Source organism: Lacipirellulaceae bacterium (assembly GCA_040218535.1).
Classification (GTDB): Bacteria; Planctomycetota; Planctomycetia; order Pirellulales; family Lacipirellulaceae; genus Adhaeretor.
On the sequence record JAVJRG010000009.1, the window covers coordinates 115,343 to 230,685 of the forward strand.

Genomic DNA, 115,343 nt, shown 5'->3' on the forward strand with positions numbered 1-115,343 from the left:
TATCCTTTCCACGGAGGCAGACGACCTCGACTCGGTTGGTGGCGACAACGACGTTATCGAGTACCAGAATGGTTCTACAAAGATCAGTGCTGTTGCTCCAGATGGTTCGGTTCTCACACCGGGTGCCTTGAACGTATTAAATAACGTCTTCATCGAAGCTGACGTGGTTAGCATTGACGAGCCTGGTGGTGGCACGGTCAACGTGACATTCACGGTCACTCGAACTGGTGATCTTTCCAGCCCGCTTTCGGTCTCCTACAACACGGTCGATGGGTCTGCTAAGGCTGGCAGCGACTTTGTCGGCCAGCCCAGCGGGACGGTCAACTTCACCGCAGATGCTCTAGCATCGGTCCAAACAAAAACCATCACTGTGGTGGTCAACACGGATACCATCGCCGAAGGTTTTGAGGACTTCGGCGTTGAAGTCACAGAGGCGGCCTCACCGTTCTTGATTACCCAAGACTTTGCGAGTGTTCGGATCAATGACGGTGACGTCCTCGTTGCCGACTTCCAGCAAGGTGTCGTGGGAACCCAGGGTGGTGCTGCTTATAACGGTACGCAAGACACCTACATCGACGCTGAGCCGAATCGCTTGAACACCTTCTTCGGTTCTGACCAAAGGATTCGCGTTGACGATGCCGAGGGTGGTGACTTCACCGGCGGTGGCGAGGGTGTCGATATCCGTCCCCAACAAGGCTTGATTCAGTTCGACAACATGTTCGGCTCTGGGACCAATCAAGTCGATGCTGGTTCGCAGATCTTCGGTGCTACGCTGACGCTCAACGTCACCGGGCAATCGAATAACAGTGCGAACATCAACTTCTTCCGAATGCTCAAGCCTTGGAATGAAGTCGCAACTTGGAACGACCCACAAGGAAGTGTTGGAAGTGACATCTCCAACGGTATCCGTCCTGACGACATCGACGCCTCTGCGATCATCGACTTCAGCGTCCCAATGCCTGAGATCGGCGGTCCGGTTGAGATTCCGCTAAACGTCGAAACACTTCAGGGATGGGCCAATGGTACGCTCGACAACTACGGCTGGGTTGCCATCTCCGACTCGGGCGAACTCTGGGAGTTTGACTCCAGCGAGACGATCTTCGCCAATCGTCCGAAGCTGACGCTTCAATACACCGAGCCAACGGGCCAAGGCAGCTTCACTTTCGCCCAGCAAGAGTCGGGTGCGTCTCAGGGTGAAGCTCGAATTGGCGAAGGTGGCACTGCGGAGATCGTTGTCAACCGTGTTGGCGGCTCCTCCGGAGCAGCGGCGGTTGACTTCCAGATCTCCTTCGGCACTGCCACCAGTGGTGACATCGGCACCGTCACCCCCGTGAGTGGAACTTTGAATTTTGCCAATGGTGAACTGTCGCAGACGATCTCGATCCCAACGATCGATGATTCGGATCTGGAAGCGAATGAGAGACTAACCATCACCCTGACACCAAACAATGGCAGCATTCTTAGCCAAGCAGACGAGCTGGACCTGATCATTCGTGACAACGATGCCAGCGTCACCAACCCACCCGCTCTTGTCAGCGAGATCGCTTACAACCAGCCGGGTAACGACGGCGGTTCGGAAATGTTCGAGCTTGTCGGTACTCCTGGTGCCAAGTTGGGCTCGTTCTACGCTGCCGTCATCGCCGGCGACTCGGGTGCTGATCAAGGAGCAACCGACCTGATCGTCGATCTGGGCGAGTTTGAAATCGGACCCAACGGCACTCTACTAATCGGTGCTGAGCCAGGTAGCTTCAACTGGAACATTCCAGCCGGAACTACCTACGTTGGGCTCCCTGAGCTGAACGCCGAGTTCCTTGGTGGTAACGACAATGGCACCTCGACTTACGCCTTGATCTACAGCCCAACCACCTCGTTGCACGTTGGTCGTTATGACTATGACGTGGACAACAATGGTGGTTCGCTTGACCTACCACCTGACGCGGTGATCGTCGACTCGATTGCTGTTCGCGACACGGATGCCACGGTCTTCAATGACGACACCACTTACACGGGCGGCGGTAGCAACACCTTCTTCCAGCCGTTTGGAACTGGTGACGCACTCGACGGACTGACCCGTTCAGGCGGAAACACTGCGAGAAATTCAGCCGCCGCTTGGTATGCGGGCGACTACATCGGCAGTGACGATGCTTTGGTCTACGACTTCCTGACCAATAGCTCGGGCTTTGCCGAGTCGATCAACTTGCCGAACGATGGTGCGGCGGGTAGCCCGGGTCTCCCGAATGCTTCGTCGAATCCAATCGTGGCGTTTAGCTCGGTCGATGCAGCCGGCGGCACGGTAACGGTTTCCTTTAGCGATGCGGTTGACCAAATCCTCGTTGGCGACGGCACCACGTTCACCGGTGGTCAATCTGATGCTTTGGTTGGTCCTGGCCTGAGCGTTACGGATACTAGCGGAACAGCCGTCGCCGGCATCGACGCGGTACCAGCGAATATCACCGGGTACGGCACAAACACCTTGACCCTAGAGTTCAGTGGTGCCAATACTCTCGCGGGCGGTGGACTGCCTGCTGGCACCTATAACCTCAACATTGTCTTCGCAGGCACAGTCGCTGGAGGCCGAGCCGTGGATGGTGCGGGAATCGGAGCACCTAGCAACGCGTCGATCGAATTCACTGTCGAGGCAGTCGGTAACGATACCGACTTCAACGACGATAACAGCACCGACGGCTTCGACTTCCTGGCTTGGCAACGTGGCTTTGGCACACCTGCTGCTACGAATGCCGATGGCGACACTAACGCTGACGGAGCTGTCGACGGCACGGACTTAGACAACTGGCAGACCGACTATGGCACCACCACAGCGACCGTCGCCGCTGCCCAACAGCCAGCCTTCGAAGAATCCGAAACTTCGACCGCCAGTTTTGGTGGCAATGTCTGGCTAACCGCCAGCTCTGGTCTCGAAAGCGAAGTGGAAGCGGCTCCACTCGCCGAAGAATCGGCAGAAGGAACCATTGACTCAGCCTTTAGTTCTCGCGAACTGCTCTGGGTTTCCGCCTCGGCTGAAGAGTATGTTCTGGTTGGATCAGAAGACGCTTCTGAAGAAGAAGATACCGATTCTTTAGACGAAGCCTTTGCCGAACTCGCTACGGTCTAGCCAAAGGCTTCAGGAATTGATCTTACCGAACGGGTAGCCTGTCCTATCAGGTCACCCGTCTTTTTGCGATTCAACGTTTGATTCTTGGTCCCGTCGATTCAGAGTTCCAGCCGCGAACCAGCTTCATCGTCGGCGAAGAGGTGCCACGAATCGGGTCTTAGACGGGGACTGATATGATCGCCAGGAACTAGACCGCTCGAAGCTGCGAGCCGAATCGCGTGACGCTGACTCGCGAGGGTGAAATGGCCGACGGACTCGTGGCCCATCTGCTCGACAACTTCAAGCTCGACTTCGGGCAAAGCGTGGCCAGGACCCTCAAGCAACAGGTCTTCGGCGCGGAACCCAAGCCACGCAGCAGCCTCAGTGTGCTTGACTTGGGAATCCGAAGATTCGGCCGCCAGATCCAAGGCGGTCGATTCGAAATGAAAACTGCCGTCTCGCAGCGTCCCTTGCAGGAAGTTCATTGGGGGGCTGCCGATGAAGCTGGCAACGAAGCGATTGGCCGGGCGGCGATAAATCTCTAACGGAGCATCCGCCTGTTGCACCACGCCTTGGTTCATGATGACAATCCGTTCACCCAAGGTCATCGCTTCCACCTGGTCGTGCGTCACGTAAACCATCGTTGTTTTCAAGCGATGATGTAAAGCCGCAATCTCAGCACGCATTTGGACACGCAGCTTCGCGTCGAGGTTTGAAAGTGGCTCGTCAAACAGAAAGACCTTTGGCTGACGGACGATCGCACGGCCTAAGGCGACCCGTTGTCTTTGCCCGCCCGAAAGTTCTCGCGGTCGGCGATCAAGCTGCGACTCAATCCCCAGCGTCACAGCCACTTCGTCGACACGCTGCTGGATAACGTCCTTCGGCGTACGCCGCATCTTCAAGCCGAACGCGAGATTCTCCCGAATCGACATGTGGGGATAGAGCGCGTAGTTCTGAAAAACCATGGCGATGTCGCGGTCACCCGGCTCGACAGCATTGACGACCCGATCGTCGATCGCGATCTCGCCCGAGGAGATTTCTTCAAGCCCAGCCAGCATCCTCAGCGTGGTGCTCTTCCCACAACCCGAGGGGCCAACGAGCACGAGGAACTCACCTTCAGTGATTTCCAGATTCAGATCGTGAACCGCATGGAAACCGTCCGAGTAGATCTTATTGACTTGGCGGAAGCTGACTGTTGCCACGATGCACTACCCTACTCTTTCACAGCGCCGACGGTCATGCCGGAGACAAGATATTTACTGAGGACGATAAACACCACCACCACCGGCACGCTGACAAGAATCGCCGCGGCAGCGTAAAGCCCCCACTGGGTGGACATGCTTGCTTGAAAACTCTTGACGCCTAAAGGTAGCGTAAACATTTCGCGATCTTGTAAAACCTGAGCGGCAACGATGTACTCGCTCCATGCGGTCATAAAACTAAACAAGGCCGTAATCACCAACCCGGGGGCAGCGAGCGGCAAGATCACCTTGCGAAACGCAACCAACCGCGAGCAGCCGTCCACGCGGGCCGCCTCTTCGAGGGATGGCGAGATCGTGTCGTAGAAACCCTTCATTTGCCAGACGCAAAAAGGAAGCGCCGTTGAAACGTAAAAGACGAGCAAGCCCAGAAATGTATTCATCAGATGTAGTTTGGCGACCAATATGTAAAGCGGCAGCAGCAGCATCGTCGCGGGGAACATTTGCGTAGTGAGGATCGAAAGCATTAAGGCTTGGCGACCGACAAAGCGGAATCGACTTAGAGCGTACCCGCCCATCGCCGCTAAGGCGACGCCCGTGACTGTCACGGCGAACGAGACAAGCAGCGAGTTGCCAAGCCATCGCAGAAATGGTTGCTGCGTGAATAGTGCCGCGTAAGAGTCCAACGTCCAATCGTCAGGAATGATCGAGAGATCGGTCGTCTTCAACTGATCGCCGGGACGCAACGAGATCGAAAGCACGTTCAGTGCTGGATAGACGCTGATCACAACGAACAGCAGAAGAAACGCATGGCGAAGAATCGTGATTCGTAGTGGTTCTTTAGCCATAGACATTCTCGGTGGCTTTGGAACGGTGTAAGAAAGCTAGGCAAAAGACGAGTAAGATGATGAAGACGATCATCGACAAGGCAGCTCCATAACCATAACGGTAGAGGTTAAACACTTCCTTGTAGACGTAGGAAACAAGAATATGCGTCTTGTTCGAAGGGGCACCGCCGTTGGAGACGAGCCAAACTACGTTGAGATTGTTAAAGGTCCAGATGGCTCCCAAAGTCGCTGCCGGAGCAAGTACCGGTTTTAACAACGGCAAAGTGATGTGACGGAACTGCTGCCAACGCGAGGCACGATCGATTCTCGCTGCCTCGTACATCTCCTGAGGAACCCCCTGCAGACCACCGAGGGCGATCACCATCATGAAGGGATAGCCGAGCCAAACATTGGCGATGATACACGCGATAAAGGCATTGGTCGCTTCGCCGAGCCAGTTCACTTGCGGCAGGCCAAACAGTTGGTTGCTGATCAGGTTCACAGCACCGTATTCCAAGTGAAACATGCTCCGCCAAGTTAAGGCCGTGATGTAAGCTGGGACAGCCCACGGCAAAATAAGGAGCACGCGATAAATCGATTTGCCGCGGATCGGACCATTCAACGCAACTGCTAACAGCACGCCGATGCCAACGTGAAAAGTCACGTTCACGACGGTCCAAAGAATTGTCTTCAGCAACACTGCGTAGAATTGCTCGTCGCTTAGCACATCAACATAGTTCTGCCAGCCGGTAATTCCCCAATTTCGAAAGTGCGTGAGGGACATATTCGAGAAGGAGAGCACCAGATTGTAGAAAAACGGAAAGACTACCGTAAGAAAGATCAACACAATCGCAGGACCAACCATGGCATAGGCCAACGGTTGCCGCCGTAAGTCAGGAAGCAACCGTGCGAGGCCGTGTCTCTGCCAGACGAATAGTGCCAGCGTTGCCAAGGCAGCGAGAGCACCCCAGACCCAACTCCCTTCGACTTCGGCATCGTCGCGACGCATCAGTTCAATCGCCTCGACGGCATTCTCCTGCATCCGCTGGGCAGCCTTTTCAGCCGTGAGCTCGCCACCGAGCAACGCCTGGTAGGGGGGCCGCATCGCGTCCCAAACAGCTCGCATCTCAGGACCCGAGGGCATGAGATGGCCGTTGGCAAGCTGTTCGCTTGAAGCCTTCAGCGTTGCATCCGAGCTAAGCAACGGATCGTCGTAAGGCGACTTACGGGAAGGGAGGATCCGTAATTCTTGCATCGCCCTCCGCTGCGACTCCTCGCTGGTGAGATAAGCAACCAGCGCCATCGCAGCTTCACGTTGCGCGGGACTTGCATTGACGTTGAGCGAGTAGCCTTTGGGGGAAACCATCGGGCCCATCGGTTGGCCCGTCGCTTGAACCAACGGCAAGGGAGCGATCGCCGCATTAATCACCTCGGAGTCGAGATAATCGCCCCAACTCCAGTCGCCGTTGATGATCATGGCGGCATTGCCCGATTTGAACAGCGAGTCGGCCGTTTCGTAGTCACATCCTTTGGGGACGATTTTCTCTTTGCGCTGCAGGTCGATGATCAGCTTGAGTGCGGCGATCGTCTCGTCAGTATTCAGGTCGGGCTCGGTATTTGCTTCGTCACTAAACAGCCAGGCACCAAAGCCTGTCAAGAACGGCACGGAAAAGTAAGGTTCCTCGTAGTTCCAGACCAGACCGTAGCGTTCGTTCCGTCCGTCGCCATCCTCGTCGAGGGTGTTTTCACGACCGATCTTGATAAGTTGCTCAATCGTTTCAGGCGGCTGCTTGACGAAGTCACGGTTGTAGACGAGCGCCAGATGATTGCCAAATCGATCAGAGATCTGCACGAGATCTTTTTCATCGGGGCTATCATTCGAGGGGAGAAAGGTTAGCCCCCCGGGTTTGAATTGTTGTCGCTGCTGCTCATCGACCCAGGGGCCCATATCAGCGATCACGCCCATCGTGTGATAAGTTCCCAGAACATCACTTGGACCATAGAGAAGGTCCGGTCCGACGCCAGCCAGCGCCGCTGCTTGGTAGCTGCTGCGCAATTCCTCGGTATCTTTGAAGACGAGCTTAATAGAAACCTCTGGGTGTTTCTGTTCGTACTCATCGACGAGTTTTTGCAGAAAAACTCTTTCGTTGGGCACCATCTGATGCCAAAGCTGAATCACTTGCCGCCCGTCTTCCTGCTGGCAACCGCCCAAGAGACTACCTAGCAGGAGGCAACTAAGAAGGCACTTGAACTGATGGAAAGCGAAAGCCAAAGAGTTGGAGCTATTGAGCATAGTCAGAACACTGATCGGCAAACTTCAACGTGCCTTCCGAAACACAGGACTAGCGATAAAGGACAACACCCTGTTTCGGTGGCAGTGCGAAAGATCCCTTGGCCTCGTCTTCCGCCTCAAACCCGGTCGTTAGCTTGACGCTCCAGTTACTCTTCTGTGAGTCAGGCAATTCGAACTCAAACACCTCGTCGCCGCGATTCAAAGCGATCAGTGCCTCACGGTCACCGAGCTTGCGTATAAAGACGTACGACATCGCGGAATCGTCAGTCACATACTTCACAACCGATCCACGCCGCAAAACGTCTAACTCGTTACGGAGGGCGATCGCTTGTTGGTAGAAATCGAATAGTTCTTGATCAAACGCCACCTTGTCAGGCTCACGCTCACGTCCTAGGGGGTCGCTCGCCTGATCCTCAAACTCCATTTCTTCCCAGACCATCGGCATCCGATCGCACGGGTCGTCGGCTCCCCACATGCCCGCCTCATCACCGTAATAGATCATCGGCGCACCGAGGTAAGTCATTTGCATCAGAGAAACCAAACGCTGAATCTGTCGGCCCTCGGCATCGGGAGCTTGGACACGGCACTCCTTCCAATGCCGCGGCGAGACGCGTTCGCTGACGTCATAGTCAAATTTTTCCGGTTGCAAGTAAGGTTGCCCATCATGATTGGCCGGGCGATTGACAATCATCGATGCAACGCGATCGGTGTCGTGCGAGTCAATCAAGTTTTGCACAATGAATGAAGTTGCTGGCGGGAACTCTTCGCGACGCAACGCTAATTCGCGGGCAAAGTCGTGCGCGGAGAGTTGCCCGTCGATTAAAAAACCTTTCACGAGAAAGGCGAACGCGTGGTAGTTCATCGTGGCTGAGAAGCCCCCTCCGGCCAAGAAGTCTGCCGCGTTTTCCCACATTTCGGCAACGGTATAGGCTTCAGGGTTGAGCTCTCGGACGAGTTGGTTCCAGTCCTTCCAGAAAGCGACGGGAACTTCGTTGGCCACGTCGAGCCGCCAGCCATCAATACCGTCAGTAGGGTCGCCATCCCCATTGGGATCCATCCACCGTCGCGTGATGTCCATGACATACTGCTTGGGGCCTGGGTGCAGGTCGCCACCCTGATTCACGTCGGCGAACTCCGGCAACGTATGTACGCCCCACCAGCCTTTGTATTGAAACTCGTTTTGAGGGGTCTCCGGATCGTCGAAATGCGAGACGATGTACCACTCGGTATAAGGCGACTTCTCCTGGTTCTTCATTAAGTCAGCAAACGCGAAGAAGTCACGCCCTGTGTGATTGAAGACGCCATCGATGATGATTCGCATCTCACGAGCATGGACCTGCTGAACGAGCTCAAGAAACAACTTGTCCGCCGCGGTCCACTGCCATGTATCCGGGTCGCTCGTTTCCTTGGCCATCAAAGCAAGGTCGCCCTCAGGGTCAGGACCGAAGTACGGATCGATGTGGTGCATCGAAGCACCGTCGTACTTATGCAAGGAGCGGGCGTAAAAGACCGGATTCAAGTAGAGCGTATTGACGCCCAATGACTTCAAATAGTCGAGTCGGTCGATGATCCCCTGAACGTCACCGCCATAGCGACGGTTGAAAACACCATTTTCGTAGAAGTCTTCACCACCGGCTTTCTCCCAGTCGGCTCGCGCGTACCAGTCGCCGGTCCACGGAGAAATCTCCCAACTCTCAGGGACCGTCTCCGGAAACTCCAACGACTCACGTGTGGGGTCGTTCGTTGGGTCACCATTGCGAAAACGCTCCGGAAAAATCTGATAGAAGACGGCATCAGCGGCCCACTCTGGAGCCGTTGGCAAAGATTCTGTTTCTGCCCAAGTGGCTGAAGGCGTGGCAGCAATGTCCTTCTGAGGCTTTGCCGCTTCAGCTTCGACATCCTTCTTTTGGCCGTCGCTTGCCGCGTCGGAAGGAGCAGCCGAACAGCCGGTGCTACTTAAGAGCACTGCGACTGCCGCCATCATGGCAAGGCGATTCATGAAACTTATTTGCTTCCTAGCCCACTCACTTAGCCCAGACAAAACAGATGCCCCTAATAACTCTTAACCAATACGGATAGAAAAATGAGAGGCCGCGTCTGCCCCGATCCATGAAAGATGACGCGGCCTCTCGACTCTTGATAAACAAATCTCTTTACGAACGGCGACGAATCATGCCAAATGCCGTTCCTACTAACATCAGGGCGAGCCCAGTTGGCTCAGGCACCGCACCAGCAGAGGGAGCGACTTGGGTTACGGTTACAAACTGGTCTCCGGCAAAGTCGCTGAGATCGACGCCTGAAAGGTCGCCGGTGAATCCACCGAAGCCGTTGCCGCCGAGGTTCGCATCCAGGACGCCGTCGCCGGTGAACTGATTCGACGCAAAGTCATGGCCACCACCATTGATGAAGGCCACAATCTTGATGTCACCGGTAGGATTGCCGATCTCCGAAAGCGGAATGGAGAACTCAACACCGGTCATCACGTTTTCTGGATCACCGGTAGTCGGCGTGGTAAACGGCCCGTCGCCACTGACCCCCTCGGTATTGCTGTTATCGATTGCAAGTTCGAGATCGACGATGTTGTCCATATCGCGATGGCTGAAGGTATTGCCGGTGTCCGCCGGATCAACTGGTAGCGCGAACTCTAGCTCTTCGGTAATTCGCCCTGCGCCAGAAGCGTCAGTTGCCCCGCCGGGACCTGGGGCAAGCACGTAATTCTTGTCGATCAGTTCACCTTGGCTCAAGCCTGGTAGCGCTGGGCCGAGCAATGAGTCGGAGTTGTCAATCGCACCATTCTGTGGCGCGAAAAGAAAACCATCGAAGCCTGCATTGGCAACGTCAAAGCCATAAACGGTTTGATAAACACCGAGATCATCAGCATTAACCATGCCGTCACCGGTGGCATCGCCTTCGTTGCGTGTAGGGTTCAAGGCGCCCAAGTTACGCTGGAAGGTGAGAAACTCGCCGCCGTCCACGTTGCCATCGACATCGAAGTCGCCTGTGGTGCCTCGCAGAACATTAGGCAACCCACGGTGAGCAAGCTGCATACCCAGTGCAGCACTGTCGCCGGAAGCTCCTTGCGTTAGATCTGCATAGTGTGCGCTAGCTGCATAGAAAGTGATCGAAGAATCAAGAGCCGTTTCGAAGCCATGGGTAATCGTAAGGTAATGATCGGCTTCAAATCCGGTGTCAAAGGTCAGGCCCTCCATACGCTGGAGCGCACCAGTATTATCAGTGTTGCCACCATTGGGCGGTTCAAAACCTCCGCAGCAGAACGGATCAACGCCGCCGGGGAGATTGGCTCCATCGATTGTGTTCACTCCGCCTGCGACGGAATCGATGAAGATTTCCAGCTTATTGAAGTTCGTTTCCAAGTTGCCGGTGATGGTCACATAGAGGCGACCATTATCCACGGTACCGAAAACTTGATTGATCTCCGATCCGCCACCGCCATTGATCGGATCGCCATCGGTAGCGTTGCCGAACTGTGTGTTCGTGTCTTGAATCGACAGCGACGACCCATAACCGATATCGGCGGTCCCATCGATCGTAATCTGACCAACGGCCTGACCAGCCCCAATGAGGCCAATCAGCCCCGTAGCGGCGAAGAGATAACTGCTCAATTTCTTCATGATACTTCTCCCTCACTAAAACAAATAGAATAGTTGGTTTTCGAATTACACTCTTACTCTCTGTTGATAACTCAAAAGTAGCAAACCCATTGCGACCAAACAGATCGCTGAAGGTTCCGGCACTCCAGCCGAAACGACGACCCCTGAACCAAACCCGCTGGCGACCGTGCCATAATCAGATCGCCAAAGCGAAAGGTCCGTTCCGTTCACGCTCCCATCAAGGTCGGAATCACCCTGATCGAACCGATTCCCTGAGTTACTCGCTCCCAGTTGCCAAGCCAAAAGATCCCCACCCTCGACGGTCCGATCCAAATCGAAATCAGCACGGCTCGTACTCACTAGATCATCCACCAAGGTCTCGACATCGCTTATGTCGACCGTGCCATCAGCGTTCAGATCCTCCAGCCAGGTATCCCCACCAAAACCGTCGTGTAAAGCCTCGACGTCGGCTCCGTCGGTAGCTCCAGATTCATCCACGTCGCCACGACGAACCAGCACCCCGTCGAACGCCTGTTGGGCGAGCAGAATGAACTCTTCGTTTTCGAGCACTTCACCGAGAGCAAACAGGTCAAGGTTTGTCACACGACCATCACCGTCGACGTCTGCCGCGGGGTTGAACTTCGCATCCTGCGAATAAAGCACGTCTTCAAAGGAGTCGTTCCCGATTCCGGCAATGTCCGCCGTCTCGTAAGTACCGTCAGCGTCAAGATCGCCGAAGCCGGCGCCAATCTCTGAGTCAACGAAAAGCCCGACAAACCGCTGAACCCCAAAGTTGCCTGTTGTTTCGAAAGTCACAACGCTTGCGACATGATTGCCGAAAGGCAAATCCTGAAAGCCGAACACCCAAGAATCACGATCGTATTCTCCTGCATCGCCGTTATTAAATGGCTGCTGCGTCATCGCGAAGATTTGAACATCCGTTAGAGCGGCCCCCTGGTTGAGAAACATGTGCATGTTATCTGCGGTGCCGTCGGGGTTACGCACAATCAGGTCGCGGTCCTCGGCGTTCTCGGGGTTGCTTTCAAAAGGCTCGAAACTTTGCACTTCGCTGTCGGGCGGCAGGCGATCGATGTAGACCGTTTTCTTGAAGTCAGAGAACACGGCAGGTCCGTTATCTCGATGCCTAAAGGCGCGTACTGTCAGGTAATTTCTGCCCTCAGGTAGTTGCGAAGCGTCGATGTCTTGTACATAAGTCCCCGAACCGCTGCCCGAGTTCCCACCATTCCCATCGTCGATGTAACCGGGTGTGCGTGTGTCGGTGAACTCTTCGAAACCGTAGGCGACCGAACCCGGTGTGGTGTTGTCGATCCCAGCATTGGCGTTCAGATCATGTCCCTCGTTGAACTTGAACAGTGCGTTGTCACCGTCGGCGGAAAAGTCGCGGAAGGGATCCGTTTCACCCGCCGGCGCAGGTAAAGTGACGGGCGTCGTGTTGAGCTGAACTTGAAAACTATCCGCAGTGATAACATCAATGTCCGCCAATCGAGCAGTACCATTATTCGCAGCACTGGGAGTAGCGCCTTGAAACGTCGAGGTTACATTACTCACCGAGAGCGTGCCTTCGGGCGTTGGCAGTCCATAGATAACATACCCACGACCGTGCGTGTCGTTACTTGGGATGCTCACATCGACCACACCCGTACCGCTACCGTTGTCATAAACGCGGATGGTTTCGGGGATGGCATCTCCGGGATCAACCGTCGCATCGGCTGCGTTCCCTGTTAGCTCAACAAGGACTTGCCCTGGAGCAAAATCAGTCTGCACGCCATTACGAGTCTCAACGAACGCATCATTCCGGCTATTGAGCCCGACGATGGCAGAATTGGAGCGTTCATAAATGTAGACATTCGAGAAACCCTCTGGATCGAAGCCTTCGTCGATCCACCGTTCACGAAAATCTCCTCGCCCATGCGTGTTGCGAATTTGCACGAGCTTGGCGATGGTGTCGCCGTGGAATCCGCCCAAGGCATCGACTTTCCCATCGTTGGGAAAATCACGACCGGGTCCAAATTCCTCAGCATTAAAATAGACCAAAGCATTGCCGGGCCGCATCAGCGTGTAGGCGTAAGCAACGTTTTTCAAAAATGGGAACCCACCCGACAAGTTGTCATGGCTATCGACAAATGAAACACCCTGACTGCCATTGTGCAGTCCATCGTCGTGCAAGTCTTGACTGGCGCTGCGGATTGCGTGCCAGTTGTTCCCCAACCCATTGCCTGTCAGGTTGCTGCGCAGTGCGAAGAATAGCGGGAAATCGAGTGCATCGCGATTTCCTTTCACTTCGAAATCATTCGCGTCAATGGCTGACGGGTTTGGCAGGTTGCTGTTGATAAAGGTCTGCACAAACGCCCGGTTGCCATCCAGGACTTCCCCAAATGAGTAAACCGGTTTATAGCTCCCGTCGTGTTGAAGTCGATCATTCGTTTTGTAGACAGCCTGATCGAAGATGGTGAGCGTATTGGTTGGGAAATGCTTCACCGCATCCAGACGAAAACCATCGACTCCGACTTCCTGAATCATCCACTGAGCATGCCGCATGAGCATCTGCTCAGCCGTCTCGATCGTCGCATCACCTGCGAGGGGATTCGCTCGATTAAAGTCGTAGCGTGTAATTAGGAATTCACCCGGCCCCGGATCCACGTCGAACTGCGTACCGCCGAGGTCCTGGTCGGGATAAAAGCGTGCATTGTTTGGATTCGGCACGTTGGCGATCCGTCCAAACGCTGCCGCGGTACCAGCCGGGATATTGTTTGGATCGCCCGCGTTGACGGGTGTACGGATAAACTGGTGGTTTTTCTCTTGAGCAATGTCAACGAGTCCGGAAAGGCGGAAGTTGAGATCACCCGTCTCAAACGCACCGTGAAAATCACCGTCGATATCGTTAGGCAAGGTAATCGCCAAACCTGGATAACCGCCCGCTTCAGCGAAGGTGACATCGTCAGCAGTGCTGGTGGTGCCGAAGTCGTCCACCGTCGTCAGATCGCTGAAACCGGCATGGTTAAGGATCAGATCTGCGTAGACATCCACACTTGCACCGTGGGCAGCACCTACCATGCGTTTTAGGGAAGTTTCGGTACCGTAGGCCGTTGGACGGCGCGCTTGCCCTAGATCGAACCGATCATAGACGTCGTAACCAACCGACTGGTCGCCCGAATCAGCACGACTCGTTGGCGGAATCCAAAGCCGGCCATAACCAAGCTCAAAGATGTCGGCCATCCGATCTTCAACTGTTTCCCAGCGAGCCTCAAAAATCTGCAACATCGCAGGTGCTGAAGCGTCCTCGGCGCGCAACGAGCCCGTGGACGAAAGCTGCAGCATCACTAGCGCACCTAATGCACAGGCAAATCGAATTGTCGGAGAAACGTTCTTCATCGTGTTCCTGAAACTTCAACACTGCGTCTAGCTTCGTTCTTCTGAGTGAAATGAAAGCCAATGTGCTGCGGTACTCGTTGCCCGCCTACCTGCGGCCTCTTTTTTTCGGTCCTACCCATCCTGCAGGCGGCTCAGACGTCAGTGCTAGTTCTACTTCATTTGCCCCTGGTTCAATGTTTTCTTTAAGCCCCGAGAATTGCTTGCTCTTGTACCACGCTGGAGTGATCAGCTTCCCTGCTGGTGGCGGACCGCCCCGCTCGCCTTGGCTCTTCTCCGGGGGCTCGTTGGCGACCACCGTGATCGCATACTCGCCCGAGGGAAGTCCAACCTCCAGACCGGTGCTTACCTCATAACGACCTTGTTCGTTGATACTTCCAATGCACGGTGGTCCCGGCGACGTGGGATAAAAGGTCACACGCCCCCGACTCAACGGCTCACCGTCGAGCGTCACAACCCCTGTTACAGTGGAGTCGTAGGTGCCACCACACCCTGCGACAGCTAGAATGAAAAGCCACGTGATCCTCTGCAGAGTTTTGCTGGACGAACTCATCGTTTTTTTCATCAGGCTCTTTCCTGGCTATCCCTCTTGCGTTTAGTTAAACGTCCCGAAATCGGGCAGTAAGGTGCCGACTCGGTACTAATTCTCCAGTGATACGATCTCTCCTCCGTCGCGGGTCGCCAGACCGCGATAAATCAACGTATCAATGCTCTCGGAAACGTATTGGACCGAACCGTCTGCCATCACGAACTGAGCACCACCCGGGTGAAGACTACGGAACCCACGCTGATCGAACCATTGATTCACCTTGATCTCTTCAACAGGTGCTCCCAGGACGAAGTAGTTCAAGGGAATTCCACAAGAGGCCCAGTCTCCATCAGAGAAAAAGGCTGCTGAGTGGAAATCCTGCTCGACAACCGACTCACCAACCAAGAAGGTGTTACTTGTACCATCGCTTACCATCCGCAACTTCACGGGATTCAAGTAGCTATTGCGAAATAGCAGACCATTGCACTCCTGCGTGTTGTGGCAGTCAGGAAGAGAGCCAAAAGCAGCGAAACTGCTGGACACACTTCCCGGGCTGGTCTGCCCTCTAGCACTACCATCTGTCACGACAGAGTCCCCAATCACACCTTTGTAGCTGGTCGTGCCAACGGTCACCCCATCCCAGTGCCATTGCTGCTCCGAGGGAATCGCCGAAGCATCCGAAGGGCAAGTTAGGAAGTCATACTGAGCACTCACAATGTCTCGTACATTGATGTGGCCCAAGCCAAGACCACGATTCGCCCGAGCTCCAAAGCTCTTATCTTCATCCATCTGCTGCTTGAGTCGATCGTAGGCCGCTTGCTGTTCCATCTGCGGTAAGGCATCAACAATCCAACCTTTGCCCAAGAAGCCGGGGCCGCCGGCATTCGGCGAGTAACGACTATCGCCATTTGCCAGCCACTCACCCTCAAGCGAAAAGTCTTCTCCCCACTGGTGGATGCTCACTGGAAGCTTCTGTTGTGCGCTTTCATAGGTCAGGCAGGCCAGTCCGAGTTGCTTCAGATTGTTACTACAGCTCATACGCCGGGCTGCCTCACGGGCTGCCTGGACTGCTGGCAGCAGCAAGCCGACCAGCACGCCGATGATGGCGATTACCACCAATAATTCGACGAGAGTAAAACCGCGTTTCTTACTTCTTGTTTGGGGAATGTTCATCTCTAAACTCGCTTCCATCCGTTGCGGAAAAGTTTGCCTGTCTGCTCGTTAAAAAGAGGACTCCCCGCCCGCTCCTCTCAAGCAGAGCGGGGCGGGTTGTCCGTTCGTTACTCACTCTTCTTCACTTTCAATCAATCCTTCAACACTTAGCTACGACGACGGCTGCAGCCGAGTCCCACCAGGCCAAGACCGAACAGCACCATCGAAGTCGGTTCAGGAATGGGAACAGCAATCGTAAAGAACTGGTCCCCCTGGAAGTTATTGAAGTCGATCCCTGAAAGGTTACCGATGAAGCCACCTGAACCATCACCACCAAGGTTACTGTTGGGGCCAATGCCACCCAGGAATTGGTTTGAGTGGAAGTTATTGTCACCGTTGCCGTAGGCAGCATGAATCTTGATGATGTCACCTGGGCTTGGGTTACCAAGGTCGGCTAGATCAACAGAGAATTCCAACCCGGTCAGCACGCTGGCTGGATCTTCGGGAGGATTCGTCGGTGCGGCAGTTCCACCAGCAACACCAGCAATATTGGTGTTGTTGAAACCGAAATCGACATCCTGGGTAAGGAAAGTACCAGCGTCAGCACCTGTCGTTGCAGTGCCACCTGCGGCGATGGTACCGGACTGAACCCCGGTCCCGACACCAACAGTAGCTGCACCAAAGTTACCTAATTCTGCTCCTGCAGAGCTATTTGCGCGATCGACGATGTCGAGTTCAAACGCACCGCCGCCCCAACGACCAAACAAGTGATAGTCAGCTTCGAAGCCAGCATCAAAAGTTAGGCCGCCAAAGTTCGCGGCAAGGTCGGAAAAGTCGTAGGTCAGAGAACCATCAAGCACGTTCTCACCACCGGCAACCGAGTCAATAAACACGCTCACCTTATTGAAGTTTGGCTCGACGTTTCCTGTCAGCATGACATACAAGCGACCACCACTGATCGTCGCATAGCCAGCATCGAGTTCACCACCACCACCGAATCCAAGGGGATCAGTGTTGTCGCCAAACTGCGTCTGTACATTTTGCACGGCTAAAGCCGGACCGTAGTCGGCAACGTCCAGCGTGCCGTCAACAACAGGCTGCCCCATTGCCGGTACCGCCAGCAACGCAACCGCCAATAAACTTCCTAAATACTTCATGATGCTACCTCCGGGGATTTCACCCCCTCTAAAACAAAACTTCGAGTGCTGCTAATCGTCAGCGACTTTTAGCAACGCCCCTCCAAAAAACGATAAGTGCCTCAACTACTGGATTAAAACACGGAACCCCCGCAGGCGTTCTCCTCAATCACTAAGATTCTGTCTCTAATACGCTGCCAACGCGAAAGGTGGCAGTTCGCTTGTCCAGCTTGACTTGGCAAGCTGTGATTTTTGCTTCATCAAAGGTTGAAAAGTGATGCTTCGCATCAGACGGCCACGATTTTGACCCCACCGCTGTGTTACAGCGGATAAGTTACTGCCAACTCGCAGCTCATCGATCTCGTGAATTTTCTCACCATGAAAATTGGCTAGGCTTACGCGATCAAACGCAAAATTGCCTCGCAGCCTCGCTACTGGCTCTGACCGAGAAATCTCTTTCGGCGAGCGAGGATCACGGTAAATCTCCAGCGTGTCACGGTTGTCCGTCCCATACATTATTCTAATCACAAATAAGCTGGTTGTCGTACTTTCTATGCCTAGCGAGGGGGCGTTTTCCTTGCGGTAAACGTTTACATTCGAGGTGGCACAATAACCCGCATCTTCATCCCCACTGCCGATACATAGGACCCGATTCGCGTTGCCATCGCCGCGGTGGAGCTCAAATCCGTAGAAGTCATCACCCGTCTTGGATACCCTCTGCAGGAAGCTCAAATAAACGCGTTTTCCGTCACGCCCGATTAACCGGACTCCGTCTTGATTTTCAACTAAGCCCGCGGCGTCGAAAACGCCTCCCACTGAAGTGGCTAGACTTCGACGGATCCGATTCTCATGACCGGTAATCGAGGCACGATTCCCCAGCGGCACCATCCCTTCGACGGCTAGACTACCTTTCGCGACACTGTTGGTGTCTCGGCCCTCGACTTCATCTGCTGCGATACTGAACCACGGACCAGCCCACCCAAAGCCACCATTTTGCGCGGTCAACGGCCCCGCTGGATACGTGAAGCCCTCGTAAGCCAGGAGCCCGTCGTGGGGGCCCGCTGAAGGAGCCAAGCTGCGGATGAACTTGGCATCGTCAGCTGGAAACTCGGTTACGGTTGTCGAGACGGGATTTACCCGAATGGCTTCCGCCGCGTTGAGTTGCAATCGTTCCCGGGGCCTGCCACTGCCATCTAGCACGTCGGCTCTGACGAATCCATTGAAGACGTGAACTTCCGAAGCACCTGAGGCGAGCGCGTGCAAGCCGAACTCGGTACCAACATCAAACAGATCGAGCGTCTGGGTCGCAACACGAAACGAACTGGCACGATTCGGAACCACCGCGGCAAGGCGTCCTGAAGACAGCTCGGCGGCGGCTGGGCCGCTGACGACGAAAGAAGCGGGGCCTTCCAGTAGAATAGTCGCGCCATCGTCGAAAGTGATTTCCGCCAGCCCTTCGGCAAGCTCAAGCCGCTGGCCAACTTCGAGTTGGTCACCATACCCAACCGCTTCAGCGGACTTCTGCCACAGGCAGTTGTGAGTTCCAGTAACCCTTGCGACTGCAGTACCAGCAGACTGATTAGCACTCTCTGCTTGGCTAGGACGTTCCAAATCACCGCCGCGTGACGCGAGCCAGACTCCTGCCGTCACAGCGATCAAAGCCAAGGAAGCTGCAATCGCGACCGTCCAAGCTTGAGGAGTAGGGATGAACTTACTAGCTGCAGGCGAGGATAGCTCGACGTGCGGAAGAGTCTCTTGTTGACCGGACTGTCGCATCGCCAAAGAAGGCTCGCTGTAAAGCTCTGCGTGCATGGCCATATAGTTGGCGTAGGTCGTCCGCGCTTGCGGCTCCTCAAAAAGCCAGCGGTCGAGCAGTTCGCCATCGGCTTCGCTCAGGCAATCGTTGCACAAGTCGCCGAGCATCGTCAGCAGCTTGTCCTTCGAGTAACTTTGCCTAGTGTTCGGTCGCAGAGTCATAGCAGCCCCTCCTGAGCAATTTTGCGATCGATGCACTCATGAAGCACACGGCGGATTCGATTCAGTGCTTTATAAACAGTATTCACGGGTCGATCGATTTGCTCGGCTACTGACTTAAAGTTTGTCGTTTCTTCGCTGTAACAGAGTTTGACGAGTTGCTTGTCGTTCTCGGGAAGTTGCTCAATACAGTGCCGGAGTGCGTCGCGGCGGAACTCCAACAGGTCGGCTCGTCGTGTTGTCTCCTGAGCAACCAAATCCAAAGTTGCATCGCTTAGCTGAAAACCATGCCGTCGTCCCTGCCGGCGAAACTTCCGAACTTGGTTATGGGCAATCACGCTCGCCCACTTTACAAAATCGGTACCTAACTCGAATTGCTCGTAGTTCCGCCAAATCACAACGCTAATCTCTTGGAATACCTCCTCAGCATCCGCTGGGCTCGAAAGCAGCGTCACCAAATAGGCGAATAACCAGCGATCGTGCTTAGCGAACAGTCTCGCAAAGGCATCCCGGTGCACATCCCCAGGAGAATCAGGCCCCGAAGAGTCGGCCTCCTGGAAGTATCGCTCTGATCCCGGCTCCGGGACCTCTTCTCTGCCTGCCCCATCCGTGAATTCTTCCGTCATGTGAAGGCTCCAACTGTCCTTGCAAACGTTGTCACGAGAAACGCTGCCACCAGGAAAAAGAGCCCCATTCTTGAGGTGGAACCGTAGCCGTGGAGACAAGCCTGCGTATAAGTAAGGCGCTGAGCCATCGATTTTGGTATGAAGAAATCTTCACAACCTGGGATTTTAAGCCTCCCACACACGCCGAAACAACGTAAGCGATTGCAACCAAATAGTTTGCAACAATTCACATCCGGCTGATTTTTATCTTGATTTCCCCCCGAAACGCTAGCCCCCCCAAATCTAGAGCCCCCCCAAATGAAGACCCATCAAGTACGAGTGAGCCCCTCAGCAGAGCATCTGCCCCGCGAGCAGCAACTTGCCTGGAAACTGGCCGAATTGGCAAGTGAGGACGTTGCCGTTGACCCGGAAGCCGCGGAAATGGTGGCCAATCGGGTGATCGACAATGCGGCGGTCGCCATTGCCGCGGTGAATCGCCCGCCGGTGGCCCATGCCCGTGCTCAAGCGCTTGCTCATCCCCGGAGCGATGGCCGAAGCGGTGCATGTCTGTTCGGGATCGACAACACCCAGCACTTTGACGCGGAGTGGGCCGCTTGGGCGAATGGCACTGCCGTGCGCGAACTCGACATGCACGACACTTTTCTGGCGGCTGACTATTCTCACCCTGGTGACAACATCCCTCCATTACTGGCGGTTGCTCAACAGTGCGGTTGCGATGGTGCCGCTTTGGTTCGCGGGCTAATCGCGGCGTACGAGATTCATGTCACGCTGGTGAAAGGCATCTGCCTCCACAAACACAAGAAAGATCACATTGCGCACCTCTGCCCGGCGCAAGCGGCAGGGATTGGGGCGATGCTCGGATTGCCCACCGAAACCATCTACCAAGCAATCCAACAGGCGGTGCATGTCTCGTTTTCAACCCGCCAATCACGTAAGGGTGAAATCTCCAGTTGGAAAGCCTACGCCCCTGCCCACGCTGGCAAGCTCGCAATTGAAGCCGTGGACCGCGCCATGCGTGGCGAAGGCAGCCCTTCGCCCATCTACGAAGGTGAGGACAGCGTGCTTGCCTACATGCTCGACGGCAAGCAGTCCAATTATAAAGTGCCGCTACCAGAAAGAGGAGAACCGAGAACTGCGATCCTTGAAACCTACACCAAAGAGCACTCTGCGGAGTACCAAGCGCAGGCCCTCATCGACTTGGCTTTCAAATTACGCGAGAAGATCACCGACTGGGAATCGATCAAGCGCGTCACGATTCACACAAGTCACCACACGCACTACGTGATTGGCACGGGAGCGGGTGATCCCCAAAAGTCCGATCCAAACGCTTCACGCGAAACGCTCGATCACAGCATCATGTACATCTTCACCGTTGCGCTGCAGGATGGCCGTTGGCACCATGTGGATAGCTACACACCAGAACGTGCGAGCAGGCCCGACACGGTAAGCCTTTGGCAAAAGATCGAAACGCGCGAAGACCCACACTGGACCGAGCGGTACCACGCGATTGATCCCAAAGAAAAAGCCTTTGGCGGGCGTGTCGAAATCGAATTCGAGAACGGCGAGAAACTCGTCGATGAGTTGGCCGTTGCGAACGCGCATTGCTACGGCGCGAAACCGTTCGGACGTGCGGACTACATCAACAAATTTGGTACACTAACCGAAGGCTCGATCGAATCCGCTGAGCAGACACGCTTCCTTCAGCTTTGCCAGCGATTGCCCGAGCTTACCGCGGAAGAGATTCGACAACTCAACGTCCAACTCGATCCCGATTCGCTAACGCACGCTGAGCGTGACGCGAAAGGAATTTTTTGATGTCTGCAGCGAAGAAGACCGCCGACGAAAAACGCAGAGGGTTCCGACAGAAGCTAGCGAGTGGCGAGCTGCTGCGATTTCCCGGTGCGTTTTCACCGTTGGTGGCCATGCTGATCGAGGAGATCGGCTTCGAAGGCGTTTACATCTCGGGCGCCGCTCTCTCGGCGGACCTTGGGTTGCCCGACATCGGGCTAACAACGCTGACCGAAGTCACTGAGCGTTCGCAAGCAATCGCCCGCATGACTGCGCTTCCTGTGATCGTTGACATCGACACGGGGTTCGGCGAGCCGGCAAATGTCGTTCGCACCGTCGAGTCAATGGAAGCCGCCGGGTTATGCGGTTGCCATCTCGAAGACCAGCAATTTCCCAAACGGTGCGGTCATCTCGACAACAAACAATTGGTGCCCGCCGACGAGATGGTCCGCAAAGTGAAAGCGGCCTTTGAGGCCAAAACTGACGAGAACTTTTTGATCATCGCCCGCACCGACGCCCGCGGCGTGGAAGGACTCGACGCGGCAATCGAGCGAGCAAAGCAGTATATCGACGCAGGCGCGGAGATGATCTTCCCCGAAGCCCTCAAAGACGAGAAAGAATTCGCCGTATTCCGTGAAGCGGTTGATGTCCCTCTGATGGCTAATATGACGGAGTTTGGCAAGTCGGCATTACTTACGACTGAACAGCTTTCCAATCTCGGCTACAACTTGGTGATCTATCCCGTCACGGCATTACGGCTTGCCATGCAGGCAATTGAGTCGGGCTTTCGCAAGTTGGCCGAAGAAGGAACCCAGCAGTCAATCGTCGAAAACATGCAAACCCGTGCTCGGCTCTACGAGTTATTGAAGTACCAATCCTACGCTGAGATTGATCAGGAACTGTTCAACTTCAAGCTTTAGAATGTGTTTGAAATTCGGGAACCGACCGCGAAGCGGTACCTTAAGTTCCCTCTCCCGCTTTCGGGAGAGGGTTAGGGTGAGGGCAATAAATCAATAACAGCCGAAATTAAGTTTCTCCAACGAGTTACCCATGTCAGCACCTGACCGATTCGTCGCCAAGAAAGGCCTGGAGGGCGTCGTCTTCGACACGACCGCCGTCTCGCACGTTCTCCCTGAGCAAAAGTCGCTCTATTACCGCGGCTATCCCGTGCACGAGTTGGCTGAAAATTGCGAGTTCGAAGAAGTTGCCTACCTCTTGCTCTACGGTGAATTGCCGACGCAGTCGCAGCTTACTGACTTTAGCGAGCAGGAGCGAAGCTCGCGCAGTTTGAGCGAAGGGCTACAGAAAGTCATCGAACAGTTCCCAGCCGACGGCCACCCCATGGATGCCGTGAGGACGGGAGTCAGCTACTTGGGGATGGAACCAGATTTCGCCGGCGCTGACACGCCTGAGTCCGCCATCCGAAAAGGGATTGGACTCATCGCGAAGATTCCAAGTATCATCGCCACCGCTCAACGCGTGCGGCGCAACCAAGAACCGATCGCTCCGCGAGACGACCTTTCCATCGCAGCCAACTTCTTCCACATGTGCCAAGGCGAAGTTCCTGAGCCCGAGTTGGTGAAAGCGTTCGACGGAGCCATGACGCTCTACGCGGAACACGGCTTCAACGCATCGACCTTCACCGCGCGGGTCATCGTTTCCACGCTTTCCGACTTGTGCGGAGCGGTCAGTGGCGCGATTGCCGCGCTCAAGGGTTCTTTGCACGGCGGCGCCAACGAAGCGGTGATGCATCTGCTCGAAGAGATCGTCTCCGAAGAGCGTGCCCTGCCCTGGCTCGAAGAAGCGCTCGCCAGCAAACGCAAAATCATGGGCTTCGGCCACCGCGTTTATCGCAACGGCGACTCTCGCGTCCCCACGATGAGCAAGTACCGCGATCAGCTCGCTGAACTCAAGGGCGGCCAGAAGTGGCTAGAGATATCCCGCATCCTCGAAACGGAAATGGTCGCTCGCAAGAACATCCACCCCAACCTCGATTTCCCCGCCGGCCCGGCGTACTACCTCATGGGTTTCGAGATTGATCTGTTCACGCCCATCTTCGTCATGGCTCGCGTCGCCGGGTGGACGGCTCATGTGGCGGAGCAACTCACGGAGAATCGACTCGTTCGACCACTTGCAGATTATGTGGGGGCGGAGCCGCGGTCGGTAGTGGAGATTGGTGCGCGAGGTTAGTTGACGAAATAGCTCAAGGTCAATCGATCTCCGGGACACCACTGCTGTGGGAGTTGCTAGTCCGCAGAGAAGTTAAGCCAGAGAAGCTGTGGAAGAAATCTCTAAGTGGTTGTATTGGAGGTGAGCATGGGAATTCATGAAGCAGAGGCCGCGATGCTGAAGCTTGAATCGGCGAAATGCTCGTTTGATTATGGCAGGACCGCGTACTATCGCGAGAAAGTCCGAGACTTTGTCGAAAGCAAGAATGCGTCTTTTCCTGGTACGCCAGTATTTTACGATTTGTCTCAGGGAAGAACTGAGTTGCCAAAACATCTTGGTGACCGGATCGAACAATGGATGGCGAACCATCCCAATTACTCACCATACATGAGAACGTTTGCAAGAAACTACCTGATTAGCCTACTGGATGACGAGTGCGATGCGACTGTGTATGGTCACCTTACTGAATGCGCCTGCGAAGGAGGCGATTTTTATTTGGAGACTGGTGTGATCTACTTGCGCGATGTAACAGCAGTTTCGACGATTGGCTGAAGCTTTTAGGTCTGTGATTGAAATCGTCGGCTGCCACCTCTAAGGCCTCCTCACTCACCACCCTTCCGAAGCGCCCGGCCCGCAGTAACTCTAGTCAGCTTGCCGTCATCAATTGCTAACTGGCCGTTGACCAAGACGAACTTCACCCCCGTGGAGACTTCAAAGGGCGACTGATACGTTGCCCGATCGCGAAACTCGTCGGGAGCGAATACGACGACGTCGGCGTAAGTGCCCGGCTTGAGTGTGCCGCGATCACTGAGGCCGAGGATCTCGGCGGGCAAACTGGTCGAGCTGCGGATCGCCTGTTCCATCGTGACGACTTGCTCTTCTAAGGCGAACCGCCCAATTTTTCTTGGGAAGGTACCAAAGCTGCGCGGGTGAGGGTTGGTGCCGTCGGCGATCTTCACGCTTCCATCCGAGGCCGTCGCGACCCAGGGCAACGTCATGGCGTAGTAAAGGTCGCGATCGTCCATGCTGAAACTCACGCCTTGTTGGTCACTCGATCGTAGAATGTCGATCGCCACCTCTACGGGCTCGCGTTTCTCTTCCTTGGCAATTTCGCTGATCAACTTACCAACCCACTCGGGATGTTCCGGGCAACTGGCGACCATGATGGGGCCACGGCCTTCGAGGGCATCGCTGATGAGCTGGCGGAGGCGTTGGTTTTCTGCGGGATCATCCAGCTTTTTTCTGATCGCAGCGTTTCCGCCTTCCCGCTCTTTATCGGGGAGCAACATCGCACTAATCGAAGTACTGCTGGCGTTGTAGGGATATTGATCGGCAGTAACGCGAAGACCCTCGTCACGTGCTTCATTGATAAGTGCCGCCGCCGCGCGCAACTTGCCCCAGTTTCGTTTCTGGCTCGCCTTGAGGTGCGAAATGTGAACGGGGAGATCAGCGCCTCGTCCTATGTCGAGCGCCTCCTGAATGGCTTCAAGCAGTTGGTCCCCTTCGTTACGCATGTGGCTGGCGTAGATGCCACCTTCCTCGCCAACCGCTTTGGCGATGGCGATCAGCTCGTCGGTGGTGGCGAAGCTGCCCGGCACGTATTGCAGCCCCGTCGACATGCCCCACGCGCCGGCTTGCATGCCTTGCCGTGCTAGTTCCTGCATCTTGGCAAGCTCTTTGTCGGTGGGAGCCCGTCGTGACTGACCAATCACTTTATCACGCAACGAGCCTTGGGGAATGAGATGGGCCACATTGACGCCGGCCGGTTTTTGCTGGATCGCTTGATAATACTCCTCAACATCAACCGCTCCACCTCCGCAATTGCCAGTGACAATGGTGGTGCAGCCTTGCGTCAGGTAGCAGGCGGCCTCGCGCAGACCGTCAGCCACGATACGCCTTGACTTCTTGTCAGCGCCCTTGCTGCCCTGGGAGTCGTCGCCAATCATCGCATCGCTGTGATTGTGTAAATCGATAAACCCAGGCGCGACGACCAGCCCCTGGCAGTCGATCGTGCGATCGATGTCCCCACGCTCAAACTGACCAACGGCAACGATCCTGTCACCGGCAATCGCCACATCGCCCCGCTTACCGTCACTTCCCGTCCCGTCGACGATCAGGCCATTTTCGAGCAAAACATCCGCGTCAACTTTCGCATGAGCTTGCCCGAGGATGCTAAGAGAGAAGACAACTTGTAACGCGAAGACGACAAGCTTCGCTTTAGACGATTGAAGGACGTAAGAAAGCATCACTGATTCCCTGCAAAGTGAGAAAGTTGACTTCCACACCAACATTCTAAACTTCTGTGAAAAGCAGAAGAACTACGCGTTGCGCATTTCTCTCTCGGAAGCACGATCAAAAGCGGCGTCAGTAAATCTCTGATCTGCTAGGTTCTAGGATATCGTCCTCCCACCGTTCACACTGATAGTCGCCCCGGTGACGAACCGCGCCTCTTCGCTCGCCAAATAGGCAACCGCGGTTGCCACATCTTGCGGCTCGCCAAAGCGTTTCATGGGGGCTGATTGAAGGTACTCCTGCTTGTCTTGCTCAGTGGCTTCTTCATGTCGTTCGACGGGGATCCAGCCGGGGGCGACCATGTTTACCGTAATGCCGTCACCTGCAAGCTCCGCGGCATTGCTCTTGGCGAGACCAATCTGCCCGCCTTTCGCCGAGACATACGGGCAGAACTCGGGCCACGCTCCCGCGAATACTTCGCTGGTGATGTGGATGATACGGCCCCATTGTTGCTCGCGCATGTGCGGCAAGCACGCTTTGGTCAGCAGGAACGGACTCTTCATAAAAAAGTCCACCATGCTCTGGAAGAAATCCCAGTCGTAGTCTTCGATTTTCTTCAGAGGCTGATCGCAAGTTGCGTTGGGGACCAGGATATCGACGGGACCGATCCTTTTCCCAATTTGCTCAATCAACTGCATGACGGATGCCTCATCAGTCACGTCGGCTTGCACCAGACAATGCTCGCCGCCGATAGCTTCTAGCTCCGCAAACGCGGCTCTGGCGGTTTCCTCGCTGTGCGAAAAATTCATGGCGACTCGCGCTCCTTGCCTCGCGAGGTGCAAAGCGATCTGCTTGCCGAGTCCACGTGTACTACCAGTTACTAATGCCGTCCGATCAGCAAGTTGTAAAGACTGCGTGCTTCCTGACATCTGGATTAGGTCCTCCTCGCAGGGAAACTAAGAGATCAACTCATGGATCGGCTCGACGTCTTCGACCCCAACCAGTTTCTGATCCAACCCGTTGTAGAAGTACGTGAGATTATTCGGGTCGAGCCCCAGTTGCTCCAGGACCGTTGCGTGTAGCTCCTTCACGGTGGTCGGTCGCTCAACCGCACGGCTGCCGAGTTCGTCGGTGGTTCCCAGCGACACGCCCCCTTTGATGCCGCCGCCTGCCATCCACATCGTGAAGCCGTAACTGTTGTGATCGCGACCGGTTCCTTTCGAGTACTCCGCCGTTGGTTGGCGACCGAATTCTCCTCCCCAGAGGACCAGAGTTTCTTCCAACATGCCGCGCTGCTTCAGATCGCGAAGTAATGCTGCGATTGGCCGGTCAGTCTCGCCCGCATGGAGCTCGTGATTATGCACCAAGTCACCGTGGGCGTCCCAGTTGTAGTCGATGTGGTTGCCTCCGGAGTAGAGCTGGATAAATCGCACGCCACGTTCGACTAACCGCCGGGCAAGCAAACACTGCGAGCCAAAATGATGCGTCCGCTCTCCTCCGATCCCATACATATCGAGCGTCGCTTGAGTTTCTTGAGTTAGATCAACGGCTTCTGGAGCCGACATTTGCATCTTAAAGGCCAGCTCGTAGCTGGCGATCCGGGCAGCCAGGCCGTCGTTGCTCGCTCGACTGGCGGCGTGTCGCTCGTTGATCGTGGCCAACGTGTCGAGCATGTCACGCTGCATCTCGCGCGTGGTCCCCGGCGGACGGGCCAGATCGAGCACCGGGGAACCTTCGTGACGGAAGGTCGCCCCCTGGTAGGTCGCGGGCATGTAGCCGCTGGACCAATTCTTTGCCCCCGAGATCGGCCCGCCGGAGGGGTCGAGCATGACAACAAACCCGGGCAAGTTTTCATTAGCGCTTCCCAGTCCGTAGTTGACCCAAGACCCCATCGCAGGGCTGCCGGAGATGAGCTTGCCGGAGTTCATCATCAGCATCGCCGAACCGTGGATTGGTGAGTCAGCCGTCATGGAATGGATGAAGGCAATATCATCAACGCACTTCCCGACGTTGGGGAACAGATCGCTAACCCACTTGCCACACTCACCGTACTGGTGGAACTTCCAACGCGGTTCGACGATCCGGCCTTGGTTTTTCTTCCCGCCGCGTCCGAAAGTCTTCACGTCGACGGTTTTATTGTCCATTCCCTGCATGTCTGGCTTGTAATCGAACGTGTCGATGTGGCTCGGCCCGCCATACATAAACAGAAAGATAACACTCTTGGCTTTCGCGATCCGCGGAGCAGGCTTGGGAGCGAGCGGATTGATGAACCGTTCGGCTCCCTTGGCTTGGTTGAAGAGGTGATCCCCGGCCAGCATCCCCGTCAGTGCCGTGGCACCAAAGCCCGCGCCGGTCTGCCAGAGAAACTCGCGACGGGTTCGATTGCAAAAGTTTTTCATTGTGGTGCTTGGTTAGTCGAGAAATACGAACTCATTCAAGTTCAAAACCATCAGGCAGAACTGCTGAAGTGCTGCTTGTTCGCTCAAACCGTGCTGACTCTGGTAGCGTGCCATCAGCGACAAGCCATCTTGAATCGTCTGCTCGTCGGGCTCGCGTTGCAATGCAAGCCGAAAAGCGTAAGCCACTTGTTCGGCCTGATCCTTACCGGCGTCACTAGTCACTCGCTTCGCGAAATGAGCAGACTGAGCCTGCAAGAATTCGCTATGTAGCAGATTGAGCGCCTGAGCCGCCTGCGTAGTGTTAAAACGCGTCTCACAGCTTGTGTCGGTTTCCGGGAAATCAAACGCGGCCAATTCGGGTGGGATAAGGCTGCGTTTGATGTGGATGTAGATACTTCGCCGTGCCTGCTCGCGCGGGGAGGATTCGCCCCAGTCCGCGCCGGGGCGGCTTTGTGTGGCACGGACTTCCGCTGAAAGTTTCGGGTAAATGCTCGGCCCGTACATTTTCAGATTCAATTGCCCGGAAACAGCGAGCACCGAATCGCGAATTTCCTCAGCAGTCAGCCGTCGCATGTCGAATCGCCAGAAGAGATCGTTCTCAGGATCGGCTGCCGCGGCGGTCGGGTTTTCGACGTAGGCCATCCGGTAGGTGTTGGAGGTGAGAATCAAGCGGTGCAGCTTTTTTAAGCTCCAACGGTTGTCGACTAACCAGCAGGCCAGCCAATCCAACAGCTCCGGGTGAGTTGGTTCCGTTCCGAAATAACCATAGTTGTTGGAGCTGCGCACGATGCCCCGACCAAAGTGATGCTGCCAGACACGATTGACGATCACTCGACTCGCCAACATGTTGTCGGGGTGAGTTATCCATTCCGCAAGAATCCGCCGTCGTGGGGCTGCGGGCACTTCCAAGGCCGTGACAAGCCCCGACGGAGCTTCGCCGAACACGTCTGGATAGTGAGGCTCGACCTGCTCGCCCAGCGCATGTGGATTGCCACGCAGCATGACGTGGGTGGGCGGGGGATCGGAGATCGTTTCCGCGAGCGAGAGCACCCATTCCGGCTTGGGTAGCTTGCTAATCTGCTTATTGAGTCGCTGCAATTCGCTGACCATCGTTTGGTACTGGGCAAGTTCGTTGGCAGACAGCACTTGCGGAAGCTTTTCCTTCAGAACTTTCGCCCTGCCCTTCCCTTCCGTGCGAACCTGATCGGCCGACGTCAACTTCTTGATGGCCGTTTGCTCAAACTGTCGCTTCGCCTTTCTGACGACGTTTCGCTTCAGCTCAAAAGCCTGGCGCGAAATCCCGACCGAGTCGGTCGCCAAATTCCTTAGACTGTAGAGTTTGGGATCGCGGTTGTCGGGCAAAGCGTACGGAGTAACATCCGCAAAAAACGCCAGCATGCCGTAGTAGTCCGTTTGAGGGATCGGATCGATCTTATGATCATGGCAGCGAGCGCATCCGATGGTGAGCCCCAAGAAAGCCTGGCTCGTAGTCGAGAGAATATTGTCGAGATCGTCGTACTTCGCCTGCAACGGGTCAGCCGGTTCGTCGTCCCAAGTCCCTAGACGATAGAAACCGGTTGCCGTGATGCTTTCGGTCGTCGGGGGGGCAAGCTGATCACCGGCAAGCTGCTCAAGGACGAATTGATCGTAAGGTCTGTCTTCGTTGAAAGCACGAATCACGTAGTCTCGATACTTCCAGACATACGGCTTGGGCGCATCGCGCTCGAAGCTGTTACTCTCGCCGTAGCGGACGACATCCAACCAATGCCGAGCCCATTTCTCTCCGTAGTGAGGCGAGGCGAGAAGGTCATTGACAAGACGCTCATACGCGTCAGGGCGATCATCGTTCGAAAAGGTGCGCAACTGCTCGGGCGTCGGAGGGAGGCCGATCACATCGTAATAGAGTCGCCGAGCGAGCACTTGCTTTTTCGCTCGATAAGCGGGAGTTAGTCCTTGGCTTTCGAGCTTCGCCAGAATGAAGTCATCAATTGGATTGGCGACCCAAGTTTCATTCTGAACTGCAGGGACCTCATGCTTCTTGGGCGGTACGAAGGCCCAATGCTCAGCGGCGAAACTCGCTCGCGATTCCAGGAGAATGAAAGTGACTAGTACAACGCAAAAAAGCGGCGAATTTCTGCAGCGATGTCGAGCCCCCCTGAGCATCCTTCCATGATAAACGATTGCCGACCAAACGAAAAACAGTTCAGAAGCCGTTCGAGCGAATCACGTTTCGGTACCAATAAGCAGAGTTCTTCAGAGTCCGCTTCTGCGAGTGGAAATCAACGTGCACCAGCCCAAACCGCTTGCCGTAGCCTTCCGCCCATTCAAAGTTGTCTAATAGTGACCAGTGAAAATAGCCTCGCACGTCGACGCCCTCTTCGATTGCACGACTCAAGTGCCGCAGGTGCCGGCGGGTGTAGTCGATGCGTTGTGGGTCGTGAACTTTGCCATCCTCGGCGACCCAATCGATATTCGCCATGCCGTTTTCGGTAATAATGATGGGCGTCTGGTAACGCTCAGCATGGAATCTCACGCCCCAGTACAACGAGTCTTCCACAACAGGCCAGTCGAAAGCAGATCGTGGCGTTCCGACCGCAAATGGTCTCTCACGTGCCGCACCTGAGTCATCGACCTCCACCGGTTGTGCCGTGTAGATATTGAGCCCGAGAAAATCGACCGGCTGAGCGATCGCCTCCATTTCGCTCGGCGTAAATTTGGGCACGTCTTTGCCGTACCGTTGCAGTCCGGCGTCGGGATACTGCCCGAAAAAGACCGGATCGTTGAACCAAGTGTTGTTCCAAAGCGTGCGATCAGGAACATCCATCGTCGCACGCTTGGCAGCCTCGATCGTGGCAGCCTTCACGTCTGCAGGGAATTTCGCAATGCCGACCGGTGCCCAGCCCACTATCGGAGTGGACTTCGCTCTTTCGCGTATCACTTCGACGGCTCGCCCATGCGCTAGCAAGGAGTGATGGGCGGCCAGCAATTGATCCGCTAGTGGCAATTCGTTACCAGGTGCGTTGGTCCCGTTGCCGTGGCCAAAGTGCAAGAAGCATTGCGGCTCGTTCAGGGTGATCCAATGTCGAACGCGATCCGAGAGCCGTTCAACAACCAATCGCGTATAGCCTGCGAACCAGTCAACAGTCTTGGGATTGAGCCAACCTCCCTGCTCGTACAGCGTCTGAGGGTAGTCCCAGTGGAAAAGCGTGATCCACGGCTGAATATTTGCTTCCAGCAATGCGTCGACTAGCCTGTCGTAGAACGCAAGACCCGCTTCATTCACTTCACCAACACCCGTGGGCAACACTCGCGACCAGCTCACCGAGAAACGATAAGCCTGCAGACCGATTCTCTTCATCAGGGCAACATCTTCGCGAAAGCGCTTCACGTGATCGCAAGCCACGTCGCCAGTCTCTCCATAGCGAATCTTGCCTTCAGTTTGGCAGAACGTATCCCAGACACTCGCTGCCCTACCCTCCTCTTTGGCCGAACCTTCGATCTGATAGGCACTGGTCCCAGCTCCCCAGAGAAAGTCGCTCGGAAAGTTCACTTTGGATGGCGACTGCTCAATGATCATAAAGTGAACCTTGAGAATCAATCTGTGAGAAGTTGTAAGGTTGCCGTCACTGGAAAATGATCAGAAGGGTAACGCCCCTCTTTGTTGAAACGCACGATGCCTGCTTCGAGGGTGCGGAAGTGCTTCGAGTGAAGTATGAAGTCGATTCGATTTCCGTAAGTCCAGCCTTTGAAGTTATTGAAAGTTCCTTCTTCGGCCCGTAGGCGAAACTGGTCCCGTACCTCATCAATCGGCTCAGGCAAAGGGTAAACAGACCGGTAACTGTCGATCAATCGCAAAGGGTTCTCTTGAGTGGGAGTAACGAGTTGCGTGAACGCCGGATTCTCTGGCGGGACATTCAAATCGCCCATGACCAGAATGGGTCGATCTCCAGCCAGTTCAGGCAGACGCTTACGAATCAGCACTGCCGAGAAGAGGCGCGAGTCTTGAATCTGATGATCCCAATGCGTGTTCAGTACGACAAGTTCGCGCCCTTCGGCAAGAAGGTCATTGAGAATGATCCAAGAGGCGATTCTAGCGCAGCAAGTCTTTGGGTAACGGGAACCAGGTTGATCCGCTTGTTCATTCAGCCAGAACGTCCCCTGATCGACCGGCTCGAAACGCGAGCGACGAAACAGAATCGCGCAGTACTCGCCCGTTTGCTTGCCATCGTCCCTACCCACGCCGTAGAAACCGTGCTTCGTCAGCATCCTCCGAATGTCTTGAACTTGATTCATGAGCGGTTCTTGAAGGCAGAGGATGTCGGGGTCGAAGTCTGAAACCATCTGCAAGACCAAATCACGACGGTGCTTGCCTGACAGGGAGATCCAAGAGTTCTCCTTGGGACTCAAGTAACCCTCCGCCTCGTCGAAGCGGATGTTGAACGACATCACTCGACTTGCATGGGGCTGGTCCTGGGCTTGCACAGAAGCCGCAACCGCCCACAGAACAACGGCTAACAAAGAGAGACACATAGACTGATCTTGGCTTCTTGCGCAAGGTGCCGCAAGTCAAAAAAGGGCCTTCGCCTAACCAGCGAAAGCCCCTTACGAGAAAGCAAATTGCAAAGGTCAGTTAAGCCTTACGACGACGACCCAGGAAACCTACGAAACCAAGGCTAAGCAGCATCGCGCTCGTTGGCTCAGGGACTTGAAGAACGAAGTTGTCGAGGAACGCAGACTGCCCGCCTGGGATCACCGTGTCCTCACCATCGACCATGAAACCAGAAACGGTTAACACGTCACCAGCGGTCACACCCGAAAGAGAAATGGAGAACGGCGTGCCCATGGGATTTCCTGAAGCAGCGCCGCCAAGGTTACCATCGGGGATGACTGCGGCGTTCAGATCGATCATGGCTGATCCGCCCGTACCGCTTGAGGTCAACGAAACACCAAACTCTCTGGAGAGGTGGTTCACTTCCCGACCTGCACGAAAGGAGAGCGTGTAATCGCCATCCGCCGGTGCGATCACGCTCTGTGTGATGTCAGCTTGGGCGAGTGGCTCGCCACTGTTTCCTTGATCACCCTCAAATGAACGGAACCAAATGCCGGTACCAGTCCCAGGTGCTTGAGTTCCTCCCACACCGGTATTGTTCGCATTTGCAAAACCGGTTTGAAACTGTGCGGCGCGATCGACGCCGTCCGGCATGTTGATCGTTAGCACCCAGTCGCTGTTGCTTGTGGTCGAGCCACTCATCGCGTCGTCGAAGGAACCATCGTCGAGCAAGTTGGCCTGTGCCGAACTTGCTAATACTGCCACCAAAGCAATGGCGGCAAACAGACTGAATCGCTTCATGAGTCATACCCTCCTACTTAAAAAGACATCAAAAAGTTGTGCCGCAGCAATAAAAACCAATCTGCAGCCATCTGGCAAACTGACGTCAGTTTGCAAATCAAACACATCGTTACTCGCCACTAGGACGATCCTTGCAAGCGCTTTCAAAAATTGCGTCAAATAAGTTCAGGAGTATCTTCAGGGTTATTCTTGGGAGGTTTGAAGTCGGACCAAGAAACTGCGTGAGGAGCTAAGAACCTTTGCCCAACCAGGGCGTTCGTGATCGTTGAACCAGTCCGGAAAGCGCCAATCCAACGCCCAAGATGACCAAAGTGTTTGGCTCGGGAACAGCACCGGTCGCCGCGACTGAAAGTCCCGACATCCCATAGTCTGTTTGAAACTGTGGAATCAGGCCCGGATCGGCTCGCTGAATCATCAAAAAGTCAGTGCCGTCGACATCACCGTCGTCGTCCACATCCGCGGTGGCTACAGCCGTTGGGTCGGTAATCGAAAAATTTGAAAACGTAGCGGTGTAATCATCGAGCCCAATGTTGTCGGCAACCACCTGCATGCGAAAGCCAATGTGGGTTCCGTCGCGAAGACCACCGTCGATTGCTACGCCATTGACTGTCTGAGTTTGGATTTCCAAAGGGCCAGAAGTGAATTCCCCGCCTGGACTGCTGGGATCTGTATCGATCATGTATTCGAGCGTTCCCCGAGAAATAAATCCACCACCGTCTCGCTCTGGTGGAATGTAAAGCATCGTCAATCGTAAGGTGTCGCCAGCGGTGTAAAAGACTAGCTCGTTGTTGGTAAAACTATAATTGGGGATCAGCGTCGAACTCGAGACGCTAATCTGCCCTGGTTCAGTGCCGCCAAAAAGGTTGTTTGTCGTTTGAGCGGTGAATTGCGTTTTGACATTGTTTCCACCCGGATCGGAGTCGATGTAGAAACCGATTCCCTTACGATTGAGCGGATTAGTCGTTGCTAGATTCACATCGAAGCTAATCTCGAAAGGGTTTTCTTCTTGGAAGTCGTAGGGAGTGGCCCCCCCATCATCGGAAAAGACGAAAAAGTGTCCGTTGGACTCAAACAATGAGCCCCCATCCGAGGCACAAACGCCTGGATTAGTCTGACAGATCGAAGGGTGATCGATTCCGGTTTCAGTGAGAATCACTTCATTGTCATTGACATAAGACAGTGTCGGGGCGGCGTGGGGATTCCCCGCGTTAGGGTCAGGCGTGACGGTCGTACCCGCGAGATTCGCGAAAATGGCAAACGGATTGTAGTTGACGCCGTTGATACCCAGATGATTGTTGGCTTGCGTCTGCGCGTTTAGCGTCGAACCTGGCGCGATTGCAAGTACGAGCAGTGTGCCAATTAATGCGAATCGATAACTCATGACTCCCCCTTAATACTCTCTATCGTACTCAGCCCCGAAATCCGCACAGTAACAAAAACTAATCAATTTGAGTCACCTCACCGTCAGCCCGGTTACCCAGCAGATTAAAGATCTCGCGGTCGATCTCGTAGTTCAAGAAATGTACGGATCCGTCGCCGTAGACCCCATTCATTCCACCCGCATGAGCTGAACCGAAACTCCGACCTCCTCCGATCACCGGAGATGACGGGTTAGCTTGATCGTTGAAGGCGGGCTCCTCTGCATCCGGCCCCATTGACCAAAAAGTCGAGCGAATCACGTCCCAGTCCCAGCCGTCCGACCAACCTCGATCGTCCCACCCTGCCCCAGTGGCATACTCACTAGGAATGAGCCGCTTTTCGCCAATCCACAGGGTATTGCTACTACCATCGGGAATTTTCTCGAACGAGACTTTTCGAGTAAATCCCAGCGAATACGCATTCGGATCATCGGGAGCAAACTGCGACCAATCGCAACGTTGAGTAATGCCCCTGAAGATCGCATTGCCCCAGGTGTTTAGCGCTGACGCGTTGTTAACAAAAGGATAATCTCCCCCACACCCTTGGCAGCCATCCCAAAGGGCCGGTTTGTCGGCACCAGGATTAGCCAAGAGTTGATCGTAGTTACCCGCGGAATAATCGCCAGCGACAAACTCGTTTCGCGAAGGCCCTGCGGTGGCGGCCGCGTAGTCCATTAGATAGAAAGTCCACCCGCCCCACTCAGCCCCCGCCATCGGTTGGCTTAGCGTTGGGCCACGTCTTGAAGGACAGTTGTACATCTCAACAGGCGTCTCCGAGAGAACACGCATAGCATTCTTGACAGCCGACCCGTCATGCAAACTTGCAGCCGTTTGCGCAACATTATCTTGCTCGAGATGCGGCAGGATCTGATAGGCCCAACCGAGCCCCTGCTTGAACGGACCGTTCGGCTTACCGCCTGTAAAATAAGCGTCGAAGCTGGGGAAGTTTTTGGTTCCCCCCAAGGGAAAATGCCCCCTTGCTGACTCGAAGTTGAGGCCTGCCAGACCGATTTGCTTCAGATTATTCTGACACTGACTACGTCGAGCAGCCTCTCGTGCAGCCTGGACTGCCGGCAACAACAATCCGACAAGCACTCCGATAATGGCAATAACAACAAGAAGTTCGACTAGCGTGAACCCATGATAATTATGCGTTCTTGTCTTTAGAGATGTTGTATTCATGGCAATGCTCTTCTCACGTCAACTGAGGAGGAACTAAGTCGTTGAATTGCTAAGACTTACGGTTTAACGTTCAACAAGCCAACCAAACCTTTCGTCATCGACTTCTCTAACTGCTCCGGTGTTATCCGCGACATAGCGCCGACCATCCACGCCCTGCTGTTCGTAACCAACAATACCTTGACTGCTTCGAACCTTATTCCCTTCCGTCGAAAAGATGTAAGGCTGATTATCTCGCGGTGAAACAAAGAAATTATCGATGGTCAGATTCTTATCACTCATATACTGAGCACCATGCTTCTCGACATAGCGTTTAAAGTCTTCTAGCTGCTTTGGAATTTTACCGCGGTTGTCACGGGTATAGTCCATGTAGGCCATCGCCAGCCAACGAAAGTGCGAGTTTTCTCTCTCCAGAGCCGCGGGCGATGCCTTAGGGCTACAACCTAAGCTCGCAAGCATAAGCGATGCTACCAAGTAGGTAGCGAACAAGTTCCGAACGAAAAGCATTGGCACCTTACCCGCCTACAAGGTAGGGGAGCCCTAACTAACAACCCAATAATCTTGGGGCAACAAACATCATCTTACTCCCCATTATCATACATGAAGCACCAATTACTGCAAGCGCTTTCATATTGGTTTTTCAAGTATTTTTCTTCCCGTGAAAAGGCCCTACACGAGTCAATTTACCGTGTTCCTCCGTCCACGCTAGGTATGATACGGGAGAGCCCTATCTTAGTGGAAATCTGGTGTTTTCTGACGCTCGATCCCGAAACAGCAAGAACGTGATGAAACCGCCCTTTAAACTACTGCTCATTGCCCCATTCCTGATTGGACACTTTTGCGCCCTGGACGCAGCTATTGCTCAGCAATTCGAAGCCGCCCGGAATGATCAAATAGCAAAACTCCAGACATACATCCTCGATGCCATCCAACCCTCCGGCTTGGTACGCGATTCCTTAGTTCTCAGCGGCAACAGCTTTCATCCGGCGACACCGGACGCTGCCGGCTTTGCGCTGCTCGGTCTGAGCTCTCTCGACCATCTCGGAACTCTGCAGAACGCCGATCAGCATGTCATCGACATTCTCTCCGCCCACACTGGCAACACCCCGGGCGTGACGCCTGAACGGTCGGCCGATGGCCACTTTATTCACTTCATGGACATCGCCGACGGAACCGACCCGCCTGGATGGGACGATTCCTACAGCCCCATCAGTTCAGCGCTCATTGTCGCTGGGGCGCAGTTCGCCAAGAATCACTTCTCCGAAAACCAAACAATTGCAGACCTTGCCGACGAACTGACCAACAGCATCGACTTCGACGCAGCTATCCATCCCAGCCTTGACGGGCGCATTTTCTTGGATATGACCAAGAGCGGTGGAGGCAGCGGCGGTGCGGTGAGACCATGGAATGAATTCATGCTTGTGCATAGCCTAGCACTCAAGCAACCCAACAACAATCGTGCCCTGGCTGTCGCGGGCGACTGGCTCGACGTGAATCAGATCACGAAACGCACCTATGATGGAACGCCCACACTGAGCGATTCGCAAAACAACTTTGCTCCGGCGTTTTGGGTGCAACAAATGCACTTCTTCAATGGCGACTTCCGTCACAACGCTGATTTCGAGACTTATTTCGAAAATGCACGCATCGCTGATGAGGCTTATTCTACGGACGTCCTTGGCGAAACTTTTCGTTATGGACTCACGGCGGGAGTCAGCCCCCAGGGGTACAACGCGGATCGAATCCTGAATCACCCAAACAATGTTTTTTCTCCCGAAGCTGTCGCTGCTTGGGGCGACATGGACACCTTCTTGGATTTCTATAACAGCCAGTACCCAACAACCGACTCACGGTATCGTTACGGTCTAGTACGAGAATCTGCGACTCAGCCAACGTGGGTCCCCAACGATACGGCACTCGTCGATCACCTGTTCTTGCTTTTTGGTCTCGTCGAAAGTATCCACCCCAACTTCTACGCGGATCGAGTCTTCGCCCCCTACATCGCGGGTGATTTTGATGATGATGGGATGGTTGCGGGAGCAGATTTTCTCGAATGGCAACAAGAAATACCAGCGGCCTACGACTCGATCGACCTGTCGAACTGGCTCGCCAACTACGGAAGTGGTGCCTATGCTTCAGGGGCTTTCGTGAGTGTCCCGGAGCCGCAAACCGTCTGGCTCTTAGCCGTTCTCTTGGGATTGACGCTCAAAAAGAGGCGGAGAATCGAAGCGGCGGCACGACGCTAGAGTCGCACTACCACTTGGTGGGTTTTGCCATCATCAGCGAGTGGAACCGTTGCCGCTCCGTCGGTGATCACAAGAGCTTGCTGGTTGAGCGCCGCAAAACGGACTCCATTCTCTCGACCTTCTGGATTCTCAATCGAGATTTCATAGGTTGTCGCACTCCCCGGCAACCGATACGTCACGCGGCACTCTGGCCATTCGGCACTAATGCGTGGATCAATTACCAAGCGGTCGCCCCCTTTAATGGTGATCCCCAAGAGTGACTCAACAGCCACACGGAACATCCAACCCGCGGAGCCCGTGTACCACGACCATCCAGCTCGTCCGGCGTGAGGGGGCTGACTATAAACGTCCGCGGCGATCACATACGGCTCGGCCTTGTAGGTGTCCACACCAGACGGGTCTTTGGTATGGCTCACAGGCGAGATCATTTCCAACAGTCTCGTTGCTTCGGTCCCCTTGCCCATCTCCGCCATCGCGCGAATAAACCAGAGAATACCATGCGTGTACTGCCCGCCGTTCTCACGGATGCCAGGCAAGTAGCCTTTGATGTAGCCGGGGTCGTTTGGCATCTTGTCAAAGGGCGGATCAAGTAACTGGATCAAACCGGCTTCACGGTCGACCAATCGATCGGTTGCCGCCTGCATCGCCTTCTCTGCCCTTTCATGAGGAGCCGCACCTGACATGACCGACCAGGCTTGAACGAGCGCATCAATCTGACACTCTTCGCCCTCGGCAGTGCCGAGCGGCGTGCCATCATCGAAGAACGCGCGCCGATACCACTGGCCGTCCCAGCCTGCATCGTTGAGCGCGATCCGCAACTGCTGACGGTAAGCACGATACTTTTGTAGACGAACGAGATCGTCAAACTGTTCGCAGACTGGCAACATGCGTTCAAGGATGTAATCGATAAAGAACCCGAGCCAAACACTTTCTCCCTGACCGCTCGCTCCTTTGGCACCCTGCCCGACTCGATTCATGCCGTCATTCCAGTCACCGCACCCCATCAAGGGCAAGCCATGTGGCCCTATTGTCAGTCCCTTATCCAGAGCACGGCAGCAGTGTTCGTAAACGGTACCGACTTCGCCTGAGTCCTCTGGCGTGAGCAAGACCTCCGCTTCGCGAGCGGGGACCTTTTCGCCTGCGAGAAAGCGGACTTCCTCTTGCCAAAGCGATTCATCGCCGGTCGCCTGCACATACTCAGCGGCGAACAGCGGCATCCAGAGCAGGTCGTCGGAGAAGATTGTGCGGATGCCTAAGCTCTGCGGCGGGTGCCACCAGTGCAACACGTCTCCTTCGACAAATTGATGAGCCGCGTTGCGAAGGATCTGCTCGCGAGTCAACTCCGGCCACTGGAGCATCCACGCTGCGGCGTCCTGAAGCTGATCGCGGAAACCGTAAGCACCTCCCGATTGGTAGCTGCTCGATCGACCCCATAAACGGCAGCTTAGGTTCTGATACCCCAACCAACCGTTGACCATCAAATCGAGGGCTGGTGAAGGTGTCTGGATCTGCACGGCGGAAAGCTTCTCACGCCAAAATTCTTGAACTTCTGCCAACTCCTGCTGGCAAGCCTCTGGTGTTCGGTATTGCTCAAGGATTCTTTCTGCCCCACGTTGATCCTCCGCCTCACCAAGGAGAACCACGTACTCAGTCGTCTCACCAGGAGCGAGTTCAATCATCACTTGGCTAGCGGCACACGGGTCCAAGCCTTCCCCAACTGTCCCCGAGAACGACTGTTCCGTTTGCAACGCTGCAGGATCGGAGAGATGGCCATGCCGCCCGAGAAATTCTTTCCGATTACCTGTGAGAGTCTGTTCGCCAACCGGTTTCGGCGTGAGCATCGCAGCGAAAGCCACTCGGTCAGAAAAGACGCCACGCGCCTCATTGGTTGCGAAAACTGCTTGATAAGGTTCTGAAATAGACGTCTTTATCGGCTGCGGCTCACCCAGACTCCCGTCATCAAGAGCCCACTGGTGGTAGGAGAAGAGGCGAAGCCGTCTTGGTCGATCTTCTAGGTTTCGCAACCGAACAATCGTCACCTTCACGGCCCCGACACGCGGTACAAATTGCACCACTTCTTGGCTTAATCCTTGACTCGAGTGCAGGAACTTCGTGTAGCCGAAACCATGCCTCACCTCAAAATCGCACCCTTGCTCAACCGGCCCTGGGGTCGTCGACCAAAAGACGCCTTGCTCTTCGTCTCGCAGGTAGAGCGCTTCGCTGTGCGGATCACGTACCAAATCATTCTGCCAGGGTGTCAGCCGATTCAATCGGCTATTCGCTGCCCACGTGTATCCGGCCCCCGACTCAGAAACGATAAAACCACCGTCGGGATTTGCGATGATGTTGGCCCACGGCATCGGAGGTCGAGTAAGCTGGCCTGCGCCGTTCGCACGCAGCCGAATCACGTACTCGGTCCCGTCTTCCGAAAACCCGCCCTTGCCGTTGTCAAACTGTAACTTCTCTGGATATGTCCGTTCTTGAGTTTCCGTCGCCCCGCCCGTCGCAGGCCAAAACTTTCTCTCGTATGCTTGCCGACTAATCGTCTCATTATCTGCGTTTTGGGTATCTGCAGGCTGGGCAAAACCGTTTCGTCCTGATGAAGGCGAAATGCCTGCCGGAAAGTCGACTCGAAACTGCTTTCCTTGGAACTCAAACCGATCAACGGCCCTGTCGTCTTTGACGACGGACTGATAGGACTGCTCAACAGTTTCATCTTTGGAGTAACGCTCGACGATTTCCGAGAGTTCTCCGAACTCAAAGCCTGCCGCAAGGGCGAAAGTTACGCAAACGCTTTCACCAGGAGGTAAAAAAAACTCTTTTCGCAGGCTAAAGATCGGATCAAGCACACTGCCCAAAGATCCAACAAGTCCGCTCTTCTCCTGCATGGCAAGGGGATGACAAGTATCGCGACCCCGCCCCAAGAAACGGGAGCGATCTGTCTCGTACGCAGGAGGCTCGCCATGATTCGAACCCGCCAAGAAGTGCACTGCCTTCAGTGTCTGCTCGCCCCCACTCCTAGGGCGACGACTTGCCATGAGAGTGCCATGTTCGCTGAGACTTGTCTCGACGAACAGTTTGGAAAAAGCAAGATGAGCCGCATCGGCTGCTGCCTCTTGTAGAACCAGCTCGGCGTAACTAGTTAGTTCAATCCGTCGCGGCTCGAATCCTAGGTTTGTGATCGTACAGCTTCGCAATTCGAGAGGGGCATTCGGCGCGACCCAAACCCGCATGACCGAATCGATTCCCAGCTGAGAGTTGCGGAACTCGATCACGCTTCCGTTGACGGCAACTGACTGCTCACTAGCTTCCTTGAGCGTCGGCTGATACGAGGTCGACCAGTATTCGCCCGAGTCTAAGTCGCGGACATAAACGAAATAACCCTCTGCGTCAGAAGTTGCATCACCTCGCCAGCGCGTTACCGCCACTTCACCATGAAAAAGGCCACCCGCACCGGTTGTACTCAAGACCGAAGCTAGCTCCGCATTGGCCAACTGAAAGTAGCTTGGGGTACGCTCATCGGTTCGCAGCGCACCCTCCGGCGACTTTTCTCCTAGAGTCGATGTGGTAGGCTGAGTTTGCATCGAAACAACTGCCCTTGATTCTTTCCTGAACGGCTTCAATCACGAACTTCGAAGACAACTGTCAGAAGCGTTCACTGTACTAGCCGATTGGCTTCTCTTGGAGTGAGGAGCCGCTTGCCCCGCAGGAATCGCGAACGACTAACTCCGACTGCAACGTTAATTTTGTATGGGGACGATCCCCCTCGATGAGCCTTTGGCAAAGCAATTCAATCGCCGACGCCCCCATGCTCGACATTGGCACATGCACGGTCGTCAGCCGAGGCCGCGTCATCTGCGCGATGCGCGTATCATCGAAGCCGACAACGCGTAGTCCCCCTGGGACCGAAACGCCATTCTCAATCGCCGCATCAATGATGCCGGCTGCCATCTCATCGTTGGCAGCAAAAACAGAGGCTTCTGTACGTGCCCACTCTCGCACGTGCTTGAGGCCCAGTTCGTAGGCGGTTTCGTAGCGATAGTCGAGATGAAAAATGTCTTTCTCCCCAACTTCCAATCCCGACTCTTCCATGACTGTCTTGTAGGCAGAAAGGCGGTCAATCGTATCGATATTTGTCACTAAACCGCCCAGAAAGATGATGCGTTTCGCGTGGCATTTCGCTACTAGGTGCTGCACCATTGCTGAGGCACCCTGCACTTGGTCAATCGAAACGCAGTCGTGCTTCAATCCTTCGACAGTCCCGTCAAGGACAACGTAGGGAATCTTGATGCCAGAAAGCGTTTTCCGTGTCTGGTCATCCACCTCAGAAACCATGAAGGCCAAGCCATCCGCCAAGCCGTGCTCCAAGACCGCTGATAGTGCTGAACTGTCTTCTTCACTTTGCGTGATCGAGGAGACCATCAGTTGGTAGCCCATCTGCCGAGCACGCGAATTCGCGCCGCGGATGATTTCCGAATAGAACTCGCCGTGCAGGTCAGGCAGGACGAGCGCCAAGATATGGCTCTTCCGCAACATTAACCCACGGGCGAAAACGTTGGGCTTGTAGCCAAGCTCCTCGATGGCAGACTCTACCCGTTTCCGCGTCGCCGCGTTGACAATGTTCTGACGATTCAACACGCGCGAGACCGTGCTAATCGAAACGTTGGCCTTTTTGGCCACATCTTCCATCGAAGCGGGCAACGCAGACTCCAAGCTGTAAGCCGATCGGGAAAGACCAGAGTGAACGAGTTCGGGCACGGCAGAATAGCCGCACCGATTGACAGCGCTTTCATTCAAGAATAGTCTGGCATACATGCGTTTGTCAATGATTACCTGAGCCGCCACCTCGCTCACTTTCAATCTTTTTCAGCGCGCCCTAGACCTGTTTCTCTTCTCCACTGCGAAGGCCTCGCTCACCCGTGTTCGTTTATCCCGACATCAACGAGCTGAGAGCTATGCTTCGCACGACGTTAACGGTCGGTTGTTTTTTTCTGCTTTCTCACGCTTGCCTTCATGCAAACGAGGTTTCCAAGCCTGCGATTCTTCGTAGCCCCGCAACGGAAAAAGTGCTCGATCACGAGTTTAGCACTGAAGACCAAGAGCTTCTCACGGAGATTCAGCGGGGCTGTTTCGAGTTCCTGTGGAAAGAAGTCGGCGATCCGGTCCCGCTCGTCAAAGATCGTTACACCAACGACATCGCATCGAGCTTAGCAGGCGTTGGTTTTCAACTGTCCGCGATTCCAATCGGTGTCGAACGTGGTTGGATCACTCGAGACCAAGGCGAAGAGCGAGCCAAGAAAATCCTGTCAGGCATCGTTTCCCGCGAAGATAATAAGAAGCACGGCATCTACTTGCATTACGTTGATTTGAACACGGGGGGCATGCACAGCGATCCGCATCTGCAGGTACAGGCGAGCACAGTCGACCATGCGTTACTCCAAGCAGGTGCGATGACCGTGAGCGTCTACTTTGGCGGTGAGGTTCAAGCACTCGCCGACAAGTTAGTCGCCGACGCTAACTGGCAGATTTATCAACTTGAAAAGGACGGCCCGATCTCCTTTGGTTGGCGACCGGATGAGAAGAATAAACATGACCTCACCGGCCCCGGCGACTTCCGCCCCTGGACATGGTATAAGGCCAGTGCCGAGGAACATCTCGTGACTTTTCTCGCGGTCGGCGCTCCCAAACCGGAGCATGCCGTCGATCCAAAGGTTTACTACGGGTTGGAACGCGTGATCAAGCGACACAAGGACATGCCACCGTTTGCCGTCTCGTGGGGCAGTCAGGCGTTCACCTATTTCTTTGCCCATTGCTGGATCGACTACGATAAGTTCGCGGCAGACGACCCGCAAGCCTTCGGCGTCGACTACCCACCGATTGATTGGTTCGAGAACTCTCGCCGTGCGTTGCTAACTCATCGCCAACGGTGCCTTGAAGCCGCCAGCGAGTACAAGTCTTTCGGCCCCAACCGCTGGGGCATGAGCCCGGCAGCCGATCTCAACGAAAAGGGCGAAATGAGCTACATCGTCCAGTCGATCAGGCCGAGCATGGAAGGGACCGACAACTTCTGCGGCGGAACGGTCACCCCATACGCTGCCGGATCAGCGATCATGTTCATGCCTGAGGAATCGGTCGCTGCGTTGCGGGAGTTCCGTAATCTCAAGAACAAGGACGGCGAGCACATCGTCTGGCGACCTCTCGAAGAAGGCGGCTACGGGCTGCTCGACAGTTTCAATCTTGACCGTGAAGAACAACAGGGAACGCCTGACTACTTGAGCATCGACGACGGTCCAATGATTCTCGCCATCGAGAACGCACGCACCGGTTTGATCTGGGACTTATTCATGAGGCACCCAGCTGCGCAACGTGCCGTCGAGCGGCTCAAATGGAAGCGCGAGGACGCGATTGACTGAGCCCGCCCAAATTGAAAACAGCCCTTCGAGCGCTGCGGAAATAAGGCCACAAGGGCGAGTCTCGTGGACGCAACTTGTCGCCTACGGCAGTGGCGGAATTATCCCGATTGCTTTGTTCTACATTGCAGGCCAGATCACCGCCCTGCTCGGAAATATCTCCTTAGGACTGAGCGCATTTTGGCTGGGTGCCATCCTCATGGTGCCACGACTGTGGGACGCGATCTCCGATCCGCTCATGGGGCACATTACCGACAACACTCGTTCTCGGTGGGGACGACGGAAGCCGTACATTTTGATCGGCGGCATTGCGGTCGCCCTGAGCTTCGTTGCCATCTGGTGGGTTCCGCGAGGCGAATCAGTGCAAGCCTACTTTGGTAGCGAGTCTGCCTACAACTGGTTTCAACTGACATTCCTGCTCGGTGGTGTCCTCGTTTTCTTCACAGCATGTACCGTCTTTGAAATTCCTCACGGCGCGCTCGGGATGGAGATGACCGACGACTATCACGAACGGACACGGCTATTCAGTGCAAAAAGTTTCCTAGGAAACCTGTTCGCCATGGGCACGCCATGGTTGATCGCTTTGGCAAGCATGGAGTTCTTCTGCGGCCCAGGCGGCGATCCCATTGATGGAATGCGGTACGTTTCCATCGCCATTGCGGCGATCTTGATTCCGCTTTCGTTCTGGTGGTTCGCTACCCTCACTGAACCCGGGTTTCGAGTCGCACGCGATCAAGAGAAAACAGAACTCTGGAAAGATCTGAAATCAACTAGCAGCAACAAGAATTTCCTCAGACTTGTAGCGATTATTTTTACGCTCGCCCTGGGGTTCAATCTGGTCGGTAACTTTGCGAATTACATCAAGATTTTTTACCTCTACGGAGGGGACATCTCGTTAGCTTCCACGCTGCTAGGGATCGATGGTACTGTCTGGGCCGTCACCGCTCTGGTTGCCGTATTCCCGCTGAACTGGATCAGCGAGCGAATCGGCAAAAACCGGACGCTTATCGTTGCAATCCTGCTAATGTGCCTCGCCCAATTTCTGAAAGTGTTCTGCTACAATCCCGACCTGCCCTACCTGGTACTCTTGCCGACGATGCTGCTCTCGGCAGGGATGCTCATGTTTTTTACGCTCGGCGCTTCAATGGTCGCAGACATCTGCGATGAGGATGAACTCAACACAGGCACCCGATCGGAAGGCAGTTACTACTCCGTTTTTTGGTGGTTCATCAAGATGGGGAGTGCGCTGGCCAGCTTGCTTACCGGCGCACTGTTGCTGTTTACCAACTTCGACGAGAAACAAAACGTCGCTGTCGATGAGTTGCGCGGGAGTATGCAGACAATCGAGAGTGTTTTCAAGGAAGAGGAGGAGTCAGAGCCTGAGAAGAAACGGCAAGAGACGCTAGTAGAGCAAATGAAAGAAGCTCTCAAGGCACTCGACAAGATCGAGAAACATTTTCAGCAGCGGCAAACAGTGCAGCAAGGCGACAATCAGCACTTGGAGAACATCCGGGCAGAACTAAAAGAGCTCCGCCCTTTGGTGCTAGAATTCGACGCGAGAAAGGACGAGTTTCTCGCGTCGTCAGAAGATCTCTTGAAGACGATCGAGCTTATTCTTGCAAAAACAGTTGCTGTGAAGCAGCAGTCCCCGACAACCCTTCTGCGATTGCGGGTCGTTGAAATCTGCTTGCCTTTGATACTGAGCGTTTTTTCTATATGGCTTACTCTTAAGTATCCGTTGACCGAGAAGCGTTGCTACGAGATCAAAGCGATCCTCGAACACCGCCGGGGCGATCCGTCCTAAGATAAATGCGCTAGGTTGGATCGTTGGTTGTCACTTCCAACTCGGTCCGCAAACGTTGCAACTCCTTTTCCATCGTCGACTGCTGATCGGCATACTCGGCTTTCCCGTAGACGCTATTCATTTCATCGGGGTCGGCTTCTAAGTCGAACAATTCCCACTCGTCGAGCTTGTAATAGTGGATGAGTTTCAGTCGACCGTTGGTTACACCGTAATGTTCGGCGACATTGTGGCCTCTGCCCTCGTAATAGTGGTAGTAGAACGACTTCCGCCAATCCTGCGGCGTCTGACCCTCAAGGATTGGCACCAAGCTGCGGCCTTGCATCTGTGCCGGAACCTCAACGTCGGCGATGTCGAGGAATGTCTCCGCAAAATCCAGATTCGACACAATCGATTTGCTGACCGTCCCCGGCTTGGTCTTTCCTGGCCAACGCACGATCAAAGGGGTTCGCAACGATTGCTCATACATCCATCGTTTGTCGTACCAACCGTGTTCTCCCAAATAGAATCCTTGGTCGGAGGAGTAAATGACGATCGTATTTTCAGCGAGTCCTTCCTTGTCGAGATAGTCAAGAAGCGTGCCCACACTATCGTCGACACCTGCCGCACAAGCTAAGTAATCTTGCATGTAGCGTTGGTACTTCCAGCGGACCAATTCCTTACCTTCGAGTTTCCCCTCGTAAAGCAGCCTATTCTTTCGATCGATTGCAGGCTCGAACTTGGCCTTCTGCCTCGTTGTCATTTTGCCGTAGAACCAGTTTCGATCGTTGGTCCCATTAGGAGGGTTTTTTTCGTCTTGCTTCCAAGCCTTTAAGTCAGCGGCACGCGTGTTCATATGGTCGGAGATACGCATTGTTGCGTTGCGAGCAGCTGAAGCGCGATTCTCATAATCATCAAACAGTGTCTTTGGTTCGGGAAACTCGTGGTCGGCAAAGTCGTTGATATGATCCAGTCCTGGGTCCCAAGGACGATGCGGTGCTTTATGCTGCATCATGATCATAAAGGGCTTGTTGGGATCGCGACCTTCATTCAGCCACTGCAGCGTGTAGCGTGTCACCAAGTCGGTCGTGTAGCCGACATGCTGCGTTTCACCTAAAGGCCCCATGAACTTTGATTGGTAGTAGTAGCCCTGCCCCTTGATCAGATTCCAATGATCGAAACCCTGTGGGTGGGTCTTGTGCCCCAGGTGCCACTTGCCAACGATCGCCGTTTGGTAGCCGGCCTGTTGAAGTAGTTTCGGGAACGTCAGTTGGCTGTTGTCGAACTCTTCACCATTGCCGTAAAAGCCGTTCTTGTGACTGTATTTCCCCGTGAGAATGCACGCACGACTTGGCCCGCAGATCGAGTTCGTCACATAGCAGCGATCAAACCGCATTCCCTCGCTAGCAATTCGATCGATATGGGGCGTAGTGGTCAGTTCCGACCCATAGGCACTGATCGCCTGATAGGCATGGTCGTCAGAGAAAATGAAGACGATATTGGGCCGCTCAACTGCAAGAGCATGGTTCAGGAAGAGCAGGCATGAAAGCGCTTGCAACAATCGTGCGGGAAAGACTGAAATAGGCTTCATGGGTGACTCGGGGAGAGAGAAGGAAGGTCGCTAGAAAACGCCGATTTTTGGAATTCCATCATGCCCTAGGATAGCGGTCCCGAACGCCGCAAACAAGCAATTCAGCCAAACCGAGAAACTACGGAACTTGCTGTCATTGCCAGTGTTTCACCTCTTAGAACGCCACTCCAGGCAACGAACTCTCCGACCCTCGCAGCCCTATGAACGCTCGATCTCATTACGCCGCTGTCCTAATAGTCCTCGCTCTAGCGGTGGGCAGAAGCGATGCGGCAGAAGCCCCGGGGGAGGAACTCACCACGGAGCAGATCAACTTCTTCGAGTCGAAAATCCGGCCGGTTCTCGTGCGGGAATGTTATTCCTGCCACTCGAACAAAACGGGCAGCATCCGCGGCGGGCTACGGCTGGATACACGTGATGTCATGCGGGAAGGGGGTGACAGTGGGCCCGCGATCGTTCCGGGTAGTCTTGATGAAAGCTTGATCTACGGGGCGATCACTCATCAAGATTTCGTGATGCCACCCAAGCGAAAGCTACCTCAGAAAGTGATTGACGACTTTCGCACGTGGATTGAAATGGGGGCACCTGATCCGCGCGTGACGACCATCGCTGAGATCAAGTCGTCGATCTCTGAAGAAGACATCCAGCAAGCGAAGAAGACTTTTTGGGCTTACCAACCTCCCCAAGCTTCAACGCCACCCAATGTCGAAGATACAACTTGGCCCAAGACTGAGATCGACCAATTCATCCTCGCCAAGCTCGAACAGGCGAACATAGAGCCCACCGAAGACACCGAGGTTACCAAGTTGCTGCGTCGATTGCACTTCGACCTCGTCGGCCTGCCACCTTCGCCACCGCAGATCGCGCAATTCACGAAAGCGTGGAACAAGGATTCTGAGCAAGCGGTTGCCGACGTGGTTGATGAGTTGCTCGCCAGCGGACAATACGGCGAACGGTGGGGACGCCATTGGTTGGATGTCGTTCGCTTTGCCGAGTCAACAGGCAATGCCGTCAACATGACCTTCCCTCATGCCTGGCGGTATCGCGACTACGTCATCGATTCATTTAACGCGGATAAGCCGTTCGACAGATTCATCCAGGAGCAGCTCGCCGGCGACTTGCTTCCCGCCGAAACCGACGAAACCTGGGCGAAGAACTTGATCGCCACGGGTTTCCTGGCAGTCGGCACCAAAAACATTAACGAGCAAGCTCGTGCTCAATTCACAGCAGACGTTGTCGACGAACAGATCGACGCCACCACACGGGTTTTCCTAGGAACTTCCGTTGCCTGTGCTCGCTGTCATGATCACAAGTTCGATGCCATCCCTCAGAGCGACTACTACGCGATGGCGGGCATCTTCGGCAGCACGGACACCTACTTTGGAAACCCGTCGTCGAACCTCATCCGCAGACCGCAAGCCCGCCAGGCAAGCAGTTTGATCTTGCTGCCTGTCGAAGATCCCAATCCCTACGATAAACGCTACACTCCAGAAGAGTTGGATGATCTCCGCGGGGAAGTTGCCAACAAGCAGCGACAGCTCTTTGAACTGCGTCAGCAAGGGGCGAACAACGCTCAACTCAGGCGGCTGATTAACGTCATTCAGATGTCGCAGCTTGTCGATAAGCTGGCCGTTGTCGATGAGAAAGGCAACCCCCTGAGCTACTGCATGGGCGTCCAAGATACCCAGGCACCGCGTGATGCTCGCATTCTCGTCCGAGGCGAAATCGACGAGCCTGGCCAAACGGTTGAGCGAGGATTCCCTCAGGTCTTGTCCAACAGTCAGACCTCGCTGCCAAGCGACGCCAGTGGCCGTCTGCAAATGGCCCAATGGATCGCCAGCGACAAGAATCCGCTCACGGCCCGGGTGATGGTCAACCGCATTTGGCAACACTTGCTTGGTCACGGTTTGGTGCGATCACCAGATAACTTTGGCGTGACGGGCCAACCTCCGACACACCCTGAGCTGCTAGATCATCTGGCCACTGAGTTCGTCAACTCCGGCTGGTCCGTGAAACACATGGTGCGGGCGATTATGACTTCGCGAGTCTATCGCTTGGCGTCAACCTATGATGAACACTCTCACAACCTCGATCCTGAGAACACTCTGCTCTGGCGGGCCAATCCGCGCCGCCTCGATGCCGAGGCGATTCGCGACACCATGCTGGCCATCAGTGGTGAACTCGATCTCCAGCGGCCGCGTGGTTCGGAAGTCGCCAAAGCGGGATACGTTCGCGTGCAGAATGGCGTACTCGGGAACGTTCGGGACGCAGTCCAGCGAATCGGAGGGCGCGAGTTAATCGCTACGGCTATGAACGCGCGGAACGCCCAAACTCGTGGGAATCGAAACATGAGCCGCGCCGAGCGACGGGCTCTCGGTCGAGAGGCAGTCATCAACAAAGTCACCAGTTTGTTAGACATGGAGGAAGCCGTCTATCGCAGCGTCTACTTGCCGATCGTCCGTGATGCGACGCCTCGCTCGTTACACGTGTTCGACTTTGCGGATTCCAACGCAGTCGTCGGTGCGAGAGATGCTTCCAACACGGCGGATCAGGCTCTCTACCTCATGAACAATCCCTTTGTGATCCAGCAAAGTGAGGCGTTGGCAGAACGCATCGAGAAGATGAGCTCACGCCCCAACCGTCAAATCGAAATCGCGTTTCTGTTCGCCTACGGACGCCGTCCCACGGCCGGCGAGCAGGTGGCGGCAAATTCCTTTATTGATGATTTCTCCAAATCGAAAACTCGCCAGGAAACCCTAGCGGCCTTGTGCCAGAGTTTGTTTGCTTCGGCTGAGTTCCGATACGTGTACTAGCCAACCGACGGACGATAATCATGTTCTCACGACGTCAAATCCTTCAAGCCGCTTCTTCGGGATTCGGCTACTTGGCATTTGCTGGTCTCAGCAGCGCGCTGGCTGCGAAAGAGGCGAAGAGTCTCAATCCCTTATCACCAAAAGCTCCGCACTTCCCTGCGACGGCTAAGCGGGTGATCTTTCTCTTCATGCAGGGCGGTCCTTCGCACGTTGATACGTTCGACTACAAGCCGCAGCTCTCAAAGGATCACGGTAAACAAGGCAAGTACGGAGGCTCGTTGCTGGGATCGCCTTTCGAGTTCCATCAACGTGGTGACAGCGGTCTATGGATCTCTGAACTCTTCAAGAATGTTGGCAATCATGCGGACGATCTCACCCTCATCCGCGGGATGCAGTGCGATCAACCGGTGCATCCGAACGCAACGATCCAGATGCACACAGGCACTGCCCAGTTTATTCGCCCCTCGCTCGGCTCGTGGACCGTCTACGGGCTTGGCACCGAGAATGAAAGTATGCCGGGATTCATCTCAATGAGCCCCGCCAATGGTGCGGGCACCTATGCCAGCGCGTTCCTGCCATCCGTATATAGCGGCGCTCGCATCGGTCGCGGGGGTCGTCGCGGAATGCCGGCTGCAGGTGGCGAGACGGTTCCCGATATCAAGAGCCCTCATCTCGACGAGCGGCTCCAACGTCGGCAGCTCGACTTCGTTCAAGCACTCAATCGAGAGAAACTTGCACGCGAACAGGTTCACCCGGAGGTTGAAGGAGCGATTGAATCGTTCGAGCTCGCCTTCCGCATGCAGGGCGAAATGCCCGAACTCATGGATCTCTCGGGCGAGACGAAAGAGACCCTCGCAATGTATGGCGTCAACGAAGGACCAACCGATAATTTCGGTAAGCAGTGTCTGCTCGCCCGCCGTTTCGCAGAAGCGGGAGTGCGTTTTATCGAAGTGACCTTCGGAGGCTGGGATCAGCATGCCAATCTGACCACCACCTTGCGAACCCGTGCCGAAGCCGTCGACAAACCGATTGCCGGTTTGCTTCAAGACCTCAAGCAACGCGATCTGCTCAAAGACACGCTCGTGATCTGGGGCGGCGAGTTCGGCCGAACGCCTGCGTCACAGGGCCCCGATGGACGCAACCATAACAACAAGGGTTTCACCACTTGGATGGCCGGCGGCGGCGTGAAGGGCGGTTTCAGCTATGGGGCAACCGACGAACACGGCTACGAAGCGGTCGACCGACCCTGCCATGTCCACGACTGGCACGCCACGATCTTGCATCTGCTAGGCCTCGACCACGAACAGCTCACGTACCGTTACGGTGGACGCGACTATCGGCTGACCGATGTCCATGGGAATGTGGCGAAAGAGATTATCGCCTAAGCGACAATGTCTTCAACAACGTGACCATGCACGTCCGTTAGCCGGAAATGCCTTCCTTGAAACTTGTATGTCAAACGCTCATGGTCAATCCCCAGTTGGGCTAGCACTGTCGCTTGCAAGTCGTGAACGTGGACCTGATCTTTCACGACGTTAAAGCCGAACTCGTCAGTCGCACCGTAGGTGAGCCCCGGTTTCATCCCGCCACCTGCCATCCAGATCGTAAAGCTATTGGGATGGTGGTCGCGGCCATGAACCTTCTTGTTGTTGATATTTCCTTGGCCGTAAGGAGTCCGGCCGAACTCGCCGCCCCAGATGACTAGGGTTTCGTCCAACATTCCACGCTGCTTTAAGTCTTTCACCAACGCCGCGGAAGGCTGGTCGGTATCGCGACATTGGTTGATGAGTTGCGTCGGCAGATTGGTATGCTGATCCCAGCCCGAGTGCATCAACTGAATAAATCGGACATCCTGCTCAGCTAGCCGACGGGCCATCAAGCAGTTGAACGCATACGTTCCCGGTCGCGTCACGTCGGGCCCATACATGTCGAGAATGTGCTGCGGCTCCGTGGAAAGATCCGTCAACGCCGGGACCGAAGTCTGCATACGGTAGGCCATCTCGTACTGTGCGATTCGGGTGAGCGTCTCCTGGTCACGGGTTCGCTCATATTGCATCTGGTTGAGTTCGGCAACGCTGTCGAGTACCTGACGGCGGACTTTTGGAGACATGCCCTTCGGATTGGAAAGGTAAAGCACCGGGTCACCGCCACCGCGGAACTTCACGCCCTGGTGCTTAGTGGGCAGGAATCCACTACCCCAATAGTAGTCATAGAACAACTGGCCGCAGCTTCCTTCTTTGTCCCGTGAAGTCATCGCACAGAAAGTCGGAAGGTCATCGTTCGCACTACCCAATCCATAGGAAAGCCACGCCCCCATGCTGGGTCGGCCCGGCTGTTCACCGCCTGTGAGCAGGAAGGTCATCGCCGGGGCGTGATTGACCGACTCGGTCTTCATCGATTTCACAAAGCACAAGTCGTCGACAACACTTGCCGTATGCGGCAGCCAGTCTGAAACCAACGCCCCACACTGGCCGTGCTTGCGAATCGGAGCAATTGCGCCCAAACAAGGCTGCCCCTTGCCGGCAGTCATCGTCGAGCTTTGCATCCCCTTGCTGATTGAATCAGGAATTTGCTGCCCACGCATCTCGGCAAGCATCGGCTTTTCGTCGAAAAGATCGACGTGCGATGGTGCACCCGATTGCATGAGGTAAATCACACGCTTCACTCGCGCTGGGAAGTGTGGCAGATCTCCAATCCCGCTAGCTTGACGAACCGCTTTTCCAGCAGAGCCGAGTGCAGGCAGTGTTCCCGTAAGACTTGCGAGCGCTGCCGCACCGAGCCCTAAGCCCGAGCGACCAAGAAAATCTCGCCGTGATTCGATATGCATTCTTTCAAGGTGAGGATTCATGCCAGCTGATTATCCTTTGGTGACGACTTCATCGAGATTCAGAATAATATTCATCAGGCTCGTGTAAGCCGCCAAATCAATTTTGTCGAGACTCTCATCCGCTGTCGAAGCACCCGTGGCGATCAATTCCGTGGCCGCCTCGGGGTTTGCTTGGAACTCGTCCTGGAGCTTTTTAAGAGCGCTCTCAAGCGCCTTGATCTCCTGTTTGGAGGGAAAACGTGAGGTTGCGATGCGGAACGCTCTTTCGATACGTGCCGGCGCTGTTTCCGCGGGGCTTTTGAGCATCCTTTCGGCCAACACACGGGCCGCTTCGACATAGGTGACGTCATTAAGCAACGTCAGAGCATGTAGCGGTGTATTAGTCAATGAAGGCCTCACCGTGCAAACTTGTCTGCCCGGATTGTCGAAGAACATCGTCGGCCCTACGGGTCGTCGCCAGAAGGTGTAGATGCTGCGACGATACAGGTCGTCCCCTTCACCTTGTTTGTATTTGATTTTGCCTAAGCTGAAGTCCGACCAGACCTTGTCAGGTTGATAGGGCATGACGCCTGGGCCTCCCATCTTTTCAACGAGCAGCCCGCTAATTGCCAACGCCTGATCTCGCAGAGCTTGAGAAGAGAGTCGAAATCTCGGGCCACGGCTAATCAAGCGATTATAGGGATCTAACTCAACCGCTTCTGCTGTCGCCACTGAATCTTGCTGATAGGCCGCGCTCATCACGATGAGCTTATGAATGTGCTTCACATCCCAGCCTGATTCAACGAACTCAATCGCCAGCCAGTCCAGAAGTGCGGGATGACTCGGACGTTCACCCTGCACCCCGAAGTCTTCGCTCGTTTTCACCAAACCAGTTCCAAAAAACTGCTGCCAATAGCGATTGACCGTCACTCGAGCTGTCAGTGGATGATCGGGACGCACCAACCACTCCGCCAAGGCGATGCGATTCGAGGGGGCATCCTCAGGCAAAGGCGGCAATGCAGCCATGACCCCCGGTTGCAACTTTTCACTCTTGTCCGGCTGATTCCAGAGGCCCCGCTTCAAAAGATAAGTGTCGCGAGGAGTCTGGCGATCACACATCACCATGACCTTCGTCGTCTTCCACTTTAGCCAGTCGAGATGCTCCTGTAGCTCATTGATCTTCTTGCGCGAGGGTGCTTGAGCGAACTTGCGCGCTTCGTCCGCAAGCTGCTTGCGATGCTGTTCGGTCCGCTTACCCTCTGGGGTATCTAACGCCACTACCACCGGACCAGAAAGGCCCAGGTCTTTCTTTAACGTGGGTAGCGGATAAGAAGTCACTGAAAAGCGGAACCGACCGATGGGAGCATCCCCTGTGCGAGCCTGGTGCTTCAAGCGAATCGTCAAAGTCCGCGGCTTGTCGAGCTTGAGCGGCTGTTGGAATTTCGCCATCCAAGTGGGTACTTCTGGGGCATGCGTTGGTTTTTCAACTTTCCACTCCTTGTACTTGTTGATGTCTGTCAAACCTTTTGGCTCGCCGGTATTCGCCTTCGGTTCCTGGAAGGAAAGGGGCTTACCGTCCAGCTTGACGATCATCCCCGTAACGCTGAAGCCTCCGTTGATGCCTAAACTGAACTGTCCGCCGACGAGTTTTTCATGCTTCAGTGCTTCGAGTTGAAGGGCCTCGTGATTGCCAGCGGGCAATTCAACCGTAATGACATAGTCATCGCTCGTACTGCTCATCTTCGAGACGAGCACGGAATGATCAGAAAGCTCTTCCCAGGTGGCGCCGTTTTCACATTCCAAGGCGACTCCGCTAAGAGGTTTCCAGAGCTTGTCTTGGCGAAGGAGTGAAAGCCAGTGTTGGGTCTCTTTCTCCCAAGCGATCTGCTTCTCGGCAGATGGGGTTTCCAGCTTCTTCAGTTCACGTTTGATCTCTTCAATCTGCTGCTTGGTTCGCTCAATCTCTGACTCTTCTGTTTCGGTAGGCAAGGCATAAATCGGCTTCGCGTTGCCTCCCGCATCCACACCGCCCCGTTCATCAATGCTGTTGAAGTAAGCGGTCAGCTCGTAAAACTCTTTCTGCGAAATATCATCGTACTTATGATCATGGCAACGAGCGCAGCCGGTGGTCAGACCTAGCCAAACACTTCCGGTTGTACTCGCACGGTCAATCACGTACTCAACCCGCGACTCCTCAGGATTACGCCCCCCCTCGCCATTCAAACCATGATTGCGATGGAATCCGCTAGCGATCATCTGGTCGCGTGTTGGACCATCACCTTGAGGCCCTTCAAGCAAGTCGCCTGCGATCTGCTCGACGGTAAACTGATCGAACGGCATGTTGTCGTTTATCGCGCGGATTACCCAATCGCGCCAAGGCCACATCGTGCGTGTTGCGTCGTTTTGGTAACCGTTGGTGTCCGCGTAGCGTGCGGCTGCTAGCCAAGGCAACGCCATGTGTTCGCCGTATCGTGGGGAAGCTAGCAGACGGTCGACGACTTTCTCATAGGCCTCGGGGGACTCGTCCCGAAGAAAAGCATCGATCTCATCGAGCGTTGGAGGCAACCCCGTGAGGTCAAACGTCACTCGTCGCAAAAGCATTTCTTTACTCGCCCGACCATTTGGCTTGAGCCCTAACGCTTCAAGCTTGGTCAAGACGAAAGGGTCAATTCCATTTTGTGGCCAGTCCTTTTGCTGAAGCTCGGGGGGCGACTCCTTCTTCGGGGGAATGTAGGCCCAATGCTTTGACCAGGGAGCCCCCTGAGCGATCCACTTCTTGAGCAGTTCGATCTCCTCGGGACTCGGCCGCTGCGCCTGCTCAGGCGGAGGCATCACAACGTCGGGATCATCGCTAAGAATCCTCGCAATGATCTCACTGCTCTCGGGGTCGCCCTCGACGATGGCATACTCCTTGGCGGACTCTTCCTTGTCGAGTCGCAGATCGGCTGCTCGCCGTGCATTATCGGGGCCGTGACATGTGAAGCAGGCGTTGGAGAGAATCGGGCGAATCGTCCGGCCGAAGTCAATCGGCGTCTCTTCAGCGAAAGCGTTAGAAGACGACATGACGAGAACCGCAACCAAGGTAACAATGCCCGCGCACCGTCCCCAATAGAAGCGAATAAGAATCAGCAGTTTTTCAAGCGAAACTTCCATAACCAAAAGGCGATTACCTAAAAACCGCACAAGCGGTCGTAAATGGGCCCCATAGAATGGGCAGGGAGGTCTAAACAGTATAGTTGCTAGCCCAAGTGGTCGGACAGCAGTCGCTCTATGTGAGATACGTACAGAATGGCTGTTTTTTACTAGAATAGTCGCTTTTCACCCCCCAAATTGCCCTAACAAGTAAGCTATCGCCATCGAAACGCAGCGCACAAAAAAACGGCTGGAAGCGCGATTGCGTTACCAGCCGTCGGTCGTTTCTAAAAACCGCTAAGTACTACTTAACGGTTTCGTCCTAGCCACGCTTGCGGCTTGTAACTAGGCCAAATGCTCCAAGAGCGAACAGCACAAGGCTGGTTGGCTCAGGAATCGCAGTAATAACAAGATTATCTACGATAACCGTTTCGTTATTGCTCGAATCTGACTGACGTAGACCGAAAGCATCTAGTGACTGGCCAGTTGCACCTGGGTCACCTGTGATTGTGCTTCCGCCAGCAGTCAAGGAAGCGGTGCCCGTTGCAAAATCAAAAGTGATCTCAACAGGCACGGTGTCACCAAAGTCGAAATCAACTAACAGAGTAGCATCGGCTGTGCTACCGCTTGACGAAATACCAAGCGTGTAATCTCCTCCACCACTTGGCGCGACTACATCGACGCGAGAGCGGAAGTTAAAGCTGCCCTGTGTAAAGAAGTGTGCAAAGTACTCAAAATCCGACCCAGTAAGTTGGTCGTCGCTATCTTCGACAGTGATGTCAAACGTAGCAGTTAGAATACCGCTATCCTGGGTGGCGAACTGGATATTGGCATCTTCCGAGGGAGTGCCATGCTGAACGACTGCTTGCCCACTAGATACGAGCAGGTCGCCGGCAGTACCACTATGATTGGCCCAGCCACCGTTCGGCACGAGACTGCCGTCTGCGTACGAAAAATCCTCATCGACCAAGGTCGCCGCGTTTGCTTGGCCAACGGCCAGCACGGCGACGCCGCATAAAGCGGCAAACAAATTTCTCAAACTCATTAGACTCCTCCTCTAAATCAAAAACACAATAAATCCGTCGGGCGGCACACGCGGCTCACCCTCCCTTAAGTTCTCCTGTTGCCGCCCATCCCTGTTCGCCCTCCCCCAGGATTCACCAAAGAGGGTTCAGTTTCGTCTCAATTCCGTGTGGTATCAATTCCGTGCAGGCACCAACGCTTGGCTTGCGTCGATGGCCATGATCATACTTTTGACTTGTTAGCTTCGAGTGAAGAAGCCTCTAGTATCACTGGTTTGGCTTATTTTTTCCACCTTCTGGCACCCAAGAACCCACGGAATACCTGGAGACCCTGGTTTTCGCCGAAAAAAGCAGCATATCGGCCCCAAAAACAGGCAAATCGCGCTCGGCTCAGGAACCGCCGTCAAACTGCTTTGCTGCGCTTGACCATACTGCTGCCGCCAAATGGCGAGGTCCAGATCGTCCACGCTACCGTCTCCGTTAGCATCTCCCTCAGCTAAAACCGTGCCAGAACCGAAACCGGTCTGCCAGGTCAATAGGTCCGTTCCATCGACGAGGGTGTCGCCGTTGAAGTCCGCATCGTCGGCACCCACGATAATCGTGATGCCATTGACTTCTAAGTTGTCGAAGGCAAATTCTTCTTGGCTGCCATCGGCTCTCGCAAGAAGATTGATGGTCAGCACATCACCATCGACACCAAGTGCCGAGGTTAGCGTCTGGAACACATTCGACAACTCAATCACCTGCCCAGCGTTGTTCTCCATCGAGAGCGGATCGTTTAGCGTGAACATGTCGCCGTCAGCAAGGGTGTAGATGGCAGAGCCATCTTCATCAACTGAGGAAGTAAACAGGGCTTGCTCGGGACTACCGTCAATTGAGTAAGTGAAATTAAAGAAATCGCCGGTCGATTCGGAGGCTTCAAAGTCGCCCATTGCTGCCACATCAATGGAAACGGAAAGCCCCGTGGCTCCAGCAATGTCGAATTCCCACGTTGCTGAGACCAGCCCATCCGGATTAACCGTCGGGTTGTCGTCGTTCACTGTGTCGGTGATTCCAAACCAGCCATCGGTTTTTGTAGCTGTATCGACGATGCCGCGTGTGTCGAGCGGATTCCCATTGTTCGAGTCGTCGACCAACTGGAACGGGATCGAAGCGCTGACACCAACTTGATACTTTTCAAACCCATCGCCTGGGCTCGTGAATGCCCCGGGCGCTGGATCCTGACTAAAGCTAATCAGCCCCATCGGGTTGTCAAAGTCATCCTTCGCCAAGAAAGGGACCGAATTCACCTGACCGACGGTAAATGAAACGGGAATGTTGATCAGCGCATTGCCTGCCGCTTGGCTGGAGGAACTGACAGTGATCACACCGCTCTTGTTGCCGGTGGTCGCGGTGTCGAGTCCGATCGGATGTGAATTGGCCCCTGCCAGGGCGAAGCTCGTACCGCTTCCTGCACCGGAAAGATCACCCGAGACGCTAATCGTGTAGTCGAGCTCGTCGGCACCCGCGGCAGCCACGACATTCGCAATATTCTCAACAAGCACATCAATGTTGACTGTCGCTCCTTGCGGCACGTTACCAGGCATCGAAGCCAACTGGGCATTCATGAAAGCAGGCAGCTGATAGTCGGCAACAACAGGCAAATGATCGCTAAAGTCGTGCAACGCATCCAATACACTGGCAGGCTGCGACCTACCTGCGTAGACGTTGTTGATGGCTTGATTGTAAGAAACGCCATCGTTGCCGAAGGCCTGGTAGGAATGCGTGAGCGACCCCAGCCCTGTCGACGTAGGCCCCAAGTAGCTCAAGCCTTCGCCATCGAGCAGATTGTCCGAAACAAGTTGCAGGTCGAAGCGGTCATCGTTTCCACCTGTGGCACCACCGTCGAAAAGATTCGTGGTACGTGTGGACTGCGTGAGGTGCTCCGCGACGGAAGAATTCGGCCAGCTTGGCAGCCCCAACGGATCGTTACTCGTGGCCAGCAGATTTCCGAACCCAGCTTCGTTATCGCTTCCGAAATTAAAATCCCCTGCGTATACGAAATTGGACCCGGCACCTAATGCAGCCGCATTGTTGCTAACCGTCGTGGCTTCCGAAGCTCGGACTGAACTGCCCCCGCCAGACGAAAAATGCGATGAGTAAACGTAAAATTCCGCCCCAGGATCCGTGTAACCAACAGGCCGGAACTGACCACGATAAGTATCACGCGGCCCAGCCGTCGAAATGAACTGCTCGCCAAGGAACTCGACCGTCGAACTGTCGTAGACCACGCCAACCCAATCCTGATTGACGTTGTCGATCAGCCGCGCTTCGTAAGTCGTCACGCCATACAGGTCGTTGAGAATCTCGACAATTGTGTCCGCCGTCTGGGTGCTGGCTGAGTTGGACTGCTCTTGCAGCGCGAAGACATCGACACGCTTGGCGATGCCATTTCGCGCCGTCGATTCGATGGCCGAAACAATCGTTTCAAACTGCATATCGCTGGCCGTATCGCGTGGCTTGTTCAGTGTATTGTACGCGACAATCCGCAGTTGAGCTTGGGCCGTGCTGACAAACGACACCACGAAGGCGGCCATGCTTACGACCAAGAGCAGGCGCAAGTTAGCCTTACACGTTGTCTTTCGGAAACCACTCAAGGGGCGAACTCCGTAGGTGCGGCAGCCATTGAAGAAGTCCCCGATCCTACGGGAACGCTCAACAGATTCCGACATAACGCGAAACAGCTTCGCCAGCCTTGCGAAACAGAAAAGAAAACAAACCAAGAAAAGCCGCCCATGAGCAAGACTCACGGGCGGCTTAGTACTAGACAAAATCAACTAGGCTTTGCGACGAACGCAACCAGCGAGCGTTAAAGCCATACCAACGAGCAACAACGAAGTTGGCTCAGGCACAGCCCCTGCGGAGGCAACCGCGGCACCGGCAGTGCCGTACTGAGCTTGCCAGTCAGCGATCGTTACCCCTGGGAAGTCGCCACGTTGAATGGCCAGGAAGTCCGCTCCGTCAACCAGCCCACTGTTGTCCACATCGGCACTAACAGCAGTCACGACGTTGAAGGTTCCAGGGCTACCGATATCTCCACCTGGGTGGAACGGAATCATCCCGCTGGGATCTTCCACTTCTGCAGCGAAGAACGACCCTGGAAAGTCGCCATCGGCCGATAGCTGCCATTCCGCACCATCATTCTGGCTCGATTGTCCAGTGGTCCCATCGATGTCGACGTTCGAGAGGTCGAGAATGTAAATCGAACCGGCGTTGTTGTCGAGAGGAAACGGTGGATCGTCCGTATAAGTTACTGCAGCGACTGCGAGGTCCGTTGTCCCAGCTGCGTCATCCGTGTTGTAGTCCGTCACATTGCTCCAGAGTCCGATTGAGTCTCCGCCATTGGAAAGCCCAGAGCCCAAGTTATCCACACCAATGAAAGTGATTCCGCGAGCTCCGGTTGGGTCCCAAGCATCGGCGACTTGATCCGCGGTGATTTCGCTGCTGTCGTAGAACAGAGCCGCTTCACCCTGGGCAATGGTGCCCGAAGCAATGTTGCCCGTGACAAGTTGGCCACCATCGTCATCACTCAGGACGTAGCCACTGAGGTCGACCGCAGCACCAGTGTTATTGTAGATCTCAATCCATTCCCAGTCGGGCTCATTAGAGGCCGCGTTGTACATGATCTCGGAAATAATCAGGGCACTGGGAATGGCTCCTGAAGCGGTAACAATCCCCGGATTCCCGATATCCGCTGTGCTGTTGAGCGTGCCCACCAATTGTGCTTCGACACTGGTAGTAGCACCGTTGACGCCTGTCTGGCTGACTGCCCAATTGCCACCTACTTGATTATCACCGTTGCCAGTCCAAGTCATCGAAGATCCGTTAACCGGTCCTGGAAACGCTGCATCAGAATAATTGATGCTGAACTGGGCGTTGTTGAAGCTACCTACCTCATTGGTACCGTTCCCCGAACCATCGTCGACTAGGTCTGCCTGATAATCGGCCAAACTTGCCCAAAAGCCAATGGATTGGAAGTTTGAGCCCTCAGTGTTAGAAAGGCCGGGCCAGAAGCTACCTGCCATCAACGGTACCGAAGGGTCTAGTCCCCACGCTGCGCGAAAAGGCGCGTCGTTGAAGGTTCCCGGAGAAGAGCCACCATGAAAACCATCATAGATCACGGCAACGCCGCCAGCAGGTACAATGGTATTCGGTGAGTTCGTATTGGAGACGATCGTCGGATTCGGGTTAGTTATTTCGCCATCACCCAAATTGAAAGCTAGCCACCCAGCCATGTCGATGTCGGTGCCACCCGTGTTACGGACCTCGATCCACTCCCAAACATCTTCATCAAGTGGGTTGTACATGATTTCGGTGACTTCAAGCTGAGCTTGAGCGAACTGACCGCCAAGGGCCAACACGCCGACGGCGGTGAGTACCGCAGATGTCGACCGGATGTAAATCCAAACCTTCCTCAAATCGCACTTCATTGAATCTTCCCCTCTGTTACATAATTGATCAACAAGGATAGTTGTAAATTCAAAACGGGTGGTTGTTGCGTCGTCGTTATCTGAACGATGAATCAATAGGCCAAATTGCTTACCAGAGAGTATTGGGCTGCCTCATTACCCAGCAGCTCTGTTCCGGCGTGCACAAATGTAAAGCACTTAAATTACGCTTCAAGATAGAAGACCAAGACTCGTCAGCGACATGACCGGCGGACTCAAACACTATCTCGCTTAAAACACTTGGCATCCAATGCATAAAGCGACGCCAATTTGTCATTCTAACAGCAATTATCAATCCAATCCAGAAACTGACCCTAATCGCTTAGCGTCAATCTAACGAAACGTTGTTAGGATTCCATGAGTAAGCCTTAGATTGCTGAGAACCGCAAATAGCTCGGATATATCGGGCTACTTAGGCCCGAGATAATCTATTAGGGCCGTTGCCTCAATCTAAATGCTTACACACAGGGGATTTCCGCTTTTTCGCTCCTATGCGCAGGAGATTATCTCCGGCCGATGATTTCTATCGACCCGAGTGACTGAAATTGAATCCCGGCCACATGGGAATGCAATTAGCTGGAATATTTCCCGCAGTTTCGAGCAACATCGGGCAATTCTTCACAGAATCAGGCTATATTGAGTTTTGAATTTATACACGGTCTATTAACGATCTTACTTAGATGAGTAGGATCAGCGTGACACTGCGTCTCTCGCTGATGTTGCTACTTGATGAACCCGGAGATGGCAAATGAACAGGAAGAAATCAAGCGCCTTCACTCTCGTCGAACTGTTAGTCGTGATCGCAATCATCGGCGTACTCGTGGGGCTATTGCTGCCCGCCGTCCAAGCGGCTCGCGAAGCGGCCCGTCGCAGCCAGTGCATCAATAACGTTCGGCAAATGGCACTCGCTGCAGCTAACTACGAAAGCGCTAACGGGGTCTTTCCACCTGGTCGGCTGACTCCCGATCGAGCGAATGCTGACGGAAGCGAAATCTCAGGCTACTCGAACTACCAAGACGTCTCTGTTGATGAGAAAACAGGTTTTTACTCAGTACACATTTGGCTGCTCCCCTACATGGAGCAGCAGAATGTGTACAACCTCATCAATTTTGACATCGCCCAAGTCAAGAAAATGCTCAATCCGACGAATCCGCACTTCGATGCCTATTCAACAGCACAGGGTTTATTCCTCTGCCCGAGCGACGGAAACGTAGGAAGAATCATTTCAGAAAACAACTATCGAGCGAACTTCGGCGGTTCAACGCCGGCAGCCGGCGGGGACGGTAGTGCCGAGATTGGTTTTGGAAGGTTCTGGGCTGTTGGAGGCAACGGAGCCTTCACGATTGGCGAGAAAGGCTTGAAAGCCTCGAGATTTGAAGATGGACTTTCTAATACAGCCTTCTTTTCTGAACGCATCAAAGGAACTGGCGGGTCTTCTACGGACTTGCCCTCACAAGGAGAAATGCGACGGCTCGACAGTGGCATTACGACAACTGTAAGAATCGATAATCTGTTGCAGAACTGCCGTAACCAAGCCCCTGAAGTGAGCAACTTCAATTTCGCAGGAGCAGGCCGTTGGCTTGATGGATCTGACTGGTCAAACGGCTGGCCTTTCGCAGGCTATGATTCAACGCAGTACAACCACGTTTCACCTCCAAACTGGGAGGGAGTCGACTGCGGCGTTAGCTTCATTCCAGATACTCCTTTTGAACATGCTATTGTCGGTGCACGAAGCGACCACAACGGAATTGTCGTCGTCGGTTTCGGCGATGGACATACCGCAAACATCAGTGACTCGATCAACATTGATGTCTGGCGCGCACTTGGTTCTCGTAACGGCGGCGAGGTCGTACCCGAGACCTTCTAAGTAATGCCCTCAGCTGCAGTTAAATTTTTGTTTCTTCAGGCACTCCTCCTCTCCAGTGGCTGCGGTGGCTCGTCAACCGAGGCCGTCGAAGAACGGAAGAGTTCGCAAGAAGCTTTCAACGAAGCCGAGACAGCCTTCGGCAGCAATGACTACACAACCGCGGCAGCGAAGTATGCCGAGGCAATCGAAGCTGCAGGACTCTACCCTGAGCTGTACGACATAGCGCGGGCTAAACTCATTGTATGCCTTGCCGCGCAAAAGAAGTTTAGCGAAGCAGAACAAGAGCTTGACACGCTCAAGAGTCAACACCTTGATAAGGCGGTAGTCCTCGCAGCGGAGAGCTACCTACTCTCAGCCCAAGGCAAGAAGTCAGCAGCCAAGAAGGCCTTTGCTCAGGCACGCAAGATTCGTCGCGGAATCAAACCGTTCGGTAAATAGCACGTCGCGAGGTTTCTCCATGCATCAGAGCTTCCGTCGGTCGTTTTGCTGGCTTGTTTTCTTTATGGCTAGCTGCCTACAGCCGCTTGTTGTCTCAGGGGCCGAAGAACGGCCTTCACAGAAAGTTCGCTTCGCCACGTTCAACGTCTCTCTCTACGGAGAACGCTCCGGCGAAGTCGCCAACCGCATCGCCGACGGCAACGACCCGCAAGCTCGCGCGCTCGCGGAGATCATCCAACGCGTGCGCCCAGACGTTCTTCTACTCAACGAAGTCGACTACACACCCGACGGGCTATTGCAGCGGACCTTTCACGATCGATATCTCGCGGTCAGTCAGAATGTGACCAAGTCGCCCGATGGCCTCACAAAGCCCATCGAGTATCCGCATCGCTACTCGGCTCCTTCCAATACCGGCGTACATTCGGGACGCGATCTCGACCATAACGGAGTGATCGATTCACGCCCCGGCAGCAACGATTATGGCGCGGACTCGTGGGGCTACGGTCGGTACGAGGGCCAATATGCAATGGTCGTGATGTCGCGGTTCCCGATTGACAAGGAGAACATTCGCACGTTTCAGAAATTCCTCTGGCAAGACATGCCCAGTGCTAAAGTCCCAAATGAGGTCGAGTCGCCTGCCAGTTGGTACACGCCGAAGACGCTCGATCACTTTCGGCTAAGCAGTAAGAATCACCTCGATGTGCCCCTCTTGATCAACGGCAAACGCGTCCACCTGCTTGCTTCACACCCCACACCCCCGGGTTTCGATGGTCCGGAAGATCGCAATGGGCTACGCAACGAAGCGGAGATCCAATTCTGGGTCGACTACATTAACCCAGAGCGAAATTATCACTACGACGACCGCGGGAAGACTGGCGGACTCCCCGGCGATGCTCTCTTCGTTGTTGCTGGCGATTTGAACGCTGACCCCATCGACGGCAGCGACAGTCCCGCGATCAATCGGCTGCTTCGATCGTCGCGAGTCTCCCAAGCCGAGGCTCCCGCTAGTCGGGGTGGAGAGGAGCAAGCGAAAAAGCAAGCGGGGGCGAACCAAAGTCACAAAGGCCCCGACAAGCACGACACGCTCGACGCACCTGATCGAGAGGACAAAGGCGATCCGGGCAATTTGCGTGTCGACTACGTCGTTCCATCAAAGGGGTTCCGCGTGATCGAAAGCGGCATCTTCTGGCCCTCGTCGGACGACCCACTCTCAGAACTTACCGGCGAGCACCCGTTCCCAAGTTCTGATCATCGCCTCGTGTGGGTCGATGTTGAGTTCGAGTAGCCAAACTCATGAGCCGATTTGCCAAGCCTTCTTGAGCCGAGGAGCGTAAGCTCTCGGGTTTCACGCCAGCCAGTTCAACCCGCGGGCTGACCCCTCGCGGCTCATTACTTGCTCTCTCCAAGATCGACGATTCTTATCTTGCGAAACTTCACCTCGTCGCCGTGGCCTAAGAACCCGAGGTGACCCTTGGTTCGTTTGAGTCCTGGATGCTCACGGCCATCGATTGTCTTTCCCTCGGGGGCAACCTTCTTCAGATTGACGTCGAGAATCTTCCGCTTGTTCAGCGTCACGATCAGCCGATCACCAACCAGCATGACCTCTTGTTGATTCCACTCACCCACAGGCTTGAGCGCCCCACGCTTTGCAGCCGCAATCCCGTAGGCACTGCCGTGATACTGATACGGTTGCAACCCGGCAAACTTCTCAGCCGCGTTGTCGAGGATCTGCAACTCGATCCCTACGTAAGCCGGGTCGCCTTTCAGTGGCGAGCGAATTCCTAAGCCGTTGTTCGCACCAGGCGAGAGTTGAAACTCAAACCGCAAGACAAAGTTGCTGTACTCCTTCTCTGTAAACAGATTGCCAGCGGTCCCCTTCTGGCAAACAATTGCCCCGTGTTCCACACGATATGCCTTTTTCGCCCCCACCCAGCCACTTAGTGCTTTCCCATCAAACAACGGCGTGAAGTCTGACTCCTTCAAAGAGGGTGACTTGAACACTTCGAGCTTCGCTGCCCAAGGCTCCGGCGTAACCGTGTCTTTCGCTTGGCACAAAGAATGTTTCATTCCAAACATGAAGAGAACGGAAAGGACAATCCCTCGAACGAACAGGCGCAAAGCGGGGCTCAAGAGTAGCATAGGGTCTCTGCTTCCTCATCTAGGATGGCTGTGTCGTCGACAAACCTACTGATAATTTACGAACCACGAATCTTACGAATAGCACGAATAATAGTAGCTATGTTATAAGTTACCAACAAACTGATCTGTGTTATTCGTTTGATTCGTGGTTCTCTATGAATTCTGAAACGATGAAGTCTGAAACATGGCCTCTTGGGGTGTTCACCAGCGTCGATGCCGGCTTTGGCGTGAAGCTGGAGGTCGCCGCCGAGCTTGGCGTGCCGACAATGCACTTGCATGCGCCTAGTAATCTGAGCGATCCCGTCCAAGCCGCCCAAGACTTTCGAGCAAAGTCTGCCGATTTCGAAATCGAGCCGACGGTCATCTTCACTGAGTTCGGCGACGAAAGCTACGAGAGCATTCCCATCGTCAAAGAGACGGTCGGATTGGTGCCTGAGTCAACCCGAGAGAAACGATTCGAAATCCTCAAGAGAACGGTTGTTTTCGCTGAGGAACTGGAAGTCGACGCCGTGGGACTCCACCTAGGATTCGTGCCGCACGACTCAAGCGACCCCGCCTACGGAGCCATCCTCGAGACGCTGCAAGACGCGTGCACTTTTGCAAAGACCCACCAGAGAAATATCCACCTAGAGACCGGCCAAGAACCCGCCGACGTTTTGCTGCAATTCCTGAAAGCAACCGACCGCGCGAACCTCTTCATCAACTTCGACCCCGCCAACATGATCCTCTACGGTTGTGGCGAACCTTTGCCGGCACTCGAACAACTTGCCCCCTTCGTCCGGAGCGTCCACTGCAAAGACGCGATCAGCAGCGGCCAACCCGGCGTGACTTGGGGTGAAGAGAAAACACTAGGCGAAGGCGACGTCGGGATGCTTGAGTACTTGCAGGTTTTGAAGAAAATTGGCTACGAAGGTCCACTCACAATCGAGCGAGAGATCTCTCAAGAACCCGAACGACAAAAAGCAGAGATCGGAAACGCTGTTAAGTTACTTGAGAGACTCAAGCAACAGCTACTGTAGGCTAACACCATCTCATCCAGTCAATCCTGTTAATCCTGTCCAACAAATATGGCTGTTAAAACTCGCCTCTCGATAATGATGTTCCTCCAGTTTTTCACCTGGGGAGCATGGTTCGTCACGCTTTTCTTGTGTCTTGATACGGCAAAGCTTTCCGACTTCACGGGAAGGGCCTATCAGAGCGCACCGATCGCAGCAATTATCGCTCCGCTGTTCTTGGGGCTGATTGCCGACCGGCTGTTTTCCTCACAAGTTGTCCAAGGCGTGTTGATGCTAGTCGGTGCCGGGCTGATGGCCGCGGCGGCTCAAGCGGTGACGGACGGCAATGGCGGTCTCGCCGTGTGGCTGTTCATTGCCTACATGCTCTGCTACATGCCGACGCTTGGGCTGGGCAACTCGATCGCTTTCGCGAATGTCGAAGACCAAAACGAATTCCCCGCGATTCGCGTTTGGGGAACCATCGGCTGGATTGTCGCCGGACTGACCGTTGGTGGACTGGGTTGGTCGGATAGCATCAAAATGCTGTGGCTGGCGGCTGGCGCATCGGCGCTCTTCGGCATCTACAGTTTCACTCTACCGAATACACCACCACCGGCGAAGGGCAAGCCGCTGAACATGGATAGCCTGCTGATGGTCGATGCATTCAGGCTGATGAAAAGCGTACCGTTTGCTGTGTTCATCATCTGCTCAACGCTGATTTGTATTCCGCTGGCTTACTACTATTCGTATGCCTCTGGAGTACTCGCTGATATCGGTTTCAAACAACCTGCCTCAACGATGACGATCGGCCAGATGAGTGAGATTGTCTTCATGCTGCTGGTCCCGTTCTTTTTCCGACGGCTCGGTGTGAAGTGGATGATCCTCGTCGGTATGGCCGCTTGGGTGATTCGCTACGTCCTGTTCGCCTACGGCGCACCAAACCAAGCGGTCTGGATGATCCTGCTAGCCGTCGCGTTGCATGGCGTCTGCTACGATTTCTTCTTCGTCACCGGCTTCATGTACACCGATCAAAAAGCTCCTCCTGAAGTCCGCGTGCAGGCACAAAGCATGTTGGTCTTCTTCACTCAAGGCGTTGGGATGTATATCGGCTATGCGGTAGCCGGCTGGCGGCTTGGTGAAACCATGACCAGTCGCAAGGAACTCACCGATCAGTTTGCAGAGAATGCCTCGGGGGAGAAAGTCGATTTCTTCGAGTCTTTCACACAAATGTTTAGCGTTTCGATCCCCGAGGGCGTCGACTCCGCACTGCTGGACAAGACACTCAACCAATGGAAAGAATTCTGGCTGCTGCCCGCCGGGATGGCAGCAGTAATCTTCGTGATCTTTCTGCTAAGCTTCTGGGAGAAACCCTCGATCGACGAAAAAATCGCCGCCGACCAAAATGCCGATGATGCTCTGCCTGCTGAGGTGCCCGCATGATCTACGCAGTAGTCTTCGGAAAGGGATTCACTTAGCAAGCTAACCGCCTAGCTTTACTAGGAGTCGCACCTGTTTCCCTGCAGGCAAATTCACCCTCCACTTGCCATTGGCTTCCCCGTGGACGCCTTCACCTTCAATTCCCGAAATCTTTAGGCGACTGCCGAGGGATACGGCTTGCTCAAGGCGACTGGTCAGTTCAAGGTCGATTCGGCCTGCTGGCAGATCCCAAGCCAGCCGATCAACCACGATGCCGGTCCTGGCCAAGATGCCCTTCAGTTCTCCCCGCGGTAAATGTTCCTCAGAAATCCCAGGCAGTAAATCCAACTCACCCGGACGAGAGATGAGGCACATCTCCGTAAGAATGGCCGGCAGCGAAAGGATCGAATCAAGATTGTAGATCCTCCGATTCGGATTGTGTGAACTGATGTAGCTGCTGTAGAGGAAACCACTCCTGGCATAATCGTTGAGCATCGACCACACGATGGACGGTTCGTGCAGACGCGAACCGAAGAAGCCAAGTTCCATGAAACCATGCGCGCTCTTATTGCCCTGCCCTGCTCCGATCCGCATTTCAATCGCACGCTTCGCAGCTTCGTAGAGCTGGGGCGTATTCGGCGTAATGTCGATCCCCGGATAGACCGCGTGCAGGTGCGAGTTGTGGCGATGGTCATAGTTGTCAGCAACGCCCGGATAGCTCCACTCGGCAATGGCACCATCCTCATTGATGCGATACTCCGGTAGTTTCTCAAGCACCGCTTGCAGCTCGGGAATCCGTTCCTCCTTGATCCCCAGCACCCGGTAAGCCTCGATCAACGCGGAAAAACTCTCGCGAATGATGGCAATTTCCGAGGTTGCATTCGGAGCACCGGGCGTATTCGGCGAGCTGTTCTCCGGCGAGATACTTGGGTAGATGAGATACTTCCCGTCGGGTCCTTCCATGCCGTCGAGAAAATCTTCGTAGAACAGTGCGACGTTCTCCAGTAGCGGCACAACACGGTTCGCAAGAAACTCTTCATCCCCCGTAAACAGATAATGTTGCCAGAAGTAAGCACCCAACCATCCAGCGGCACCCGTCCAGCCTTGCCAACCAGCAATAGCTAAGCCATGCCGCCAGCCGTGGGCAATGGCTCCCATGTAGCCGCGTGCCCCGTACAATTGCGAGGCGTTTCGTTCCCAATCCGGATAGAGCGTTTCGATCCAGCCGAAGTAGCTGTCCATCGCCTCGGGCAGATTTCCAACGCTGCCGTAGGAAATCGCCAGGTTCAAGTTCGAGTCATTGGTGTAATGCCCCCACCACATCGGCTTCCAAGTATCGCCCCAAAGCCCCATGAGCGTCGGGGGCAGTTCACCACTACTAGAGATCAGGCAGTAGCGACCGACCGCATAGATTAACTCTAGAAACGCTGGTGTTGGGCCACTCTGAGCCGCCTCGGCAATAATCTCTTCGGTCGTTCTTCCTACTCCATAGTGTTTCTTGTTGTTGGGGCCACCAATTCGATAGCTCACGCGGCGGAACATCTCGCCGTGAACCTTCGCATGGCTTGCGAGAAGTTCGTCGTAATCTGTACTAGACGCGTCTAACTCAGCACGCAATTTGTCTCGGTTCGCTTGGCTTGCGACCGGTAGAAACTCAACACGTGCGAGAATGAGTACTTCATCAGCATCCTTGATTCGGATGCGATCCTTGCCAGCGGATGTCGTTCCGCCTGTCGTGATAACCCGAGCGAGAACCTGGTAGCCTTCCGCTTCGGCGAGCCCATGCAGGTGCTTGTACTGAGTTTGCAGGTACATTTCATCATCGCGATGCTCAATGGTTGGAGCTTCAATATCTTTCTCGTCCCACCCTTTTCGTGCCGCGAACATCACGTCCAAGTTCAGCGGAGCGCCTGTCGGACGTTTCAACCGAGTCACGATCACGTTATCAGGCCGCGAAACGAAACAACTCCGCTGCCAATCGCCGCGATCATCCCGCCACCGCACATTGATTTCGCCCGTGTCGAGTGTGAGCGTCCGACGGTAATCAGTGATTTCTCCCAGCTTCGGGATGGAGAACTTCAAATGAAGCGCCGGATGCACATAGTTCAATCCGAACCGCGGTCCGGGACGAATCAGTGCTTCCTTGGGAAACATTTTTGCATTCCCGTTGCCAAATTCATTAAACACCGTCGAAGCTGCCGGGCTCCACTTTTCTTGTTTCGCTAGCTCACGAGCCCGGGCCATCGCCTCTACCATGTTCGGCACATCGGGCTTCACCGGTTGGGCGGGCACCCAGAGCTTTTCATGATTGAGGACGATCGTCTCCTCCAGAGGATTGCCGTGCACCATCACCCCTTGGCGACCATTTCCGCTGATGAGCGCATCTTCCCAACGCTTCGCGGGCTGGTTACTGGTAAGGACGATCGGCTCGGCATCCTCAGCAATCACTGATTCTTGCAGAAACAATGCTGACGCAATGAGAGTTACCAAAGCGGCTCGAGCCGTAGAACCTAATCTCATCTCAACAGATCCTCGCAATATCAAATCACTTAGAGATAGAATGAACCACGAAGAGCGCAAAGGACACCAAGAAATCGTTGGAGCAGTCCACAGCCTCCAACAATCCCTTCGTGTCCTTTGTGCTCTTTGTGGTAATCAGAATTCCGTCACGCCAAAATTTTCTTGATCACATGCCCATGCACGTCGGTCAACCGAAAGTTGCGGCCCTTGTACTTGAAGGTCAGCCGCTTATGCTCGATGCCCAGCAGATGCATCACGGTGGCGTGAAAGTCGTGGACGTGGAAGGGATCTTCCGCAGCGGTGAAGCCCAGCGGGTCGGTCTTGCCGTAGGTGATGCCCGGCCTCACGCCGCCGCCGGCCATCCACATCGCACCGCTCTTGATATGATGATCGCGACCTGAGCCCTGCGACATTGGCGTGCGGCCAAACTCGCCGCCCCAGATCACCAGAGTATCTTCGAGCAGCCCACGCTGCTTGAGATCTTTCAGCAAGGCCGCGCACCCTAGATCGACCTGTTTGGTGAGCTTCTTCATGCCGCTGGTCACCGCACCGTGATGATCCCAACCGGTGTGGTAGAGCTGCACGAAGCGAACTCCGCGTTCCACCATCCGCCTCGCCATCAGGCAGTTGGAACCAAAGCTCCCATCGGGTTGATTCTTAATACCGTACATCCCTCGCGTCGCGACAGTCTCTTCAGCGAAATTTGCGAGCGCGGGAACACTCATCTGCATTTTAAACGCGAGCTCGTATTGATCGATTCGCGTAGCGATCTCAGGGTCGAGCATCTGCTGGTTGTAGATCTGATTCATCCCAGCAATCGCGTCGAGCGTCCGCCGCTGGCTCCCTCGATCAATCCCTGCGGGCGAATTGATGTAGTTCAACGGTAATCCAGTGCCGTAGAACTCGACCCCCTGATGCACGCCGGGCAAAAAACCGTTGTGCCAACCCGTTGTGGGCACCGGCTGTCCTTCATCACCTGAACGCATCACGACGAACGCGGGAAGATTATCCGCTGGGCTCCCCAAGCCATAAGAGCACCAGGAGCCCATACTCGGCCTACCCGTGATTGCGGTGCCGGTGTTCATGAACGTATGAGCCGGGTCATGGTTCACTTGCTCAGTTTGTAGCGTGCGAATGATGCACAGCTCGTCGGCCAGCTTTTGCAGGTGCGGAAAGAGGTCGGAAATCTCCTGCCCCGATTGGCCATAGCGATCAAAGCCGATCTCCGAGCCCTTGCAAGTCAGCGTCGAGTTCTGCAAAAACGCCAACTTCACGCCTTTGGCCAAGTCCTCCGGCAGAGACTTCTTGTCTTGCTTGCGTAGCTCCGGCTTGTTGTCAAACGATTCAAACTGACTCGGCCCACCCGCCATGTAGAGATAAATCACACGCTTCGCTTTGGGAGCATGATTCGGAAAGCCCCCAACACCTGGAGCAGCGGCCAAAGCTTCGCGACCGATCAAACTCCCTAGTGCAGCCACACCAAGCCCGGTCGCCGCTCTGCTAAAGAAATGGCGTCGGGTGTGGTGAGTAAGGATTTCGCGATCGAATTGATTCATCATTCGAAAACAATTTTTGACTTAAGTTCGGGTAATAAACTCATGCAAATTAAGCAGTCCGCGTGAGACGATCGTCCAAGCCGCTAACTCAGCAGCATCGACTGAGCTTTCTGCCTCGATTTGACCTACTTCTAAAAGCTGTTGGGCTGCCTTGGGGTTGTTCTTGTAGTGCCTGCGTTGCTCGCGGAGCAGATCTGTAAGAAGAGCCAACTCCTCTTGTTTTGGCTCTCGTTGTAACGTCCACTCAAAGGCGAGGCGTAGTCGCTCGGCGTCGTCCACTGCCTCCGCCTTGAGTGTTCTCTCTGCCAGTGCGCGAGCTGCCTCAACAAACTGCGGATCGTTGAGCAACGTCAGTGCCTGCCCCGGCGTGTTGGTCTGGTTTCTTCTTGCCGTGCACTCTTGCCGCGTGGGTGCGTCGAAAGCCAAGAGTGCTGGGTGAATGTTTTGTCGCTTCCAAAAGGTGTAGAGCGTTCGCTGATACTGCGATGCCTGCTCCGAGGTCTTCCACAGCATGTGACGACTACCCCACATAATCTTGCTCGATACTTCCCAATACTTCTTCGGCTGATACGGATAGAAGCTTGCCACCGGCACTTCGTCAGTCAACTGCAATAGGCCAGCCGCTTGCAACGCCGAATCGCGAATCTCTTCCGCCGTATGCCGATGACGGCTTTGCCGCGCGTGCCAGCGGTTGCCCGGATCGCGCTTCGCCAAATCGGGTGTGGGCTTGGAACTCAGACGATACGCGTTGGTCGAAACCAACAGCTTGACCATGTGATTGCGGTCCCAACCACTCTCAACGAATTCCGCAGCCAACCAATCCAGCAACTCCGGATGCGAAGGCCAATCCCCCTGCCCGCCACTATCCTCGAGCGTCTCACTGATGCCGCGGCCGTAGAATTGCTTCCAAAGCCGATTGACGAACACCCGTGGCGTGAGAGGGTTTTCCTCTGACACTAACCACTGTGCCAAATCTAAACGCGTTGGACGCTTGCCATCTTCGCCGACAGAACCTAAGAACTCTGGAACCGCAGGGCCAACGATCGGCCCCGTCGTGTCCATGAAGTTGCCCCGATTGACTAGTCGCGTCTCCTTCGGCTCTCCCGATTTGCTCACTAGCACCGGCATACTCTCGCGGCGGAGGCCGTAAAGCTGGTTCTCCATCTCCCGCAACTGCGTCATCAACTCAGGCTGCGACTGTTCAAAATAAACCGCCTGCGCGATTTCTTTCTGTAAGGCATTGCGTCGAGCCGCCGCGGTCATGAGGGCCTGCTTCGGCAAGCTCATTCGTTTTTCAAAGGTCATGCGGTAGATCGGCTTCTCCCGCCAGCGGCGGATCATGGTTTCGCCGAGACGAAGTTCCTGCGCTTTGTCCGCCCGCACTTCCCAGCCACTTTCGCCCCAACCAACACGCCCCCCCCGCTGTGCCCATGCCATGCCAACGCACTCATGGTCGTTCGCTTTGACGAACTTGCTCTTGGGGATTCGTAAGCGCACCCAACCACCCGCTTTCGGCAGCTCGCCCAGGTGAACTAACCGTTTGGGATTCATCCAATCTTTGGCTGTCTCGAAAAGAGCTTTGTCTTTTTTGCCCCAGTAGTAGGCCTCGTCATAGTCGGGCTTCCACCCCATGCGGCCATAGGCACCATGCAAGATCTGAACAGCCAGATGCTCCGGAGGATTGTCTGGGTCGATATATACCTCGGCGTAGAAGGCTCCTTCCTTGCCGGGGAAGTCACGTTTGGAATAGCCAGTCATGCTCTCAGCGATGTAATGACGTTTCCACTTCTCTGACTCGCCTGTGACCACTCGAGCAGTGCGACCTTGCCAACTCGTCGTGTCGAATTCCCCTCCCACCTGACGCGGTGCATGGGGTACTGCAGGGATCCACTTAAAATCGACTTGCTGTTGCGCGTCTTTCAGCTTCGCGCGGATGTCCAATTCCCAATCAGACTGATTAGCCTCAAGCTTTGCTGCGAGTTCGTCTTTTGGGTTATGGATTTGCTCGTACAACTCGGCAACTTGGCGTTCTAATCGCTTATCGAGCTCGCTCTTCTTATCCTGCTGATAAACGTAATGCAACGGCACGCGACGATCACCGGGCGTGTAGACACCTGTCTCGACCAAGTCATCAAAGAACGCTGCCAAGCTGTAATAATCTTTGGCGGTAAGTGGATCGTACTTGTGATCGTGGCACTCCGCGCAACCGGTTGTCAGCCCCAACCAAACGGTACCGACCGCGCGAACGTGTTCACCCTTGAGGGCGTAGAGTGCTTCTTTATCAATCACTCCCGCCTCGCAATTTGTTTTGACGATTCGGTTGTAGCCCGAAGAAATCAATTGCTCGTCGGTCGGATTAGGAAGCAAGTCGCCGGCGAGCTGTTCGATCGTGAACCGATCGAACGGCATGTTGTCGCGAATCGCGTTGATCACATAAGCACGATACGCGCCCGAGGCGATCGGCTCGTCACTCACCATGCCTGAGGAGTCAGCCCAGCGGACAAGGTCAAGCCACTGCACGGCTTGGTGTTCAGCATATTCCAGTGAATCCATCCACTGATCGACCAGTCGATCAAACGCTGCCATCGAGGGATCCGCCTCAAACCTCTTTACTTCTTCGTAGGTCGGTGGCAAGCCGCGTAGATCGTAGCTGAGCCGGCGAATTAATTCGCGGGGCGTTGCTTCTTCAACCGGCTGTGCCTGTTCGCTTCGCCAACGCCTCTCCAAGAATGTATCAATGGCGGCAGGACCATCGACTTCACCCTCGACTGGCGGTCGTTCGAGCTTGCGGAACGCCCAATGTTCCTGATACTCGGCTCCTTGCTCAATCCAACGCCTGAGGGTTTCTTTCTGCTGATCAGTCAGCGAATAGACCGAATCGCTGGGTGGCATTTTCAGATCAGGGTCGTTTGAGAGAATCCGGGCAACGAGCTCAGATGCCTCTGCCTTGCCTGGAACGATCGCCGCGTAGTCTCCCCGGTCTTCGGTTGCGCCCTCAAATGTGTCCAACCGTAGTTCGGCACGACGGTTGTCCTTATCGGGACCGTGGCAGAAGTAGCAGTTTTCGCTCAGGATGGGGCGGACATCTCGATTGAACAAGACGGTTGTGTCACGCTCGGCAGCGGTCGAGACGAGCGGGTAGCATGAAGCGACCAACACAAAGAGACAGAAAGCGGGAACAGTGCGAATTGAATACATTCTAATCGATTATATTTGCCAGGACTGCCACACAAAGACTACGTCTGGATGCGAGAGAATCGCACTCGCAAATCGGAAATTGGGCAATAAATAGGCAGATATAGCTTCAGAAAACCTCGAGATTCACCTAGAACCCAAGCTCAACAAGCGTCATGTCTCGGGCCCCTTCCTGTCCTAACAGACACGCCCCGCATCAACCCCGCGCCAGTGCGTCGCTCTGTTCGACGAAGTCGTCCCCGTCCCACTCGGCATCTTGCTTGATCATCTGCTTCTTCTCGTGCTCCGCTTTCTTCGCAGCACGAGCCTCGGCTTGACGTTTCACAAGATCAGCATGCGTCGTGAAGAACTGCAAGCTGTGACCCTTGAAGTCTTCGAGCGTCTCGAAGTTGTGCTTCTCCATGAAGGCGAGCAATTGCTCCTTCATCTCTGCGACACAACGGTACCCCATCTTCATCACGCCGGTGCAGACCTGGACGGTATCCGCCCCCAACAGAATGAATTGCGCCGCGTCGTTGCCCGTTTCCACACCACCAATCCCTGACAGCGTCCGGCCAGGAAATTCCTTGTCGATGCAGGTCGATATCTCCATGCACATCCGTAGCGCGATTGGCATCACCGCTTGACAGGAGTAACCTCCTGGCGTCGTGTAGCCTTCCACGCTCGGTTCAGGACGAAGCGTGTCGAGATCAACACCGATTACGCTGCGAATCGTGTTAATCGCCGCGACACCTTGGCAGCCAGCTCTTAACGCTGCGCGTGTCGGATCTTCAATGTGAGTGACGTTCGGCGTGAGTTTTGCCCAGACGGGACGCTTGGCGACTTCCATCACCCAGCCACAGACTTCCTCTAGGATATCCGCGTTCTCGCCCATCGCCGCGCCCATGCGTCGCTCGGGCAAACCGTGCGGACAACTCATATTCAGTTCAAACGAGTCAACACCCACCTCTTCGCAACGACCGATGATTTCCTGCCAAGCGTCTTTGTTGTATTCCTCCATAACCGACGCAATGAGGATGCCTTCGGGATACTTGTCTTTAATCTGCTTGAACTCGTCGAGCCACGTCTCAAAAGAGCGATCTGAGATCAGCTCAATGTTCTCCCAGCCGTAGATTTCATTCGACTCCCGGCTCCGCAACCGCACGTAGCGCGGCTGAACGTTAATGACCTTGGACGCGTCGAGGCTGACCGTCTTGCAAATGACTGCCCCCCAGCCTTCGTCGAAGGCCTTACCGATCACGTTGGCATTGGTACCCGGAGGGCCCGAACCAATCACGAACGGATTTGGGAGTTTCATTCCATCGATGGTGGTTTCGAGTGTTGGCATGATATTTGACAGGATTTACAGGATGGGCGTTCGGTTCAAGCAGGTCTGATAGACCCGAAGGGTCGTAAGCACGTAGCCAGGGGCGTGAGCCCCTGGAACGAAAAACAAAAAACATGGATAAGCCCCGAAGGGGCGAAAGTTGTTTTTAGTAAGACTATTTCTGTCGCTCCTCCGGAGCTTGCGACTACCGAAACAACTAACCAGGGGCTGACGCCCCTGGCTACATGCTAACGCCCCTACGGGGCGAGTTGCAAATCATTACGAAATCTTCTTGATCCCGCATATCCCGTTAGCCTGTCTAACTTCCCGCTAACACCTCATCCAGCATCGCCAACAGGTAATCAGCGTCATCTTTGGTAATACACATCGGCGGTTTAATGCGTAGCGTGTTTCCATAGAGCCCACCCTTACCAACGAGTACGCCGCGGTCACGCATCGCTTCCATCACATCGGCGGCTTCGGTGTTGGCCGGTTCTTTGGTCTTGCGATCGCGGACGAGTTCAATTCCCAGCATCAATCCCATGCCGCGCACCTCACCGATGATTGCGTGTTTTTCTTGCAACGCGAGGAAGCCGTCCTTCAGGTGATTGCCAACTTCCAACGCATTCTGTTGGATGCCGTCTTCTTCGATCACTTCAAGCGTGGCCAAGCCTTGCGTCATACTGATCGGGTTTCCACCGTAGGTGTTGAAGTGAATTCGGTTTGTCATCACTTCGGAAATCTCTTCAGTGGTTGTGAACGCACCGAGCGGGATACCGTTGCCGATTCCCTTGGCCATCGTGATGCCATCGGGGACGACATCGTAATTCTGATGCGCCCAGAAGTGAGTGCCTGTGCGCCCAAACCCGCCCTGCACTTCATCAGCAATACAGATGCCCCCATGCTGGCGGACGATGTCGTAGACGATTTGGAAGTACTCTTTGGGCGGCGTTACAGCACCGCCGACACCCTGAATTGGTTCGCCAATAAAACAGGCCACCTCGCCTGGCGTCTGATATTCAATGACTTCCTTGATGTCGTGAGCACATTTCAGATCGCAACTCGGATACTCCAACCCATAAGGGCAACGGTAACAGTAGCCGGCATGTGAATGAACAATCCCTGGCGATTGATTCGACTTAAACTTCCAAGTGCCATGTGCCGTGAGGCCCATCGTCGTGGCCGTGCCGCCGTGGTAACCGTTGCGTAGTCCAATAACTTGTGTGTTGCCGGTATGCTCGCGGGCGGAAAGAATCGCCACTTCATTGGCTTCGCTACCACTATTCGTGAAGTAAGTGCGGCTGAGCCCGTCGGGCATCTTCTCGGCGAGTTTCTCCGCGAACTGCGCGATGGTCGGATGCAGATAGATGGTCGTTGTGTGTTGCAATTGCCCCGTCTGCTGTTTCACCTTCTCAACAATTTTCGGATGGCAGTGTCCTACGCTCACGGTCACAATTCCCGCAAAAGCGTCGAGATAACGCGTTCCCTGGTCGTCCCACACGTACTGCATGTGCCCTTCGACCACCATCATCGGCTCACGATAGTACGTGATCACACCGGGCGACACATACTGCTTCCGCAGGGCTATCACCTCATCGCGTGAGGGACCCGAATAAGGTGTCAGCTGGTGGTCAATGATAGGGAGTTGCATTTTCGTTTCGGTAGACATATCACGGCTCGCTTTATTTCAGACAGGATACCAAGGTGCTCTAGATCGACTGGATTTCCAGGTGGAATCTATTTCATTCGATCTTGTTGATCCTGCCAATCTGGTTATCCGGTCATTCCTTCGTTCTGCAATTCATCCAAATCGCCAGCCTCGGGTACTAGCACCCCAGGATCGTGCAGTCCCCGTTCTTCCTTACTTCCCGGGATCAAGTTATCGAGTGCAATCCCAATGATCGCCGCCACGGCCATCCCCGTAGAACCAATCGAAACGACGATCGACTGCAACTCAACGGGCAAACGTTCCAACAGCCCTTCAACCGTCGGCTGATACATGGCCACGGTCTTGCCAGCGATTAGGTTCGCTTCTTCCGTGAACGAGGAGAAATAGGCCGGCATGCTCAACCCCATGAACAGCGCGAAGCCGCCGATCAGCAAATTGCGATCCGACCGCAAATCGCACTTCGCAAACTGCTGGACGCCGACGCCACTGATCAGCCCGAACATGACACAGTATAGACCACCGACGACCGGACCGGGAATCGCCGCCGCCAGCGCACCGAACTTGCCGAGGAATCCTAACGCTATCAATAACACAGCCCCAATCTGGACAACATAGCGGCTTCCTACTTTCGTCAGGCCGATCAGGCCGACGTTCTCTGAGTAACTCGTACTACTGAATCCACCAAATACACCGGTCAGAAAACAACCGATCCCTTCGCAGCCAATGCCGCGCGAGACTTGCTCCGGTGACGGATCACCTCCGCCCGCCATGTGACTACACGCATGATAATCGCCAAACGATTCGATCATCGACGCCAAGTAGCCAGCAAGCACCGCGATTACGAAACCGAGTTCCCATTTTGGGAAACCCCAAGGGAAGAAAACCTCCCGCGGATCATACCTGACCCATCCTGTCGACTTTGCAGCTTCTAAATTGACATAGGAGGGGTGATCTTCACCGTATAAACCTGCTGCAGAAAGTCCCCAGCAGAGTGTGACAACTACCACCAAAGCCGAGAGAATCGGAAAGAGCTGAAACCAACGGTTCGAGCGTGAAAGGACGAGCGAAAAAAGAATGATCATGACAATCGTCAACCCGGATATCGTCCAGTCCGTCCCCGCCTTGGGAGCACCATGCTGAAACAGTGCTAGCCCGATCAGCATGATTACCGGACCCACAACAACCGGGGAAAGAATCTTCCGCACCCAGCCCATCAAGCCGGAAAAACCGATCACCATTTCAAACACGGCACCCGCCATCACCGCCCCGGCGATGTACTGCATCATTTCCGCAGGCTCGCCTCCGCGATCTTTGACCGTCAGGATGATGCCGAAAAAGGCAGCAATGAATGAAAAGCTTACTCCCTGAATGATCGGCAACCGTGAACCGAAGGTCGCCTGAATAAGCGTGGCGACTCCGCTACACAGCATCACTGAAGAGATCAACAAGCCGATCTGCTCGAGGCTCATTCCCATCGCGGGACCGAACAGCAAGGGAATCGCCACGGTCGACCCGAACATGGTCAACACATGCTGCACTGCCAAGATGATGGCCTTACCCAGTGGCGGCTTGTCGTCGAGGCCGTAGATGATCGAGTTCGTGGGTGTGTTGGTCATGCTGTCCTACTTAGAGCGGTGCCGCCGCTTTCCTCGGGCTCTTATGTTACAATACTTTTATGGAAACCCAAAACCCATCAACTGACGCGTCAGCCACCGTCGTAGGCTTTGGCGACGAACTGTTGGATCGGATGGTCCGTGCCGTGGAACTTGTCAGAGAACGATTGAAACGCTCCACCGCCGCTCTTGATGCTGCAGGTGTCCCCTACGCCGTGATCGGCGGCAACGCGGTCGCCGCCTGGGTTTCGACCGTTGACCCCGGTGCCGCTCGCAATACCGTAGATGTCGATCTGATGATCAACCGCAGTGACTTCGAAGCCGCCAAAGCAGCCCTCGAAACGGCTGGCTTCGTCCACTACGAACTGATGGACGTCCCCATGTTCCTCGATGGGCCCGATGGCAGTCTCCGCGACGCGGTGCATCTACTTTTTGCGGAAGAGAAGGTGAAAGAGTCGTACTATGCTTCCGCACCACGACTCAGCGTTAATAAATCCGTCGAATCGTATGCCCTGCTTCAATTGGAACAACTGCTCACGATGAAGCTCACTTCGTTCCGCCGCAAAGACCAAGTTCACGTGCAAGACCTTATCGGAGTTGGCTTAGTGGACGACAGTTGGAAGGAGCGATTGCAGCCCGAACTTGCCGATCGACTGCAAGAACTCTTGGACGACCCGGAGGGCTGACGCAACCGACTCGGATGCCCTGGAGAAACTACCGTGACGCGAAGAATTGATCGCACCACCCAAAAAGTTGGGGAGAAGTATCATGTCTGGTACACGGATCGACTCTGGGAGAAAACGAAAGACCAGCCCGTGGTTGATGTCGAGATTGAATCACTCAAACACCTTGATGTCGTTTGTTGGTTCGATGATCAATGGCCACCAACGCTTCGTAACGTCGTCGAGCATTTTGCTCGAATCGAGAGAGCGGATCTAGCACACCCGATCATCCTCGACCCTAATGGCCAAATTTTTGATGGTGCTCACCGTGTCGCAAAGGCCATGGCTAAAGGGCAATCGACCATCAAGGCCGTGCAGATGGCGACCCTTCCTGCACCTGACGAAATCGTTGACTCAATCTATTGAGCGACAGGCGACTACGCATGATGCCATACTACTCGCGGCATCGAATCGAGCTCCTGCAAATCCCGTCCGAGATCCGGTTATCCGATCCACTACGGCGCAACAATCGCGTCGTAGGTCTCAGGCCGACGGTCCCGGAAGAACTGCCACGTGTTCCGCACTTCGCGGATCATGTCAAAGTCCATGTCGGCGATCACGATGTCATCCTCGTCGCGTTTCTCGCTTTGCGAAATAAACTGCCCTCGCGGATCAACGAAGTAACTCTGGCCGTAGAATTCTCCGATCCGCCAAGGCTCTTCCCAACCAGGACGATTGATTGCTCCGACAAAGTACTGATTGGCTACGGCATGGGCCGGCTGCTCAATCTTCCACAGATACTCGCTCAAGCCGGCGACGGTCGCTGATGGGTTAAACACGATCTCGGCACCATTCAGCCCTAAGCAGCGCGCCCCGTCGGGGAAGTGGCGGTCGTAGCAGATGTAAACGCCGACTTTGCCGATGCGAGTCTCGAAGATTGGGTACCCCATATTGCCAGGCCGAAAGTAGAACTTTTCAAAGAACCCGGGCTGACAATGGGGAATGTGGATCTTGCGGAACTTTCCTAGGTACTCGCCGTCGGCATCGATCACCGAAGCCGAGTTGTAGTAGACACCCGTGATGTCCTCTTCGTACATCGGCACGACGAGCACCATGTTGTGCTTCTTGGCAAGCTCCTGCATCAGCTTCGTCGTCGGCCCATCCGGGAGACGCTCGGTCAGCTCGTACCACTTGATTTCCTGCTCAGCACAAAAATACGGCCCATAGAAGAGTTCCTGCAAACAACAGACTTGTGCACCTTGGTCTGCCGCCTGTGCGATCATCTCGACATGCTTGTCGATCATCGCCTGCTTGATTTTCTCGACCGGCGAGGTGGCCGGCTCGCAGAGAGTCGCCTGAATGAGTGCACCACGGACCATACGTGCCATCGCTGCTACCTTTGCGGGTAAGATTTCTAGATTGTAATTGCCGCCGTCCGCTCGCAGCATAGCGTTTTCTGCAGGCAACCTCCACTAGCACAGCCTTTCTTTTGACAGGATTTACAGGATCGACAGGAAGAATGAATCCCGTCGATCCTGTAAATCCTGTCCAAACTTTCGCGATTAACGTAAGATGGCACCATGACTACTACAGCAACCGAAGCAGAACTCGTCCCCATCCTCTCCGGCGGCAGTTGGAAGACGATTGAAACTGCACAATCGACCGATGTCTTCAATCCTTCGACTGGCGAGGTGATTGCCCGCACTCCGCACCTCAGCGCCGACCAGACGAATGAGATCGTCGCGGCCGCGGCTGCCGCCCTGCCCGCCTGGCGAGAGACGCCGGTCGTTGAACGTGCACGTGTGATGTTCCGCTATCGGACTCTGATGGAACAGCACTTCGAAGAGCTGGCGGCACTCGTTACGCGCGAACACGGCAAAACCCTCGCTGAAGCACGGGCCGAAGTGAACCGCGGCGTCGAGATGGTCGAGTTTGCCGCCGGCATCCCTAGCCTCATCATGGGCGACGCGTTGCCTAACATTGCGACAAGCGTCGACGCGGAAGTCGTCAAACACCCCGTGGGAGTTTGCGTAGGGATCACGCCTTATAACTTCCCAAACATGGTCCCGCTCTGGATGTTCCCTGTCGCCATCACCTGCGGTAACACCTTCATTCTCAAGCCGTCAGAAAAAGTGCCCCTCTCTGCAATCTGCCTCGTCGAGTTGCTGATTGAAGCCGGATTGCCTGAGGGCGTGATGAATATTGCTCACGGTGATCGTACGTGTGTCGAAACACTGCTTACGCACCCAGACGTCGCGGCAATCTCGTTCGTTGGTTCCACGCCCATCGCGAAAGCCATCTACGAAACGGGAACTGCTCACGGCAAGCGTGTGCAGGCCGCTGGCGGTGCGAAGAACCACTTGATCGTGATGCCTGATGCGGATCAAGAACAAACGGTCAAAGCTCTCTCCGCCAGCGCCTTCGGCTGTGCTGGCCAACGCTGCATGGCTGGTAGCCTAACCGTGGCGGTCGGTGACGCCGGCGATGCGGTCGTTCCAAAGTTGGTCGATTACGCCGGCGCAATGCGTGTTGGTCCCAGCGATGGCAACGAACAAGTCGACATGGGCCCAGTGATTCGTGACGACCATCGCCAGCGTGTCGCCAGCTACTTAGACGTCGCCAACGAAGAAGGCGCGACGGTTGCGTTGGATGGTCGACGCGATTTTAACGATCCTGGATTTCTCATCGGCCCCAGCGTCGTCGACCACGTTGCCCCCTCGATGCGAGTCGCTCAAGAAGAAGTTTTTGGACCGCTGCTCTCAGTGGTTCGCGTCAATACACTTGAAGAGGCGCTCGCACTGGGCGACAACTGCGAATACGGCAACGGCGCCGTAATCTTTACCCGCAGCGGCTATGCCGCCCGGCAGTTCAAGCAGCACTTCAACGCCGGCATGATCGGCGTGAACGTGGGAGTGCCTGCTCCGATGGCATGGTTCCCATTCACCGGCTGGAATCGCTCCTTCTTCGGCGACCTACACATCCAAGGCACCGAGAGCATCCAGTTCTACACGCGACAGAAAGTCACGCTCACGCGTTGGCCCCAAGAGGGCGACTCGCATCTGGATCCAGTTTGGAAAGAAAAATAGTCTGTAAAAATGACCAATGACCAAATCCAAATGACCAATCGCATGCGGTTTTGCAAACAGACATTGGTGATTAAGGCTTGGTCATTGGTCATTCGACAACTACGCCTTCACAATCCGCTCCCGCCCCTCGCTCACACCAAGCGTCGCGTTCCGCGTATCCACGACCAAACGTGCGTGTTTCACAATGAAGCTGTAGTCGTACGCACTATGATTGGTCGCGATGAGCACGCAATCCTGCTCGGCAAGAAACTCCGGCGTTAGCTCCTGGCTTTTAAAGCCCGAGTAGTCGTACTTCCGCACCTGTTTGAGCTGCGGCACGTGCGGATCGTTGTAGCTGAGGTCCGCTCCGCGTTGCATGAGCAAGTCCATCAGACGAAAAGCGGGGCTCTCACGGTCGTCATCCACGTCCGGCTTGTAGGCCACTCCGAGAACGACGATCTTGCTGCCTTTGATCGGCTTACCCGATTCATTAAGCGCCTCCGACAACCGGGCCACCACGTACTCCGGCATCGCGGAGTTGATCTCGCCAGCCAGCTCAATAAACCGCGTCGTCAGTCCATGCTTCCGAGCCGTCCAACTCAAGTAGAAGGGATCAATCGGAATGCAGTGTCCGCCCAAACCGGGGCCTGGATAGAACGCTTGAAAACCAAACGGCTTGGTCTTCGCCGCATCAATGACTTCCCAAACGTCAATGCCCATCTTGTCGCATAGGACTTTTAATTCGTTCACCAACGCGATGTTCACCGCTCGATAGGTGTTTTCCAGAATCTTACAAGTCTCAGCAACTTCGGCGGAGCTGACCGAGACCACCTTGTCGACGACGCTCTCGTAGAGCTGCGTCGCCAGTTGGCCACTGACCTCATCGCTCCCGCCAACCACCTTCGGAATACTACCGGTAGACCAATCCTTGTTGCCTGGGTCTTCGCGTTCGGGACTGTAGGCAACGAAAAAGTCTTCTCCCGCTTTCAACCCCGTTGCTTCCAACACAGGTACGATCACATCGCGGGTAGTACTCGGATAGGTTGTACTCTCCAAGCAAATAAGCTGCCCAGGTCGAAGGACCTTTGCCAACTCCTTAACCGTCGACTCCACATAACTCAAGTCCGGGTCGCGACTGGGCGTGAGTGGTGTAGGAACGCAAATCAGCACAGCATCAGCGCCGGCCAATTCTCCAGGGTCCGCCGTAGGAATGAGTTTTCCAGAAGACGTCCAACTGGCGATCTCATCATCGGTGATATGAGCAATGTAGCTCTCACCGGCATTCAAGCGATCAATCTTCCGCTGATCCACGTCGAAACCGATCGTCGTAAAACCGGATTTCACCAGCGCCCGAATCAAGGGCAATCCTACGTACCCCAGCCCTACGACTCCGACTTTCGCTTGTTTCGACTCGATAAGTTGGCTAAGTTTTTGCGCGATTTCATTCATTGAAGTTCGTCCGTGACCAATCGTTCTCAGGCAAGTATCTTATCAAACCACGAATTGCACGAATAACACGAATTGGGTGCTCGAGAATTACAAACGTGCGCCGTAGCGTATTATGTATCTTGGTATAAGAATCAATCGAAGCTGAGATACCACTCGAAACAATATTCGTGTTATTCGTGAGATTCGTGGTTCAAAACAAGTCTTAGAATAACGGAAGTGCATGGGAATCGAACCCACCTGCGAAACGGCTGGCGCTCCGCACAACGGTTTTGAAGACCGCGACCGCCACCAGGCCGGCACGCACTTCCCTAAGCCCTCATTAGTGTACGCGCAATACGGGCCCTTCGCCGAGGGCCTCGCACACCTGACCGATCACTTTCGCCGAATCGGACAGTTGCTCCATGAGAGACGCGAGCTGCTCCTTGGCGCCCCCTATCAGTATCCCACCAGAAGTCTGTGGATCGAAGAGGAGCTGATATTTCGAGAATCTCCTGACAGCGTCGGCGGCGCGAATCCTCTGCTCAATCTCGCGGTTGCCTGGAGCTAGCGTACTCTCAATGCCCTGCTCTACCAAGTCTTCAGCTCCTGGTAAGACTGGGAGCGACTCAAGCGAAATCTCCGCACTCACCCCGGACGCGACTAGCATTTCGCACAAGTGACCGGCCAAGCCGAAACCAGTCACGTCCGTCATCGCTTGCACACCAACTTCCTGCGCAGTGCGACTTGTTTCACGATTGGTCTGTAACATGGATGCAACGACTGCTTCCCACCAATCAGCTTCACACAACGCTTGGCTGTGAGCTGCCAGCAAAATGCCAGTTCCCAATGGCTTGGTTAACACCAGTTGGTCGCCTACACGAAGACCAGCTTTGCGAGTTCGCCGCTGCGGGTCGCTATCGCCAAGCAGAGTAAACCCAACGGTGGCTTGCGCTCCCGCGATCGTATGACCACCGACGATCGGTACTCCAGCCGGACGGAGGGCTTGGAGAGCTCCTTCGAGAACCTCGCGTAAAAACTGCTCTTGTCTTAGCGCGGGTCCGTGAGGAACGGTGACCATCGCCAGCGCCGCCTGAGGTTCGCTTGCCGAAGCATACAGATCGCTCAAAGCGTTCTCTGCCGCAACTTGCCCCAACAGGAAAGGATCGTCTACGAAAGCCGTGAAAAAGTCGGTCGTCACGGCCGTCTGCGCTGATGACGCGTGCTCTATCACTGCGACGTCATCGGGTTCGTTAAGCCCCAGGACCACTCGCCCTGACTCAACGTTTTCAATTTCGGACAGAACACGCGAGAGAATGTTCGCCGGGACTTTACTTCCGCAACCTCCGCAGTGCATCGCTTCGTCTGGAGGACTCGGTGACATAATCGAACTCATCCGCGGCTGATAGTCTTGATACTTCGCCATGAATCGACGATCAATCCAGTCCTTCAATCGCCAACACCACCCAGCATGAACACTGAAGCCTTTGTAAGTTAGAATTGCCCGCTCATCGCCCGTGTTGAGTAGCGTTAGAAACGACTGTTGAGGCCGCCATTCGCGGAGCGAATCACGATTCAAATAGAGTCGCAGATTCTCCCACAAGACAGGCCCCTGACGCACTGCATGAACGCCTGCCTTAGGGACCGCTTCCGCCTCCACAGTTCCGCAATCCCCCACCGCAAAGACGGAACTCGCTCCTACACTCTGGAGCGTCGGCTTCGTGAGCAGGAAGCCGTGGTTGTCCTTCGGGAGATCGAAGTTGTCGAGGACACCAGGCGCTCGTGCGGAGGTCGCCCAAATGACAAGATCGCAATCAAGCTCGTCTCCGCCAGAAAGTTGAATCCTGCCGCGACGATCGATCTGCGTGATCTGTAAATCAAGCAGCACCTCAATGCCTCTCCCACGCAAGTGCCTACGTGCCAGCGACTGGGTTCGAGTGGGCATTGAAGAGAGAACTTCGTTGCCGCGGTCCAGCAGACTCAGTTCAAAGTCGCGGGACGGGTACGCCCGTTGCAAATGCCGATCCAAGCAGGAAATTATTTCAAACCCACCGGCACCTGCCCCCACGACCACGACTTTTTTAGGGCTATCAGACTGCTCGCCGAAGAGTTGGCTGAATCGCTTATCCAACCGCGTGAGAAACGTTTGCATCGGTTTAATCGGAAGCACGCGTTTGTCATCACCCGGCACTTCCATTGGACGCGAGCCGACACCAATCGATAAAGCGTCAAACGGCATTGGAGGACGAGAAGCAAAATGCAATTCCTGCTGCCCTGTATCTAGGCCAGTGACCTCGTCAAGAATCAATCTCGCTCCCGCAGCAGAGCAAAGGCGCACCAAGTCGATCCGCATTTCGTCCGGCTGGTAAAGTCCGGCCAACGTGCCAGGGAGCATGCCTGAGTAAGTCGCCGCCCCAAAATTGGAAACACAAGTGAGACGCGTCCCCGGCAGAGGATTCATCCGCCACATCCGCAGCACGTGAGCGTTCGTATGGCCGATTCCCAGCAAGACGATTTCATATTGGGGTAGCTCTTCGTTCACTCGGTTTCCTTCTTCAGATACTGCTTTCGGCAAGCAGTTGTATTCTAGTTCGATCTATAAAAGCTGCCACACTCTGGCGACTTCCAATAAAGAACCACAACGACACGACGAGTACAACGGAGGCTCACAGGTTTGGAATCTCAAGAAGCAACTCTTTGGGAACCACAAATTTATCAAATATCACGAATCTAATTCTTGGAAGTCCCTCCAACTAGGCAATGTTCTTCAGGAATTCGTTTGATTCGTGAATATTCGTGGTTCAAAGAAGAAGTCTTCGCACATTCACCACCCGCGATGCTTTCCGTCGTGCTCGTCGTGTCGTCGTGGTTTCTCCACAGAGCAGAACAAGTCGCTACAATAGAATTATCTGCTCGTGATCTGTTACAACTTTCAGCAACTCGATGAAGCACCTTCTTCTTGGCACTGCCGGGCATATTGATCACGGTAAAACGTCACTAGTTCAAGCTCTGACCGGTGTCGATACCGATCGGCTGCCTGACGAGCGACGTCGCCAGATTACGATCGATCTTGGGTTCGCCCCACTGTCAGTCGGCGATTACGAAATTGGCATCGTCGATGTGCCGGGGCATGAACGCTTCGTCCGCAACATGCTGGCCGGGGCGACCGGCGTGGACTTGGCAATGTTGGTGGTCGCTGCCGACGATTCAGTCAAGCCACAGACCCGTGAGCACTTGGAAATCTTCAATCACTTGGGAATCAAGTCTGGCTTGGTCGTCATCACCAAGTGCGATTTGGCAGAACCGGAGTGGATTGAACTGGTCGAGAGTGAAGTCAAAGAACTCGTCGATGGCACTTTCCTCGCCGAGTCGCCCGTCGTGCAGGTCAGCTCCCGAACCGGCGAGGGCATTCGGGCGCTACGCGAGCACATTGAAACGATTGCACAGCAAGCAATAGCGCATCGAGATGACGCGCTGAACACAAGTTTCCACCTTTCGATTGACCGCGTCTTTACCATGGCGGGACACGGCACGATCGTCACCGGAAGCGCTGCGAGCGGGCAGGTCCGCATTGGAGACGAGTTGGAACTCCAACCCTCAGGGCGGCTCGTCCGAGTTCGCGGCCTACAATGCCACGATCAGGAGGTTGAGCAAGCGGCCCGCGGCCAACGGGTGGCCGTCAATCTTTCCGGAGTCCACTACGACGAACTGGCTCGCGGGGAGATTCTTTGCAGCCCGGGAACTTTGCGTCCAACCCAACTCTTGACGGTTGAGTTACGAATCAGCCAGCAGGTTGCACAATCCGTCAAGCACCGCAGCGCTGTGCGCGTTCACCTGGGAACAGCCACTATTCCCGCGAAAGTCGCCTTGCTAGGGGCGTCGCAAGTTGAGCCCGGTGAACGGGTCTACGCGCAGTTGTTCCTATCCCAACCGGTCGCCGCGTTCTGGGGACAGCCGTTTATCTTGCGCAATGTCTCACCCGTGGTCACGCTCGGCGGCGGTCGCGTTCTACAACCAAGGGCTGAGAAGCTGAAACGCACCGACGACTCGAATCGCCAGTGGCTTGACGCCCTCGCGGGAGACGATCCCTGCAAACGTGTCGCTGCCGTCGCACTCGCCTCACAGGTACGAGGTTGGGACCCCAATGACCTACCGATGCTGGCGGGCGTTTCGAACGGGAAAGAAATCATTGATCAACTTGTTCAAGAAGGCCTGCTAGTCGCACTTCTCGCAAGCAACGGTGAAGCCGTCTATCTGCACAGCCAAGTGTTCGCAGACCTCTCACAACGCATCCTCAAACTATTGGAGATCGAACACCAAAGCACTCCCCTGAAAGAATACGTCGAGCCTTCGCGAATTAACAAGCAGCTCCGATCCGTTTCCAATAGTGTCTTCGAGTCGCTCTGCATGAAGCTACGGGATAACAAGTTCATCAAGTTCAGCAAACGAGGGCTCGCCCTCGCGGACTGGCACCCCCAACTTCGTACAGACCAAGAGGCACTCCTCGACGAGCTTCTAATAAAATACCAGCAATGCCAACTCCAATCCCCGCCGCCGGCGCAACTGGCCGAGGAATTAAAGGCACCACTTGAGAACGTCGCCGAGATGATTGAAGTCGCAGTCGAAGCTGGTCGGCTCGTGAGAATCTCCAAAGAGGTACTTCTCGACACGCAAGTTTTTGAGCAAGCTCAAGCTCTCGTTACCATGAAACTTAACGAAGCAAACGAGCTTTCCGTCAGCCAGATTCGCGAGCTGCTGGGAACTACCAGAAAGATCGCCGTGCCTCTGTGCGAATACTTCGACGCCATTGGTTTGACGCGACGTGATGGAGATGTCCGTAGGCTTGCCAATCACCTTCGATCAAGCGAGACAGCGTTCGAGAAGGCGTCCAACTAGTGTCCGACAGTAATGAGCTACTGCGTAATCTCCCCAGCGTATCCGCATTGTTGGAAGTCGCAAACCTGCAAGGTGCATCTCAGCAGTTCGGCAAAGCAGCGGTTACCAGAACGGCAAGACAAGTTGTCCATGAATTGCGTGAGAAGTTGATCTCCGCCAATCATCCCAACGAAACAATCCTCAACGTCGAAGCAGTTGCCGAGCTTGTGTCGCAACATCTCAACACGCAAGAAAGCACAAGGCTGCAACCAGTAATCAATGCCACCGGGATCCTCCTGCACACAGGCTTGGGACGAGCGCCACTTCCATCCGCAGCCGTTCATGCGGTTACGGAAGCAGCCCAAGGCTATTGCAATGTCGAGCTTGAGTTGGCAAGCGGCGAGCGTACTCGACGGTCCGCTCATGTGGCGGACCTACTCTGCGAGTTGACCGGCGCCGAAGCGGCTCACGTGGTCAACAATAATGCCGGTGCGACGGCTCTAGTCTTGGCGGCATTGGCGACGGATCGCGAGGTGATCGTTTCCCACGGTGAATTGATCGAAATCGGAGGTGGCTACCGTTTGCCGGAAGTGATGGAAACCTTCGGGGCAAAACTGCGACCCGTCGGCACCACGAACAAAACCCGCGCCGGCGACTACGAAGCGGCAATCACCGAGCAAACCGGTGCGCTACTGGTAGTCCATACGAGTAACTATGCGATACGCGGCTTTACCGAGACGCCGCCAGTAGCACAAATCGCTGAACTCGCCCATCGAAACAAACTTCCGCTCGTCCACGATGTTGGCTCAGGCGCACTCCTAGACTTCGCCCAGTTCGGCTGTCATTCAGAGCCTGTAGCCGCTGACAGTATCCAAGCCGGTGCCGACCTTGTCCTCTTTAGCGGCGACAAACTTCTGGGCGGACCTCAGGCTGGCATCATTGTTGGTGGGCAGCAGTGGATTGAGCGTGTCGTTGCTCATCCACTCAACCGAGCCCTACGAGTCGACAAGACCACCCTTGCCGCCTTGCGTGCCACCTTGCAGCTTTATCGCCAACCGGAAAGTGTCACGGAATCGATTCCGCTCTTGGGTCTGTTGAGCACTCCTGTCGAAGAGCTTCAACTCCGGGCGGAAAAACTCGCCGAGTCGATTCGATCGCACACGGCTCAATGGGGAATCAACGTCGAAGAGGACGAAGCCTACCTCGGCGGCGGGTCTGTCCCCGATCAGTCAGTCGCCAGTCGGAGCGTCTCAATTGACTCCGATGAACTCAGCGTCGACGCTCTCGCAAAGGCTCTGCGAACAAGCGATCCTTCCGTCGTTCCAAGAGTCCACAACGGGCAATTACTTCTCAACCTTCGCAGCGTGCTCCCCGTACAAGATGAGCCGCTGGCGAAAGCTGTCATCAAAGCTGCACGAAGTTTGAACCACGAATCGAACGAATAACACGAATACTCTTGTCGAAAGCACTTCTTCCTTATTGGTAATATTCGTCTTATTCGTGGTTCAAAATCGACTCACTAAAAAGCTCGACAAAACGAGACAGAGCAACCAGATGGAACTCGGCTCCGGCACGGCAACTACCACGGGCAGCGCAACCGCCACCGAACCGTACTGGTTCTGCCACACCACAAGGTCGTCAGCATCCACCATTGAGTCGTGGTCGGCGTCCCCCTCGGAGAACATCGTCCCTGATCCGAAACCGCGTTGCCAAATCAGCAGATCAATTCCGTCGACGAACGTACTCGAATTGAAGTCCGCCGAATCAAGCATCGCGACAACATCAATCGTCGCGTCAGCCAGACCCAGCCCCACATAAGCACCAATCGTGTTCGCATAGATGTCACGGTTATCTTGGCCGCCGCTGGTATCCCAGCGATGGACCGTATCGGTTGCCAAGCCGAACACCGCACTGGAGTCTGTCGGTGTTCCCCCGTCATGCCAAAGGCCTTGGGTGCCGATCTCCAGGTACAGATCGGTCGTCGTTCCGGCAGCTCCCGCCATGTAAGTAACCGTTGCCACGCGCCATGAGTCATCCCCGGAAGCATCCGAGCAGTGCGCATCGTTCATGTCGCAGCTAGGGCCGATTCCGATGCTGTCGGAAAGGCCGCTGGAGCCGTCGAGAATGCTTAAGCCTGAAAAAGCTTCGATGTAATTCGCAGGGACGCCAATCGCCAACCCCTCGCTTGTATCGAACACCAACTGATGACGCTCAACCGTGGGCAGCACTTGCACCGTGGGGTTGTAGACCTCAATCGATTGAAAATCGAGCGTCGCACTTTGCGTAGAAACCAGATTCAAAGAGAACGCCGAGAGCGTTTCTCCCGTGGCGGGTCGCGCCCAGATGTCAAAGGTCGTCGTGCCCCCGGCGAGTACCTGAATCGTCTGCACTTCGGGACCCGCATCGCGCGTAGAAATCCAGAAGTTGGCAATATCCTCCGCGCCGACTTTCCCTGGCATAATGAAACCAAGGAGAGCAAGTAGCAGCAGAATCGAATTTCGGCAGCGCACCAACACGGAAAGCCCCCAGATAGGAACCGAACTCCTGGCTAAACCCCTAGCCTTCAGTATATCGGGCCTGCAAGCCAACGCGATTATTTTTTTGTCGTCATATCGATCCAGACCAACGCCGCCCCAACATTCCACAGCGGCCCAGAAGCTATTTCTCCTGATTGGCCAAAATTTCTCGGAAAATGGTAAGCTGGGTGTCAGGTTGGCTACTCAGTTTTTGATTAACATCATGAAGAGGTAGCGATTCGCTGGTTTGAGAAGCGATCCGCGATGGCCTCGGTGGTTTCGTTTCGGCGATATTCGGGATTTTTGAAAGATATGAGTAAGAGCCTTCCAGCATTGAGAAGCCTGTCCTTCTGGCGTGCTGCCCTGCTGGTTGCCGCCGTCATAGGGTCGCTCCGCTCGCAGGCAGTTGCGACGACATTCAATTGGAATTTCGACGGCAACGGCTCTTGGCAGTCGTCTTTCAACTGGACTCCCTTCGGAACCCCGAGCAACGAAAACGACGTGGCTGTCTTTGGTAGTGTCATTTCCGGCCCCGTGAATGTCTTCTCGTTTTCTGACGAAACGGTTGGCGGCATCGTTTTTGACAATCTCAACTCTTACACAATTGCCAATTCATCCGCGAATCAAATCACGCTCGACGGCCCAGGTGCCAACTCAGCATTTCTTAACGTCGACCAAGGTGACCACTTTATTAATGAAAACTTACGGCTTGCGGCCGACCTGGATGTCACGATCCTAGAAAACCATTCGCTGACTCTGAGCGGAGTATCCACCCTGCTTAGCTCTCCGACCATCACGAAGACTGGCGGAGGCGATCTTCGCTTCAATGGCTTCACTGGCCTTAATGGCGGCAGCGTCTTTGGTCTCAAGGGAACGATCTCCGGTACTGGTGAAATCGGTGGCAATCTCGACAACAGCGGTGCGACGGTTTCTCCTGGAGAAAACGGCATCGGCACCTTCTTCGTCCAGCAAAACTATGTTCAGGGCCAAGATGCAAGCGTGGCATTTGAACTCGCGGGCACTTCTCCTTCGCAACATGACCGACTGGTCGTGTTTGGCGACGCCTCGTTCGGCGGCTCCTTGAACGTCGATCTTTTCTCCGGCTACTCACCCAATGTTGGAGATGAATACACGGTGATGACCTTCGCATCAAGCTCGGGCAGTTTCGACAATGTCTCGCTGCCCTTCCTACTAAGCGGGAACCAATTCCAAGCCATCTTCAACGATACCGACGTCCGCATGAAGGTCGGGCGGCACATCAACTGGGTTGGCGGCACCGGCGTGAAGTTCTGGAACAATCCCAACAATTGGCAATTCAATTTCATTCCCGATGACGATTCCATCGCGGCAATCTCCGGCTTTGGTACGACGCTAATTTTAGACAACAACATTGGAGCGGTTCTGGGGGTGCAGCTCACAAATTTACGCAATTTGAGGATTGATGGGAGTACCGGACCGGCGGAGTTGCAAGTCTTGGGAAGCGTCACCTTGGATGCCAGTTCTTCGTTGGACATGATCGGTAGCCAATCACAACTCAATGCCTCGACCATTTCCACCAGAGGACAAATCTTCGTTGACCAGGGCGCGTCGATCACAGCGTCGCACAAGTATGTTCAAAATGGCGGCTCAACTTCTTTGCAGGGAATCCTCACAGCTGAGGATGTCAACATCCAACAAGGCCTGTTCACGGGTAACGGAGAGGTTCGTGGGAATCTCTCCGTGGGCACCGCGACCACGAACGCCCAACTTAGCCCAGGCGTCGGCATCGGTTCGCTCACCGTCAACGGCAACGTTGATCTCAACGCGGGTTCTGAACTTCTTGTCGAGCTCGATGGGAGTGGTCCAAGCTTGGTGGCCGACCAGCTGGTGGTTAACGGCAACGTCGACTTAGGCGGAACGCTTAATCTAAATGTCTTCGGTAGCCCCGACATTTCAATCAATGAAAAAATCGAAATCATCGCCGGCGAGACCTTTGAGCCGGGGCAGTTATTCGATGAGATCACGGGGCTTGTCACGGATAATGGTTCATTGATCGTCACGTTTCTAACGGACGGCTGGGACACGATCATGACGGTCTCTCTACATTCCTCGCAAATGCTGGGGGACATGAACGGCGACAGCACGGTTGATGACCTGGATGCGGAACTGTTTGCTTGGGCACTGCGCGATTCGGATACTTACTACGACGAATACATTCTCGGCGGCGGCGGGGCTGACGAGTCGATGGCTGATATGGATTCCGATGGCGATCTCACTTTCGCTGACATCCCCGCCTTCCTGACAGCCGTAGAAATGTCAGGCAGTAGCGTTGCCGCCGCCAGTGCCGCGATGGCCGCCGTCTTTTCCGCAGCCGTCCCCGAACCGAATACGCTGCTGCTCTTGGCGATCGGCATGCCTTTCGCGATAAACTACAGGAATCGCACCGCAGGCCAAAACCCAAAATACCAAAACCCCAAAGCCTAAAACTAGATCGCGTTTCTGGTACCATTCACCGATGCTCTCGCTTCGAGTCCCGACAACGCGAAAAGCCTTTACGCTCGTCGAGTTGCTCGTCGTGGTGGCGATCATCAGTCTGCTGATCGGGCTACTCCTTCCGGCGGTGCAAGCGGCTCGCGAGGCTTCGCGGCGCTCGAAGTGTCAAAACAATCTCAAGCAACAAGCCCTGGCACTCAACTCCTATCACGCCCAGTCGCAACATTTTCCCGCCGGCGCTCGTCAACACGAACGCGAAGGCAGTATCAGCATTAGTTGGCACGTCGCGGTGCTTCCAATGCTTGAGCAAACCGACCTGTACGATCGGATCGATCCCCAGCCAGACGGCGGAGCCGCTTTCTTTGCTCGCACGGTAATTCCTGAAGTCTTCATCTGCCCTAGCGGCAACGAGCGTTCATTTGGTTCGCTCACCGTTCAACCTTCCAACTATGCCGGCGTTGCGGGCTCGGGTGAGTCGCGTGTCGAGTGGACGCTCGACGAGCGAATCAATGGCCACGTTTTCACCGACGGTACGCTCTATTTGGGGAGCGAAGTCACCACCGGAGACATCACCGACGGAACTTCCAACACGCTCGCCCTCGGCGAACGCAACGCCTACAACGCTGCCGAAGATTGGACCTACGGCGGAACCTGGCACGCCAAGGGCGCGTCGCCCACGCCGACGCGCATCCAAGTCGGTGCCGCTAAGCACATGGTCTGGCCGATCAACACGGTGGAGAACCGGCGTGCATTTTACATCCGCGACTTTTCGGTCCCTGCGGAAGATCGCCTCGTCCTGAACAACGACCTCCCGTTCGGCAGCAACCACCCGGGCGGAGCCAGCTTCGCCCTGGCCGACGGGAGTGTCCATTTTTTCTCCGAGGACACAGACCTCTCGACGCTGAAGCGCATGGCTAGCCGCGCCGACGGCGAACTGACAAGTTGGGAGCCTTGAAAGTAGCCCTACCGCTCCGCGGTAGGAAAGCGACTTAATCTCGATCGCCCGGTCACTCTCAAGTAGGTTGTCATTTACCAGCACTCCTGCAGTTCCTGTCGCGGAGCGACAGGGCTACATGGACTTAGGTCATTTCCAACCTTTTGCACTTTTGCACCAAAACGCGATTCGACTGTGCAAAAGCCCCTCGCTCTTTGACGCTTGTTTCAACGTAACCTCCTTGCAGTAAATGCGTTGTGCAAAGCGACCCCTTGCCGCGACTGGGACTATTGCTCTCGGGAGCCTCTTTCGCTCGGGAGGGCGAATTGACGTAAGTCGATCTGCGGGATGCAGGACTTTCGAGTTGAGAAAGAACGCTCTCAGGTCATTATTCTAGCGGAGTGGGTGGCCAAAAACTTGCGGGAAAGTGGGCTCGAAACGGACTCGATCTAGTCTAATAATCACTCATCTGATTCACGTAGAGTGCGACGACATGAGCGAACAGACGAACACCGATGCGGCTAGAGAAGCGTGGACCCGTATCGAATCGCTTGGCGGACATGGTGTCTGGGAGCCTGACACGGTTGTTGTTTCCCTCAAAGAGACGGGGATCGCTAACGAGGATCTGTCCCTGTTCGCAGACTTTCCGTTCGTTCACTTCCTCGACCTCAGTTCCAACCCGATTTCCGACGAAGCGCTGACGCACCTCGAAGGTCTTACCTCTCTTGAATCGCTCATTCTCGTCGATACCCAGATAACGGAAGCTGCGGTAGAGAAGTATCGCTCCTCCCACCCCGACGTTGAGGTTCGTACAGAGCCACTGCCGCCATCTACCGTCAACCCATTTACTGGCAAGCCCGTTGGCGAGTATCCAGTGGGTGCCATAGCTTTTAGCCAAGATTTCCTGGAGAAGCGCGGGCTGCTCGGCTATGATCATCACTGAGAACGAGATGGCAACTAGTGTCCGACACTTGTCTTTTTTCTGTGATATGGGGGATTCATGTTGCGCACAGTCCGGTTATTCGTTTTGGTTTCACTGGGATTTGGATCGGCACCCAGCGTCTCAGGTCAGTCGGCCTACTTCTCGTTGGAGGGTGGTATTAATGTGCCGATTGACGAGTACGATGCGATGTTCGATCTGACTCGTGCTGTCGGCAGTGGCGAGGATCTGCGGTTCCGCGCTTACACGCAAGTGGGCGGAGTCAACAGCGCGGGCGATGTGATTCCCAGTTCTGGCTTTGACGGTCAACTTTCGTTATTCGATAGCGGCAACACGCTACGCGGGCAAGACCGCTCCTCCGCAGGACCCGATGCGCTACTCTCCTGGCCCGGAATCTCGTTTGCTACTCCGACACCGCTCAGCCCCGACCCACTGCCAGTCGACAGTTATCGTCTGAACATCGCCCATTCAATGATCTTCGGTTCACCGGTTGGTCCGTTCGCCGTCGACCTGATCGGTCCGGCCGACGCGCTTGTTTTCACTGGTGGCGCGCCCGTCAACAACGCGACGCTCGCCTCGCTGAAATTCGGCTCCACCGGCGGCGGTACCGCGACCTATCGTCTGGATGCCGACCTGACTGCCGACTATCTCATCGAGGTGCAGGAGAGCGGTTTGTTGATTGGAAACGGCGCAAATGCGTCGGTCCCTTCGGGAGCCTCCTTTATTGCGCCTAGCGGTGGGCCGGGTCGAATCTTCGAGTCGGCTGGTACGCTCGGACTGGATGTCGGCGGAGCGTTCCAATTGAATGGCGGCACTGGTGGTAACGCCGTGGGCGGATTTTCTACTGCAGGCATGGGAGGCGTTGGGGGCGAGGTCGTCATCGCTGCAGGCAGCGCAAATTTATCCGGGACAGTCGATCTCGTCGGCGGAAATGGCGGCAGCGACCCCTTCGGAACAGGAGCAGATGCAGGACGGGGCGGCCGGCTCACCATCAGCGGAGGAACGATCGCACTTAACGGGCAATTCAACCTGGTGGGTGGTGTTGGCGGGGCGATCACTCAAGGCGCGGGTGGGCCCGGGAGAGGGGGCTCGGGCGGCAGCTTCAACCTTTCCAGCGGCATGGCAACAGTCTCGGGAGCCATCAATCTTCTCGGAGGCGAAGGAGGCCGAGATTTTGTACTTGGCGCCGGCGGAGTCGGTGGCAATGGTGGTGTGGCGACGGTCTCGGGCGGCACGCTCGTACTCGACGGTGGCAACATTACGCTCACTGGGGGAATCGGAGGGGTTGGTCCAAACGGTCTAGGCCCAGCGGGTGCCAACGGCAGCGTCAATGTCACCGGCGGCACGCTCACGCTCGACACCGGCGCGATCCTCGGGCGCAACGGCGTGGCCTCCGCCGACCCGCTCACGATCGCCAACGCCGACCTGAACATCTCCGGCGGCGACGTGATCGTGAACAATCCAATTACCGTTTCGGGAGGCGGCGCCGACATCAATCTCTCAGGAGGGACGTTCACCGCCACCACCGTCCGCGAAGCCGCCGGCGGCGACTTGAACCTCAGTGGCACCGGTCGGCTCGAGGTCGATACCTTCGACGGCACACTCACCCAGACCGGCGGCACGCTCGGCCGGAAGATACGGCCCGGCGACGACCTGACGATCACCGGTGGCTACAACCTCACCGCCGGGACGGTCGAGTTCTTTTTCGGCGGCCTGGTCGCTGGGGCCCCGCAGGAGCGCATCGTTGCCGACACCGTCACCCTCGGCGGAGCTTCGGCGCTGGAGGTGATCAGCCTGACGTCACTCACCCCCGACCTCGGCACGACCTTCGAGCTGATTACCACCACTAACGGCGTCACCGGCACGTTCGGCTCGGTCTCCTTGCCCATAATCGACGGCCTCACCGGACAACTGGTGTACGAAGCCAACCGCGTACTACTGGAGGTTGTCGAATGGCAGGAGGGCGACTTCGACTTCGATGGCGATGTCGATGGCTTCGACTATCTTGGCTGGCAACGAGGCGAATCGCCCAACCCGCTGAGCGCCGGCGACTTGTCTGAGTGGCAAACGAACTATGGCACGGGGCTTTCGCTGTCGGCGAGTTCGTCGGCAGTACCCGAACCGAGTACCCTATTGCTATTGTTGACCGCCGCTTCGCTGCAGTTCTTACCCAGGATGCGCTGACGCGATCTTGGCCTCAGGTGGGTGGCACTCAAAGTAGCTAAGTTGACGGTTCTGCTAGACAAGCCGCCAACTAGAAAACCGCAACTCCCTTCGCTAAGCTGAGCGAATCCGAAAGAGTTCCATTCGAGTCCCAGCACTAACTTCCCAAGTGGCACCGGTATGAAGATACCCCTCGTTGTTCTAGCGTTGCTGATCACCGCCTCGATCGCATCACCTTCCCGTGCCGAACAATGGACCCAATTCCGCGGCCCGGATTTTGGTCGAACCACGGCTACCGATGTCGTCGAGTCTTGGGACACCGACGCCATTGCTTGGAAGTCGCCGATTGAGGGGCGGGGGGCGTCGAGTCCGGTGGTGTTCGACGGTCGTGTTTACCTCACGGCTTTCACCGGCTACGCGGTTGATACGAAGAGTCCAGGCGACCCGACTCAACTGGTGCGACATCTGCTCTGTTTTGATTTGAAGACGGGTGATCCCCTCTGGCAACGGTCGATCGCTGACGATACGGAGAAGGATACCTTCACCAACTGGGGCACCGCCAAGGCGGGTTACGCCTCGAGCACGGCGGCGGTCGACGAGTCGGGCGTTTACGTTCTGTTTGGGGCGACGGGGGTTGTGGCCTATTCGCACGATGGGGAGAAACGCTGGACCACTTTCGTTGGCGATGACGTGCATCCGTATCCGGGGGGCAGTTCGCCTGTTCTCTATAAGAATCTGGTGATCGTCAACGCCAGCTATCAGTGTGGCGACCTGATCGCCTTGCAAAAGTCGGACGGAAGCGAAGCATGGCGACAGGAAGATCTCAAAGAGGCTTGGAACACGCCGGTCGTCTACCAATCGCTCAGCGGCGAAGAGGAGCTGGCCGTTTCAGCGATGGGGGAAATCCGCGCGGTCGATCCGCAAACCGGCGAGCTGCGTTGGACCTGTAAAGGAATCGATCAATACATTTGCCCGAGCCTGATTGTTGAGAAGGGCATCCTCTATGCCATCGGCGGAAAACAAGGGAAGGCGATGGCCGTTCGCTCCGGGGGGAGCGGCGATGTCACCGAGACGCACCGCCTGTGGGAGACGAACAAGGGGGCGAACGTCTCGTCGCCCGTGTTTCACGACGGCTATCTCTACTGGGCCAAGGACAAGGGAGGGATCTTGTACTGCCTCGACGCCGAGACTGGCGAACTCGAGTACGAAAAGCGAACGCGGCCCTCTCCGAAAGAAGTTTACGCGACCCCGCTGCTCACCGACGGAAAGCTGTATTACGTGAGTCGCGAGAACGGCATTTTCGTCGTTGCCGCAACGCCCGAGTTCAAGCTACTAGCGCATACTGAACTCGACGACGATTCGCTCTTCGCCGCGTCGCCGGTGCCGTTGCCGGGCGGATCGGTTCTGCTGCGCAGCGATCAGTTTTTGTATCGCCTTGATCCCAAGTGAGGGACGGGATTCAGAGTCTCTTCCACGGATCGTAACCCGAAGCGTAAGCGAGGGGCCGCGGCATTACGGGTTTTCCCTCGCTTACGCTTCGGGGTACGAAAGAATCGATTCCTGCGCGGTCAATTAGCCGCGAGACCAAAGTCTCGATACGAGTCGACGTTGGCTTCGCGAATCCTCCGCAGGGAAGGCAACAAGTCGTGCGGTCTTCGCGGAGGGCTTAAATCAAAGTCAGACGTCAACGGTCGGCTTAGGGCGATGGCTTGTGGCGAAGAAAGCTGCGCTGATGAGAATGTCACGCGACGTCGATTCCAGCACTGCTCGTCTTCGTAGCGGGCAATTAGATAACGCAACACTTTCGTCCGGAGAGCGTTATAAGCTTTCTCGGAGACATTTTTCGACGCAGGCTGCGCCTCAAGCTGGCTCAATGCTGTTCTCCAGCGATACAAGAATCGAATTCGATGGCCGATGTTCGCCATTTGTGACTCGCCAGTTCGATAACAACGCCGTCGCACTCCAACGGTCGGTAGCAACCCCACCCATTATACGCCTGAAGTAAGGATCTCGACACTAGGACTTTCGCTGGTGGCAAGGGCTTCCGTACATACTCCTTAGCTCAGATGGCCAGGCATGCCAGCAGCATCGCCAGAATCGCACAAGAAACAACTGTGCGGATGACATTCCAACGGTTCCAACGCATCTCGAAAGCCTCCCGAGCCTGACTCGCTGCGGCGTCATTGAGGCTGTCGCAATCGAGAGCTTGCACGTTGTTGTTCAGCGGGATATTGATTGTCATTGTAGGCAACTGCACGAGGAAGATACTCGCCAAAGCGGCAGCGACCACTAGCACTCTTTCCGTTCCGTCGAGTTGCATCATAGCGAATACTGCGGCGGCGATTAACGTGACGGTTGACCCAAGCCACATTGCCATGAAAAGCGGCTGGCCTTTCTGGATCACACGATCCATCGCTTGAAAACTTCGCAAGTAGTCGCGGTCGTTCAGGTTCCTAATCCCGGGCATCACCACGACCGCAAACGCGAAAAGGAAGCCCGCCATCAGAGCGTTCAAAAAGGTGGCGATCAGCAGAGTCCAGGTGCAGGCGCTCATCAGTACAACTTAGAAAGGTTAATGGACTCCATCAACGGGCGTCCGGCTCTTCGTCACTACTTTCGGTCGAAGTGCCGATGATGGCCCGACGAAAAGTCAGTCGACATGCCGCATCGTAGAATCCTGACGGATCAGTTGGCCACGCTTCAAGGATGCTCTCTTGGAAGGATTTCAATAGTCTTACTTGTTTGAGTCCTTGCCCTGATAGTTCGTCCGTGTCGACTTCTTTTAGAGCTGCGACCAACTGCTCGAGGAGTGCGGTGCTGTTGGGATCGGGCCGATCGGTTAGTTGACGGCGTAACTCAAGAGCTGACGCTCGAGCCGACGTGGCTTCGGCTGAGTCAGAGGTGACTTCAGCTAGAACGGCCAGGCATTCTGCCAAAGCTGCTTTCAAATCCGCTTCGTCCGGGCTCCCTCGCAGCAAGTCCTCAAGAGCTTCTTGCGCCTGTCGTAAATGCTTCGCCGCTTGATTCGGCTGGTCGACTTCAGCGTGGATGAATCCCAGAGCGGAGTGGAGTTTTGCACGTTCCGTGGTGCTGGTGGCGGTCGGCAGATTCTGATTCGACTTAATGACCTCTTCCAGGAGCGTCTTCTGCCAATCGGGGGCGATCCGCTCGATGCCGGGGACTCGTGCGAGAAGTTCATCGATACGCGTCTGCAGTTCTTGGTTCTTCTTTCCCAACGACTGCTTGATCTGTTGATCTTGCGCGATCGTGGCGATCTGATCTTCAGACTGCTGCTGGATGCGGCGGTTCTGAAGACTCAAGGCCACGGCAGCGATCGGTCCTGCGATGGCAATGAACATGGCGAGGCTTGCCGCGGTTGCCAAAGCAGGCTTGCGTTTGGCCCAACGCAGCAATCGTTCGCCCCGCGAAATCGGCCGCGCTTGAATTGGCTCACCGGAAACGAAACGCCGCAGTTCGTCAGCCACCTCTTTGGCCGTGGAGTAACGGCGGTTCGGGTCGCGTTCCAGGCACTTCAAACAAATCGTCGAGTAGTCTTTGGGAATGTGGCGGTTGAACTTGCGCAGCTCGGGGACGTCTTCGGTCTGTTTGCGGAGGATTTGCCATTCGAAATCGCCGCGATAGGGCAACTCGCCAATCGCCAGTTGAAACAGCATCACGCCCAACGAATAAATGTCGGTACGGCAGTCCGTCCAATGCGAATCCCCGCGTGCCTGTTCTGGCGACATATACGCGGCGGTGCCGAGAATCTGGCCGTCGCGTGTCATGGTGACTTCGCCCGTCTCACGCTTCGCCAGGCCAAAGTCCATCAGCCGCGGTTGATTCAGCTCGTCGATCATCACGTTCGAGGGTTTCAAGTCGCGATGGATAATGCCGTGCGAGTGGGCGTGTTCCAGCGCGTCGGCAATCATTGCGGCCAGCTCGGCAATGATCTTCGGATGCTGCGGCGGCGTGGTGGACCACTTGGAAAGCGTCTTGCCGTGGATGAATTCGCTAACAATGAATACGACATCCCCTTCACGACCGATCTCGAATACAGGGACGATGTTCGGATGACGCAGTTGGGCCGCGGCACGCGCCTCGCGGAAGAAGAAATCAATTTCCTGAGCACGAAGGTTTCCCTTGCGTGGAATCTTCAGCGCGACCTCGCGCCCAAGGTCCGTATCGCGCGCTTTCCAGACGGCCCCGAAACCGCCGATGCCGACACGGTCAAGCAGCTCAAAACGACCGATGACTGGAAGGGTTGTCGCCACCTCCCCATCGTCGTCGCTGCTGACCAAGCTAAAGGCACTGCCGCAGCTTCGGCACGTGACATCTTCGAGCTCCGTGTTGTCGAGCACCTCGACCGCTTCGCGACAATGCGGGCAGCGAATGTGCAAGGCGTACGACTCAGCCGCGCTCGTCTGCTCCTTCGATTCGGGAAAGTCGCGTCGCGTCGATTGAACGATGGTCGGCGTTTCGTCGGGAGTCAGCACACCGCCGCCGGCGAGCTCTTCACGTGCGACGCGTTCCAACTCATCAGAAAGCGCCGGATAGAGATTCCCCAACGCTTCTAAGGTGAGTCGCCCGCCGTAAGCGTCCCGCCGGTAGTCGAGCTCAATCGCGGCAAGCTCGGTCAGTAACTGATCGCGACACTCAGCGGGTCCCTGCTCAAGATACTCCGCGAGATCCGCCTCTCCCTGCTTCCACGCCCGCTCGAAAGCGTCACATAGCTCGTCCAACTGCTGCGCCAGCGTCGGCGTAAGTGACGATTTTTCGGACAAATTGGAATCAGAAAGTGAACTCATCGCAATGTTGCAGAAGTGGGAGTAGAATAGCCGCTGCTACTTTGAATAACCACAAAGGGCACGAAGGACACAAAGAATGATTCTTTTTCTACCCAATCGTTAGACGACAGCTTTGCCAACCCTTGGCTTCCGTTTCGTTCTATTCAATATAGCTAAAACTGAGTTTGATTCGTCCTGGCTTCTTTAAGTTCTTTGTGCCCTTTGTGGTTCTATCAGTTTCCTACGATCGATCATGACCGACGACGACCCCGGTTCGATTACGCACTGGCTCCATAAACTGTCTTCGGAAGACGATTCCAACGCACAGCAGCAGCTATGGAATCGCTACTTCGGGCAGCTTGCGGGGATTGCGCGGGCGCGGCTCACCACGGTCAAAGGTCGTGATGCCGATGAAGAAGATGTCGCGCTGAGCGCCCTGAATAGCTTTTTCTGTGGTGCACGCGACGGGCGTTTTCCTGACCTGAAAGATCGCACAGGGCTTTGGCCACTGCTCGTGAAAATGACCGCCCGCAAAGCGATCAACGAGGTGAAACGCCAGCAAGCTCAGAAGAGAACACCCAAGGCGGAGCAACGCGTTCCTGAAATGGGGGAGCTGACCGGCGATCAGCCAACTCCCGAATTCGCCATGGAACTGGCCGAGCAGGTCGAGCGGATGCTCGATGAACTTTCCGACGAGCAGCTCCGCACGATTGCCGTCATGAAGCTCGAAGGGCACACCAACGCGGAGATCGCCGCGCACTTCGACATCGTCGAACGGTCCGTGGCACGCAAGCTTGCGCGGATTCGCGTCGAGTGGGAAGAGCACGTCGTCTAAGAGCGAAGGCATTTGCTTGAGGATCGCAGTTAACTCGTTTCGTGACAGGCAATAAGGTCTGCTAGACCACATGAGACACACCCCTGTGGGGGGTAGATGAAAGGAGATCACGTTTTTCTCGTTCCGATCGCTCGCTAATTTCTTGCAACGCACCTTGCAACGCCCTTAGCATAGATAACGATGTAGCCAGCAACTCTCGCACTGCGTGCCAGTTTGATGGCGGAGTCTTGGCTGCGACTGATACTTTTCCAGATCTATCATCTCATCAATCCTCAGAAAACGCAGTTTGGTAAAGACTGCTACCGGAGTTCGACCTCATGCGAAGAATCTCACTTTTGGTTGTTGCACTGTTTATCTACGCCAGCCAATCAGCCCAAGCCGCGGCACCGCTTTACAAGATCAAGGATCTAACCCCCAGTGGATACACCGGCAGCGTAGCCTATGACATCAACGCGTCTGGCGACGCGGTTGGCGTTGCGGAACGCTTTGTCAGCGGTTCCCGTGAAGAGGCTTATTTCTACTATGATCACTCCGCCGGCACTTCGACCGTTTTTGGTGTGGGGACGATCCTTCCAAGGAGTGCGATCACCGGCACAGGCTTTCGCGACGCAGCCATCAACGATAGTGGCCTGGTTGCTGGCTCGGCTCGATTTACCGGCCCCGTGACTCAGACCCGCGGGTTTATCTACGACGGTACGACGATTACCAACCTTGGAACGCTGGCTGGTGCCACAGCCACAGGCATTCGACCGGCGTCGGATGCGCTCGATATCAACAGCAGTGGTCTTGCGACAGGAACAGCAACTTCGGGAGCCGGGACCATCAATGCTGAAGGAGACAACTTGGATGTCTATACCGGCACGGCATCACCCATCACCGACATTGATGGAGATATTACTGTTGTAACGCGTGGCGATCGCGGGCGAGCGATTAACAACGCGGGTACTATCGTTGGCCAAAATGAGCTCGGATTGGCGACGCTTTTCGTCGGCCCTAGCGAAACGATTCTGCTCGCAACGACTTCGATTGCCTTTGACTTGAACGAGTCGGGGCAAGTGGTGGTTGAGAATTCGCTAACTACCGACACCTTCCGTTACGAACCCGGCAGCGGAACCCTGACAGCCATTCCGCAGATCGGCACCGGTAGTCGGATGTTTGGCAAAGCCATCAACGAAGATGGAGATATCGTCGGCTGGGGAGATCGTAGCGGCGGCACCAGCGGTCAGGGACGCGGCTTTGTTTATCTCGACGACGACGCGACGAGCTACATCTTAGAAGATCATATCGTCGATAAAACATTCCCTACGGGAACGAATCCGGGGGACTGGGGAACGATTGGTCCCGCTTGGGGCATTAACGATAGCGGCTGGATTGTTGGCGAAGGATCGCGCCGCTTCACCGGTGCTACCTTTCCCACCAACCGCGCCTATCTGCTGATCCCCGTGCCCGAGCCGTGTGCTGTCTTCCTGCTGGGGATGTTGGTTCTTGCCAGCAGCATGCGCCGGAAACTTTAGAGTCGGTTGAACAGCGCTACGTGAGTAGCAACTGAGCGACTGCCTGGAGTTGAATTATTAGGCCCGGCATTAATGCCGGGCCTAATAATTGTCCGAATCGAAACGCTGTACTACCACGAAGCGCTACCTCAAAGTTCTCTCCCCGTACAGAATGCGACCGAACGCTAACTAACGCTCTATGCGTCATTCTTGAGTTTTTCTTAACTCGCCTGTCAGGTTTCACTCTGGAAACTTGATATTTCTTTCGGAACCCAATCCCACCTTCCGTCCCTCCGAAACCCTCCTTTCCTCGAAAGAAGCCTCCCATGTTCCGCTCTCGCACGCTGCGAGCGCGACGGTTTTCTAGGACCGGTCCGCGCGCTCCACCTGGCAACGACACGTTTGCAGTCAATCGCGGTGCAATTTCCCGCAGCAAAACGTTTTTCGCAACTGAAACTTTGAAACAGAGAAAAACTTACAAGACATTCAGCGAGTTGTTACCACCTTCACTACCAACTTTAGGGAGAGATCTCATGTCCGTTTCAAAAACTACACTCCGTGCCGCTATCGCCTTGTTGTTCGCTTTGAGCCCGGTTGTTGCCCAGGCGAATGAAATCTACGCTCCCGTCGTCAACCCGATCTCGCCTCAAGCTGACGACAACGTTCCTGACGTGCGTCGCGTTCCTGGAAAGCACTATACAGACTCATTCGACATGACCCACGTTCCGACGCCGCATGCGGTTGATCCTACGCGAATTGGTAAGTGGGATGGCCGTGGTGGCGCTCGTGATGGTCTGCGACTGAGCGACTTCAGCGATCAGTTTTCCAACTCGATGATCGACGCCCAGGCACAAATCAACGACCCACTATTCGATGCGGTCACGAAGAATGAAACCGCACTGGTCGTTTCTACCCAGTTCGACATGATGCTCGGCAACGATACTTCGTTGGCAGCGGAACGCATCGGCGGGGGTGTCGAAACATTCGCAACAAGAAGGCAAATCGTCGACCACAACCACCCGGGCGGTTTGCTTCGCGATATTGATTCGGTTGATATCTGGGGGAGCGAGAATCCCAACCGCGCTGGGTTCTATTCGTTCCAAGGCGATCCGGGCAACACAGCGGTTTACACACAACAGGTTCTTGCACCCAACTCGGTCGTTCCCTACATCAGTACGACCGATCTTGCGATGGCACTTGGAGAACCAAACCTAGAACCGTTCCTCGATGTCGACGGACTGATGGTGCGCGACGTGGGTACGGGCTTCAACCCCTTCGATGGGCAGTTTGGTCCTGGCGACGCAATCATGTTCAGCCTGGCTCCGATCATGGATCCCACGGGTGCCATCATTTACGACGGTGGTGAAATCTGGACTTGGGAATTCGGCAGCCCTGCTCAATTCCTCGACCATGGCGGGCACCTTTGGGACACGGCCTTCGATGTCCGAGGAACTTTTGGCAGCGAGAGCGAAAACATTGACGCACTCGAAGCCGTTGGTGGCGTACCCGAACCGACTTCGCTGCTGCTCGGTGCGATGGGACTCGCTTGCTTAGGAATTAGCAGACGGCGGCGTCAGTAGTATTGTCGAAACCACGAAGCTTCTACCCGCAGGCTAACGCCTTGCGGCTCCTGGGAGAATCTTCCTGCCGTGCGGCTCAATTTGGAGCAGAACCCCCCCTGTAGTCGGCCCGTTACGCAAGAGTGCGTGGCGGGTCGACTTTTTTGCATTCGTAAACGACTTCAATAATTTCAGCCGCAACGCGTTAGCGTCCGGTTCTCAGAGCAACCGGGGGCTAACGCCCGGCGGCTGATAGATTGGCGAGGCTGCTTCTAGCGAGAGCACCGGCGGCTCAAACAACCCGCAGAGAAAGCAAGGATAAGCAGCCACGACGCCGGCTCGGGCACGGCGGCGATCGAGCTTGATGAAGAGTCACCGTACTGTTGCCGCCAGACGGTCAGGTCACTGCCGTTAACGAGTGCATCATTGTTGAAGTCGCCGTTGCCCTGCTGCCACTGCAAGAAATCCAGACCATCAATGATGCCATCCCCGTTGCCATCCGCATCGTCGATGAGTTCAACGACCGAGAATAAAACATCGTCAATGTGAATTGCGCCTTGTCCTTGATTCGGCTGGTTGAATAAAAATACCAGCCGTGCCTCGACCGCATTAGCAGGTACGGTATCGCTCAAAACGTGCTCAAACCATTGGTCGTTGGTGGTTGCATCATTGGCGATCTCGATGGCGGTCGATCCTAGATAGTCCGCGGATCCGAACTGGCCACCGAAGGCGCTATAGTAGTCAAACTTCATGCTTACCACGTTCCCATTGATCAGGTCATCCACTGAACGGATATAGGAACTCGCCGTCGCTGAAATCTCGTCACCTCCTTCGACGGGGATGCCCTGCTCTGCTCCAGAGAAGTTTTGGCCGCCGTTGAACTGGCCGAAGATCTTTAACGAGTGACTGCCATCAAGCACTGCTTCGCTCTCGGCGAGCACGTTGGGGATCGAGTTGCCGAACAGGTTCCAGCTACTGAGCGAGCCGCCACCGTCTTCGAAGCTGCCATTCTGGAAAGGCGTTATGTCGGTGCTCCGCTCGAAGATTCGCACGTAGTCGACCAACATCTCCTGCGGCCACACGCTGCTTCCATTGGGCTGCAGTCCGCCCAGAAAGTCACCGCCGACGGCCACGTTGAGATTCACCTCCATCGGGGCTGTTTGACTACTAAGAAAACCGCCGACCTGAGCATCGGTGATCGTATGGTAATTTACGTCATCGACGAAGAATTTGATCTGCGTGGCGTCCCACTCTACGGCATAGATGTGAAAATCGTTATGGTAATTCCCCGCCGACGGGCCGTTGTAGTGAATCTCTTCGGTCTCGAACTGGCGACCGAAAAAGTCGGGGCCGTAATGAAAGGCGCTGCTGACGATGTCGGGTTGGTGGCCCCGATTCTCCATGATGTCGATCTCGCCCTGCGATGGCCACGGCCAAGTGTTGGTATCGGGCAGTAGCCAAATTGCCGGCCAAGTGCCTTGCGTGCTAGGCAGTTTGGCGCGAACCTCCCACCGTCCATGCTGCTGGGCGTAGACGCTCTCGACTTTTCCGGAGGTGTATTGCTTCCCACCGTTGGGCGTGTCGTCTGCCGTCAGCACGAGATTGCCGCCGCTGACCGTGGCACGGTCTGGTCGATACGCTTGGCGTTCGTTATTGAACGGCGTGTTCCAAAAGATCGGGTCCCATTTGGTCGTGTCGAGCTGCGTGCCGTTAAATTCGTCGTTCCAGGTGAGGGTCCAACCCTCGGGTGCAATTTGGGCAACGGCTGGAGTCGCGCTAAAGAGAAGTAGAACCGACCAAACGGCGCAGCACGGTCGGAAATTTTTACGCAGTGGTAGCACGGAAGCAATCTCTGTTTCTCTGTCTCGGACCCAGACTAACCTTAACCGTCCTAGGCCCTGCCTCTTATTCTACGCTCAGCGTCCGCGTCGAGATTTGCCTTTTGGCTCGTCTCCGCCGGATTCGAGCACAATATCGTAGGTGTTCTCACCGGACTGAATATCGACCGAAAGACCAGAGGTCTTGCCGCTGCCGTAGCGATTCGGGATCAAAGCCTTGCCCGGCATGGGTGGACCGCCATTGGGGTCAGGTTTTCCAGGAGCAAATGCCCGCACCGAGACACCGTATTGCCCGGGGACCATGCCAGCTTCGCCGGTGGTAATTACCTGGTAGGTTCCATCGGACTTGATACTTGCTGACGCCACCTTACCTTCACCCGAAGGGACAAGGCTTACTCTGCCTGTTGTCAGTGGTTCGCCATCAAGAGTCACCTTGCCGCTAAGTGTCGCATCATAGCCACCGCAGCCAATCGTCGAGAGCGTAGCCAGCAACATCAGTGCGAGTCCGCCCCGCTGCATTCTTAATGTGCTCATGTTTCTTCGTTTCGTGGATGGTTGAATAGAGACGGGAAAAGAGACAATCACCCAACGAGAAGTGTGTTCCGACGACACTCTATTGGCTATCAACCACCTCTCCTCGATTACGCGTTGAAAACGCGCGATAAGTCTCGTGGTCGATTGAGTCTGATACAAATTGTACCGAAGAATCGACCATTGCCATATGGACCCCACCAGGATGGAAGCTGCGGAATCCGCGAACTTCCGGCCAAATTGCACTCGACTTTAACGATTCGACACTGGTATCGGCCGGGAAAAAGTTCAGAGGCTCGCCGCAGGTCGCCCAGTCACCGTCTGAGAAAAATGCCGCGCTATGGAAGTCGATCGAAGAAACCGCTTCACCAACGATGTAAGTGTTGCTCGTACCGTCAGCCACGTCTTTCATCTTCAGCGGATTGAAATAGGTGTTGCGCCAGATCATCCCGTTGCAGCCAGTTTTGTCGTGGCAGTCAGGGGTACTTCCCAGATCGGGTTTCAGGTCAAGAAGTGAGGTGTCGCCGAGCACTCCCTTGTAGCTCGTCAGTGCAACTTCAATATTCCCGTACCAAAATTGATCGGTCGAGAGCTCTGTCGAGGCGACATCCGAAGGACACGATAGCAATGGCAGTGTGGTTGCCAACGCTTCACGGACTGCCGGAACGTTTCTTCTCATTCCCTGGTTGGAAAGGAAGTTGCCCTCGAAGGCTTGGCCATTCTTCAATTGGTCATAGATTGGTTGCTGCTCGAGATACGGGAGTACTTGCACGATCCAGCCAGCGCCGGTTCGGCCAGTACGATCTAATTTCGAACAGTTGCCAGGACCCACGTACTGAACAGTGGGAGGATTAACATCATAGTCGACGAAAAGATCCCCTTCGCAGTCTCTGTCGTAAGGAGTGCTTACAGGAAAAGTTTGCTTCGCTGAGACATGATTTTGGATCGCCAACGACAAGTTCTTGGCGTTATTCGCACAGCTTATGCGACGGGCGGCTTCGCGAGCTGCTTGTACGGCCGGTAGGAGCAGGCCGACAAGAACTCCGATGATCGCAATGACAACCAATAACTCAACCAGCGTGAAGCCTTTGCGTGTGGCGTTATGGCTGGGCATCTGCTTGGTCTTCAACATTGCTTTGGACTCCATGAGATAAGTGATTGCGATCAATCGCTTTGAACTAAGAACTACCGAGTGAATCTAACGAGGGATCGAGCCGCGGTTTACCCTCCAACAACCACGGCCCGATCCTCATCACGGTTCTAGCTGCGTCGACGTGTGCCGCCGAGGCAGAGCATTCCAACAAGTACCAATGCTGCCGCTGCGGGTTCGGGAACATTGCTGAGATTCGGGATCACCGTGCCATACTGCGTATCCCAAACAGTGAGGTCGTCGCCATTGACTGACCCGCTGCCATTAGCATCGCCCTCGGCGAGCGTGGTGCCCGTGCCGAAGCCGTTTTGCCAAGTGAGGAAATCGGTTCCATCGACGACGAAGTCGCCGTTGAAGTCGGCATTGTCAACGACAGCACTGGCGTCATCCAGGCTGATGTTGTCCAAGTAAACGCCGGTAGGATCGAAGTCACTCGCGTTGCTTTCGATTCCGAATTGGAAGATATCTCCAACCATATCCGAGGTAATCGTGAAGAAAAGGGAGTGGCTGGTCCAAGTCGTGTCATTCAGACCGGCAATCCCCGTGAGGATATCCACGTCCGTTCGACCGGTTTCTGAAAAATCGCCCGAGTCGAGTGTTTTGATGAACATCTCGGCCGTCGCGCTGCCCGAGTCGCCCAATGCGAATTCCGATTGGTCGCCGCCAGGGAGCTTGATATCGAACGAGAACTCAAGGTTCCTGCCAACGTCATCTGCATCAACGACATAGTCTTGGAAAAGATTCGCATTGACCCTGTCTGTGCCGTTGCCGTGACCTTGCGTAGTCGGTTCTGCCAAATCGCAGCAGTTGTAGTCGCTGAAGGCATTGAGGTACTGGTCGGTTGGACCACCAGCACCCTGGCCGGCGACAACTTGTGAGAAACCTGCCGCTGGGTCTTCATTAGGAGCGGGGTTGGTGCCGTAACCGAACTTATAATTATCGCTACCGTCGAATACGTTCACAAAGGTAGACCACCCTCGCTTGCCGTCCGATCCCGGTCCAACACTATTCTCCGACCCGCTGGCCAAGGCGGTTGGATCCGTTCCCGCGAGGCCGACCGACTGGAAATCCTGAGAGTAGGTCCCGATTCCTGTCGGGGGTGCCACTCCAACAGTATCAATCACGACCGAGCCAAACGGTGCTACATCAGTAGCCCAAACATTCTCGCCTTGAGTACGAAAACCATACTGCACGTGTCTGCCCGGCGTAGGATCGGTTTGGAAGTTGATGCTAAAAGGACCCGGTGCCGTGAGTTCCACCTCAACATCGAAGAAACTGCTAAAGTCGGGTGCAAAATCGCGGATAAAAGCATAGGTGGAATGTGCACTAGTGAGTGTTTGGGCGCTCACATTACCGCTAAACGTGACGTCCTCTCCCACCAAGGCGGGATTTGTGACAAAGAGAACGGCATCCATCGATTTATTACCGCGCTGGCCGGGGCCACCTGGGTTCATGGGGTCGGCTGCCATTCCGGTTGTGTTTTGGTACCAGAATTCGTTCGGATCATCGACGGTGTTAGGGGAAAGGGTTAGAGAATTAGTTCCGTTGTCGAACTCGGCTACCAAATCCGCGACTCCCCAGCCGCTGCCAAACACAAACGCACCGCCATTCTCAGGCAGTTCGGAAACGTTCATGAAGCCTTCCCAGGGTGCGCTGGCATCGACTCCGACAGTCACTTGGGCGGTCGCTTGTGGTGCCAGATAGCTGACCAAGCTAAACAGCGCGATGAAGAGTGTACGTTTCATGATTGAACCCCTGGTGGGAAGTTGAGATGCAAGTGTTTCAAATCCCTAGCTGCATTTTACTCAGCAGCTTCGGGTGAAAAAATGTGCTAGCTACTGTTCCGGCAACCGCATCGATGCGGCCGATATTAAAATAGTTGTGAAAAGTTGCTTGTGCCCGTCCCGAGGGACGGGCACAAGCCGAATCAACTCATTGCTTACTTACGACGTCGGCCGACTGCGAGACCAGCGACGCCGAGACCAAACAGAACCAGCGAAGTTGGTTCTGGAATGGCACCAAAGGTGACCGAACCAAACGGTGCGACGTCGGTAACCCAAACGTTCTCGCCCGTCATGCGGAAACCATACTGCACGGGACGAGCAGGATCATTGATCAGCGATTGGGTGATGCTGAACGTACCCGTCGAGGAAATGGTGGCTGATGTCTCAACTGCACTTGAGAAGTCAGGCTCGAAGTCCTTGATGAAGACTTCAGCAACATGAGCACCAGTCAAAGAGAATGCGTCAATCGTTCCTGTGAAAGTCAAGGTTTGACCAGCAAAGGTGCCAACTTCATTCACAAAAAGGTTGGCTTCCATGCTTTTATTACCGAGAGCTCCAGGTCCACCATTGTCATTGGGATCCATTGGATCGTCGCCAGGACGACCAGGTTGGTACCAGAACTCGTTAGGGTCGCCCACGGTATTAGGCGATGTGGTGATCGTGTTGTTTACTGCGTCGATGTCGGCAACTAGGTCGGGAACTCCCCAACCGCTACCAAAAACAAAGCCGCCGCCATTGGCTGGCAGTTCTGAGACATTCATAAAGCCTTCCCACGCGGCACTGCCGTCGACGGTTACCGTAACCGCCTGGGACTGGGCTTGCATTCCGACGACAGCCACGGCGGCCATCAATGCAGATGCAATGAGATTGATTCTTTTCATTAGTCCTATCTCCCTCTCTAGATTGAGATTAGTTGAGCACCACACACGCAGCGCTCCGATTGATAAGTTGCCGAC

76 protein-coding genes and 1 tRNA gene (1 of these 77 cut by a window edge) are annotated in these 115,343 nt (G+C 55.1%); 28 read left to right on the forward strand and 49 right to left on the reverse strand.

Going from position 1 to position 115,343, the window contains the following annotated elements; all coding sequences use genetic code 11:
• Window positions 1-3,112, forward strand: partial view of a Calx-beta domain-containing protein gene (locus tag RIB44_11490; protein ID MEQ8617209.1) — the 3' portion only. It extends 1,826 nt beyond the left edge of the window; 3,112 of the gene's 4,938 nt are visible here — the last part of the coding sequence; its start codon lies beyond the left edge, outside the window; the stop codon is at window positions 3,110-3,112.
• A gap of 98 nt (window positions 3,113-3,210) precedes the next feature.
• On the opposite strand, the gene ugpC is transcribed toward RIB44_11490, so the two are convergent.
• From ugpC to RIB44_11545, 11 genes are all read right to left on the reverse strand, one after another.
• Window positions 3,211-4,293 carry a sn-glycerol-3-phosphate ABC transporter ATP-binding protein UgpC gene (gene ugpC / locus RIB44_11495; protein ID MEQ8617210.1) on the reverse strand — a complete coding sequence of 361 codons (1,083 nt, stop codon included), beginning with the start codon at window positions 4,291-4,293 and terminating at the stop codon, window positions 3,211-3,213.
• Window positions 4,294-4,304: 11 nt separating this feature from the next.
• Window positions 4,305-5,138 (reverse strand): ABC transporter permease subunit, encoded by an 834-nt coding sequence (locus RIB44_11500; protein ID MEQ8617211.1) that lies wholly within the window; start codon window positions 5,136-5,138, stop codon window positions 4,305-4,307.
• Window positions 5,131-7,329 carry an extracellular solute-binding protein gene (locus RIB44_11505; protein ID MEQ8617212.1) on the reverse strand — a complete coding sequence of 733 codons (2,199 nt, stop codon included), beginning with the start codon at window positions 7,327-7,329 and terminating at the stop codon, window positions 5,131-5,133. The genes RIB44_11500 and RIB44_11505 overlap by 8 nt, the downstream gene beginning before the upstream one ends.
• A gap of 130 nt (window positions 7,330-7,459) precedes the next feature.
• Window positions 7,460-9,409: a glycoside hydrolase family 13 protein gene (locus RIB44_11510; GenBank protein ID MEQ8617213.1), complete on the reverse strand. Its 1,950-nt coding sequence runs from the start codon at window positions 9,407-9,409 to the stop codon at window positions 7,460-7,462.
• Window positions 9,410-9,563: 154 nt separating this feature from the next.
• Window positions 9,564-11,042, reverse strand: a complete 1,479-nt coding sequence (locus RIB44_11515; protein MEQ8617214.1) for a PEP-CTERM sorting domain-containing protein — start codon at window positions 11,040-11,042, stop codon at window positions 9,564-9,566.
• 45 nt (window positions 11,043-11,087) lie between these two features.
• Entirely contained in the window at window positions 11,088-14,414 is a 3,327-nt protein-coding gene (locus RIB44_11520; GenBank protein ID MEQ8617215.1) for an alpha-amylase family glycosyl hydrolase, read from the reverse strand.
• An 85-nt stretch (window positions 14,415-14,499) separates the two neighbouring features.
• Complete coding sequence (locus tag RIB44_11525; GenBank protein ID MEQ8617216.1) at window positions 14,500-14,976, reverse strand: hypothetical protein; 477 nt, start codon at window positions 14,974-14,976, stop codon at window positions 14,500-14,502.
• A 75-nt stretch (window positions 14,977-15,051) separates the two neighbouring features.
• Window positions 15,052-16,113, reverse strand: coding sequence for a DUF1559 domain-containing protein (locus RIB44_11530; GenBank protein ID MEQ8617217.1), 1,062 nt, complete (start codon window positions 16,111-16,113; stop codon window positions 15,052-15,054).
• A gap of 146 nt (window positions 16,114-16,259) precedes the next feature.
• Window positions 16,260-17,249, reverse strand: coding sequence for a PEP-CTERM sorting domain-containing protein (locus RIB44_11535; GenBank protein ID MEQ8617218.1), 990 nt, complete (start codon window positions 17,247-17,249; stop codon window positions 16,260-16,262).
• Window positions 17,250-17,414: 165 nt separating this feature from the next.
• Window positions 17,415-19,205, reverse strand: coding sequence for a hypothetical protein (locus tag RIB44_11540; GenBank protein MEQ8617219.1), 1,791 nt, complete (start codon window positions 19,203-19,205; stop codon window positions 17,415-17,417).
• Window positions 19,202-19,828 (reverse strand): sigma-70 family RNA polymerase sigma factor, encoded by a 627-nt coding sequence (locus RIB44_11545; GenBank protein ID MEQ8617220.1) that lies wholly within the window; start codon window positions 19,826-19,828, stop codon window positions 19,202-19,204. Before RIB44_11545 ends, RIB44_11540 begins: the two co-directional genes overlap by 4 nt.
• Window positions 19,829-20,125: 297 nt before the next feature.
• Here RIB44_11545 and RIB44_11550 point away from each other — a divergent pair, with 297 nt between their 5' ends.
• From RIB44_11550 to RIB44_11565, 4 genes are all read left to right on the forward strand, one after another.
• Window positions 20,126-21,643, forward strand: coding sequence for an MmgE/PrpD family protein (locus RIB44_11550; protein MEQ8617221.1), 1,518 nt, complete (start codon window positions 20,126-20,128; stop codon window positions 21,641-21,643).
• On the forward strand, window positions 21,643-22,536 hold the full coding sequence (gene prpB / locus RIB44_11555; protein MEQ8617222.1) for a methylisocitrate lyase: 894 nt from the start codon (window positions 21,643-21,645) through the stop codon (window positions 22,534-22,536). The genes RIB44_11550 and prpB overlap by 1 nt, the downstream gene beginning before the upstream one ends.
• A 130-nt stretch (window positions 22,537-22,666) precedes the next feature.
• On the forward strand, window positions 22,667-23,806 hold the full coding sequence (locus tag RIB44_11560; protein ID MEQ8617223.1) for a bifunctional 2-methylcitrate synthase/citrate synthase: 1,140 nt from the start codon (window positions 22,667-22,669) through the stop codon (window positions 23,804-23,806).
• A gap of 126 nt (window positions 23,807-23,932) precedes the next feature.
• Window positions 23,933-24,337: a hypothetical protein gene (locus RIB44_11565; GenBank protein ID MEQ8617224.1), complete on the forward strand. Its 405-nt coding sequence runs from the start codon at window positions 23,933-23,935 to the stop codon at window positions 24,335-24,337.
• Between the two features lie 50 nt (window positions 24,338-24,387).
• Here RIB44_11565 and RIB44_11570 read toward each other — a convergent pair whose 3' ends face one another.
• The 10 genes from RIB44_11570 to RIB44_11615 all read right to left on the reverse strand — a co-directional run bounded on the left by RIB44_11570 (window position 24,388) and on the right by RIB44_11615 (window position 36,732).
• Window positions 24,388-26,031, reverse strand: a complete 1,644-nt coding sequence (locus tag RIB44_11570) for a D-aminoacylase (protein ID MEQ8617225.1) — start codon at window positions 26,029-26,031, stop codon at window positions 24,388-24,390.
• Window positions 26,032-26,175: 144 nt separating this feature from the next.
• Window positions 26,176-26,946: an SDR family NAD(P)-dependent oxidoreductase gene (locus RIB44_11575; GenBank protein ID MEQ8617226.1), complete on the reverse strand. Its 771-nt coding sequence runs from the start codon at window positions 26,944-26,946 to the stop codon at window positions 26,176-26,178.
• A 27-nt stretch (window positions 26,947-26,973) separates the two neighbouring features.
• A complete protein-coding gene (locus RIB44_11580) occupies window positions 26,974-28,416 on the reverse strand; it encodes a DUF1501 domain-containing protein (GenBank protein MEQ8617227.1) in 1,443 nt (480 codons plus the stop codon).
• A 12-nt stretch (window positions 28,417-28,428) separates the two neighbouring features.
• A complete protein-coding gene (locus RIB44_11585) occupies window positions 28,429-30,579 on the reverse strand; it encodes a DUF1549 and DUF1553 domain-containing protein (GenBank protein ID MEQ8617228.1) in 2,151 nt (716 codons plus the stop codon).
• Between the two features lie 40 nt (window positions 30,580-30,619).
• Window positions 30,620-31,993 (reverse strand): GH1 family beta-glucosidase, encoded by a 1,374-nt coding sequence (locus RIB44_11590; protein ID MEQ8617229.1) that lies wholly within the window; start codon window positions 31,991-31,993, stop codon window positions 30,620-30,622.
• Window positions 31,994-32,010: 17 nt separating this feature from the next.
• Window positions 32,011-32,946, reverse strand: coding sequence for an endonuclease/exonuclease/phosphatase family protein (locus RIB44_11595; protein ID MEQ8617230.1), 936 nt, complete (start codon window positions 32,944-32,946; stop codon window positions 32,011-32,013).
• 100 nt (window positions 32,947-33,046) lie between these two features.
• Complete coding sequence (locus RIB44_11600; GenBank protein ID MEQ8617231.1) at window positions 33,047-33,766, reverse strand: PEP-CTERM sorting domain-containing protein; 720 nt, start codon at window positions 33,764-33,766, stop codon at window positions 33,047-33,049.
• A gap of 229 nt (window positions 33,767-33,995) precedes the next feature.
• Window positions 33,996-35,147 (reverse strand): PEP-CTERM sorting domain-containing protein, encoded by a 1,152-nt coding sequence (locus tag RIB44_11605; GenBank protein ID MEQ8617232.1) that lies wholly within the window; start codon window positions 35,145-35,147, stop codon window positions 33,996-33,998.
• Between the two features lie 58 nt (window positions 35,148-35,205).
• Complete coding sequence (locus RIB44_11610; protein ID MEQ8617233.1) at window positions 35,206-36,366, reverse strand: DUF1559 domain-containing protein; 1,161 nt, start codon at window positions 36,364-36,366, stop codon at window positions 35,206-35,208.
• 63 nt (window positions 36,367-36,429) lie between these two features.
• Window positions 36,430-36,732 (reverse strand): hypothetical protein, encoded by a 303-nt coding sequence (locus tag RIB44_11615; protein MEQ8617234.1) that lies wholly within the window; start codon window positions 36,730-36,732, stop codon window positions 36,430-36,432.
• A gap of 416 nt (window positions 36,733-37,148) precedes the next feature.
• Between RIB44_11615 and RIB44_11620 the strand changes: the two genes are divergently transcribed.
• Window positions 37,149-38,609, forward strand: coding sequence for a PEP-CTERM sorting domain-containing protein (locus tag RIB44_11620; protein ID MEQ8617235.1), 1,461 nt, complete (start codon window positions 37,149-37,151; stop codon window positions 38,607-38,609).
• Here the strand turns inward: RIB44_11620 and RIB44_11625 are convergent.
• Window positions 38,606-42,193 carry a hypothetical protein gene (locus tag RIB44_11625; protein ID MEQ8617236.1) on the reverse strand — a complete coding sequence of 1,196 codons (3,588 nt, stop codon included), beginning with the start codon at window positions 42,191-42,193 and terminating at the stop codon, window positions 38,606-38,608. The genes RIB44_11620 and RIB44_11625 overlap by 4 nt on opposite strands.
• Window positions 42,194-42,272: 79 nt before the next feature.
• Entirely contained in the window at window positions 42,273-43,463 is a 1,191-nt protein-coding gene (locus RIB44_11630; GenBank protein ID MEQ8617237.1) for a LacI family DNA-binding transcriptional regulator, read from the reverse strand.
• A 101-nt stretch (window positions 43,464-43,564) separates the two neighbouring features.
• Between RIB44_11630 and RIB44_11635 the strand changes: the two genes are divergently transcribed.
• Together RIB44_11635 and RIB44_11640 are read left to right on the forward strand one after the other, a co-directional pair.
• Complete coding sequence (locus RIB44_11635; protein MEQ8617238.1) at window positions 43,565-45,022, forward strand: glucoamylase family protein; 1,458 nt, start codon at window positions 43,565-43,567, stop codon at window positions 45,020-45,022.
• Complete coding sequence (locus tag RIB44_11640; protein ID MEQ8617239.1) at window positions 45,015-46,823, forward strand: MFS transporter; 1,809 nt, start codon at window positions 45,015-45,017, stop codon at window positions 46,821-46,823. The genes RIB44_11635 and RIB44_11640 overlap by 8 nt, the downstream gene beginning before the upstream one ends.
• 10 nt (window positions 46,824-46,833) lie before the next feature.
• On the opposite strand, the gene RIB44_11645 is transcribed toward RIB44_11640, so the two are convergent.
• On the reverse strand, window positions 46,834-48,390 hold the full coding sequence (locus RIB44_11645) for a sulfatase (GenBank protein ID MEQ8617240.1): 1,557 nt from the start codon (window positions 48,388-48,390) through the stop codon (window positions 46,834-46,836).
• Window positions 48,391-48,590: 200 nt separating this feature from the next.
• Between RIB44_11645 and RIB44_11650 the strand changes: the two genes are divergently transcribed.
• Window positions 48,591-51,200, forward strand: a complete 2,610-nt coding sequence (locus RIB44_11650) for a PSD1 and planctomycete cytochrome C domain-containing protein (GenBank protein MEQ8617241.1) — start codon at window positions 48,591-48,593, stop codon at window positions 51,198-51,200.
• Window positions 51,201-51,220: 20 nt separating this feature from the next.
• Window positions 51,221-52,585, forward strand: a complete 1,365-nt coding sequence (locus RIB44_11655; GenBank protein MEQ8617242.1) for a DUF1501 domain-containing protein — start codon at window positions 51,221-51,223, stop codon at window positions 52,583-52,585.
• Here RIB44_11655 and RIB44_11660 read toward each other — a convergent pair.
• The 5 genes from RIB44_11660 to RIB44_11680 form a co-directional block, all read right to left on the reverse strand.
• Complete coding sequence (locus tag RIB44_11660; GenBank protein ID MEQ8617243.1) at window positions 52,582-54,048, reverse strand: DUF1501 domain-containing protein; 1,467 nt, start codon at window positions 54,046-54,048, stop codon at window positions 52,582-52,584. The two genes, RIB44_11655 and RIB44_11660, sit on opposite strands and share 4 nt — an antisense overlap.
• Window positions 54,049-54,057: 9 nt before the next feature.
• Window positions 54,058-57,069 (reverse strand): PSD1 and planctomycete cytochrome C domain-containing protein, encoded by a 3,012-nt coding sequence (locus RIB44_11665; protein ID MEQ8617244.1) that lies wholly within the window; start codon window positions 57,067-57,069, stop codon window positions 54,058-54,060.
• A gap of 391 nt (window positions 57,070-57,460) precedes the next feature.
• Window positions 57,461-58,183 (reverse strand): PEP-CTERM sorting domain-containing protein, encoded by a 723-nt coding sequence (locus RIB44_11670; protein ID MEQ8617245.1) that lies wholly within the window; start codon window positions 58,181-58,183, stop codon window positions 57,461-57,463.
• 216 nt (window positions 58,184-58,399) lie between these two features.
• A complete protein-coding gene (locus RIB44_11675) occupies window positions 58,400-60,736 on the reverse strand; it encodes a hypothetical protein (GenBank protein ID MEQ8617246.1) in 2,337 nt (778 codons plus the stop codon).
• A gap of 240 nt (window positions 60,737-60,976) precedes the next feature.
• A complete protein-coding gene (locus RIB44_11680; protein ID MEQ8617247.1) occupies window positions 60,977-62,629 on the reverse strand; it encodes a lamin tail domain-containing protein in 1,653 nt (550 codons plus the stop codon).
• Between the two features lie 766 nt (window positions 62,630-63,395).
• Here RIB44_11680 and RIB44_11685 point away from each other — a divergent pair.
• Genes RIB44_11685 through RIB44_11695 form a run of 3 tightly spaced genes read left to right on the forward strand, consistent with a single transcriptional unit; the run spans window position 63,396 to window position 66,237 of the window.
• Window positions 63,396-64,514: a DUF1559 domain-containing protein gene (locus RIB44_11685; GenBank protein MEQ8617248.1), complete on the forward strand. Its 1,119-nt coding sequence runs from the start codon at window positions 63,396-63,398 to the stop codon at window positions 64,512-64,514.
• Between the two features lie 3 nt (window positions 64,515-64,517).
• Window positions 64,518-64,952 (forward strand): tetratricopeptide repeat protein, encoded by a 435-nt coding sequence (locus tag RIB44_11690; GenBank protein ID MEQ8617249.1) that lies wholly within the window; start codon window positions 64,518-64,520, stop codon window positions 64,950-64,952.
• Between the two features lie 19 nt (window positions 64,953-64,971).
• The gene (locus RIB44_11695; GenBank protein ID MEQ8617250.1) at window positions 64,972-66,237 is read left to right on the forward strand and encodes an endonuclease/exonuclease/phosphatase family protein; all 1,266 of its coding nucleotides are present in this window, start codon (window positions 64,972-64,974) and stop codon (window positions 66,235-66,237) included.
• Between the two features lie 104 nt (window positions 66,238-66,341).
• Here RIB44_11695 and RIB44_11700 read toward each other — a convergent pair whose 3' ends face one another.
• Window positions 66,342-67,019: a DUF1080 domain-containing protein gene (locus RIB44_11700; GenBank protein MEQ8617251.1), complete on the reverse strand. Its 678-nt coding sequence runs from the start codon at window positions 67,017-67,019 to the stop codon at window positions 66,342-66,344.
• A 242-nt stretch (window positions 67,020-67,261) separates the two neighbouring features.
• Between RIB44_11700 and RIB44_11705 the strand changes: the two genes are divergently transcribed.
• Together RIB44_11705 and RIB44_11710 are read left to right on the forward strand one after the other, a co-directional pair.
• Window positions 67,262-68,110: a sugar phosphate isomerase/epimerase family protein gene (locus tag RIB44_11705; GenBank protein MEQ8617252.1), complete on the forward strand. Its 849-nt coding sequence runs from the start codon at window positions 67,262-67,264 to the stop codon at window positions 68,108-68,110.
• A gap of 48 nt (window positions 68,111-68,158) precedes the next feature.
• A complete protein-coding gene (locus tag RIB44_11710; GenBank protein MEQ8617253.1) occupies window positions 68,159-69,526 on the forward strand; it encodes an MFS transporter in 1,368 nt (455 codons plus the stop codon).
• A 39-nt stretch (window positions 69,527-69,565) separates the two neighbouring features.
• Here the strand turns inward: RIB44_11710 and RIB44_11715 are convergent, their stop codons facing one another.
• The 6 genes from RIB44_11715 to RIB44_11740 all read right to left on the reverse strand — a co-directional run bounded on the left by RIB44_11715 (window position 69,566) and on the right by RIB44_11740 (window position 81,364).
• The gene (locus RIB44_11715) at window positions 69,566-72,022 is read right to left on the reverse strand and encodes a glycoside hydrolase N-terminal domain-containing protein (GenBank protein MEQ8617254.1); all 2,457 of its coding nucleotides are present in this window, start codon (window positions 72,020-72,022) and stop codon (window positions 69,566-69,568) included.
• Window positions 72,023-72,168: 146 nt separating this feature from the next.
• Window positions 72,169-73,581 carry a DUF1501 domain-containing protein gene (locus RIB44_11720; GenBank protein ID MEQ8617255.1) on the reverse strand — a complete coding sequence of 471 codons (1,413 nt, stop codon included), beginning with the start codon at window positions 73,579-73,581 and terminating at the stop codon, window positions 72,169-72,171.
• 18 nt (window positions 73,582-73,599) lie between these two features.
• A complete protein-coding gene (locus RIB44_11725) occupies window positions 73,600-76,737 on the reverse strand; it encodes a PSD1 and planctomycete cytochrome C domain-containing protein (GenBank protein MEQ8617256.1) in 3,138 nt (1,045 codons plus the stop codon).
• Between the two features lie 232 nt (window positions 76,738-76,969).
• Window positions 76,970-78,100: an NAD-dependent dihydropyrimidine dehydrogenase subunit PreA gene (gene preA, locus RIB44_11730; protein ID MEQ8617257.1), complete on the reverse strand. Its 1,131-nt coding sequence runs from the start codon at window positions 78,098-78,100 to the stop codon at window positions 76,970-76,972.
• A 298-nt stretch (window positions 78,101-78,398) separates the two neighbouring features.
• Window positions 78,399-79,748, reverse strand: a complete 1,350-nt coding sequence (locus RIB44_11735; protein MEQ8617258.1) for an aspartate aminotransferase family protein — start codon at window positions 79,746-79,748, stop codon at window positions 78,399-78,401.
• Between the two features lie 104 nt (window positions 79,749-79,852).
• Complete coding sequence (locus RIB44_11740) at window positions 79,853-81,364, reverse strand: solute carrier family 23 protein (GenBank protein ID MEQ8617259.1); 1,512 nt, start codon at window positions 81,362-81,364, stop codon at window positions 79,853-79,855.
• Window positions 81,365-81,423: 59 nt separating this feature from the next.
• Between RIB44_11740 and RIB44_11745 the strand changes: the two genes are divergently transcribed.
• Both RIB44_11745 and RIB44_11750 read left to right on the forward strand, forming a co-directional pair.
• Window positions 81,424-82,047 carry a hypothetical protein gene (locus RIB44_11745; protein ID MEQ8617260.1) on the forward strand — a complete coding sequence of 208 codons (624 nt, stop codon included), beginning with the start codon at window positions 81,424-81,426 and terminating at the stop codon, window positions 82,045-82,047.
• Window positions 82,048-82,080: 33 nt separating this feature from the next.
• Window positions 82,081-82,449 (forward strand): hypothetical protein, encoded by a 369-nt coding sequence (locus tag RIB44_11750; GenBank protein ID MEQ8617261.1) that lies wholly within the window; start codon window positions 82,081-82,083, stop codon window positions 82,447-82,449.
• An 89-nt stretch (window positions 82,450-82,538) separates the two neighbouring features.
• Here the strand turns inward: RIB44_11750 and RIB44_11755 are convergent, their stop codons facing one another.
• Complete coding sequence (locus RIB44_11755; protein MEQ8617262.1) at window positions 82,539-83,411, reverse strand: nitrilase-related carbon-nitrogen hydrolase; 873 nt, start codon at window positions 83,409-83,411, stop codon at window positions 82,539-82,541.
• Between the two features lie 192 nt (window positions 83,412-83,603).
• Here RIB44_11755 and RIB44_11760 point away from each other — a divergent pair, with 192 nt between their 5' ends.
• The gene (locus RIB44_11760; protein MEQ8617263.1) at window positions 83,604-85,109 is read left to right on the forward strand and encodes a CoA-acylating methylmalonate-semialdehyde dehydrogenase; all 1,506 of its coding nucleotides are present in this window, start codon (window positions 83,604-83,606) and stop codon (window positions 85,107-85,109) included.
• A 99-nt stretch (window positions 85,110-85,208) separates the two neighbouring features.
• On the opposite strand, the gene RIB44_11765 is transcribed toward RIB44_11760, so the two are convergent.
• The 3 genes from RIB44_11765 to selD all read right to left on the reverse strand — a co-directional run bounded on the left by RIB44_11765 (window position 85,209) and on the right by selD (window position 89,055).
• Entirely contained in the window at window positions 85,209-86,537 is a 1,329-nt protein-coding gene (locus RIB44_11765; GenBank protein ID MEQ8617264.1) for a nucleotide sugar dehydrogenase, read from the reverse strand.
• Window positions 86,538-86,748: 211 nt separating this feature from the next.
• Window positions 86,749-86,845 (reverse strand) — tRNA-Sec (locus RIB44_11770).
• Window positions 86,846-86,856: 11 nt separating this feature from the next.
• A complete protein-coding gene (gene selD / locus RIB44_11775) occupies window positions 86,857-89,055 on the reverse strand; it encodes a selenide, water dikinase SelD (GenBank protein ID MEQ8617265.1) in 2,199 nt (732 codons plus the stop codon).
• A 401-nt stretch (window positions 89,056-89,456) separates the two neighbouring features.
• Here selD and selB point away from each other — a divergent pair, with 401 nt between their 5' ends.
• Together selB and selA are read left to right on the forward strand one after the other, a co-directional pair.
• Entirely contained in the window at window positions 89,457-91,409 is a 1,953-nt protein-coding gene (gene selB, locus RIB44_11780) for a selenocysteine-specific translation elongation factor (protein MEQ8617266.1), read from the forward strand.
• Complete coding sequence (gene selA, locus RIB44_11785) at window positions 91,409-92,833, forward strand: L-seryl-tRNA(Sec) selenium transferase (protein MEQ8617267.1); 1,425 nt, start codon at window positions 91,409-91,411, stop codon at window positions 92,831-92,833. The genes selB and selA overlap by 1 nt, the downstream gene beginning before the upstream one ends.
• 60 nt (window positions 92,834-92,893) lie before the next feature.
• Here the strand turns inward: selA and RIB44_11790 are convergent, their stop codons facing one another.
• Window positions 92,894-93,847, reverse strand: coding sequence for a PEP-CTERM sorting domain-containing protein (locus RIB44_11790; protein ID MEQ8617268.1), 954 nt, complete (start codon window positions 93,845-93,847; stop codon window positions 92,894-92,896).
• Window positions 93,848-94,216: 369 nt separating this feature from the next.
• On the opposite strand from RIB44_11790, the gene RIB44_11795 reads away from it, so the two are divergent.
• The 5 genes from RIB44_11795 to RIB44_11815 all read left to right on the forward strand — a co-directional run bounded on the left by RIB44_11795 (window position 94,217) and on the right by RIB44_11815 (window position 101,862).
• A complete protein-coding gene (locus RIB44_11795) occupies window positions 94,217-96,367 on the forward strand; it encodes a PEP-CTERM sorting domain-containing protein (GenBank protein ID MEQ8617269.1) in 2,151 nt (716 codons plus the stop codon).
• A gap of 31 nt (window positions 96,368-96,398) precedes the next feature.
• Window positions 96,399-97,331 (forward strand): DUF1559 domain-containing protein, encoded by a 933-nt coding sequence (locus RIB44_11800; GenBank protein MEQ8617270.1) that lies wholly within the window; start codon window positions 96,399-96,401, stop codon window positions 97,329-97,331.
• Window positions 97,332-97,803: 472 nt separating this feature from the next.
• A complete protein-coding gene (locus tag RIB44_11805) occupies window positions 97,804-98,253 on the forward strand; it encodes a hypothetical protein (protein ID MEQ8617271.1) in 450 nt (149 codons plus the stop codon).
• A 57-nt stretch (window positions 98,254-98,310) separates the two neighbouring features.
• Complete coding sequence (locus RIB44_11810; protein MEQ8617272.1) at window positions 98,311-100,434, forward strand: hypothetical protein; 2,124 nt, start codon at window positions 98,311-98,313, stop codon at window positions 100,432-100,434.
• Between the two features lie 159 nt (window positions 100,435-100,593).
• On the forward strand, window positions 100,594-101,862 hold the full coding sequence (locus RIB44_11815) for a PQQ-binding-like beta-propeller repeat protein (GenBank protein ID MEQ8617273.1): 1,269 nt from the start codon (window positions 100,594-100,596) through the stop codon (window positions 101,860-101,862).
• 119 nt (window positions 101,863-101,981) lie between these two features.
• On the opposite strand, the gene RIB44_11820 is transcribed toward RIB44_11815, so the two are convergent.
• The 3 genes from RIB44_11820 to RIB44_11830 form a co-directional block, all read right to left on the reverse strand.
• Window positions 101,982-102,215, reverse strand: coding sequence for a hypothetical protein (locus tag RIB44_11820; GenBank protein MEQ8617274.1), 234 nt, complete (start codon window positions 102,213-102,215; stop codon window positions 101,982-101,984).
• Window positions 102,216-102,475: 260 nt separating this feature from the next.
• Window positions 102,476-102,967, reverse strand: coding sequence for a DUF1772 domain-containing protein (locus RIB44_11825; protein ID MEQ8617275.1), 492 nt, complete (start codon window positions 102,965-102,967; stop codon window positions 102,476-102,478).
• A gap of 31 nt (window positions 102,968-102,998) precedes the next feature.
• Window positions 102,999-105,218: a protein kinase gene (locus RIB44_11830; protein MEQ8617276.1), complete on the reverse strand. Its 2,220-nt coding sequence runs from the start codon at window positions 105,216-105,218 to the stop codon at window positions 102,999-103,001.
• Window positions 105,219-105,450: 232 nt separating this feature from the next.
• On the opposite strand from RIB44_11830, the gene RIB44_11835 reads away from it, so the two are divergent.
• The 3 genes from RIB44_11835 to RIB44_11845 all read left to right on the forward strand — a co-directional run bounded on the left by RIB44_11835 (window position 105,451) and on the right by RIB44_11845 (window position 109,105).
• Window positions 105,451-106,032 (forward strand): ECF-type sigma factor, encoded by a 582-nt coding sequence (locus RIB44_11835; GenBank protein ID MEQ8617277.1) that lies wholly within the window; start codon window positions 105,451-105,453, stop codon window positions 106,030-106,032.
• Between the two features lie 317 nt (window positions 106,033-106,349).
• Window positions 106,350-107,546 (forward strand): DUF3466 family protein, encoded by a 1,197-nt coding sequence (locus tag RIB44_11840; protein ID MEQ8617278.1) that lies wholly within the window; start codon window positions 106,350-106,352, stop codon window positions 107,544-107,546.
• Between the two features lie 512 nt (window positions 107,547-108,058).
• Window positions 108,059-109,105, forward strand: a complete 1,047-nt coding sequence (locus RIB44_11845; protein MEQ8617279.1) for a PEP-CTERM sorting domain-containing protein — start codon at window positions 108,059-108,061, stop codon at window positions 109,103-109,105.
• A gap of 251 nt (window positions 109,106-109,356) precedes the next feature.
• On the opposite strand, the gene RIB44_11850 is transcribed toward RIB44_11845, so the two are convergent.
• The 5 genes from RIB44_11850 to RIB44_11870 form a co-directional block, all read right to left on the reverse strand.
• Entirely contained in the window at window positions 109,357-110,925 is a 1,569-nt protein-coding gene (locus tag RIB44_11850) for a glycoside hydrolase family 16 protein (protein MEQ8617280.1), read from the reverse strand.
• 75 nt (window positions 110,926-111,000) lie between these two features.
• The gene (locus tag RIB44_11855; GenBank protein MEQ8617281.1) at window positions 111,001-111,456 is read right to left on the reverse strand and encodes a hypothetical protein; all 456 of its coding nucleotides are present in this window, start codon (window positions 111,454-111,456) and stop codon (window positions 111,001-111,003) included.
• Between the two features lie 79 nt (window positions 111,457-111,535).
• Window positions 111,536-112,585 carry a DUF1559 domain-containing protein gene (locus RIB44_11860; GenBank protein ID MEQ8617282.1) on the reverse strand — a complete coding sequence of 350 codons (1,050 nt, stop codon included), beginning with the start codon at window positions 112,583-112,585 and terminating at the stop codon, window positions 111,536-111,538.
• A 128-nt stretch (window positions 112,586-112,713) separates the two neighbouring features.
• Window positions 112,714-114,348, reverse strand: a complete 1,635-nt coding sequence (locus RIB44_11865; protein MEQ8617283.1) for a hypothetical protein — start codon at window positions 114,346-114,348, stop codon at window positions 112,714-112,716.
• 194 nt (window positions 114,349-114,542) lie between these two features.
• Window positions 114,543-115,268: a PEP-CTERM sorting domain-containing protein gene (locus RIB44_11870; protein MEQ8617284.1), complete on the reverse strand. Its 726-nt coding sequence runs from the start codon at window positions 115,266-115,268 to the stop codon at window positions 114,543-114,545.
• Window positions 115,269-115,343 lie beyond the last annotated feature (75 nt).

Bases quoted from the DNA above. Each gene is read 5' to 3' on its own strand.
- RIB44_11530 (MEQ8617217.1), bottom strand. From the start codon at position 16,113: ATGAACATTCCCCAAACAAGAAGTAAGAAACGCGGTTTTACTCTCGTC.
- RIB44_11590 (MEQ8617229.1), bottom strand. From the start codon at position 31,993: ATGATCATTGAGCAGTCGCCATCCAAAGTGAACTTTCCGAGCGACTTT.
- RIB44_11700 (MEQ8617251.1), bottom strand. From the start codon at position 67,019: ATGAAACATTCTTTGTGCCAAGCGAAAGACACGGTTACGCCGGAGCCT.
- RIB44_11510 (MEQ8617213.1), bottom strand. From the start codon at position 9,409: ATGAATCGCCTTGCCATGATGGCGGCAGTCGCAGTGCTCTTAAGTAGC.
- prpB (MEQ8617222.1), top strand. From the start codon at position 21,643: ATGTCTGCAGCGAAGAAGACCGCCGACGAAAAACGCAGAGGGTTCCGA.
- RIB44_11790 (MEQ8617268.1), bottom strand. From the start codon at position 93,847: ATGCCAGGGAAAGTCGGCGCGGAGGATATTGCCAACTTCTGGATTTCT.
- RIB44_11580 (MEQ8617227.1), bottom strand. From the start codon at position 28,416: ATGAAAAACTTTTGCAATCGAACCCGTCGCGAGTTTCTCTGGCAGACC.
- RIB44_11860 (MEQ8617282.1), bottom strand. From the start codon at position 112,585: ATGTTGAAGACCAAGCAGATGCCCAGCCATAACGCCACACGCAAAGGC.
- RIB44_11795 (MEQ8617269.1), top strand. From the start codon at position 94,217: ATGAGTAAGAGCCTTCCAGCATTGAGAAGCCTGTCCTTCTGGCGTGCT.
- RIB44_11565 (MEQ8617224.1), top strand. From the start codon at position 23,933: ATGGGAATTCATGAAGCAGAGGCCGCGATGCTGAAGCTTGAATCGGCG.
- RIB44_11695 (MEQ8617250.1), top strand. From the start codon at position 64,972: ATGCATCAGAGCTTCCGTCGGTCGTTTTGCTGGCTTGTTTTCTTTATG.
- RIB44_11835 (MEQ8617277.1), top strand. From the start codon at position 105,451: ATGACCGACGACGACCCCGGTTCGATTACGCACTGGCTCCATAAACTG.
- RIB44_11755 (MEQ8617262.1), bottom strand. From the start codon at position 83,411: ATGGCACGTATGGTCCGTGGTGCACTCATTCAGGCGACTCTCTGCGAG.
- RIB44_11535 (MEQ8617218.1), bottom strand. From the start codon at position 17,249: ATGAAGTATTTAGGAAGTTTATTGGCGGTTGCGTTGCTGGCGGTACCG.
- RIB44_11650 (MEQ8617241.1), top strand. From the start codon at position 48,591: ATGAACGCTCGATCTCATTACGCCGCTGTCCTAATAGTCCTCGCTCTA.
- RIB44_11865 (MEQ8617283.1), bottom strand. From the start codon at position 114,348: ATGAAACGTACACTCTTCATCGCGCTGTTTAGCTTGGTCAGCTATCTG.
- RIB44_11870 (MEQ8617284.1), bottom strand. From the start codon at position 115,268: ATGAAAAGAATCAATCTCATTGCATCTGCATTGATGGCCGCCGTGGCT.
- RIB44_11810 (MEQ8617272.1), top strand. From the start codon at position 98,311: ATGTTGCGCACAGTCCGGTTATTCGTTTTGGTTTCACTGGGATTTGGA.
- RIB44_11710 (MEQ8617253.1), top strand. From the start codon at position 68,159: ATGGCTGTTAAAACTCGCCTCTCGATAATGATGTTCCTCCAGTTTTTC.
- RIB44_11500 (MEQ8617211.1), bottom strand. From the start codon at position 5,138: ATGGCTAAAGAACCACTACGAATCACGATTCTTCGCCATGCGTTTCTT.
- selB (MEQ8617266.1), top strand. From the start codon at position 89,457: ATGAAGCACCTTCTTCTTGGCACTGCCGGGCATATTGATCACGGTAAA.
- RIB44_11675 (MEQ8617246.1), bottom strand. From the start codon at position 60,736: ATGGCCGCCTTCGTGGTGTCGTTTGTCAGCACGGCCCAAGCTCAACTG.
- RIB44_11735 (MEQ8617258.1), bottom strand. From the start codon at position 79,748: ATGTCTACCGAAACGAAAATGCAACTCCCTATCATTGACCACCAGCTG.
- RIB44_11715 (MEQ8617254.1), bottom strand. From the start codon at position 72,022: ATGAGATTAGGTTCTACGGCTCGAGCCGCTTTGGTAACTCTCATTGCG.
- RIB44_11645 (MEQ8617240.1), bottom strand. From the start codon at position 48,390: ATGAAGCCTATTTCAGTCTTTCCCGCACGATTGTTGCAAGCGCTTTCA.
- RIB44_11720 (MEQ8617255.1), bottom strand. From the start codon at position 73,581: ATGATGAATCAATTCGATCGCGAAATCCTTACTCACCACACCCGACGC.
- RIB44_11685 (MEQ8617248.1), top strand. From the start codon at position 63,396: ATGAACAGGAAGAAATCAAGCGCCTTCACTCTCGTCGAACTGTTAGTC.
- RIB44_11690 (MEQ8617249.1), top strand. From the start codon at position 64,518: ATGCCCTCAGCTGCAGTTAAATTTTTGTTTCTTCAGGCACTCCTCCTC.
- RIB44_11765 (MEQ8617264.1), bottom strand. From the start codon at position 86,537: ATGAATGAAATCGCGCAAAAACTTAGCCAACTTATCGAGTCGAAACAA.
- RIB44_11760 (MEQ8617263.1), top strand. From the start codon at position 83,604: ATGACTACTACAGCAACCGAAGCAGAACTCGTCCCCATCCTCTCCGGC.
- RIB44_11610 (MEQ8617233.1), bottom strand. From the start codon at position 36,366: ATGAATACAACATCTCTAAAGACAAGAACGCATAATTATCATGGGTTC.
- RIB44_11520 (MEQ8617215.1), bottom strand. From the start codon at position 14,414: ATGAAGAACGTTTCTCCGACAATTCGATTTGCCTGTGCATTAGGTGCG.
- RIB44_11805 (MEQ8617271.1), top strand. From the start codon at position 97,804: ATGAGCGAACAGACGAACACCGATGCGGCTAGAGAAGCGTGGACCCGT.
- preA (MEQ8617257.1), bottom strand. From the start codon at position 78,100: ATGCCAACACTCGAAACCACCATCGATGGAATGAAACTCCCAAATCCG.
- RIB44_11585 (MEQ8617228.1), bottom strand. From the start codon at position 30,579: ATGCTCAGGGGGGCTCGACATCGCTGCAGAAATTCGCCGCTTTTTTGC.
- RIB44_11620 (MEQ8617235.1), top strand. From the start codon at position 37,149: ATGAAACCGCCCTTTAAACTACTGCTCATTGCCCCATTCCTGATTGGA.
- RIB44_11655 (MEQ8617242.1), top strand. From the start codon at position 51,221: ATGTTCTCACGACGTCAAATCCTTCAAGCCGCTTCTTCGGGATTCGGC.
- RIB44_11615 (MEQ8617234.1), bottom strand. From the start codon at position 36,732: ATGGACTATACCCGTGACAACCGCGGTAAAATTCCAAAGCAGCTAGAA.
- RIB44_11830 (MEQ8617276.1), bottom strand. From the start codon at position 105,218: ATGAGTTCACTTTCTGATTCCAATTTGTCCGAAAAATCGTCACTTACG.
- RIB44_11705 (MEQ8617252.1), top strand. From the start codon at position 67,262: ATGAAGTCTGAAACATGGCCTCTTGGGGTGTTCACCAGCGTCGATGCC.
- RIB44_11680 (MEQ8617247.1), bottom strand. From the start codon at position 62,629: ATGAAGTGCGATTTGAGGAAGGTTTGGATTTACATCCGGTCGACATCT.
- RIB44_11845 (MEQ8617279.1), top strand. From the start codon at position 108,059: ATGTCCGTTTCAAAAACTACACTCCGTGCCGCTATCGCCTTGTTGTTC.
- RIB44_11800 (MEQ8617270.1), top strand. From the start codon at position 96,399: ATGCTCTCGCTTCGAGTCCCGACAACGCGAAAAGCCTTTACGCTCGTC.
- RIB44_11625 (MEQ8617236.1), bottom strand. From the start codon at position 42,193: ATGCAAACTCAGCCTACCACATCGACTCTAGGAGAAAAGTCGCCGGAG.
- RIB44_11525 (MEQ8617216.1), bottom strand. From the start codon at position 14,976: ATGAAAAAAACGATGAGTTCGTCCAGCAAAACTCTGCAGAGGATCACG.
- RIB44_11825 (MEQ8617275.1), bottom strand. From the start codon at position 102,967: ATGAGCGCCTGCACCTGGACTCTGCTGATCGCCACCTTTTTGAACGCT.
- RIB44_11545 (MEQ8617220.1), bottom strand. From the start codon at position 19,828: ATGACGGAAGAATTCACGGATGGGGCAGGCAGAGAAGAGGTCCCGGAG.
- RIB44_11665 (MEQ8617244.1), bottom strand. From the start codon at position 57,069: ATGTCGTCTTCTAACGCTTTCGCTGAAGAGACGCCGATTGACTTCGGC.
- RIB44_11600 (MEQ8617231.1), bottom strand. From the start codon at position 33,766: ATGAAGCGATTCAGTCTGTTTGCCGCCATTGCTTTGGTGGCAGTATTA.
- RIB44_11745 (MEQ8617260.1), top strand. From the start codon at position 81,424: ATGGAAACCCAAAACCCATCAACTGACGCGTCAGCCACCGTCGTAGGC.
- RIB44_11815 (MEQ8617273.1), top strand. From the start codon at position 100,594: ATGAAGATACCCCTCGTTGTTCTAGCGTTGCTGATCACCGCCTCGATC.
- RIB44_11595 (MEQ8617230.1), bottom strand. From the start codon at position 32,946: ATGTGTCTCTCTTTGTTAGCCGTTGTTCTGTGGGCGGTTGCGGCTTCT.
- RIB44_11635 (MEQ8617238.1), top strand. From the start codon at position 43,565: ATGCTTCGCACGACGTTAACGGTCGGTTGTTTTTTTCTGCTTTCTCAC.
- RIB44_11515 (MEQ8617214.1), bottom strand. From the start codon at position 11,042: ATGAAGAAATTGAGCAGTTATCTCTTCGCCGCTACGGGGCTGATTGGC.
- RIB44_11575 (MEQ8617226.1), bottom strand. From the start codon at position 26,946: ATGTCAGGAAGCACGCAGTCTTTACAACTTGCTGATCGGACGGCATTA.
- RIB44_11660 (MEQ8617243.1), bottom strand. From the start codon at position 54,048: ATGAATCCTCACCTTGAAAGAATGCATATCGAATCACGGCGAGATTTT.
- RIB44_11855 (MEQ8617281.1), bottom strand. From the start codon at position 111,456: ATGAGCACATTAAGAATGCAGCGGGGCGGACTCGCACTGATGTTGCTG.
- RIB44_11540 (MEQ8617219.1), bottom strand. From the start codon at position 19,205: ATGACTCTGCGACCGAACACTAGGCAAAGTTACTCGAAGGACAAGCTG.
- RIB44_11560 (MEQ8617223.1), top strand. From the start codon at position 22,667: ATGTCAGCACCTGACCGATTCGTCGCCAAGAAAGGCCTGGAGGGCGTC.
- RIB44_11605 (MEQ8617232.1), bottom strand. From the start codon at position 35,147: ATGAGTTATCGATTCGCATTAATTGGCACACTGCTCGTACTTGCAATC.
- RIB44_11550 (MEQ8617221.1), top strand. From the start codon at position 20,126: ATGAAGACCCATCAAGTACGAGTGAGCCCCTCAGCAGAGCATCTGCCC.
- RIB44_11840 (MEQ8617278.1), top strand. From the start codon at position 106,350: ATGCGAAGAATCTCACTTTTGGTTGTTGCACTGTTTATCTACGCCAGC.
- RIB44_11670 (MEQ8617245.1), bottom strand. From the start codon at position 58,183: ATGAGTTTGAGAAATTTGTTTGCCGCTTTATGCGGCGTCGCCGTGCTG.
- RIB44_11740 (MEQ8617259.1), bottom strand. From the start codon at position 81,364: ATGACCAACACACCCACGAACTCGATCATCTACGGCCTCGACGACAAG.
- RIB44_11570 (MEQ8617225.1), bottom strand. From the start codon at position 26,031: ATGCTTTCTTACGTCCTTCAATCGTCTAAAGCGAAGCTTGTCGTCTTC.